The 107,219-nt window shown below is 67.7% G+C and carries 102 protein-coding genes and 2 tRNA genes (1 of these 104 cut by a window edge); 35 read left to right on the plus strand and 69 right to left on the minus strand.

Annotation, left to right across the window (positions count from 1 at the left end):
- Positions 1-535: the 5' end (the start) of a flavin-containing monooxygenase gene (locus DYS74_RS07210; RefSeq protein WP_121532331.1), read on the minus strand. It extends 1,025 nt beyond the left edge of the window; the window shows 535 of its 1,560 coding nt (coding positions 1-535); the start codon lies at positions 533-535; its stop codon lies off the left edge, out of view.
- Positions 536-670: 135 nt separating this feature from the next.
- On the opposite strand from DYS74_RS07210, the gene DYS74_RS07215 reads away from it, so the two are divergent.
- Together DYS74_RS07215 and DYS74_RS07220 are read left to right on the plus strand one after the other, a co-directional pair.
- Positions 671-1,135, plus strand: a complete 465-nt coding sequence (locus tag DYS74_RS07215; protein WP_121532333.1) for a hypothetical protein — start codon at positions 671-673, stop codon at positions 1,133-1,135.
- Complete coding sequence (locus DYS74_RS07220) at positions 1,132-2,478, plus strand: pyridoxamine 5'-phosphate oxidase family protein (RefSeq protein ID WP_121532335.1); 1,347 nt, start codon at positions 1,132-1,134, stop codon at positions 2,476-2,478. Before DYS74_RS07215 ends, DYS74_RS07220 begins: the two co-directional genes overlap by 4 nt.
- A 34-nt stretch (positions 2,479-2,512) precedes the next feature.
- On the opposite strand, the gene DYS74_RS07225 is transcribed toward DYS74_RS07220, so the two are convergent.
- A complete protein-coding gene (locus DYS74_RS07225) occupies positions 2,513-3,010 on the minus strand; it encodes a c-type cytochrome (protein WP_121532336.1) in 498 nt (165 codons plus the stop codon).
- Positions 3,011-3,301: 291 nt separating this feature from the next.
- Between DYS74_RS07225 and DYS74_RS07230 the strand changes: the two genes are divergently transcribed.
- The 3 genes from DYS74_RS07230 to DYS74_RS07240 all read left to right on the plus strand — a co-directional run bounded on the left by DYS74_RS07230 (position 3,302) and on the right by DYS74_RS07240 (position 8,776).
- The gene (locus tag DYS74_RS07230) at positions 3,302-3,706 is read left to right on the plus strand and encodes an OsmC family protein (RefSeq protein WP_121532338.1); all 405 of its coding nucleotides are present in this window, start codon (positions 3,302-3,304) and stop codon (positions 3,704-3,706) included.
- A gap of 367 nt (positions 3,707-4,073) precedes the next feature.
- Positions 4,074-5,897: a histidine kinase N-terminal 7TM domain-containing protein gene (locus DYS74_RS07235; RefSeq protein WP_121532340.1), complete on the plus strand. Its 1,824-nt coding sequence runs from the start codon at positions 4,074-4,076 to the stop codon at positions 5,895-5,897.
- Positions 5,898-6,010: 113 nt separating this feature from the next.
- Positions 6,011-8,776, plus strand: coding sequence for a DUF2339 domain-containing protein (locus DYS74_RS07240; protein WP_121532342.1), 2,766 nt, complete (start codon positions 6,011-6,013; stop codon positions 8,774-8,776).
- Between the two features lie 158 nt (positions 8,777-8,934).
- Here the strand turns inward: DYS74_RS07240 and DYS74_RS07245 are convergent.
- The 11 genes from DYS74_RS07245 to DYS74_RS07295 all read right to left on the minus strand — a co-directional run bounded on the left by DYS74_RS07245 (position 8,935) and on the right by DYS74_RS07295 (position 18,005).
- Positions 8,935-9,011 (minus strand) — tRNA-Arg (locus DYS74_RS07245).
- Positions 9,012-9,095: 84 nt separating this feature from the next.
- Complete coding sequence (locus tag DYS74_RS07250; protein WP_121532344.1) at positions 9,096-10,316, minus strand: cysteine desulfurase; 1,221 nt, start codon at positions 10,314-10,316, stop codon at positions 9,096-9,098.
- A gap of 11 nt (positions 10,317-10,327) precedes the next feature.
- Positions 10,328-10,903 (minus strand): YIP1 family protein, encoded by a 576-nt coding sequence (locus tag DYS74_RS07255; protein WP_147435465.1) that lies wholly within the window; start codon positions 10,901-10,903, stop codon positions 10,328-10,330.
- 11 nt (positions 10,904-10,914) lie between these two features.
- A complete protein-coding gene (locus tag DYS74_RS07260; RefSeq protein ID WP_121532348.1) occupies positions 10,915-11,400 on the minus strand; it encodes a YIP1 family protein in 486 nt (161 codons plus the stop codon).
- Between the two features lies 1 nt (position 11,401).
- On the minus strand, positions 11,402-12,688 hold the full coding sequence (locus tag DYS74_RS07265) for a SufB/SufD family protein (protein WP_394342942.1): 1,287 nt from the start codon (positions 12,686-12,688) through the stop codon (positions 11,402-11,404).
- Positions 12,685-13,455: a Fe-S cluster assembly ATPase SufC gene (gene sufC / locus DYS74_RS07270; RefSeq protein WP_121532352.1), complete on the minus strand. Its 771-nt coding sequence runs from the start codon at positions 13,453-13,455 to the stop codon at positions 12,685-12,687. Before sufC ends, DYS74_RS07265 begins: the two co-directional genes overlap by 4 nt.
- Before the next feature lie 30 nt (positions 13,456-13,485).
- The gene (locus DYS74_RS07275) at positions 13,486-14,091 is read right to left on the minus strand and encodes a hypothetical protein (protein WP_121532354.1); all 606 of its coding nucleotides are present in this window, start codon (positions 14,089-14,091) and stop codon (positions 13,486-13,488) included.
- 31 nt (positions 14,092-14,122) lie between these two features.
- Positions 14,123-14,656 carry a hypothetical protein gene (locus DYS74_RS07280; RefSeq protein ID WP_121532356.1) on the minus strand — a complete coding sequence of 178 codons (534 nt, stop codon included), beginning with the start codon at positions 14,654-14,656 and terminating at the stop codon, positions 14,123-14,125.
- A 105-nt stretch (positions 14,657-14,761) separates the two neighbouring features.
- Positions 14,762-16,276 carry a Fe-S cluster assembly protein SufB gene (gene sufB / locus DYS74_RS07285; RefSeq protein WP_245965222.1) on the minus strand — a complete coding sequence of 505 codons (1,515 nt, stop codon included), beginning with the start codon at positions 16,274-16,276 and terminating at the stop codon, positions 14,762-14,764.
- A 36-nt stretch (positions 16,277-16,312) separates the two neighbouring features.
- A complete protein-coding gene (locus tag DYS74_RS07290; protein WP_121532360.1) occupies positions 16,313-17,389 on the minus strand; it encodes a cysteine desulfurase family protein in 1,077 nt (358 codons plus the stop codon).
- Positions 17,390-17,546: 157 nt separating this feature from the next.
- Positions 17,547-18,005, minus strand: a complete 459-nt coding sequence (locus DYS74_RS07295) for a Fe-S cluster assembly transcriptional regulator IscR (RefSeq protein WP_121532362.1) — start codon at positions 18,003-18,005, stop codon at positions 17,547-17,549.
- A 191-nt stretch (positions 18,006-18,196) separates the two neighbouring features.
- Here DYS74_RS07295 and DYS74_RS07300 point away from each other — a divergent pair, with 191 nt between their 5' ends.
- The 5 genes from DYS74_RS07300 to DYS74_RS07320 are packed head-to-tail and all read left to right on the plus strand — an operon-like array spanning position 18,197 to position 21,418.
- Positions 18,197-18,856 carry an alpha/beta hydrolase gene (locus DYS74_RS07300; protein WP_121532364.1) on the plus strand — a complete coding sequence of 220 codons (660 nt, stop codon included), beginning with the start codon at positions 18,197-18,199 and terminating at the stop codon, positions 18,854-18,856.
- Positions 18,856-19,119 (plus strand): hypothetical protein, encoded by a 264-nt coding sequence (locus tag DYS74_RS07305; protein ID WP_121532366.1) that lies wholly within the window; start codon positions 18,856-18,858, stop codon positions 19,117-19,119. Before DYS74_RS07300 ends, DYS74_RS07305 begins: the two co-directional genes overlap by 1 nt.
- Positions 19,116-19,715, plus strand: a complete 600-nt coding sequence (locus tag DYS74_RS07310) for an HD domain-containing protein (protein ID WP_121532368.1) — start codon at positions 19,116-19,118, stop codon at positions 19,713-19,715. Before DYS74_RS07305 ends, DYS74_RS07310 begins: the two co-directional genes overlap by 4 nt.
- On the plus strand, positions 19,712-20,143 hold the full coding sequence (locus tag DYS74_RS07315) for a hypothetical protein (RefSeq protein WP_121532370.1): 432 nt from the start codon (positions 19,712-19,714) through the stop codon (positions 20,141-20,143). Before DYS74_RS07310 ends, DYS74_RS07315 begins: the two co-directional genes overlap by 4 nt.
- Positions 20,144-20,203: 60 nt before the next feature.
- Complete coding sequence (locus tag DYS74_RS07320) at positions 20,204-21,418, plus strand: NADP-dependent isocitrate dehydrogenase (RefSeq protein ID WP_121532372.1); 1,215 nt, start codon at positions 20,204-20,206, stop codon at positions 21,416-21,418.
- Positions 21,419-21,473: 55 nt separating this feature from the next.
- Here DYS74_RS07320 and DYS74_RS07325 read toward each other — a convergent pair whose 3' ends face one another.
- Positions 21,474-21,710 (minus strand): hypothetical protein, encoded by a 237-nt coding sequence (locus DYS74_RS07325; RefSeq protein ID WP_121532374.1) that lies wholly within the window; start codon positions 21,708-21,710, stop codon positions 21,474-21,476.
- A gap of 417 nt (positions 21,711-22,127) precedes the next feature.
- Between DYS74_RS07325 and DYS74_RS07330 the strand changes: the two genes are divergently transcribed.
- From DYS74_RS07330 to typA, 4 genes are all read left to right on the plus strand, one after another.
- A complete protein-coding gene (locus tag DYS74_RS07330; RefSeq protein WP_121532376.1) occupies positions 22,128-22,745 on the plus strand; it encodes a YitT family protein in 618 nt (205 codons plus the stop codon).
- 74 nt (positions 22,746-22,819) lie between these two features.
- Positions 22,820-23,434 (plus strand): YitT family protein, encoded by a 615-nt coding sequence (locus DYS74_RS07335; protein WP_121532378.1) that lies wholly within the window; start codon positions 22,820-22,822, stop codon positions 23,432-23,434.
- Between the two features lie 19 nt (positions 23,435-23,453).
- The gene (locus DYS74_RS07340) at positions 23,454-23,786 is read left to right on the plus strand and encodes a DMT family transporter (protein ID WP_121532380.1); all 333 of its coding nucleotides are present in this window, start codon (positions 23,454-23,456) and stop codon (positions 23,784-23,786) included.
- Between the two features lie 61 nt (positions 23,787-23,847).
- Positions 23,848-25,668 carry a translational GTPase TypA gene (typA, locus tag DYS74_RS07345; protein WP_121532382.1) on the plus strand — a complete coding sequence of 607 codons (1,821 nt, stop codon included), beginning with the start codon at positions 23,848-23,850 and terminating at the stop codon, positions 25,666-25,668.
- 86 nt (positions 25,669-25,754) lie between these two features.
- Here the strand turns inward: typA and DYS74_RS07350 are convergent, their stop codons facing one another.
- From DYS74_RS07350 to DYS74_RS07365, 4 genes are all read right to left on the minus strand, one after another.
- Positions 25,755-26,831, minus strand: a complete 1,077-nt coding sequence (locus DYS74_RS07350) for an ABC transporter ATP-binding protein (protein ID WP_121532537.1) — start codon at positions 26,829-26,831, stop codon at positions 25,755-25,757.
- Between the two features lie 44 nt (positions 26,832-26,875).
- Positions 26,876-27,682, minus strand: a complete 807-nt coding sequence (locus tag DYS74_RS07355; protein ID WP_121532384.1) for an ABC transporter permease — start codon at positions 27,680-27,682, stop codon at positions 26,876-26,878.
- The gene (locus tag DYS74_RS07360; protein WP_121532386.1) at positions 27,679-28,560 is read right to left on the minus strand and encodes an ABC transporter permease; all 882 of its coding nucleotides are present in this window, start codon (positions 28,558-28,560) and stop codon (positions 27,679-27,681) included. The genes DYS74_RS07355 and DYS74_RS07360 overlap by 4 nt, the downstream gene beginning before the upstream one ends.
- A gap of 202 nt (positions 28,561-28,762) precedes the next feature.
- Complete coding sequence (locus tag DYS74_RS07365) at positions 28,763-30,175, minus strand: aminotransferase-like domain-containing protein (protein WP_121532388.1); 1,413 nt, start codon at positions 30,173-30,175, stop codon at positions 28,763-28,765.
- A gap of 90 nt (positions 30,176-30,265) precedes the next feature.
- Between DYS74_RS07365 and DYS74_RS07370 the strand changes: the two genes are divergently transcribed.
- Positions 30,266-30,463 (plus strand): DUF1127 domain-containing protein, encoded by a 198-nt coding sequence (locus DYS74_RS07370; RefSeq protein WP_121532390.1) that lies wholly within the window; start codon positions 30,266-30,268, stop codon positions 30,461-30,463.
- A gap of 146 nt (positions 30,464-30,609) precedes the next feature.
- On the opposite strand, the gene DYS74_RS07375 is transcribed toward DYS74_RS07370, so the two are convergent.
- The 11 genes from DYS74_RS07375 to lipA all read right to left on the minus strand — a co-directional run bounded on the left by DYS74_RS07375 (position 30,610) and on the right by lipA (position 47,355).
- The gene (locus tag DYS74_RS07375) at positions 30,610-30,858 is read right to left on the minus strand and encodes a hypothetical protein (RefSeq protein ID WP_121532392.1); all 249 of its coding nucleotides are present in this window, start codon (positions 30,856-30,858) and stop codon (positions 30,610-30,612) included.
- 107 nt (positions 30,859-30,965) lie between these two features.
- Positions 30,966-32,261, minus strand: coding sequence for an amidohydrolase family protein (locus DYS74_RS07380; protein ID WP_121532394.1), 1,296 nt, complete (start codon positions 32,259-32,261; stop codon positions 30,966-30,968).
- On the minus strand, positions 32,258-33,205 hold the full coding sequence (locus DYS74_RS07385) for an ABC transporter permease (RefSeq protein ID WP_121532539.1): 948 nt from the start codon (positions 33,203-33,205) through the stop codon (positions 32,258-32,260). Before DYS74_RS07385 ends, DYS74_RS07380 begins: the two co-directional genes overlap by 4 nt.
- Complete coding sequence (locus tag DYS74_RS07390; protein WP_121532396.1) at positions 33,202-34,248, minus strand: ABC transporter permease; 1,047 nt, start codon at positions 34,246-34,248, stop codon at positions 33,202-33,204. The genes DYS74_RS07385 and DYS74_RS07390 overlap by 4 nt, the downstream gene beginning before the upstream one ends.
- On the minus strand, positions 34,238-35,770 hold the full coding sequence (locus tag DYS74_RS07395) for an ABC transporter ATP-binding protein (protein WP_121532398.1): 1,533 nt from the start codon (positions 35,768-35,770) through the stop codon (positions 34,238-34,240). The genes DYS74_RS07390 and DYS74_RS07395 overlap by 11 nt, the downstream gene beginning before the upstream one ends.
- The gene (locus DYS74_RS07400) at positions 35,767-36,786 is read right to left on the minus strand and encodes a BMP family protein (protein ID WP_121532400.1); all 1,020 of its coding nucleotides are present in this window, start codon (positions 36,784-36,786) and stop codon (positions 35,767-35,769) included. Before DYS74_RS07400 ends, DYS74_RS07395 begins: the two co-directional genes overlap by 4 nt.
- 151 nt (positions 36,787-36,937) lie before the next feature.
- Positions 36,938-39,181 (minus strand): Hint domain-containing protein, encoded by a 2,244-nt coding sequence (locus tag DYS74_RS07405; protein WP_121532402.1) that lies wholly within the window; start codon positions 39,179-39,181, stop codon positions 36,938-36,940.
- 128 nt (positions 39,182-39,309) lie between these two features.
- Positions 39,310-40,068 (minus strand): Hint domain-containing protein, encoded by a 759-nt coding sequence (locus tag DYS74_RS07410; protein WP_121532404.1) that lies wholly within the window; start codon positions 40,066-40,068, stop codon positions 39,310-39,312.
- 149 nt (positions 40,069-40,217) lie between these two features.
- Positions 40,218-41,312, minus strand: a complete 1,095-nt coding sequence (locus tag DYS74_RS07415) for a Hint domain-containing protein (protein ID WP_183077481.1) — start codon at positions 41,310-41,312, stop codon at positions 40,218-40,220.
- A 332-nt stretch (positions 41,313-41,644) separates the two neighbouring features.
- The gene (locus DYS74_RS07420; RefSeq protein WP_245965223.1) at positions 41,645-45,607 is read right to left on the minus strand and encodes a Hint domain-containing protein; all 3,963 of its coding nucleotides are present in this window, start codon (positions 45,605-45,607) and stop codon (positions 41,645-41,647) included.
- 797 nt (positions 45,608-46,404) lie between these two features.
- Positions 46,405-47,355, minus strand: a complete 951-nt coding sequence (lipA, locus tag DYS74_RS07435) for a lipoyl synthase (protein ID WP_121532408.1) — start codon at positions 47,353-47,355, stop codon at positions 46,405-46,407.
- 217 nt (positions 47,356-47,572) lie between these two features.
- Between lipA and DYS74_RS07440 the strand changes: the two genes are divergently transcribed.
- The 3 genes from DYS74_RS07440 (at position 47,573) to DYS74_RS07450 (ending at position 48,994) form a co-directional block, all read left to right on the plus strand.
- Complete coding sequence (locus DYS74_RS07440) at positions 47,573-48,121, plus strand: peroxiredoxin (RefSeq protein WP_121532410.1); 549 nt, start codon at positions 47,573-47,575, stop codon at positions 48,119-48,121.
- A 151-nt stretch (positions 48,122-48,272) separates the two neighbouring features.
- The gene (locus DYS74_RS07445) at positions 48,273-48,644 is read left to right on the plus strand and encodes a hypothetical protein (protein ID WP_121532412.1); all 372 of its coding nucleotides are present in this window, start codon (positions 48,273-48,275) and stop codon (positions 48,642-48,644) included.
- Between the two features lie 167 nt (positions 48,645-48,811).
- Positions 48,812-48,994 carry a hypothetical protein gene (locus DYS74_RS07450; RefSeq protein ID WP_121532413.1) on the plus strand — a complete coding sequence of 61 codons (183 nt, stop codon included), beginning with the start codon at positions 48,812-48,814 and terminating at the stop codon, positions 48,992-48,994.
- A gap of 45 nt (positions 48,995-49,039) precedes the next feature.
- Here DYS74_RS07450 and arsB read toward each other — a convergent pair whose 3' ends face one another.
- The 3 genes from arsB to ypfJ form a co-directional block, all read right to left on the minus strand.
- Positions 49,040-50,059, minus strand: a complete 1,020-nt coding sequence (arsB, locus tag DYS74_RS07455; protein ID WP_121532415.1) for an ACR3 family arsenite efflux transporter — start codon at positions 50,057-50,059, stop codon at positions 49,040-49,042.
- 347 nt (positions 50,060-50,406) lie between these two features.
- Positions 50,407-50,490 (minus strand) — tRNA-Leu (locus tag DYS74_RS07460).
- Positions 50,491-50,558: 68 nt separating this feature from the next.
- The gene (gene ypfJ, locus DYS74_RS07465) at positions 50,559-51,413 is read right to left on the minus strand and encodes a KPN_02809 family neutral zinc metallopeptidase (protein WP_121532416.1); all 855 of its coding nucleotides are present in this window, start codon (positions 51,411-51,413) and stop codon (positions 50,559-50,561) included.
- Between the two features lie 132 nt (positions 51,414-51,545).
- Between ypfJ and DYS74_RS07470 the strand changes: the two genes are divergently transcribed.
- From DYS74_RS07470 to gluQRS, 6 genes are all read left to right on the plus strand, one after another.
- Positions 51,546-52,124, plus strand: a complete 579-nt coding sequence (locus tag DYS74_RS07470) for a YqaA family protein (RefSeq protein WP_121532418.1) — start codon at positions 51,546-51,548, stop codon at positions 52,122-52,124.
- Positions 52,124-52,606, plus strand: coding sequence for a disulfide bond formation protein B (locus DYS74_RS07475; protein ID WP_121532420.1), 483 nt, complete (start codon positions 52,124-52,126; stop codon positions 52,604-52,606). The genes DYS74_RS07470 and DYS74_RS07475 overlap by 1 nt, the downstream gene beginning before the upstream one ends.
- A gap of 156 nt (positions 52,607-52,762) precedes the next feature.
- The gene (gyrA, locus tag DYS74_RS07480) at positions 52,763-55,507 is read left to right on the plus strand and encodes a DNA gyrase subunit A (RefSeq protein ID WP_121532422.1); all 2,745 of its coding nucleotides are present in this window, start codon (positions 52,763-52,765) and stop codon (positions 55,505-55,507) included.
- 32 nt (positions 55,508-55,539) lie between these two features.
- A complete protein-coding gene (locus DYS74_RS07485) occupies positions 55,540-56,241 on the plus strand; it encodes a hypothetical protein (protein WP_147435467.1) in 702 nt (233 codons plus the stop codon).
- A gap of 93 nt (positions 56,242-56,334) precedes the next feature.
- The gene (trmFO, locus tag DYS74_RS07490) at positions 56,335-57,678 is read left to right on the plus strand and encodes a methylenetetrahydrofolate--tRNA-(uracil(54)-C(5))-methyltransferase (FADH(2)-oxidizing) TrmFO (protein ID WP_121532426.1); all 1,344 of its coding nucleotides are present in this window, start codon (positions 56,335-56,337) and stop codon (positions 57,676-57,678) included.
- Position 57,679: 1 nt separating this feature from the next.
- Positions 57,680-58,516: a tRNA glutamyl-Q(34) synthetase GluQRS gene (gene gluQRS / locus DYS74_RS07495; RefSeq protein WP_121532428.1), complete on the plus strand. Its 837-nt coding sequence runs from the start codon at positions 57,680-57,682 to the stop codon at positions 58,514-58,516.
- A 2-nt stretch (positions 58,517-58,518) separates the two neighbouring features.
- Here the strand turns inward: gluQRS and hisI are convergent, their stop codons facing one another.
- Positions 58,519-58,878, minus strand: a complete 360-nt coding sequence (gene hisI / locus DYS74_RS07500; RefSeq protein WP_121532430.1) for a phosphoribosyl-AMP cyclohydrolase — start codon at positions 58,876-58,878, stop codon at positions 58,519-58,521.
- A gap of 60 nt (positions 58,879-58,938) precedes the next feature.
- Here hisI and DYS74_RS07505 point away from each other — a divergent pair, with 60 nt between their 5' ends.
- Positions 58,939-59,379, plus strand: coding sequence for an iron-sulfur cluster assembly scaffold protein (locus DYS74_RS07505; protein ID WP_121532432.1), 441 nt, complete (start codon positions 58,939-58,941; stop codon positions 59,377-59,379).
- Positions 59,380-59,530: 151 nt separating this feature from the next.
- On the opposite strand, the gene DYS74_RS19035 is transcribed toward DYS74_RS07505, so the two are convergent.
- The 5 genes from DYS74_RS19035 to sciP all read right to left on the minus strand — a co-directional run bounded on the left by DYS74_RS19035 (position 59,531) and on the right by sciP (position 65,214).
- Positions 59,531-59,653: a hypothetical protein gene (locus DYS74_RS19035; RefSeq protein WP_281272457.1), complete on the minus strand. Its 123-nt coding sequence runs from the start codon at positions 59,651-59,653 to the stop codon at positions 59,531-59,533.
- 78 nt (positions 59,654-59,731) lie between these two features.
- Entirely contained in the window at positions 59,732-61,822 is a 2,091-nt protein-coding gene (gene recG / locus DYS74_RS07510) for an ATP-dependent DNA helicase RecG (RefSeq protein WP_121532434.1), read from the minus strand.
- The gene (gene ligA, locus DYS74_RS07515) at positions 61,819-64,068 is read right to left on the minus strand and encodes an NAD-dependent DNA ligase LigA (protein ID WP_121532436.1); all 2,250 of its coding nucleotides are present in this window, start codon (positions 64,066-64,068) and stop codon (positions 61,819-61,821) included. Before ligA ends, recG begins: the two co-directional genes overlap by 4 nt.
- 58 nt (positions 64,069-64,126) lie before the next feature.
- Positions 64,127-64,840, minus strand: a complete 714-nt coding sequence (gene ctrA / locus DYS74_RS07520) for a response regulator transcription factor CtrA (RefSeq protein WP_121532438.1) — start codon at positions 64,838-64,840, stop codon at positions 64,127-64,129.
- 95 nt (positions 64,841-64,935) lie between these two features.
- Entirely contained in the window at positions 64,936-65,214 is a 279-nt protein-coding gene (gene sciP / locus DYS74_RS07525; RefSeq protein WP_121532440.1) for a CtrA inhibitor SciP, read from the minus strand.
- A gap of 141 nt (positions 65,215-65,355) precedes the next feature.
- Here sciP and mnmA point away from each other — a divergent pair, with 141 nt between their 5' ends.
- Positions 65,356-66,510, plus strand: a complete 1,155-nt coding sequence (mnmA, locus tag DYS74_RS07530) for a tRNA 2-thiouridine(34) synthase MnmA (RefSeq protein ID WP_394342943.1) — start codon at positions 65,356-65,358, stop codon at positions 66,508-66,510.
- A 79-nt stretch (positions 66,511-66,589) separates the two neighbouring features.
- On the opposite strand, the gene DYS74_RS07535 is transcribed toward mnmA, so the two are convergent.
- Both DYS74_RS07535 and DYS74_RS07540 read right to left on the minus strand, forming a co-directional pair.
- On the minus strand, positions 66,590-68,542 hold the full coding sequence (locus tag DYS74_RS07535; RefSeq protein ID WP_121532442.1) for a PHA/PHB synthase family protein: 1,953 nt from the start codon (positions 68,540-68,542) through the stop codon (positions 66,590-66,592).
- Positions 68,543-68,592: 50 nt separating this feature from the next.
- Positions 68,593-68,973 (minus strand): phasin family protein, encoded by a 381-nt coding sequence (locus tag DYS74_RS07540; protein ID WP_121532444.1) that lies wholly within the window; start codon positions 68,971-68,973, stop codon positions 68,593-68,595.
- A 490-nt stretch (positions 68,974-69,463) separates the two neighbouring features.
- On the opposite strand from DYS74_RS07540, the gene nirB reads away from it, so the two are divergent.
- Positions 69,464-71,914 (plus strand): nitrite reductase large subunit NirB, encoded by a 2,451-nt coding sequence (nirB, locus tag DYS74_RS07545; RefSeq protein ID WP_121532446.1) that lies wholly within the window; start codon positions 69,464-69,466, stop codon positions 71,912-71,914.
- Complete coding sequence (gene nirD, locus DYS74_RS07550) at positions 71,911-72,237, plus strand: nitrite reductase small subunit NirD (RefSeq protein ID WP_121532448.1); 327 nt, start codon at positions 71,911-71,913, stop codon at positions 72,235-72,237. The genes nirB and nirD overlap by 4 nt, the downstream gene beginning before the upstream one ends.
- 168 nt (positions 72,238-72,405) lie before the next feature.
- Here the strand turns inward: nirD and DYS74_RS07555 are convergent, their stop codons facing one another.
- Positions 72,406-73,278, minus strand: coding sequence for an NAD(P)-dependent oxidoreductase (locus tag DYS74_RS07555; protein WP_121532450.1), 873 nt, complete (start codon positions 73,276-73,278; stop codon positions 72,406-72,408).
- A gap of 118 nt (positions 73,279-73,396) precedes the next feature.
- On the opposite strand from DYS74_RS07555, the gene DYS74_RS07560 reads away from it, so the two are divergent.
- Entirely contained in the window at positions 73,397-75,865 is a 2,469-nt protein-coding gene (locus DYS74_RS07560) for a penicillin acylase family protein (protein WP_121532452.1), read from the plus strand.
- Positions 75,866-75,968: 103 nt separating this feature from the next.
- Here DYS74_RS07560 and hflX read toward each other — a convergent pair whose 3' ends face one another.
- The 9 genes from hflX to dusB form a co-directional block, all read right to left on the minus strand.
- The gene (hflX, locus tag DYS74_RS07565; protein ID WP_121532454.1) at positions 75,969-77,252 is read right to left on the minus strand and encodes a GTPase HflX; all 1,284 of its coding nucleotides are present in this window, start codon (positions 77,250-77,252) and stop codon (positions 75,969-75,971) included.
- Positions 77,249-77,482: an RNA chaperone Hfq gene (gene hfq / locus DYS74_RS07570; protein WP_107323454.1), complete on the minus strand. Its 234-nt coding sequence runs from the start codon at positions 77,480-77,482 to the stop codon at positions 77,249-77,251. Before hfq ends, hflX begins: the two co-directional genes overlap by 4 nt.
- A 144-nt stretch (positions 77,483-77,626) precedes the next feature.
- Positions 77,627-79,144 carry a TrkH family potassium uptake protein gene (locus DYS74_RS07575; protein ID WP_121532456.1) on the minus strand — a complete coding sequence of 506 codons (1,518 nt, stop codon included), beginning with the start codon at positions 79,142-79,144 and terminating at the stop codon, positions 77,627-77,629.
- Between the two features lie 9 nt (positions 79,145-79,153).
- Complete coding sequence (trkA, locus tag DYS74_RS07580) at positions 79,154-80,530, minus strand: Trk system potassium transporter TrkA (RefSeq protein WP_121532458.1); 1,377 nt, start codon at positions 80,528-80,530, stop codon at positions 79,154-79,156.
- Positions 80,531-80,742: 212 nt separating this feature from the next.
- A complete protein-coding gene (gene ntrX, locus DYS74_RS07585; RefSeq protein ID WP_121532460.1) occupies positions 80,743-82,158 on the minus strand; it encodes a nitrogen assimilation response regulator NtrX in 1,416 nt (471 codons plus the stop codon).
- Positions 82,151-84,415 carry a sensor histidine kinase NtrY-like gene (locus tag DYS74_RS07590; protein ID WP_121532462.1) on the minus strand — a complete coding sequence of 755 codons (2,265 nt, stop codon included), beginning with the start codon at positions 84,413-84,415 and terminating at the stop codon, positions 82,151-82,153. Before DYS74_RS07590 ends, ntrX begins: the two co-directional genes overlap by 8 nt.
- Positions 84,416-84,485: 70 nt before the next feature.
- Entirely contained in the window at positions 84,486-85,859 is a 1,374-nt protein-coding gene (locus DYS74_RS07595; protein WP_121532464.1) for a response regulator, read from the minus strand.
- A 3-nt stretch (positions 85,860-85,862) separates the two neighbouring features.
- Positions 85,863-86,933, minus strand: a complete 1,071-nt coding sequence (locus DYS74_RS07600; protein WP_121532466.1) for a two-component system sensor histidine kinase NtrB — start codon at positions 86,931-86,933, stop codon at positions 85,863-85,865.
- Entirely contained in the window at positions 86,930-87,850 is a 921-nt protein-coding gene (gene dusB / locus DYS74_RS07605) for a tRNA dihydrouridine synthase DusB (RefSeq protein WP_245965231.1), read from the minus strand. Before dusB ends, DYS74_RS07600 begins: the two co-directional genes overlap by 4 nt.
- 282 nt (positions 87,851-88,132) lie before the next feature.
- Between dusB and DYS74_RS07610 the strand changes: the two genes are divergently transcribed.
- The 3 genes from DYS74_RS07610 to DYS74_RS07620 are packed head-to-tail and all read left to right on the plus strand — an operon-like array spanning position 88,133 to position 90,221.
- Entirely contained in the window at positions 88,133-89,272 is a 1,140-nt protein-coding gene (locus DYS74_RS07610; RefSeq protein ID WP_121532470.1) for a bifunctional 2-C-methyl-D-erythritol 4-phosphate cytidylyltransferase/2-C-methyl-D-erythritol 2,4-cyclodiphosphate synthase, read from the plus strand.
- 2 nt (positions 89,273-89,274) lie between these two features.
- Positions 89,275-89,757: a phosphatidylglycerophosphatase A family protein gene (locus DYS74_RS07615; RefSeq protein WP_121532472.1), complete on the plus strand. Its 483-nt coding sequence runs from the start codon at positions 89,275-89,277 to the stop codon at positions 89,755-89,757.
- Positions 89,754-90,221 (plus strand): CinA family protein, encoded by a 468-nt coding sequence (locus tag DYS74_RS07620; RefSeq protein WP_121532474.1) that lies wholly within the window; start codon positions 89,754-89,756, stop codon positions 90,219-90,221. The genes DYS74_RS07615 and DYS74_RS07620 overlap by 4 nt, the downstream gene beginning before the upstream one ends.
- Here DYS74_RS07620 and DYS74_RS07625 read toward each other — a convergent pair.
- Positions 90,218-90,679: a type II toxin-antitoxin system RatA family toxin gene (locus DYS74_RS07625; protein ID WP_121532476.1), complete on the minus strand. Its 462-nt coding sequence runs from the start codon at positions 90,677-90,679 to the stop codon at positions 90,218-90,220. The two genes, DYS74_RS07620 and DYS74_RS07625, sit on opposite strands and share 4 nt — an antisense overlap.
- 93 nt (positions 90,680-90,772) lie before the next feature.
- Here DYS74_RS07625 and hpt point away from each other — a divergent pair, with 93 nt between their 5' ends.
- Both hpt and DYS74_RS18640 read left to right on the plus strand, forming a co-directional pair.
- Positions 90,773-91,339 carry a hypoxanthine phosphoribosyltransferase gene (gene hpt / locus DYS74_RS07630; protein WP_121532478.1) on the plus strand — a complete coding sequence of 189 codons (567 nt, stop codon included), beginning with the start codon at positions 90,773-90,775 and terminating at the stop codon, positions 91,337-91,339.
- A complete protein-coding gene (locus DYS74_RS18640; RefSeq protein WP_183077482.1) occupies positions 91,336-91,506 on the plus strand; it encodes a hypothetical protein in 171 nt (56 codons plus the stop codon). Before hpt ends, DYS74_RS18640 begins: the two co-directional genes overlap by 4 nt.
- Here the strand turns inward: DYS74_RS18640 and DYS74_RS07635 are convergent, their stop codons facing one another.
- The 10 genes from DYS74_RS07635 to DYS74_RS07680 form a co-directional block, all read right to left on the minus strand.
- Complete coding sequence (locus DYS74_RS07635; RefSeq protein ID WP_121532480.1) at positions 91,507-92,037, minus strand: DsbE family thiol:disulfide interchange protein; 531 nt, start codon at positions 92,035-92,037, stop codon at positions 91,507-91,509.
- A complete protein-coding gene (ccmD, locus tag DYS74_RS07640; protein ID WP_183077483.1) occupies positions 92,030-92,188 on the minus strand; it encodes a heme exporter protein CcmD in 159 nt (52 codons plus the stop codon). Before ccmD ends, DYS74_RS07635 begins: the two co-directional genes overlap by 8 nt.
- Positions 92,185-92,913, minus strand: coding sequence for a heme ABC transporter permease (locus DYS74_RS07645; protein ID WP_121532482.1), 729 nt, complete (start codon positions 92,911-92,913; stop codon positions 92,185-92,187). Before DYS74_RS07645 ends, ccmD begins: the two co-directional genes overlap by 4 nt.
- 83 nt (positions 92,914-92,996) lie before the next feature.
- Positions 92,997-93,659: a heme exporter protein CcmB gene (ccmB, locus tag DYS74_RS07650; protein WP_121532484.1), complete on the minus strand. Its 663-nt coding sequence runs from the start codon at positions 93,657-93,659 to the stop codon at positions 92,997-92,999.
- A gap of 136 nt (positions 93,660-93,795) precedes the next feature.
- Positions 93,796-94,428 (minus strand): heme ABC exporter ATP-binding protein CcmA, encoded by a 633-nt coding sequence (gene ccmA, locus DYS74_RS07655; protein WP_121532486.1) that lies wholly within the window; start codon positions 94,426-94,428, stop codon positions 93,796-93,798.
- A gap of 38 nt (positions 94,429-94,466) precedes the next feature.
- On the minus strand, positions 94,467-94,835 hold the full coding sequence (locus DYS74_RS07660; protein ID WP_121532488.1) for an Mth938-like domain-containing protein: 369 nt from the start codon (positions 94,833-94,835) through the stop codon (positions 94,467-94,469).
- Entirely contained in the window at positions 94,822-95,805 is a 984-nt protein-coding gene (gene secF / locus DYS74_RS07665) for a protein translocase subunit SecF (RefSeq protein WP_121532490.1), read from the minus strand. The genes DYS74_RS07660 and secF overlap by 14 nt, the downstream gene beginning before the upstream one ends.
- A gap of 12 nt (positions 95,806-95,817) precedes the next feature.
- On the minus strand, positions 95,818-97,482 hold the full coding sequence (gene secD / locus DYS74_RS07670) for a protein translocase subunit SecD (protein WP_121532492.1): 1,665 nt from the start codon (positions 97,480-97,482) through the stop codon (positions 95,818-95,820).
- Between the two features lie 14 nt (positions 97,483-97,496).
- Entirely contained in the window at positions 97,497-97,838 is a 342-nt protein-coding gene (gene yajC, locus DYS74_RS07675; protein ID WP_121532494.1) for a preprotein translocase subunit YajC, read from the minus strand.
- Positions 97,839-98,161: 323 nt separating this feature from the next.
- Entirely contained in the window at positions 98,162-99,325 is a 1,164-nt protein-coding gene (locus tag DYS74_RS07680; protein WP_121532496.1) for a M20 aminoacylase family protein, read from the minus strand.
- A gap of 83 nt (positions 99,326-99,408) precedes the next feature.
- Between DYS74_RS07680 and mazG the strand changes: the two genes are divergently transcribed.
- Positions 99,409-100,221, plus strand: a complete 813-nt coding sequence (gene mazG, locus DYS74_RS07685) for a nucleoside triphosphate pyrophosphohydrolase (protein WP_394342946.1) — start codon at positions 99,409-99,411, stop codon at positions 100,219-100,221.
- A 58-nt stretch (positions 100,222-100,279) separates the two neighbouring features.
- Here the strand turns inward: mazG and DYS74_RS07690 are convergent, their stop codons facing one another.
- The 8 genes from DYS74_RS07690 to DYS74_RS07720 all read right to left on the minus strand — a co-directional run bounded on the left by DYS74_RS07690 (position 100,280) and on the right by DYS74_RS07720 (position 107,107).
- Positions 100,280-101,095, minus strand: a complete 816-nt coding sequence (locus tag DYS74_RS07690; RefSeq protein WP_121532500.1) for a sulfite exporter TauE/SafE family protein — start codon at positions 101,093-101,095, stop codon at positions 100,280-100,282.
- A gap of 23 nt (positions 101,096-101,118) precedes the next feature.
- On the minus strand, positions 101,119-102,123 hold the full coding sequence (gene dusA / locus DYS74_RS07695; RefSeq protein WP_121532502.1) for a tRNA dihydrouridine(20/20a) synthase DusA: 1,005 nt from the start codon (positions 102,121-102,123) through the stop codon (positions 101,119-101,121).
- Between the two features lie 338 nt (positions 102,124-102,461).
- Positions 102,462-102,638, minus strand: coding sequence for an integrase core domain-containing protein (locus DYS74_RS19135; RefSeq protein WP_394342945.1), 177 nt, complete (start codon positions 102,636-102,638; stop codon positions 102,462-102,464).
- Positions 102,639-102,776: 138 nt separating this feature from the next.
- Complete coding sequence (locus tag DYS74_RS07700) at positions 102,777-103,433, minus strand: hypothetical protein (RefSeq protein ID WP_220668831.1); 657 nt, start codon at positions 103,431-103,433, stop codon at positions 102,777-102,779.
- Positions 103,397-103,825 (minus strand): hypothetical protein, encoded by a 429-nt coding sequence (locus DYS74_RS18925; RefSeq protein WP_245965226.1) that lies wholly within the window; start codon positions 103,823-103,825, stop codon positions 103,397-103,399. Before DYS74_RS18925 ends, DYS74_RS07700 begins: the two co-directional genes overlap by 37 nt.
- A 25-nt stretch (positions 103,826-103,850) precedes the next feature.
- Positions 103,851-104,837, minus strand: coding sequence for a 2Fe-2S iron-sulfur cluster-binding protein (locus DYS74_RS07710; protein ID WP_121532504.1), 987 nt, complete (start codon positions 104,835-104,837; stop codon positions 103,851-103,853).
- On the minus strand, positions 104,834-105,922 hold the full coding sequence (locus tag DYS74_RS07715; RefSeq protein WP_220668832.1) for a hypothetical protein: 1,089 nt from the start codon (positions 105,920-105,922) through the stop codon (positions 104,834-104,836). The genes DYS74_RS07710 and DYS74_RS07715 overlap by 4 nt, the downstream gene beginning before the upstream one ends.
- Before the next feature lie 426 nt (positions 105,923-106,348).
- A complete protein-coding gene (locus DYS74_RS07720) occupies positions 106,349-107,107 on the minus strand; it encodes an IclR family transcriptional regulator domain-containing protein (RefSeq protein WP_121532506.1) in 759 nt (252 codons plus the stop codon).
- Positions 107,108-107,219: the final 112 nt, after the last annotated feature.

The following is a 107,219-nucleotide window of genomic DNA, read 5'->3' on the forward strand; positions in this document are numbered from 1 at the left end:
GCGCCACGCCGCTGAACTGGCTCGAATGGCCGGTGCCGAACTTGCCCGAGAAGGTCTCGAGCCCCGGCACCTGCGGGATCGTGCCGCGCAGATAACGGCCCGAGGCGACGACGACGCGGTCGAAGCGCTCGGTCCGGGTCTCGCCGCCGCGGCTCGAACGGATCTCCCACCCGCCCGCCTCGCCTCGCGAGAGCTGCTCGACCCGGGTGCCGAAGCGGATCGCGCGGCGCAGGCCGAAGCGGTCGCTGTAGCGGTCGAGATAGCGGTGCATGTCCTCGCGGCCCGGATAGGTCGGCGTGCCCGGCGGATGATCGAGGTCGGAGAACGCCGTCATCACCCGGCTGGTGTTGGTGACCATGCCGGGCCAGGTGGCGCTGTGGAGCCCGTTCGGGTTCCATTGCCCGCCGAGATCGCGCGACGCCTCGAACAGGACCGGCGCAAAGCCGCGCGCCTTGAGCCAGCGGGCGGTGACAAGCCCGGCGGGACCGGCGCCGATGATCGCGACCGAGGGGCGGGATGGGGAAGGATATGTCATGAAAGCCTCTGATGATTGACATGTGTCTTACTTCGCGTAAAGCGCTTGGAGGGGCTTGCTAAATGCCTGCTAAGGGCGCGCGGCTTCGGCTAAATTTCTGCTAAAGACGGATATTGGAACGGAAGGGACATCGCCGTGGACGCCTCGCTTGTCCGATTCCTGCTGCGCCCCGTGATGATCCTCGTGGGCACCGTCGACCCCGCTGCCCGGCCCGAGATCGGCCGCGGCGTGGGCAGTCTCGTCTTGCCCAAGGCCGGGCGGATCGACGTTCTGGTGTCGCGCTGGCAATGGCCGGCGACGATCGCGAATGTCGAACGCGCCGGGCGCGCCGCGGCGACCTTCTCCCGCCCCGCCGATTACGAGACCTATCAGATCAAGGGCCGCGCCACGCTGCGTGCGGCGGGCGCGCCCGAGGCCGAGACCGCCCGCGCCTATTGCCGTGACACGCTGGCGGCGCTGATGGAGCTGGGCATGGCCCATGATCTTGTCGCGCATTGGCAGTCGACACGCGATCTGGTCGTGGTCTCGCTGTCGGTGGACGAGGTCTTCTCGCAGACGCCGGGCCCGCTTGCCGGGCAGCGGATCGGGGGCGCGACATGATCCGTCTGGCCGATCTCGACGATTGCTTCGAGGGGGTGATCCCCTCGGTCGTGGCGACCTGTGGCGCCGACGGCCTGCCGAACATCTCCTACCTGTCGCATGTGAACCGGGTCGACGACGACCACATCGCGCTGTCGAACCAGTTCTTCGGCAAGACCGCCGCGAACCTGCGCCGCAACCCCTGCGCGACGATCCTGCTGGTCGATGGCCGCACCGGTGCGCAGGTGCGGGTCGAGGCGATCTTCGTGCGCTCGGAAACCGAGGGGGCGCTGTTCGATCGGGTCGCGGCGCAGCTTGCCGCAAGTTCGGCGCAGGTCGGGATGGAGGCGACGATGCAGCTGCGGGCGGTCGACGTCTTCCGCGTGCTGTCGCTGCAGGCAACGCCGACGCAGGCGCCGGTGCCGCCCGCCGATCCCGATGCCCGGCCCGATCTGCCGGCGCTCGCCGATGCGGTGGCGGCGATCGACAGTGCGCCCGATCTGGGCGGCGCCTGCGAGGCCTCGCTCGATGCTGCGATGGCGCTGCTTGGCGCCGACGCCGCGATGATCCTGATGCGCGACCATCCGCGCGACGTGCTGATGACGGTGCTGAGCCGCGGCTACGAGACCGGCGGCGCGGGGGCCGAGGTCCCCTTCGGCATCGGTGCCATCGGCATCGCGGCGGCGACGCGGCAGGTGATCCGGGTCGGCGATCTGGGCCGGGTGCGGCGCCTGAATGCGGCGATCGAGGCGAGCAGCGAACAGGAGGCGCGCAGCCGCCGCATCCGCCTGCCCGGCCTTGGCGGGGCGCTGAGCCACATGGCGGTGCCGCTGTGCAGCGGCGGCGCGCTGGCGGGGGTGCTCTTCGTCGAGGCGCGCCGGCGTCTGGCCTTCGGCCGCGCGCAGGAGGCGGCGGCGATGATCCTCGCCCGCCTGCTCGCCGCGGCGATGCGGGCCTCGGAGCAGAGCCCGGCCCCGGCGGCCGAACCGCCCCTGCCCGCGACGGTGACGGGCGATGGCGGCCGCATCCTCCGCGTGCGCCATTACGGCTATGACGACAGCATCTTCATCGACGATGCCTATATCATCAAGGGCGTCGCCGGCCGGATCCTCGCTTTCCTGATCGGCAGCCATCTGGCCGAGGGCCGCGATGTCTTCAGCAACCGCGAGATCCGGCTGGCGGCGTCGCTGCGGCTGCCGGGCTATCGCGACAATCTGGAAACCCGGCTGATCCTGCTGCGCCGGCGGCTCGAGGAGAAATCCGCCCCGATCCGGCTGGTCTCGGCAGGGCGCGGGCAGATCCGGCTGGTGCTCGACGGGCGCCCCGAGCTGGTCGAGGAGACGCCCGGCGAGGGGCCGGCATGAGCCGGGCCGCCCTGCGGCAGCCCGGCCGTCGCGCTCAGGGCGCGGGCATCGTCACCCGGTAGAAGGGCGCGGGCGCCGGCGCGCCCGCGGCCACCGGCTCGGGCACCGGGTTCGCGACCGGCGGCTGTGCGCGCAGCCAGGCGACCAGCGCGGCAAGGTCATCGGCGTTCAGCGCCGCATAGCTTGCCCAGGGCATGACCGGGGCCAGCACCCGCCCGTCGGGCAGCACGCCGGTGGTGATCGCGGTGGCGATCTCGGCTTCACTCCAGTCTCCGAGCCCGGTCTTGTCGGGCGTCAGGTTCGGCGGCCAGAAGGTGCCGAGCCCGGGAAGTTCGAAGCCGACGGTGCCGCCCGCCAGCCCCTTCTCGACGAGCGGCATGCCGTCGGGGGCGCGCGGCATGTGGCAGCCTGCGCAATCCATGATGCGCGCGAGATAGGCGCCGCGCGCGACGAGATCGGTGTCGTCCGCATGAAGCGCCGCCGGGGCGGTCGCGAGCGAAAGCGTTGCAACGACGAGGAACCGAAGGGTCATCTGTATCTCCTTGGAAGGCCGGGCCGGCCCCGTCTGCGGTGCAGCGGGTGCCGGCCTGGCAAGGTGGATAGTGAGGGGTGGCCAGGGATGTCCTGAGGGCAGGACCCTAGGCCGGTCAGCGTCGATCCGTATGTTAAGAGAATACGAAAGGCGCCGCGGTGCTTGCTAAAAGAGTGCTAAACGCCGCAGCGGCGCCCTGCCCTTCGCGCTTGACCGCACCGGCCCGATCCGCTTCGACTGGTCGCAGGCCGGGGCGGGGAAGCCCCGACGCTTGCAGGACTGGATCAGCCGATGATGGAATACCACGTTTCCGCCCGCCGCATCGATGCGCATGGCAGCCTTGCCCGGGCGAAGGAGGCCGAGGTGGTGCTCGACACCGACCTGGCCGGGCGGCGCGATGCGATGAACCCGGTCGAGCTGCTGCTCTCCGCCCTCGCCGCCTGCATGCTGAAGGGGGTCGAGCGGGTCACGCCGCTGCTGCAGTTCCACATCGACGGCGTCGAGATCGCGCTGGAAGGGGTGCGGCAGGACGCCCCGCCGCGGCTGGTCGCGATCCGCTACGAGATCGTGGTCGACAGCCCGGAAAGCGACCAGAGGCTCGACCTGCTTCACCGCAATATCCTGAAATACGGAACGATTTCGAATACGCTTTCGGCGGCGCTGCCGCTGGAGGGCGGATTGCGCCGCAAGGCCTAGGCCGGACCGCCCGCGCCGGCAGGGCCGGGATCGCGCGGCGCGCACTACCTTGCGGAGAGTCCGGCGGCCGCGCCGGGCGGTGCCGTGTTCCGCGCCGGTGGCGCGCAAGGACCGGAGCGGAAGGCCGGTGGGACGCCTGGGCTCCCGCCGCCGCACCATCCCCGCCGGACGCCCCCGCCGCCATTGCCGGTCTTTCCGCCTTGTTTTCAAAACCTTCGCACTGTAGCGTCGGGAAGCTGACCCAACGACATCACGATCAGGTTGTTCCGCGCGACTTGGGTGGCCGCCGATCTCACTCCGAAGAAACCTCGACATGCTCTCGCCCCAGCACTGCCCGCCGCGCAACTCAAGGTTGTCACGCTAGACCATGCCCTGCCTGACCAATCTGGAATTCTCCCTGGCCCCCGCCACCGCTGCCGCATTGTGGGCGGTCTGCGCACTGATCTTGGCTTCGGTCATGCGGAACAACCGCTTCGCCGGGCAGCCGGCCTTCGTGCTGACCTTCCTCGCGATGCTGTGGTGGCTGTTCACGGTCACCATGGATCTCGCCTCACCGGGGGAAAGCTGCAAGGTCGGCTGGTCGCTTGCCGCCTGGCCCGGGATCACGCTGCTGCCGATCGCCTGGACCTTCTTCGTCTTCGATTACACGATGAACGCGAGCCGGCGCCGCCGGCCGATCCGCCTTCTGCTCTATATCGGGCTGCCGAGCCTCGTCAGCCTGATCGCCCTGACCAACAGCCAGACCCATCTGCTCTATGGCACCGGCACCCGGCTGGTGACGGAGGACGGGCGCAGCTTCGTCTATTTCGATCACGGCCCGCTCTTCTTCACCGTCGCCGCCGGGCTCTACATCTTCGTCTGCAGCGCGCTCGGCGTGCTCGTCTATGCGCTCATCATGGCGAAGCGGATCATCCGCCCCTTCCTGAGCGTGCTGATCGTGGTCACCTCCGCCCCGCTTGCCGGCAATCTCGCCTATGTGCTGGGAGAGGTCACCGTCTTCGGATTCGACCCGACCCCGTTCCTGTTCGCGGTCTCGCTCATCGCCCTCAGCTGGCTGCTGCTGAACAACACGATGATGGACACCGCGGCGCAGGGGCGCAACCTGCTGTTCTACGTGATCCAGGACCCGGTCATCATCATCGACGCCGCCGGCCGCTTTGCCAGCGCCAATCCCGCCGCGCGGGCGCTCTTCAACAAGAAGATGCTGAAGCACGGCGAGAGCATCGAGCGGCTGGAGCGGATCGGGCCGTTCCTGCAGTCCTTCATCGAGACGGGTGTGTTCGACAGCACCGACCCGATCCGCCTCCGCGGCCGGATCTTCGAGCCGCGCATCCGCCCGATCGACAGCCCGATCCAGACCAAGACCTCGCTGCTGGGCTGGTCGGTCTCGCTGGTCGACATCACCGAACGCGAGCACGCAGCCGAGGCGCTGCGCGAGGCGCTGGCCCATGCCAAGGCCGCCAACCATGCGAAATCGCAGTTCCTCGCGATGATCAGCCACGAGCTGCGCACGCCGCTGACCTCGATCAAGGGCGGGCTCGATCTGGCGCTGCACGGCGCCACGGGCGAGCTCAACGAGCCGCTGCGCAACCTGCTGACCATCGCGCAGCGCAACAGCCTGCGGCTGATGAAGCTGGTCGACGACGTGCTCGACCTGCAAAAGCTCGATCTCAGCACGATCACGCTCGAGCTGCGCGACCTGGACGCCGATGCCTTCCTGCATGACGTGATCGAGGAATACGAGGCCTATGCGACCGAGGCGGACGTGCGGCTGGTCATGGTCTCGGAGCCGGTGAACCGGCAGGTGCGGGTCGATCCCGACCGGCTGAAGCAGGTGGTCGGCAACGTGATCTCGAATGCCGTCAAGTTCTCGCCCGAGGGCGGGCGGGTCGAGTGCTCGACCCGGCGGGGCGAAACGATGCTGCGGGTCTCGATCCGAGACAGCGGCATCGGCATTCCCGAGAACAAGGAAGACCAGGTCTTCGGGCGCTTCCATCAGGTCGAGAGCAGTGCCGCCAAGGCCTCGGGCGGCTCGGGGCTGGGCATGCACATCGCCAAGATCCTGATCGAGCGGATGGGCGGCGCGATCTGCTATGAAAGCCGCCTTGGCCACGGTACCACCTTCCACATCGATATCCCGTTCGCGCCGCAGGCGGCGCCCGAGGTCGCTGCGGTGCCGGCCGGCGCGTGACCGCTGCCCCGCCGGGAGGGCCCTCTGCTGCGTCAAGGCCCCCGCGTGCCGCCCGGATGATTGCTCCGGCCGGCGCGGCCCGGTAGTCTTGGGGACCGGTATTGGAGTTGCGCATGGACGGTTTCGAGTTTCTTCTCGTCATTTTCGGGATCGCCTATGGCGCGATGGTCGTGATCGGCCTGCCGGTGCTGCTGTTTCTCGTGCCCGCGTTGCGCGGCCGGGTGCGGCGGCTCGAGGAAGAGCTCGCCGCGCTGAAGGCCGGGGCGCCGGCCCCGCAGCCGGACATGGCGGTCACGGCCGGGATGGCCGCCCCGCAGCCCCCCGCCATGCCCGCGCCCGTCACGCCCGAGCCGGCCCCCTCCGACGAGGTCGCGCCGGAGGCGCCCCCGCGTGCCCTGCCGCCGCCGCTGCCCGTCCTGCCGGACGCCGCACCGACGCCGCACCCGATGCCCGAGCGCGAGCCGGGCGCGCTTGCTCCGCTCGCCGCCTGGCTGCGCACGAACTGGACGCTGGCCATCGCCGCGCTCTCGCTGATCCTCGGCGGGCTCTTCATGGTGCAATATGGCGTCGAGAAGGGGCTGCTGACGCCGCCTCTGCGCGTCCTTGGCGGGCTGGTCCTCGGACTTGCCCTGATCGCGGGCGGCGAGGCGATCCGGCGCCGCAGCGGCGATGTCGCGACGCCGGCAACCCGCGCCCTGCCCTCGACGCTGTCAGGCGCGGGCGCGGTGGTGATGTTCATCGCGATGGCCGCGGCGCATGCGCTTTACGGGCTGATCGGCCCCGGCGTGGCCCTTGCGGGGCTGGCGCTGATCTCGGGGGCGACGGTGCTGATGGGCTGGTTCTACGGGCCGGTGCTGTCGGCAATCGGGCTGATCGGAGCGGGGGCCGCGCCCTTCCTGCTGGGCGGCAGTTCCGACAGCGCGCGGCTCTTCTATGGCTATTTCCCGCTGGTGGGCCTGGCCGGACTGGCGATCGACAGCTTCCGCCGCTGGGGCTGGGTCTCGGCGCTCGCGCTTGGCGTCGCGAGTTTCGGTCTCGTGCTGCTCTGGGGCTCGGTCCCCTTCGCGCCGGGCCTTGCCGGGGCGGCGCTGGTGCTGGGCTTTGCCGCGCTGACCTTCCCCGAGCGTCACCTGACCCCGCGCCACGCCGGCGCACCGGTCACCGCTCTCTTGCGCGGCCCGCGGCCCGCGGTGCCGACGCTGATCGCCGCTGCCGGCGCGGCGATCGCCACCCTTGCCGGGCTGATGATCGTCGCGGGCGCCGGAACGCCGGCCGAGTCCGCCCTCGGTTTCGCGCTTCTCGTCGGGCTGTTCGCGGCGGCCAGCCTGTGGCTCCACCGCGCCCCGGCGCTTGATGCGCTGGCCGTGCTTCCGGCGCTGGCCTTCCTGCTTGCCCTGATGATCGAGCCGATGCACGGCGGCCCGCTGCTCGGCGGGCTCTTCGCCGCGCTGAATGCCGCGCCTGGCGAAGAGATCCCGCACCCGCCGACGCTCTGGGCGCTGGCGCTTGCCGGCGCGGCGCTTTCGGCCCTTGCCTTCGCGCGGCTGCGCCATGCCCTGGCAAGCGGCGAGGCCGATCCGAGGCTCTGGGCTTTCGGGGCGGCGAAACTCGGCACCGCGACGATCTTCGCGCTCGAGTTCTTCTGGGCGCCGGGGCTTTTCCTCGGCCCGGGCCCGTGGTCGCTCGTGGTGATCGCGATGGCGGCGCTGATGGTGCTGTTCGCCGAGCGCCGCGCCCGGATGGGCGGCGAGGCCCTGCCCCGCGACCTTGGCCTTTTCGCCGCGGCCGCGGTGCTGCTGATCGCGCTCGCCTTCTTCATCCTGCTCACCAAGGCGGCGCTGACGCTGGGGCTGGCGCTGCTGGTCGTGCTGGCGACGCTGACCGACCGCCGCTTCCGGCTGCCGCTGATGGGCTGGATCGCGCAGCTTGGCGTTGCCGTCATCGGCTATCGGCTGCTGGCCGATCCGGGCTTCGCCTGGAGCCTTTACGGTGCCAGCTGGCCTGCCTTCGCGCTCAGCCACCTCGGCCCGGTCGCCGCTTTCGAGGCGGCGCGCCGGCTCGCCCGTCCCGAGCGGGCGGGCCTGCGCGCGGTGGCGGAATCGGCGCTGATGACCACGGTTGCGCTGTTCGCCATGCTGACCATCGAGCGGCTGATCCCCGACCGCGACACCCATACGCATTGGTTCGAAGGGCTGTCCGCCGCGATCTGGTGCGGCGCCGCCTTTGGGCAGATCTGGCGGCTGCCGAGCAGTGGCCGCGCGATCCGCCGGCTGCGCGGCGTCATTGCCGCGCTGAGCGGGCTTGCCGCACTGGCCGCGCTTGTCGCGCTGGCGCGCGATCTTGTCGACATGCTGGACTGGGGCGGCGATCCGGTGCTTGGCCCGCCGCTGCTCGACAGCCTTGCGCTCGCCTTCTGGCCGCTCGCCGCGACGCTGGCGGTGGCGGCGGTCTTCCTCGGCGCGCCGGGGCGGCCCGGCGCCCGCCTCTTGCGCCCGGGCCTTGCCGGCGGTGCGGGGCTTGCCACGCTGATCTGGGGCTGGCTCGAGATCCGGCGGCTGTGGCGCGGGGCGGACCTGTCGTTGCCGGGCCCGTCGGATGGCGAGCTTTACAGCTACACGGTCGCGCTGCTCGCAGCTTCGCTCGCGCTGCTGGTTGCCGCCGTGCCGCGCCGCTCGCTCACGCTGCGCCGGATCGCGATGGCGGGGGTGGCACTGACCATCGCCAAGGTGTTCCTGATCGACATGGCGGGGCTGTCGGGGCTGACCCGCGTCGCCTCCTTTGTCGGGCTGGGCCTGGCGCTCACCGGGCTGGCCTGGCTGAACCGGCAGATCGACGCGCATTGGCGTGCGACCGGTCCGGAGCCGCCGCCCGCCCGCTGAGTCGCCGGTGGCGTCCGGTCGAGACGCCCCGGCCCCCTGATCCGGCACGTCCCGCGCGGCACAGAAAGACCAATGTGAAAAGACCGATGCGAACCGGCGCCGCCGGTCACGACAAGGTTTTCGATGATCTGGGAGACTTTGACGATCTGGGAGATCAGTGGTGCACCCGACAGGATTCGAACCTGTGGCCTCTGCCTTCGGAGGGCAGCGCTCTATCCAGCTGAGCTACGGGTGCCGCGCCCGTGCTGGATAGCCGATTGCCGCGGGGCCTGCAACGGGCAATCGCGCGGCGCGGACAAGTTCCGCGCCGCGCCGAAGCTCAGCTCAGCAGCTCGTGGCAAAGCTCGAGCGCGGAGACCAGCGCGTCAACCTCCTCGCGGGTGTTGTAAAGCCCGAAGGAGGCGCGCGCGGTCGCCGTCAGGCCAAGGCTGGTGAGCAGCGGCATCGCGCAATGCGTGCCGGCCCGCACCGCCACCCCGCGCTTGTCGAGAATCGTCGAGATGTCATGCGGATGCGCCGGCCCGTTCAGGGTCATCGAGAAGATCGCGCCCTTGTCCGGCGCCGTGCCCTGGATGTTGAGCCAGTTCAGCCCCGAGAGCTTCGCCGTCGCATAGTCGCGCAAGGCCGCCTCATGCGCCGCGACATTCTCCATGCCGAGATCCATCAGGTAATTCAGCGCGACGCCGAGGCCGACCTGCTGCACGATGCCGGGGGTGCCCGCCTCGAAACGCAGCGGCGGCTTCGCATAGGTCACGGCATCGCGGGTCACGGTGTCGATCATGTCGCCGCCGCCCAGGAAGGGACGCATCTCCTCCATCCGCTCGCGGCGGATGAAGATCGCCCCGGAACCGCTTGGCCCGTAAAGCTTGTGTCCGGTGATCGCGTAGAAATCGCAGCCGATGTCGGCGACGTCCACCGGCGCATGCACTGCGCCTTGCGAGCCGTCGACCAGCACCGGCACGCCTTTGGCATGGGCACCGGCACAGATCGCCTTCACATCGACCCGGGTGCCCAGAACGTTCGACATGTGGGTGACGGCGACGAGCCGCGTCTTTGGCCCGATTGCGGCGATCACCTTCTCGGGGTCGAGACTGCCGTCGGCCTCGATCTCCACCCATTTCAGCACCACTCCCTGGCGTTCGCGCAGGAAGTGCCAGGGCACGATGTTGGCGTGGTGTTCAAGGATCGACAGCACGATCTCGTCGCCCGGCTGCAGCCGCGGCGCGGCCCAGGCATAGGAGACGAGGTTGATCGCCTCGGTCGAGCCGGTGGTGAACACGATTTCCTCTTCCGAGGGCGCATTCAGAAAGCGCGCGACGGTGCCGCGGACGCTTTCGTATTTCTCGGTCGCCACATTCGAAAGGTAATGCAAGCCGCGGTGAACGTTCGCATAATCCTGTTCGTAGAACTGCGTCATCGCGTCGATCACGCAGCGCGGCTTCTGCGCCGAGGCGCCGTTGTCGAGATAGACGAGCGGGCGGCCGTTCACCTCGCGCGCGAGGATCGGGAAGTCGGCCCGGATGCGGTTCACGTCATACATCGGCGGTCCTTTCAAAGGGGTGTCGGGACCGGCACGATCCCGAACGAGAGCAGCAGCATGCCGAACAGCATCGCCGAGCCGAAGAACACCGCGATCACCCCGAAGGCGACCTTGAACAGGGTGTCAAAGCCATGCAGCGCGGCGGTGAACTGCGTCAGCAGCCAGAACAGCATCCCGATCAGAGCGAGCGTGCCGAGCACCGAGACGAGCGGGAAGAACACCATCACCAGGATCTGCGCGACCTGGCCGAGGATCAGCAGGAACTCGATCCAGACGACGAGGATCAGCGCATCGGCAAAGCGGCCGGTGCCGCCGAACTGCCGGCCGAAGAAGGCCATGGCGCCGGCGGCGTAGAGCATCAGCGCGCCCTGCACCAGCGCCATCGGCAGCGGGTTCGTGGGCGGGCCGAGGTCGACCTTGGTGACGAAGGAAAAGAGCAGCTCGGCCGCTGTGCCGAGCGCCGCCGACAGCGCCATCACCGCGCCAAGCGCGGTGAACCGCGCCGACATCGGCAGATCGAGCGCGATCAGGAAGCGCGCCACCTCGCGCGGGGCCTGCAGCGAGCGCAGCACAAGGGTCGTCAGCATCGGACGCGCCATCACCGGGCCTCGAATTCCGCGACGCGCATGCCTGCGCCCCAGATCGCCAGGAAGGCCACGAAGACAAGCCCCGAGATCAGGCTCAGCTGCATACCCTGCCCGAGGAACCCGGCCACGAGTCCCTGCAGCAGCATCAGCGGCGAGACGGCGAGCAGCGCCCAGAACAGCGCGATGCGCGCGCCATACCAGCCGCCCTTGCCACCGAACAGCCTTGCCACCAGATGGGCGAGCGCGGCGAGCGCATAGAAGGCCGGCACGGTCGCCAGAAGCGCAATCGCCGTGCCGACCAGCAGCACCGCCATCGGCTGATCGGGCTGCTCGAAGCTCAGCCGCGACAGCCGCGGCCACTGGCCGACGAAGATCACCACCAGCGCCGCCAGCAGCAGCGTCAGCGCCCGCGGCTCGGAGCGGGTGCGGGCCAGATGGCCGCGCACCACCGCGCGCGGCGCGCGATAGCTGCGCAGGATGTCGTCGACCGCTGCCATCTCAGCCCCGGTGCCGCGCGAGCCAGGCTTCGAGCCGGGCGACGATCTCGTCCTTCAGCGCCGCGTCCTCGATCTCGTCGATCGCATCGGCGAGGAAGGAGAGCACAAGCAGCGCCCTCGCCTCCTCGACCGGCACACCGCGCGAGCGCAGGTAGAACAGCGCCGTCTCGTCGAGCGCGCCGGTGGTCGAACCATGCGAGCACTTGACGTCGTCGGCATAGATCTCGAGTTCCGGCTTGCCGAGGAACTGGCTGTCGTCGTCCAGCAGCAGCGCCTGGCTGATCTGATAGCCGTCGGTCTTCTGCGCGCCGGGCTTGACCAGGATCTTGCCCTGGAACACGCCGACCGCGCCGTGTTTCAGCACCTTCTTGAACACCTGCCGGCTTTCGCCGTTCAGCGCGTCATGGGTGATGAAGACGGTGTCGTCGTGGTGGAAATCGCTGGTCGCGCCATCGCCAAGCGCCGCGCCCGCGACATGGGCCACGGCATTGTCGCCGGCGAGCGTGATCACGCATTCGTTGCGCGTCAGCACGCCGTTCGCGGTGAGGGTGAAGCTCTTGAACAGGCCCCGTTCGGCCACGCGCGCGAAGATATGGGTGATCGCGCGGCGGTCATGGTCGCGGCCCTGGGCGCGGACATGATGGAAGCGCGCGCCCTCGGCGACGTCGACCTCGAGCACCTTGTTGAAGCGCGCGCCGGCCGGCCCGTTCTCCAGAAGGGTCAGTTCCGCGCCCGGCTCGAGCTTCACGCAGTTGTGCAGGATCGGGTCTGAAATGTCGGATTCATGGAAGTAAATCAGGCTGACGGGCTTCGAGGGGCGGCCGGTCACGCGGATCAGAACGCCATCGGTCGCCGCCGCCGTGTTCAGCGCCGCGAAGGGGCGCTTCACCGGGGTCTGGCCGGCTTCCTCGAGGCTGCCGTAAAAGCCCGCGGCCCAGCCCAGCTCGGGCGCCTCGGCCAGGCGGGTGATCTCGATCCCCTCGAGGTCGAGCGGGTCCGAGGCGGCGGCGTCAAAAACGCCGTCGCGGAACACGATCTTCAGCCGATCGAAGCTGTCGAAGACGGGCGTCTCCTCGACCATGAAGGGCGCCGCGGCGACCGGATCGGCCGCGTTCAGCTCGGCTGCCTTCGTCCAGCGCCAATATTCGTCGCGCCGCCCCGGCAGGCCCATGGCGGTCAGCCGCTCAAGCGCCGCGCGCCGCGCCTTGGCCGCGAAGCTGCCCGCCGGGATCGTCAGTGCCCCGAGCCGCGCATCGAGCGGCGTCGCCTTCTCCACCGCCGACATCACACCGCCTCCGCGATGCCATGAGCCTTGAGGATCTCGGCATAGCCGTTCTGTTCGACGACGAGCGCGAGTTCGGGCCCGCCGGTCTGGATGATGCGGCCGTCGGCCATGATGTGCACCACGTCCGGCTTGATGTGATCGAGCAGGCGCTGATAGTGGGTGATGACGAGGAACGAGCGCTTGCCGTCGCGCAGCGCGTTCACCCCATCCGCCACCAGCCGCATCGCGTCGACGTCGAGGCCCGAGTCGGTCTCGTCGAGGATGCACATCGTCGGTTCCAGCATCGCCATCTGCAGGATCTCGTTGCGCTTCTTCTCGCCGCCCGAGAAGCCGACGTTGACCGGGCGCTTCAGCATCTCGGCGTCGATCTTCAGCGTCTTCGCCTTCTCGCGCACGACCTTGAGGAATTCGCCAGCCGAGAGTTCCTCCTGCCCGCGCGCCTTGCGCTGTGCGTTCACCGCGGTGCGCAGGAAGGTCATGTTGCCCACGCCCGGGATCTCGACCGGGTACTGGAAGGCCAGGAACAGGCCCGCGGCGGCGCGCGCCTCGGGCTCCATCTCGAGCAGCTCCTCGCCGTCGAGCAGCGCCGAGCCGTCGGTCACCTCATAGCCGTCGCGGCCCGAGAGCACATAGGAGAGCGTCGACTTGCCCGAGCCGTTCGGGCCCATGATCGCGTGCACCTTGCCCGTTTCGACCGTCAGGTTCACGCCCTTCAGGATGACCTTGTCCTGTTCTTCAAGTTTGACGTGCAGGTTTTTGATTTCAAGCATGTTTTCCGTCCTTCGGATGGCGGGCGCCGGTCACAGCGGGCGCAGGTAGGTGGCGATGATCTGGCCAAGCTTCGCCGGCTCGATCACGGTGGGTTCCGCGCTGAAGACGGCCATCCGGCCGATCATTCCGCCCAAGGGGCAGAAGGCCTCCATCGCGTGATACTGCTCGCGCCCGGCGTAATCGTCCCACAGGATGGTCACCGGGCGGGTGATGCGGAAGAGCGTGGTCAGGAAGCAGGCGGCGCGGAAGCGGCCGTCGATCAGCACCACGTCGGGGTGGAGAAAATCGGGCCGGTCCCAGACCGACAGCGCATAGCCCGGCCAGGCGCGGAACTGCCGCTCGGTCTTCGGATAGCCCCATTCCTTCGTCGGGCCGATCTTCGCGTGATGCAGTTCGACCCGGCCCGCGGGCGGGGTGGCGGCGAACCAGGCACGCATGCCCGCGAGCCATTTCGCGTCGCTCTCGACCGAGAACACGGTCTTGCCCGGCATCTCGGCCGCAAGCGCCGTCGAGCCGCCCGAGCCGTATTCGAGAATGACCTCGGCCGCCGCATAGGCCGCACGCACGGCCTCGGCCTCGGCCTCGGGCAGGGTCAGGACCGGGCGCACGGGGGCGGGTGTCGCGGGCTTTGCCATCACGCGCCCTCCCCGGCCCGGCGGCGCGGGCTCAGAAGGTGAAGAGCGTCTCGCGGAAGACGAGGCTTGCCGGCGCGGTCGCCGCCTGCGTGCTCTCCACCCAGCGGGAGGTGAAGGCAAGCCTGGCCTGATCCGGCGCCCAGAAGGCCAGATTGTGCAGCGTCATCGCGGCCAGCACCACGCCCGAGAGCTGCGCCGCCCAAAGACCCGTGCCGCGCAACCGCAACACCAGCCCAAGCGCCACGGCCAGCACCAGCCCGCAGCCGACCCCGATCAGCATCGCGCGGTCGCTCAGCATCTGCCCGGCCTCGGGCAGCGACAGGAACCGCGCCCGCAGCGCCACCGAGGCGGCATAGGACACCATGCCGAGCGTCACGCACAGCGCCACGGCCAGCGTCGAGACCGTGCCATGTGGCGCGGGTGCCCGCACCCCGGCGAACTCCTCGACCGAGCGCACGAGGACCTCCTCGGCGCCCACATGCAGCACGACGCGGCCCTTGGTACGGGCGCGCTCCCGTTCGATCCGGCTCAGCCGTTCGTTGAAGGATGCCGTCGAAATGGTCATGCGCCGCCCCCATCCGGGTGTTGTCGTCCGAACGGAACCCAACACCCCGATCTTGCCGGAATTGCGGCAAGCGAGCGGGAAAAGCGTGACCTGCGGCGGCGTGTCTCACCCGACCGACCCTTCGAGGCTGATCGCGACGAGGCTTTGCGCTTCCATCGCGAATTCCATCGGCAGCGCCTGCAGCACCTCGCGGCAGAAGCCGTTCACCACCAGCGCCACGGCCTCTTCCTCGTCCATGCCGCGGGCGCGGCAATAGAAGAGCTGATCGTCGTCGACCTTCGAGGTGGTGGCCTCGTGCTCGACCCGGCTCGAGTTGTTCTTCACCTCGATGTAGGGCACCGTGTGGGCGCCGCACTTGTCGCCGATCAGCAGGCTGTCGCATTGCGTGTAATTGCGCGAGTTCGTGGCGCGCGGGTGCATCGAGACGAGGCCGCGATAGGTGTTCTGCGCCTGCCCGGCCGAGATCCCCTTCGAGACGATGCGCGAGCGGGTATTCTTGCCCAGATGCACCATCTTCGTGCCGGTGTCGGCCTGCTGATAGTTGTTGGCGATCGCGATCGAGTAGAACTCGCCCTGGCTGTCGTCGCCGCGCAGCACGCAGGACGGGTATTTCCAGGTGATCGCCGAGCCGGTCTCGACCTGGGTCCACATCACCTTGGCGCGCGCCTCGCGGCAATCGGCGCGCTTGGTGACGAAGTTGTAGATCCCGCCCTTGCCGTTCTCGTCGCCGGGGAACCAGTTCTGCACGGTCGAATACTTGACCTCTGCATCCTCGAGGATGACGATCTCGACCACTGCCGCGTGCAGCTGCGCGGTGTCGCGCTTCGGTGCGGTGCAGCCCTCGAGATAGCTGACATAGGCGCCGCGGTCGGCGATGATCAGCGTGCGCTCGAACTGCCCGGTGTTCTCGGCGTTGATGCGGAAATAGGTGCTGAGCTCCATCGGGCAGCGGGTGCCCGGCGGGATGTAGACGAAGGAGCCGTCCGAGAACACCGCGGCGTTCAGCGTGGCATAGAAGTTGTCGGTCTGCGGCACGACCGAGCCGAGGTACTTCTTCACCAGCTCGGGGTGGTCCTTGATCGCCTCGGAGATCGAGCAGAAGATCACCCCCGCCTCGGCAAGCTTCGCCTTGAAGGTGGTGCCGACCGAGACCGAATCGAAGACCGCATCGACGGCGACCTGACGCTCGCCCTCGGGCATGTCCTCGGCGCCCTCGACCCCCGCGAGGATCAGCTGTTCCTTCAGCGGGATGCCGAGCTTCTCGTAGGTGGCGAGCAGCTTCGGGTCGACCTCCTCGAGGGACTTCGGCTTCTTCTCCATGCTCTTCGGCCGGGCGTAGTAGTAGAGATCCTGGAAGTCGATCTTCGGAACATCAAGCAGCGCCCAGTGCGGTTCCTCCATCGTCACCCAGCGACGATAGGCGGCCAGTCGCCATTCGAGCATCCACTCGGGTTCGTCGTTCTTCTTCGAGATCAGCCGCACGATGTCTTCGGAAATGCCCTTCGGGGCATAGTCCATCTCGATCTCGGTCTCCCAGCCGTATTTGTAGGAGCCCATGTTCTGGACCGTCTCGATGGTCTCGCGGTCCACGCCTTCGCGGATCTCAAGTTCCTGTTCCAACGCCGTCTTCCTTTCCGCGTCTGCGCCGGGCACGTCTCAGCGCCTTGCGCGGTGTTTGCGAAGCGCCCCGAGGAATGCCTCGGCGAAGCGCAAAACCTCGTCCCGTCCGATCCCGGGGCCAAGCGAGATCCGCAGTGCCGAGGCGGAGGCCTCCTCCGGCCAGCCCATGGCGCGCAGCACCTTGCTCGCGCGGACCTTGCCCGAGGAACAGGCCGAGCCCGCGGAAACCGCGTAGCCCAGCAGATCCATCCGCATCACCTGCGTTTCCCCCTTCCACCCGGGGCTTATCACCGAAAGCGTGTTGGGCAGGATCGCGGGCGTTTCTCCCTGCGCCCCCGATCCACCCTCAGCGATCTCCCAGCCCGGAAAATAGACTTCTTTCGTCGGGTATTCCAGAGCATTCTTTAGAATATTTCTAACTTCGGCGACCTCGTCCCAGACGCCGGCCGCCAGATCGCGCGCCGCGGCCTCGGCGGCGGCGCCGAAACCGGCGATGCCGATCAGGTTCTCGGTGCCGGCGCGGCGGCCCATCTCCTGCCCGCCGCCCTTCAGCTGCGCCGCGATGTCGGTGCCGCGCTTCACGACGAGCGCGCCGATGCCCTTCGGTCCGCCCAGCTTGTGCGCCGAGACGATCCCGGCGGTCAGCCCGAGCCAGTTGAAGGCGAAGGGGATCTTGCCGAAGGCCTGGGTCAGGTCGCTGACCGCAAGCCCCTCGGGCAGGGTCTGGATCACCCCGGTCTCGGAATTGGCGAGCTGCAGCGTCGCCTGCGCGGGGTCGGGCACGCTGACGCGCCCCAGCCCGTCGACCGCCAGCGTGGGCACGCACCAGGCCTGAACCGCATCATGCTCGACGCCGGCGCAGGCAAGCTCGCGCCCGGCATGCGCCAGCGAGGCCGCCTCGGTCGCGCCCGAGGTGAAGATCACGTCCTGCCCCTCGGCGCCAAGTGCCGCCGCGACCTGCGCGCGCGCGCGCTCGATCAGCGCCTTCGCCGCCCGCCCCTCGCCATGCACGGACGAGGGGTTGCCGGGCACCTCCATCGCCGCGACCATCGCCGCCTTCGCCTCGGGGCGCAGCGGCGTCGTGGCATTCCAGTCGAGATAGAGGCGGGACATCAGGCCGTGCTCCCGGCCCCGGCCGAGGGTGCCTCCGGCGGGCGTATTGGGGCAAGGAAAAGCCAGGATGCCGCAAGACCTGCCTCGGCGGCTTTTCCGTGGCGCAAATCCTCCCCGCGGAGCGTCCCGCAGGTGCCGCCCGTGCTGCCCTCGGGCATTATTCGTCCACCACCGAGAACAGGCTCGGCACCGCCGGGCAGGGCTTGAGCCCGTTGCGCACCACATCCTCGAGCGAAGTCTGATGCAGGAAGACGAAGACCTGCGCGCTCAGGCTTTCCCACAGCCGGTTCGACAGCGACTGCGCGCGCGAGCCCGAGATCCCGCCCGAGGCGCCGGCGCCGACATGCAGCGCCGAGACGGTCTCGTCCACCGCCTCGAAGATGTCGGAGATGCGGATGTCCTTGGGCTCCTTCGCCAACTTGTAGCCGCCGCCCGGGCCGCGCACCGAGGTGACAAGCCCCGCCCGGCGCAGCCGCACGAAGAGCTGCTCGAGATAGGGCAGCGAGATGTCCTGCCGTTTCGAGATCTCGGCAAGAGATGTCATCTGACCGGCGCCCACCGTCGCCAGGTCGACCAGCGCCACCATTGCGTAGCGCCCTTTCGTCGAAAGCTTCATCCTCCACCTCCCGCGCCGCAGCGAAATCCCCGCCCAAGCATTGACGCCGGGCCCTGGGCCGCTTAACTCGAAAGCACCCGAACCCCGGCATGATGCCGGGCCCGTTCGTCCTAGGGTGTCCGAGCGAAAGCGTCAAGAACGCGCACCGCCGCACCCCCCCGGGGCGCACGCGAATGAGCAGGCGAGAGACGATGCCCGAAGTCATTTTTCCCGGTCCCGAAGGTCGCCTCGAGGGCCGCTACCATCCGCAACCCATCCCGGACGCGCCGATCGCGATCATCCTGCACCCCGATCCGAAGTTCGGCGGCACGATGAACAATCGCGTCGTCTACAACCTGCACTATGCCTTCCACAAGATCGGCTTCACCGTGCTGCGGTTCAACTTCCGCGGCGTCGGCCGGTCGCAGGGCGAATATGACGAGGGTATCGGCGAGCTGTCGGATGCGGCCTCGGCGCTCGACTATCTGCAGGCGATGAACCCGAACTCGAAACATTGCTGGGTCGCGGGCTTCAGCTTCGGCGCCTGGATCGGCATGCAGCTGCTGATGCGCCGGCCCGAGATCACCGGTTTCGTCTCGGTCGCGCCGCCGGCGAACATGTATGATTTCAGCTTCCTTGCGCCCTGCCCCTCCTCGGGTCTGATCATCAACGGCACCGCCGACCGCGTGGCGCCGCCGAAGGACACCCACACGCTGGTCAGCAAGCTGCGCGAGCAGAAGGGAATCACCATCTCGCACGAGGAGATCGAGGGGGCCGACCACTTCTTCAAGGACGACGAGGCGCATATGAAGCCGATGATCGACCATGTGCAGACCTATGTCCGGCGCCGCCTGACCGAGGGGTCGCGCTGATGGCGCTGATCGACGAGCTGGCCGACGACCTCGCCGCCAAGACCATGGCGGCGATGAAGGAGCTCGACGACGACCGCTTCTACATGCAGGTGGCGAAGGTGATCGGCACCTCCTCGCCCTCGCTGCAGGAGGCCTTCATGACCTCCTGCCGGCTGCGGATCTCGGCGCAACGCGGCGAGTCCTTCCTCAACGACGCGCTGAAGGCCTGGCGCGAGGGCGCAACCGCCCCCGCCGCGCCGCGCGATGCGGAGGGCGGGCATTGACCGAGGCCCGCCTTGCGCAGCAATTCGCCTTTCTGCTCGAGGCGGAAAAGCTGAAATCCGTCACCCGCGCGACGCCGATCGCCGACAACAGCCGGCGCGAGAACTCGGCAGAGCACAGCTGGACGCTTGCGCTTTACGCGCTGGTGCTGGCCGATCAGGCGGCGCCGGGCGTCGATGTGAACCGCGCGATCCGCATGCTTCTGCTGCATGACCTCGTCGAGATCGATGTGGGCGATGTGCCGATCCATTCGGGCAATGGTGCCGCGCATGACGCGCCCGCGGTGCAGGCGGCCGAGGCCGCGGCCGCCGAGCGGCTGTTCGGCCTGCTGCCCGCCGATCTCGGCCCCGAGTTGCGCGCGATCTGGACCGAGTTCGAGGCGAACGAGACCCCGACCGCGGTCTTCGCGAAATCGCTCGACCGGGTGCAGCCGGTGCTGCTCAATCATCTGGGCGGCGGCGGGTCGTGGCTGGAATACGACGTGACCTGGCCGCAGCTCGAGACCCGGGTCGGCGGCAAGGTCGCGCGCGGGTTGCCACGGGTCTGGGGCTGGGTCGAGGCGAGGATCCGGCCGTGGTTCGAGGGCCGCGGCAGATGATCCCGCTGGCGTCGATCGTGGCCCGTTTTGCCGCCGCGATCGCGCTGCCGGTTCTGGCGTGGCTGATCGGTGCCCTTGCGGTGCACCTTGCCCTGCCCGCCCCCGAGACCCCGCCCGAGAGTTTTCCCCTTGCGGCCTCCGTGTTGCGTGCCCTGCCGATGCTGGTGGCGATCGCGCTGTGCGGTGTCATCGCCGAGGATCGCGCGCCCTACATGGGCTTCGTGAATCTGCTCACCACCGCCTGGGTCGCGCTCTTCATCGTCAACCTGCTCGGGGCGCTGGCCGCGACGCCGGAGGGCGAGGACGGACAGGCGGCGCTGATGGCCGCCGTGGTGCTTAGCGCCGCCGCGGCGCTTCCCGGCAGCGCGCTGGCGATCCTTCTGTGGATGCGGCGGCGAAAGTCGGTATACCAAGGCATACAGCACTAGTCAGGCCCCCGGAAATCGGCTAAGACGCTGCCGACGAGTCATCCAACCGAGGAGGCACCTGTGACGAAGATCAAGGTAGAGAACCCCGTCGTCGAGCTCGACGGCGATGAAATGACCCGGATCATCTGGGACTTCATCAAGAAGAAGCTGATCCTTCCCTATCTCGACGTCGACCTGAAGTACTACGACCTCGGTATCGAGCATCGTGACGCGACCGAAGATCAGGTCACCATCGACGCCGCGAACGCGATCAAGCAGTATGGCGTGGGCGTGAAATGCGCCACCATCACGCCGGACGAGGCCCGCGTCGAGGAATTCGGCCTGAAGAAGATGTGGAAGTCGCCGAACGGCACGATCCGCAACATCCTCGGCGGCGTGATCTTCCGCGAACCGATCATCTGCAAGAACGTGCCGCGTCTCGTTCCCGGCTGGACCCAGCCGATCGTCGTCGGCCGTCACGCCTTCGGCGACCAGTACAAGGCCACCGACTTCCGCTTCCCCGGCAAGGGCAAGATCACGATGAAATTCGTGGGCGAAGACGGCACCGTGCAGGAATATGACGTGTTCGACGCCCCCGGCGCCGGCGTCGCCATGGGCATGTACAACCTCGACCAGTCGATCATCGACTTCGCCCGCTCGTCGATGAACTATGGCCTGCTCAAGGGCTGGCCGGTCTACCTGTCGACCAAGAACACCATCCTCAAGGCCTATGACGGCCGCTTCAAGGATCTGTTCCAGAAGGTCTACGAGGAAGAGTTCGAGGCCGAGTTCAAGAAGGCCGGCATCCATTACGAGCACCGCCTGATCGACGACATGGTCGCCTCGGCGCTGAAGTGGTCGGGTGGCTACATCTGGGCGTGCAAGAACTACGACGGCGACGTGCAGTCGGACACCGTTGCGCAGGGCTTCGGCTCGCTCGGTCTGATGACCTCGGTGCTGATGACGCCCGACGGCAAGACGGTCGAGGCGGAAGCGGCGCATGGCACCGTGACCCGTCACTATCGCCAGCACCAGGCCGGCAAGGAAACCTCGACGAACTCGATCGCCTCGATCTTCGCCTGGACCGGCGGTCTGAAGCATCGCGCGAAGCTCGACAACAACGCGGCGCTGATGAACTTCGCCACCACCCTCGAGAAGGTCTGCGTGCAGACCGTCGAGGACGGCTTCATGACGAAGGACCTCGCGCTGCTCGTCGGCCCGGATCAGAAGTGGCTCACCACCATGGGCTATCTCGAGAAGGTGGACGAATACCTGAACAAGGCGCTGGTCGGCTGAAGAAGCCCGCCGCGCAGGGAGGGAAGGGCCGGCGCTTGCGCCGGCCCTTTTCATGTCACCACATGTGTCTCTGCCAGTCCGGCATCGGCGGCGAGGCCCCCCGCGGCGGCAGACCGACGTCGCGCCGCAGGTGATCGTCGAGCATGTCGAGCCGGGCTTTCGTGCGCCGTGCGCCCTCGCCGCGCAGCGCGGCGGCCAGCAGGGCAAGGAAGACGCGCCGCAGCCCGTGACGGGCGACGATCGCATCGAGCAGCGACAGGCTGAGGGTGGAAACGGGATCGTTCCTGGTCATTTGCGTGTTCCGGGGCGGCACGCGCCACCGGCCTCCTTGGGGTATGAAAGGAAGACCGGACACGACGGAACGCGACGGGGCCGAACGCGGCCGCGGGCTGTCAGGGGGATCCGGTCGGGGGTTTCAGAAAAGGCGCCGCAGCGCCCGGGGCAGGAAGGTCAGGCCTGTCGGTAATAATAGGCCTGTGCCGAGGTGCCATGAGTGGCGTTCTGCCAACCGGCGGGGAGTGCGAATGCATAATTGGTCATGACCCGCCCTCCTCGTCTGAAATTGCCGGATGGCGGCACCCTGCCCTGCGACCGCGAGTCGCGCCAAGGCAAAAGTCGCCGCGTTGCGGCCTGACGGACACAGGCGTTGCGCATCGGCCACAGTTGCGCCCTCTTGCTGCAGTGCGCCGCGCGTGAGAGAACCGCAGCCATGATGCTGCTCACCTCGCCCGCCCCCGACCGTCACACCGCCCTCGAAGATGCGCAGGGACTTGTCTCCGGCACGATGCTGACCGCGCTGTCGGTCAGTTTCCTGCATGCGGCGGGGCTGTTCACCGGGCAGATCGCGGGGCTGTCGCTGGTGCTGAGCTATGTCACCGGGATCGGCTTCGGCACGCTGTTCTTCTGCCTGAACCTGCCCTTCTACTGGCTCGCCTTCCGCCGCATGGGCGCGAAGTTCACGCTCAAGACCTTTGCCGCGATCGCGCTGATGTCGGGCTTCACCACGCTTGCGCCGCATCTTCTGGACTTCAGCCGGCTGAACATCGCGGCGGCGGCGGTGCTGGCGGGGGTGATCTCGGGCGCAGGTCTTCTGATGCTGTTCCGCCACGGGGCAAGCCTTGGCGGCGTCGGCATCGTGGCGCTCTACCTGCAGGACAAGACCGGCTTCAAGGCGGGCAAGACGCAGGTGATCTTCGATTGCGGCGTGTTCCTCTTCGCGGCCTTCGTTCTGCCCTTCGACAAGGTGCTGTGGTCGCTGCTTGGCGCGATGGTGCTGAACATCATCATCCTGATCAACCACCGCCGCGACCGCTACATCGCACACTAACAATGCGTCCAGCGCATGGCAGCCATGCGCAAGGATGAATGGACGGCGCTTCCGTGCGGCGCGATGATTAGGTCATGGATGCTGACCTTCGCCCCGAGAAACACTACACCCTCTTCGAGGACCTGCAGGGCCTCGTGATCGCCTCGGCGCAGGCCGCGCTCGGGCTGCACCTGCTGCGCGCGGCGGGGCTGGTGACGGGGGGCACCGCGGGGCTTGCGCTGATCCTGAGCTATGTCACGCACTGGAGCTTTGGCGCGATCTTCTTCGTCATCAACATCCCGTTCTACGGCTTCGCCTATTACGCGCGCGGCATGGTGTTCTGCATCAAGAGCCTGATGACCGTCACCTTCGTGTCGCTGATGGCCGAGGCGCTGAAGCCGCTGGTGCAGATCACGGCGATCAATCCGGCGGCGGCGGCGGTGCTCTTCGGGGTCTCGACCGGGGTCGGGCTGCTCGGCCTCTTCCGGCACTCGGGCTCGCTCGGCGGGGTGTCGATCGTCGCGGTGATCTTGCAGGACAAATTCGGCTTCAAGGCGGGCTGGACCCAGACCATCCATGACCTGATCCTGTTCGCCGCCGCGCTGACCATCATGCCCTGGCACCAGGTCGCCTGGTCGCTTCTGGGCGCGGTGGTGCTGAATGTGGTGATCGCCTTCAACCATCGGCGCGACTGGTATATCGTCACCTGACACCTGCCGGGGCCCGCGCTTGAAAACCTATCTCTTCCTGCTGATCGCCGTCGCCTTCGAGACCTTCGGGTCGAGCTGTCTTCAGGCCTCGAACCAGTTCACCCGGCTCTGGCCGACTCTGGGCGTCATCGCGGGCTTTGCCGGCGCCTTCTGGTTCTTCTCGCTGGTGCTGCGCGATCTGCCGCTTGGTGTCACCTATGCGCTGTGGTCCGGCATCGGCATGGTGCTGATCGCGGGCTCGGGCTGGCTGCTCTTCGGGCAGAAGCTCGACCTTGCCGCAATTCTCGGCATCGGGCTGATCCTCGCCGGAATCGTCGTCATCAACCTGTTTTCATCGGCCGCTACGCACTAGGTGCTGGCATCGCCGCGGCTTTTGCCGTAAGGCCGGGCCAAATTCTGACAAGGCTGAACTCATGGACATTCGCAACATTGCGATCATTGCACACGTCGACCACGGCAAGACGACTCTCGTCGACAAGCTCCTGCAGCAATCCGGGGCCTTCCGCGAGAACCAGGCGGTTGCCGAACGGGCGATGGACAGCAACGACATCGAACGCGAACGCGGCATCACCATCCTGGCGAAATGCACCTCGGTGGAGTGGAAAGGCACGCGCATCAACATCGTCGACACCCCCGGCCACGCCGATTTCGGCGGCGAGGTCGAGCGCATCCTGAGCATGGTGGACGGCGTCTGCCTGCTGGTCGACGCGGCCGAAGGCCCGATGCCGCAGACGAAATTCGTGACCTCGAAGGCGCTCGCGCTCGGCCTGAAGCCGATCGTGGTGCTGAACAAGGTCGACAAGCCGGCGGCCGAGCCCGACCGTGCGCTGAACGAGGTCTTCGATCTCTTCGCCAACCTCGGCGCCACCGACGAGCAGCTCGACTTCCCCCACGTCTATGCCTCGGGCATCGGTGGCTGGGCGGACAACGAGCTCGACGGCCCGCGCAAGGACCTCTCGGCGCTGTTCGACCTGATCGTGAAGCACGTCGAGCCGCCGAAGCAGATCGCGCGGCAGGACGAGGCCTTCCAGATGCTCGCCACCACGCTGTCGGCCGACCCCTTCCTCGGCCGCCTGCTGACCGGCCGCGTCGAGGCCGGCAAGCTCAAGGTGGGCGATGCGCTCAAGGCGCTCTCGCGCGAGGGCGACCGGCTCGAGCAGTTCCGCTGCACCAAGATCCTCGCCTTCCGCGGCCTGAGCCAGCAGCCGATCGACGAGGCCGTCGCGGGTGACATCGTCACCGTCGCCGGCATGGCGAAGGCGACCGTCGCCGACACGCTCTGCGCGCTCGACGTCGACACCGCCCTGCCCTCGCAGCCGATCGACCCGCCGACGATCTCGGTCACCTTCGGCATCAACGACAGCCCGCTGGCCGGCAAGGACGGCACCAAGGTGCAGTCGCGCGTCATCCGTGACCGTCTGATGAAGGAAGCCGAGGTCAACGTCGCGATCAAGGTCGAGGACACCCCCGGCGGCGAGGCCTTCGTGGTCTCGGGCCGCGGCGAACTCCAGATGGGCGTGCTGATCGAGAACATGCGCCGCGAGGGCTTCGAGCTCTCGATCTCGCGTCCGCGCGTGATCTTCCGCGAAGAGAACGGCGAGCGTCTGGAGCCGATCGAGGAAGTGATCGTCGACGTCGACGACGAATACTCGGGCGTTGTGATCGAGAAGCTGACCGGCAACCGCAAGGGCGACCTGGTCGAGATGCGCCCCGCGGGCCACGGCAAGACCCGCATCGTCGCCCATGTGCCCTCGCGTGGCCTGATCGGCTATCAGGGCGAGTTCATGACCGACACCCGCGGCAACGGCGTGCTGAACCGCATCTTCCACAGCTGGGCGCCCTACAAGGGCCCGATCACCGGCCGCCGCCAGGGCGTGCTGATTTCGATGGAATCGGGCATCTCGGTGGCCTTCGGCCTGTGGGGGCTCGAGGATCGCGGCAAGCTCTTCATCGGCGCGCAGGAACAGGTCTATGTCGGGATGATCATCGGCGAGCATTCGCGCGAGAACGATCTCGAGGTGAACCCGATGCGCGCGAAGAAGCTGACCAACATGCGCGCTTCCGGCACGGACGAGGCGGTGCGCCTGACCCCGCCGGTGCGGATGTCGCTGGAAGAAGCGATTGCCTACATCAATGACGACGAGCTGGTGGAAGTGACGCCGAAGATCGTGCGGCTGCGCAAGCGCCTGCTCGACCCGAACGAGCGCAAGCGCGCTTCCCGCATGGCAGAATAAGAAACAGGGGGGCGCTGCCCCCCTCTTTCATTCGTGTCGGTTCATCCGCCACGCAAAAAGGGGGCCGCGCCCCCTTTTCCTGTGTCTCAGCGGAAGAGCACGAGCGCGCCCGGCGACCAGGCGACGCGGGTGCGGGTGCCGACATCGAGCACCGGGCGGCCGAAGACATTGCGCATCGAGATCCGCACCGGCGCCGCGACACCGTCGAGCTTGACGTCGTAATAGGTCATGTCGCCGTAATAGACGACCTCGTCGATCGTCGCCGGCGCCTCGCGGTCATGCGCCTGCTGGCCCTCGTAGAGGATGGTCAGGGTCTCGGGGCGGAAGCCCACCACCGGCTCGGCGCCCGAGGCACGGGCCGAGGCCTGTTCCTCGGTCACCTCGAAGCGGCCAAGCCCGCCGACGTCAAGCTGGACGTGGCCGTTCGCCTCGCCGAGGATCTGCGCCGGCAGGAAGTTCATCACCCCGATGAAGTCTGCGACACGGCGCGAGTTCGGCCGGCGGTAGAGGGTTTCGGGGTCGGCGAGCTGGGCGATCTCGCCCTCGAACATCACCGCGATCCGGTCCGACATCACCAGCGCCTCTTCCTGGTCATGGGTGACGAGGACGAAGGTGATGCCCACCTCGCGCTGCAGCTTGATCAGCTCGACCTGCATCTGCTCGCGGATCTTCTTGTCGAGCGCCGAGAGCGGCTCGTCGAGGAGCAGCACCTTGGGCTTCAGGATCAGCGCGCGGGCAAGCGCCACGCGCTGCCGCTGGCCGCCCGAGAGCGCATGCGCGGCGCGCGCGCCATAGCCCTTGAGGCCCACCATCTCGAGCGCCTCTTCCACCGCCTTCGCCTTCTCGGCCTTCGAGCGCGGATCGCGGCGCAGGCCGAAGCCGACGTTCTCGCCCACCGTCAGATGCGGGAAGATCGCGTAGGACTGGAACACCATGTTGGTCGGGCGCTTGTTCGGCGCGACATCGGACATGTCCTTGCCGTCGATCAGCACCGCGCCCGAGGAGATGTCCTCGAACCCCGCGATGGTGCGCAGGAGCGTGGTCTTGCCGCAGCCCGAGGGGCCGAGGAGCGAGAAGAACTCGCCCTCGCGGATCGTCGCCGAGATCCCGCGCAACGCGTGGTAATCGCCGTAGTATTTGTGGACCTCGTGGAACTCGATCATCTTCGCGCGGCTGTCGAGCGGCGCGCGGGCGGCGTTGAGCTGGGTCACAGGAAACCTCCGGTATCTTTGGCGCCGGTCTTCGCGAGGCCGCGGCGGCGGAAATATTCGGCAGTGGCAAGAAGCACGATCGAGGCGACGACAAGGCAGGTGCCGAGCGCCATGATCATCGGGATCTGCTTCGGGAAGCGCAGCTGCGAGAAGATGTAGATCGGCAGCGTGGTTTCCTTGCCGGCCAGCGAGAAGGCCACGATGAATTCGTCGAGCGAGATGGTGAACGACATCAGTGCCGAGGAGATGATGCCGGGCGTGACAAGCGGCAGGATGATCAGCCGGAAGGTCGACCATTTCGTCTCGCCGAGATCATAGGCCGCTTCCTCGAGCGAGCGGTCGAGCGAGGAGAAGGCCGCGTTCAGCACCGCGATCGCATAGGGCGTCGCCATCAGCGTGTGGCCGAGGATGACGGTGAAGAGCGACAGCGGCATGCCGACGGCCAGCAGCACGACCAGAAGCGAGGAGGCGATGATGATCTCGGGCAGCACGAGGGGCAGCATGATCAGCCCCATCACCCCCGGTTTGCCCGGGAACTTGAAGCGGGTGCCGGCGCGGGCGGCAAAGACACCGAGCGTCGTCGACAGGATCGAGGTCGAGACCGCGATGATGAGCGAGTTCTTCAGCGCGAGGCCCAGCGTCTGGTTGGCGAAGAGGTCGCGGAACCAGTCCAGCGTGAAGCCCTTCAGCGGGAAGGCGATGATCGTCCCCGAGTTGAAGGCGAAGACCGGCAAGAGCACGATCGGCGCGTAGAGGAAAACGAGGTAGAGGAAGGCATAGCCCTTGAGCGAGGAGAACTTCATTTCGACCCCCGCAGGAAGCGCCGGTTGAGGAACAGGAACAGCAGTGCCACCGCCGCCACCACCAGCATCGCCGAGATCGCCATCGCCGAGCCGAGCGGCTTGTTGTCGATCTTCAGGAGCTGCTGATAGATCACGTTCGCCACCATCGGGAGTTTCCCGCCGCCGATGAGTTCGGGCGTGACGTAGTCGCCGATGGTCGGGATGAAGACGATCATCACCGCGCCGATCACGCCCGGCATGGCGAGCGGCAGCGTGACGCGCCAGAAGGTCATCAGCCGGTTCTCGCCCAGATCGAGCCCCGCCTCGAGCAGCGAGCGGTCGATCTTCTCGAGGCTGACGAAGATCGGCAGGATCGCGAAGGGCGCATAGGCATGGGCGAGCGTGATCGAGATCGCGCCGATCGAGTTCAGCATCTGCAACGGATGATCGGTGATGCCGAGCCCGGTCAGGATCGAGTTGATGACGCCGTTGTAGTTCAGGATCACCTTCCACTGGAACACCCGGATCAGATACGAGGTCCAGAACGGGATGGTGATCAGGAACAGCCAGCGCGACTTCTTCGTGGCCGGCACGTGGAACGAGATGAAATAGGCGATCGGGAAGGCGAGCACCACGGTGACCAGCGTCACCAGCGCCGAGACGATCACCGAACGCGTCAGGATCGCGCGGAAGATCGGGTCGCTCCAGGCCTGGGAATAGTTCGCCGTGGTGAATTCCGGGATCACCACCAGATAGCCGTCGGTGAAGAAGGAATAGGCGACGAGCGTGACGAGCGGCGCCGCCAGCAGCAGGATTGCATAGATCAGCGTCGGGCTGATCATCAGATAGCCATTCACGGCCTCGGACCGGGCCCATCGCTTCAGGGGGGATGCCGCCATTTTCCACCGTCTCCCAGGGACGCCGTCCGAGCGGCGCCGTCGGGCTCACGAAAGCACAAGGTTCCGGCGGAGGAAAGGGGGAGCTTTCCGGGTTTTCCGCTGCCGTTGCAGAGCTCTTCGGCAGATGCCTGAATTTTCAGCGCGTTTTCCGCGCCCGCGCCGCGATGGCATGCGCGGGCGTGGCATGGTTCCCGCCGCCGGATCAGATCGGCAGATCGCCCGGCGGATTCTCCAGAAGCCGCGCCAGGCGACCGATGGCGCGCTGGAAGCGTTCCTCGGGCACACCGCCCGCAAGCGCGATGCGCACCGCGTTCGGCGCCGCGCCGTCCTGCAGGATGTATTCATCGGCCGAGCGCAGCAGCACCCCCTCGGCCTCGGCGACGCGGGCGAAGGTCGAGGCCCGCCAGCCCAGCGGCAGCCGCAGCCAGATGAAGCTCAGCCCCGGCTGCCAGCCGATCTCCTGCCCCTTGAAGCGGTCGACCAGAATCTCCAGCCGGCGCGTCATCACCTCCTGCGCGGCGCAGCGCAGCCGCATCGCATCGCCCGAGCGGAACAGCCGGGTGATGATGTCGGTGACCGGCCGCGGCAGGCCGAAATAGCTGTGCTGTGCGGTCAGCCGCCCGGCCTCGCCCATGCCTTCGGGGGCGACGACGATGCCGAAGCGCATGCCGGCCGAGATCGTCTTCGACAGCGAGGTGACGTGCCAGGTGCGCTCGGGGGCGATCGCGCGCAGGCTGGCGAGGCCCGAGACCGGCGCGGTGTAGCAATCGTCCTCGATGATCTGCAGGTCGTGGCGGCGGGCGACCTCGGCGATGGCGGCGCGGCGCTCGGCTCCCATGCGGGCGGTCGTGGGGTTCTGCGCGTCGGGCGTGACGCAGACCACCTGCCCGCCATAGCGCCGGCAGGCGGCATCGAGCGCCGCCGGCACCATCCCCTCGTCATCAAGCGCGACCGGCACCACCTCGGCCCGGTTCAGCCGCGCGGCGTGGCGAAAGCCCGGATAGGCCAGCTCCTCGCACAGAACCACCGGCCGGTCGCCGCGCAGGCAGCATTGCAGCACGATGTTGATGCCGTTCTGCCCGCCATGGGTCAGTACCAGATCGTCGGGGGTGATCATCGGCTCGAAGGTATAGCCCGAGAACCACTCGATCACCGCCTCGCGGCAGAACAGGTCGCGCCGCAACCCGGGATATTCGAGATATTGCCGGCCGAGGTTCTCGGCGGCCTCGGTCATCGCCTGTTTCAATGCCTCGGTCTGGCCGACATCGGGTAGCTGCGGCGAGCGCAGATCGACGACGCCGTCGTCATCGTCGCAATCGGTGAGCGGCTGGCGATAGAGCGGTTCGGTCGGGCCAAGGCGGCGAGATTGTGTCGATACAAACGTGCCGCGCCCCACCGCCGCCTCGAGCAGCCCTTCCTGCGTGGCGATCTGATAGGCGCGCGCGACGGTGCCGGGCGTGACGCTCAGCCGCCAGGCCAGGTCACGCACCGTCGGCAGGCGCGATCCCGGCGGCAGGTCGCCCCGCCGCACCCCTTCGCGCAAGGCGCGGACCAGCGAGAGATATTTCGGGCCGGCGTTCTGCGAGAGGTCGGGTTTCCAACTTGTATCTGGCACAATGTTTCCCTGGCACGAATTGTAACCCTTATTGTAGGGTCCCTATACCAGAGATCACAGGATTGTATCAATACAGAAAAGGGTTTCCCCATGTCGTCGCTCACGCTGCGCCGTTCGTCTCTCCGCTCGCTCAAGGCCGTGGCCCTGCTGCGTCTTGTCGTCCGCCGGATCGAGACCCGCCGCACCCGTCTGGCCCTTGCGCATCTCGATGCGCATCTGCTGCGCGACATCGGTGTCTCCAGAGAAGAAGCGCGCGCCGAAGTGCAGCGCCCGTTCTGGAGAGCTTGAGTTCGGGTGCCGCAGTCCCCTGTCGGCCCTCTTCCTGAGCCGGGTGCTTGCACCCGGCTTTTTTTCTGTGTTCCGGCACGCCGAATGTCACAAACGCCGAAAGGCCGCGCGAGGCGCGGCCGGGGTCTTGGCGACGAAAGCCGGGGTCAGTGCAGCACGGCCTCGATCGCGATCGAGCGGCGGCGCAGTTCAGCATAAAGCGCGGGCAGCACCTTCAGCTGACGCGAGGCGCGGGCAAGCGCCTCCTCGAGCTGCGATTCCGAGGTCTTGCCGCGCACACGCCACACCATCCGGCGCGAAACGCCGTCGTCATAGACGATTTCAAGCGCGTCCTCGCGCTTGCGCATGCCAATGAAATCGAAGCCCCCGTCCGGGGCGTGAAAGCCTGTCTGCATCTGTCCGCTGCCCGATTATTTTTTTGGTTCGGTGCATAGGTGATGCACCCGCATCGCGACTCGGGTCAAGACACGGGGGCGTGAGGGCGGACCGTGCGCGGCCTGCGTCACGTCGTCGCCACAGGCGCCCCCGCCGCATGGCGGCGCGCGACACTCGCGGGGCGCCCGGGCAGGCTCAGCCGCGCGTCGTTGCGCGCGCGTTCGGACACCACGCGGCCCTTGGCGATCACGCACAGCCGCTCGGCGCGCAGGCGCAGCGCCTCGACCGGGTGGCCGGCATCGAGCACGACGAGCGAGGCGGTGCAGCCGGGCGCGATGCCATAGCCCTCGAGCCCGATGATTCGGGCGTTGCCCCCGGTCACCATCTCGAAGCAGCGCGCCATCTCGGCCGGTGCCGACATCTGTGCCACATGCAGCCCCATGAAGGCGACGTCGAGCATGTCGGCGGTGCCGAGCGAATACCACGGGTCGAGCACGCAATCCTGACCCCAGCCGACCTCGATCCCCTGCGCCAGCATCTCCTTGACCCGGGTCAGGCCCCGCCGCTTCGGGAAACTGTCGTGACGGCCCTGCAGCATGATGTTGATCAGCGGATTGGGGATCGCCGCGATGCGCGCCTCGGCGATCAGCGGCAAAAGCTTGGACACATAGTAATTGTCCATCGAATGCATCGAGGTCAGGTGGCTGCCGACGGCCCTGCCCTGCAGCCCGGTGCGGATGACCTCATAGGCCAGGGTCTCGATGTGGCGGCTCATCGGGTCGTCGGTCTCGTCGCAATGCAGGTCGATCGGCAGCCCGCGCCCGGCCGCGATCTCGCACAGGTCGCGGACCGAGGCGGCACCCTCGGCCATCGTGCGTTCGAAATGCGGGATGCCGCCGACCACGTCGACGCCCATGTCGAGCGCGCGGATCAGGGTCTCGCGCCCGCCCGGGGCGCGATAAAGCCCGTCCTGCGGGAAGGCGACCAGCTGCAGGTCGAGCCAGTCCTTCACCTTTTCCCGAACTTCCAGAAGCGCCTGAACCGTGCGCAGCGCGGGATCGGTGGTGTCGACATGCGAGCGGATCGCCAGAAGCCCCATCGAGGCCGCCCAGTCACAATAGGAAAGCGCGCGCTCGACCATCTCGTCGACCGTCGCCTCGGCGCGCAGCTCGCCCCAGAGCGAGATCCCCTCGAGCAGCGTGCCCGAGGCGTTGATCCGCGGCGTGCCATAGCTGAGCGTGGCATCGAGGTGGAAATGCGGGTCGACGAAGGGCGGCGCCACCAGGCAGCCGGTGGCGTCGACCACCCTGCCCGCCTCGGCCTCGATCCGGCCGACGGCGGCGATGGTGCGGCCCTTGATGCCGATGTCCGCCTGCCGCCCGTCGGGCAGCACGCCCCCCTTCACCAGGATGTCGAAGCTCATCTTTCCCCCTTGTTGAACGGCACCATCAGCGCCGCCGGCACGCTCGCGCGGCGCGACATGACGACGAGCGCGAGGATCGACAGAAGATAGGGCGCCATCAGGAACACCTGATAGGGCAGCGTGGCGCCAAGTGCGGTCTGTTGCAACCGGATCTGGCCGGCATCGAAGGCGGCGAACAGCAGCGCGCCCAGCACCGCCTTGCCCGGCTTCCAGCCGCCGAAGACGACCAGCGCGATGCAGATCCAGCCGCGGCCGTTCACCATCTCGAAGAAGAAGGAGGAAAAGGCCGAAAGCGTCAGGAAGGCACCGCCCACGGCCATCAGTCCCGATCCGACCGCAACCGCGCCGATGCGCAGCGCAGTGACGGAAAGGCCCTGCGCCTCGACCGCGGCCGGGTTCTCGCCCGCCGCGCGCAGGGCAAGGCCCAGCGGTGTGCGGAAAAGGACCAGCGCCGTCAGTCCCGCCACGGCAAAGCCCGCATAGGTCAGCGGCGTCTGCGCAAAGAACCCCTCGCCGATCAGCGGGATCGCGGCCAACCCCGGGATGGGCCAGGGTGCGAAGGGGGTGATCTTGGGCGGGCTCGTGACCTCGGGCAGCGCCAGGCGATAGGCGAAATAGGCCGCCGCCGTCGCCAGCAGCGTGATGCCAAGGCCGACGACATGCTGGCTGAGGCCGAAGGGCACGGTCAGCACGCCATGGAGCAGGCCGAAGGCCATGCCGGCGAGCATCGCGACGCCCACGCCCAGCCACAGCCCACCGCCCAGATAGACGGTCAGCCAGCCGGCGAAGGCGCCGAAGACCATGATCCCCTCGATGCCGAGGTTCAGCACCCCGGCGCGCTCGCAGATCAGCTCGCCCATCGTCGCGAAGATCAGCGGCGAGGCGATGCGCACCAGCGCCACCCAGAAGCTTGCCGACAGGAAGATGTCGAGAAGGTCGGTCATCGCCACACCACCCGATAGCGCACCAGCTGCATCGCCAGCACCATGTAGAGAAGCGCCGAGGCCAGCAGCAGATCGGCGATATAGCTCGGCACGCCGGCGGCGCGGCTCATCGCATCCGAGCCGACGAAGACCCCGGCGACGAACAGCGCCGCGACCACCACGCCGCCCGGATGCAGGGCGGCCAGCATCGCGACGATGACGCCGGTGTAGCCAAAGCCCGGGCTGAGATCGAGGGTCAGCGTGCCCTTGAGCCCGGCAACCTCGGAATAGCCCGCAAGTGCCGCAAGCCCGCCCGAGATCAGCGCCGTCTTGACCAGCACCGCGCCCACCGGCACCCCGGCAAAGCGCGCGGCGGCACGGTTCAGCCCCACCGCCCGGATCTCGTAGCCAAGCCGCATCCGCGCCTGCATCAGCCACACCAGCCCCGCCGCGATCAGCGCCAGGCCAAAGCCCCAGTGCAGCCGCAGCCCCTCGATCAGCCGCGGCAGGCGCACCGATTTCGCGACCGGCGCCGATTTCGGCCAGCCCATCCCCATCGGGTCCTTCAACACGCCCTCGAGCAGCATCGACACGACGAGCAGCAGCACGAAGTTCAGAAGGAGAGTGGTGACGACCTCGTCGACACCGAGCCGGGTCTTGAGCAGCACCGGGCCGAGCAGCACCAGCGCCCCGGCAAGCGCCGCGGCCAGCCCGATTAGCGCCACGCCCGGAACGCCGGTCACGATCGGATGCGCGCCAAGCACCGCGGTGACCAGCGCGCCCGCATAAAGCTGCGCCTCGGCGCCGATGTTCCACAGCTTCGCGCGGAAGGCGACGGCGACGGCAAGGCCGGTGAAGATCAGGGGCGTCGCCCGGTTCAGGGTTTCGAGGGCCGCGAATTTCGAGCCGACGGCGCCCGTCACGATCAGCCCGAGCGTGGCGAGCGGATCGGCGCCCGCCGAGAGCGCCAGCAGCGAGCCGGTGACCACCGTCGCGACCAGCGCCGCTGCGGGCAGGCCGAGGCGGCGCAGCAGGCCCGGGTTGGCGACGGGCTCAAGCCGCATGATCGAACCCCGCGCCCGCCATCCACTGTCCAAGCTCGGCCGCGCCCATCGTGCCGCGGGCGAAACCGGGCGACAGCCGGCCTTCGGAAATCACCTGAACCACGTCGGACAAGCCCATGATTTCATCGAGATCCTCGGAAATCAGCAGGACCGCCGCCCCGGCATCGCGCGCGGAGATCAGGCGGGAATGGACATAGGCCACCGCGCCGATATCAAGCCCGCGCACCGGCTGGTTCGCCAAGATGATCCTCGGCCGCGCCTCGAGCACCCGGCCAAGGATCAGTTTCTGCATGTTGCCGCCCGACAGCAGCCGGATCCGCGCCTCGGGCCCCGGGCAGCGCACGTCGTAATCGGCGATCAGCTCCTCGGTGAAGCGCCGCGCCGTGCGGTGGTCGAGCAGCCCCGCGCGGGTGAGCTGAGGATAGGTCTCGAGGATCGCGTTCTCGGTCAGGGTGAAATCGGCGATGGTGCCGGTCCGGTGCCGGTCCTCGGGGATCCGGCCGATGCCCGCGGCCAGCGCCGCGCGCGGGTTCCAGTCGGCGGGGGCCTCGTCCGACAGGATGAGCCGCCCCGAGGCCGGAACGATCAGCCCCGACAGCAGATCGGCCAGTGCCGCCTGCCCATTGCCCGACACCCCCGCAAGCCCGGTGATCTGCCCCGCGCGCAGATCGAGGCTGACCTGTTTCAGCCCCGGCCGCGCGCCCTCGTCGGGCGTCGTGACATCATCGAGCCGCAGCAGCACCGGCCCCGGCACGCCGGCGGCCACCCGCGGCAGCGCGACCTCGGCGCCCACCATCATCGCAGCGAGCGCCGGCGGGCTGGTGTCGGCGGTCGCGACTTCGCCCACCACCTTGCCGTGGCGCAGCACGACGACCCGGTCGGCCGCCGCCATCACCTCGTGCAGCTTGTGCGAGATGAAGATCACCGACAGCCCCCGCGCCGTCGCCCGCCGCAGCGTGGCAAAGAGCGCCTCGCTTTCCTGCGGGGTCAGCACCGCCGTCGGCTCGTCAAGGATCAGCACCTGCGCCTCGCGGTAAAGTGCCTTCAGGATCTCGACGCGTTGACGCTCGCCCACCGAAAGCGCGCCGGTGCGCGCTTCTGGGTCGACCTTCAGCCCGAAATCCTGCGCGAGTGCCCGCACCCGGGCCCGCGCCGCCGCCCGGTTCAGCCGCAGCGACCACAGCGGCCGGGTGCCCAGAAGGATGTTGTCGAGCACGGAAAGATTGTCGGCCAAGGTGAAATGCTGATGCACCATGCCCACCCCCGCCGCGATCGCCGCGCGCGGGGTGCCGGGAGGCAGCACCTGCCCCATCACCTCGACCGTGCCGGCATCCGCCGTGTAATGGCCGAAGAGGATGTTCATCAGCGTGGTCTTGCCCGCGCCGTTCTCGCCGAGCAGCGCCACCACCTCGCCGCGCGCGAGCGACAGGCTCACCGCGTCATTCGCGGTGAGCGCTCCGAAGCGCTTGGTGATGCCGTCAAGGCGCAGGACGATCTCCCGCGCCGTGCCTGTCCGGGTCACGATGCCTTGGGCTCGCTGTCGTCGACGGTCACGGTGAAGCTGCCCGCCTTGATCGCGGCTTCCTTCTCGGCCACCAGCGTCATCGCCGCGGCAGGCACCTTGCCCTCGAAGGTGCCGAGCGGCGCAAGGCTGCAGCCGCCATGGAGCATCGTCGAGTAGACGCCGTAATCGGCGGCGGCAAAGCTGCCCGCGGTCACCGCCGCCAACGCGGCGTCGAAGGTGGGCTGGAAGTTCCACAGCGCCGAGGCGACGACGGTGTCGGGGTAATCGGCCTGGGTGTCGATGACGTTGCCGATCGCCAGAACGCCCTTTTCCTTCGCCGCGTCCGAGACACCGAAACGTTCCGCATAAAGCAGGTCGGCACCGCCCTCGATCATCGCGAAGGCAGTCTCCTTCGCCTTCGGCGGGTCGAACCACGAGCCGATGAAGCTGACCATGAAGGTCGCGTCGGGGCGGGTTTCCTTCACGCCGGCCATGAAGGCGTTCATCAGCCGGTTCACCTCTGGGATCGGGAAGCCGCCGACCATGCCGATCTTGCCGGTCTTGGTCATTGCCCCGGCGATGATGCCGCTCAGATAGGAGGCGTCCTGGATGTAGTTGTCGAAGACGCCGAGGTTCGGCACCTCGTCGCTTGGCGGGAAGGAGGAGCCGAGCAGGAAGGCGGTGTCGGGATAATCGGCACAGACCTCGCGCGCCTCCTGCTCGACGCCGAAGATCTCGCCGACGATCAGCTTGGCGCCGCCCTCGGCATATTCGCGCATCACCCGCGGATAGTCGGTGTTCGCGGTGTTCTCGGACCAGCTGTAGTCGATCAGCCCCGCGTCCTTCGCCGCCATCGCGGCCTTGTGGATGCGGCTGACCCATTGCTGCTCGACCGGGACGGTGTAGACGCCGGCGACCTTCACCGGCGCGGCGGCGCGCAGCCGGCCGGGCAGAACGGCCGTGGCCAGCACCGCGCCCGAGGCGGCAAGCAGGTGGCGGCGCGAAAGGGTGAGCGTCGCGGTCGTCGGTTTCATTCCTGTCCCCCATGTCTGGTGTTTGACCAGACGGTAAAGGCGGGCGGGATTCGCGCAAGCGAAGCCCGGTCCGTTCGGGGGAAGGAAGGTGGGGCGCCGGGCAGGCGCCTGTTTCCCGGGCGCGACCGCCCGGGTTTTGGGCAGGCCCTGCTCAGGCTGCCATCAGCACCCGCACCTCGTGGCGCTTGAGCGACAGCCGCGCCGCCGCCCAGTCCCCGGTTTCGACCTGTGTGCGCAGCTCGGGGAAAAGGGTGAACAGCTCGTCGCGCTGCGGCGCATCCATGCTGCCCAGCGACAGGTCGCCGGGCTGGAAGCTCTCGGTCCAGGCGCCGTTCGCCAGGATGATCTCGTGGCAGTCGAACAGCAGGTGCAGATAGCTGACCTTCTCGACCTCGAGCCGCTCGATCCCCGGCATGCCCACCATGTGCAGCGCCGCGGCCAGCACCTCGCCCTCGCCGAACAGCAGCTCGGCGCGCGGGCCGGTCAGCAGCATGCGGTGCTGCGGCGAGACGATCATGTCCGCCTCGGGCATCGAGGGGCCGAGCGCGTCGCGGCGGATGCGCACCGGCTGCAACTGCGGACGCAGCAGCAGCTCGACCGGGCCGAGATCGCGCCGGCCGATCCAGCGGATCGTCTGATAGCCGTTGTCGCGGGTCAGCACGCGCATCCCCTCGGTCAGCTCCTCGACCGCGACCGGGCCCTCGTTCGTCTCGATCATCGTGCCGGGGGTGAAGCAGGGCACGACCTGCACATGCTCGATGTTCGAGAAGGTGGTGGTGGTGCCGTTCGCCCAGCGGATGGTGCCGCTTTCGCCGGTGGGGTCGTTCGGGTCATAGATCACCCGGGCGCGGCCGTTCAGGATCAGCGTGTCCTGGTCGGTGCCGTCCGCGTCCTCCTCACCGTTGATGATCGCAGTGTCACCGTAATCGACCGCGATCGTGTCGCTGCCGGTGCCGCCGTCATAGAGGTCGCCGCCATCGCCGCCGACGATGTAGTCATTGCCCGCGCCGCCATAGATCGTGTCTTCGCCGTCGCCGCCATAGAGCACGTCATTGCCGTCGCCGCCGTCGATGTAATCGTTGCCGGTGCCGCCATAGATCGTGTCGTTGCCGGTGCCGCCGTAAAGCGAGTCATCGCCCCCCGCGCCGTCGATGTAATCGTTGCCCGCGCCGCCGTAGAAGACGTTGGTGTAGGTATCGCCGGGGGTCGAGCTTGACCCGTCATAGCCGATCAGCGTGTCGTTGTAGGCCGAGCCATAGATGCCGTCGATGCCCGAGAGCTGATCGCCCGCCGCGTCGCCGCCCTGGCCGGTGCCGGTCGTGAGGTTGACGTTCACCCCGGCGCCGGAATCCGAGTAATCGGCATAGTCCATGCCGGAGTCGCCGGAAAGCACGTCGGCCCCCGCGCCACCGTGCAGCGTGTCGTCGCCGGTTCCGCCCAGCAGCGTGTCGTTATCGGCGCCGCCGTCGAGGCTGTCGTTGCCGGCATCGCCCGAGATCAGGTCGGCGCCCGTGCCGCCGCTGAGGGTGTCGTTGCCGTCGCCGCCCGACATCGTGTCATTGCCGGCATCGCCCGACATCAGATCGTTGCCCGCACCGCCCGACATCGAATCCGCGCCGTCGCCGCCCCGCATCGTGTCATTGCCGTCGCCGCCCGACATGGTGTCGTTGCCGCCGTCGCCGGTCATCGAATCGTCGCCGGTGCCGCCGTCGATCGAATCCTCGCCCGCGCCGCCGATCAGCGTGTCATTGCCGGCCATGCCCGAGAGCGTGTCATTGCCCGCCCCGCCGTCGAGCAGGTTCGCCGCCGAGTTGCCGGTGATGGCGTTGGCGCCGCTGTTGCCGATGACGTTCTCGAAATTCTTGACGACGGTGCCGAAACTGATCGTGGTGGCGCTGCCGTCGTCATTCAGCGTGATGCCGAAATTGACCGTGTCGCTGTTCGGCGCGCTGAGCGAGAGCGTGTCGTTGCCGGCACCGCCGTCGATCGTGTCGGGCGTGCCCGAGGTGAACCAGCCGATGGTGGCGTAATCGTCGCCATCCTCGAGATAGACCGCGTCGGAGCCCGATTGCGTGTCGCCCGGCAGCCAGACGTCATTGCCTGCGCCGGCATAGATGGTGTCGTCGCCCGCGCCGCCCTCGATCGTGTCGTTGCCGTCGCCGCCATAGATCAGGTCGTTTCCGGTGCCGCCCAGAATCGAGTCGTTGTCCGCATCGCCATAGATCGTGTCGTTGCCTGCCCCGCCATCGATGACGTCATTGCCGGTGCCGCCATGGATCAGGTCGTTGCCGTTATTGCCGTTGATGGTGTCGTTGCCACCATTGCCGTTGATCGTATCGGCCGAGGTCGACCCGTTGAGGGTGTTGTTGTTGTTGTCACCGTTGTACGTGCCCATACTCGCCCCACGATCTCAAGTCCGCGCAGAACGCGGTTTCCCAAGGGCATGATCGGGGGACGTCATGGCGCCAGCACGTCGCGGGTGGGGCAATTCCGGGCTGGCTTTGTGACCGAAAGATGGCCGGGTCAGAGGCCGCGCGCCGCCACCTCGGCCAGTGGCCGGACCGGGCATGCCGCACTGGCGCGCTCCTCGGCGGAGAGTTCCGCCGCGAGCGTCGCGACCGCCCCGGGGCCGAGTGCGGCCAGCGACAGCGCCGTCGGGCGGAAGCTTTCCGACCAGCAGCCATCGACATGCACCAGCTGATGGCGTTCGAGCAGGAGCTGGAAATAGGTGACCTCTGTGCCGGGAGGCACCGTCACCCCGGCGAGCCCCACCAGATCGCGCGCCATCGTCAGCCGCTCGCCGCTTTCGCCCTCGCCCGGCAGACGGGTGAGAAAGCGGTGATTGGGCGAGACGGTGATCGCGCGTTCGGGCTGTTCGCCGCCAAGCGCGCCGGCCGCGATCCGCACCGGGCGCAGCAACGGGTTGAGGCCGAGCGCGCGCCAGCCGAAGCTGCGCCGCCCGATCCAGCGCAGGCTCTGCAGCCCGTTGTCGCGCGTCACCAGTCGCATGCCGGGAACCAGCTCGGCCACCGGGCACAGCCCCTCGGCTGTGGCCACGAGGCTGTCGGCGGTGAAGCAGGGGATGGCGCCGAGGAAGGTGGAGAAGGGGCCGGCGAAGATCACCTGCCCCTCGTCCGAAACCGCGGTGATCTCCCCTTCCCGGCTCTCGAAGCCGGAGAAGGAGAGCCTCACCTCGGCCGGCAGCGCGCTGCCGGCCGACACATGACCGGAGAAGGCGGAGAGACACCGCGCTAGGTCGAAAGACTCCGGATCAGGTTGCATCTCTGCTGTCCTCTTCGTCCCACCGCCGGGGCCGGCGGGCGAGACCCCCTTGCATTGACGTTAACCAAGAAAAACGCCCGGCGCCATGTCAACCATGGCGTGCCGGGCGGTCTGATCGTTCAACTGTCCGTTTCGATCTGCGAAACGCCTCAGGCGCGGCGCAGCATGATCGCCTCGTGGCGCTTCAGCGTCTTGCGCGCTGCGGCATAGCCCTGGCGACCGGTCTTTTCGCGCAGTTCCGGGAACAGCGTGAAGATCTCGGCGCGCTGCTCGCGGCCCATGCTGTCAAGGGTCTGGTCGCCGGGCTGGAAGCTCTCGGTCCAGGTGCCGTCGGCCAGCACCACCTCGTGGCGGTCGAACATGAAGTGGATGTAGCTGGAGCCCAGCGTCTCGATCGCCTTCACGCCGATGTTGTCGACGAGGTGCTTGGCCGCGACCAGGACCTCGTGTTCCTCGAAGTAGAGCGAGGTGCGCTCGTTCGCCACCAGCATGCGGTGGTTGGGCGAGACCATCATGTCCCGCTCGGGCAGGCCGCGGCCAAGCGCGCCGGCGCGGATCAGCACCGGGCGCAGGTTCGGCGAAACGGCCAGCTCTGCCGCCGAGAGGTCGCGCCGGCCGGTCCAGCGGATCTCCTGGATGCCGTTGTCGCGGGTCAGCACCTTGTCGCCCGCCCGCAGGCTCTCGACCGGCTTCTCGCCGGTCGGGGTGGCGATCATCGCGCCGGGCGTGAAGCAGGGCACGAATTTCTCGATGTCATGGTAGTTGATGTTCGCCCACTGGTTGGTGGTCGAATTGTAAAGCTGGATCTGGCCGTTGAACCCGGGCTGACCGTTCGTCTCGGGGTTCTTGACGAAGTTCTTGATCTCGAAGCCCTGCTGCAGCAGCGCCGAGAAGTCGAGTGTGTCAAAGTCGTTGCCACCGCAATCGCCGTCGACCGTGGTGTTCAGCGTGCCACCGCAGGAATCCGGCGTGGACGAGAGATTGACGATGAACACGTCTTCGTCGTCGCCGCCATCGAGCACGTCATTGTCGCCGCCGCCATAGATGGTGTCGTCGCCGTCACCGCCATAGACCTTGTCATAGCCGTCACCGGCATAGATCAGGTCGTCGCCATTGCCACCGTAGATGGTGTCATCCCCGGCCTTCCCGACAATGGTGTCGTCGCCATTTCCACCCGAGATGTAATCTGCGCTGTTGGTTCCGACGAGGGAGTCGTCACCATTACTTCCCGGAATCCAGGCCATGAGCATCCTCGAAATTGATCGCTGAAGGGCGGCTCACGGTGCTCACTGCTCTGGGCCCGCGATGCTCGAATTAAGGAAACATTAAGGCATTTTGCGGCCGCAGAGAAGCCGCCTGGCGCTCTGAAATGCGATTATCCGTGCGATTGGTTAATTTCGGGGCATTCCGCGGCGCCAGAGGGAACAATCCACAGGCCCTCTCGTCGTCGTTTCCAAAACGCCAACAGTTCTCGCGGCTTCCTATGGCGACCGTGGCGAATCGCCACAGGCCATATCGTCGCAAGACAGCGGCGCCCGGGTCACCCCGGGCGCCGCCCTGCCGTTTCCGGCGCCGCTCAGCGGTGCATCAGCAGCTTTGCCTCGTGCCGCTTCAGAGTCTTGCGCGCCGCGCCATAGGCCTTGCGGCCCTCGCTGTCCTGCAGCTCGGGGAAGATCTCGTAGATCTCGGCGCGCTGCGCATTGCCCATGCCACCGAGCGTCTGGTCGCCGGGCTGGAAGCTTTCGGTCCAGGCGCCGTTCGCCAGCACCACCTCGTGGCGGTCGAACATGAAGTGGATGTAGCTCGTCCCCAGCGTCTCGACCGGCTTGATGCCGATGTTGTCGACCAGGTGCTTGGCGGCGACCAGGACCTCGTGCTCCTCGAAGTAGAGCGCGGTGCGCTCGCTCGAGACCAGCATCCGGTGGTTCGGCGAAACCATCATGTCCCGCTCGGGCAGGCCGTTGCCAAGCGCGCCCGCACGGATCAGCACCGGCTTCAGGTGGCTCGCCACCGCCAGCTCGGCCCGGTTCAGGTCGCGCCGCCCGGCCCAGCGGATCTCCTGGATGCCGTTGTCGCGGGTGATGACCTTGTCGCCGGGCTGCAGCTCCTCGACCAGCCGTTCGCCCTTCGGCGTCGCGACCAGCGTGCCGGGGGTGAAGCAGGGCACGATCTGCTCGATGTTATGGAATTCCATCGAGCCGGTGACATTGCCGTAATCATCCAGGAACTGCACGGTGCCGTTCTCGTGGTCGGGCGTCGTGTAGAGGATGTTCAGGTGATCGCGGCCGATCGCGCTGAGGTCGAGCACATCCCAGTCGGAGTTGTCCGGGTCCTCGTTGCCGTCGACGAAGTCGTGGTTGCCGTCGTCGATCGAGCCGACGATGAAGGTGTCGCTGCCGAGACCACCGATCAGCGTGTCGACGCCCTGCCCGCCGGTCAGCGTGTCATTGCCTGCGCCGCCGTCGAGGCTGTCCTGGCCCTGGCCGCCGGTGAGCAGGTCGTCGCCGTCCTCGCCGAAGACCCGGTCGTCGCCGTCGCCGCCATTGGCGATATCGTTGCCGGTGCCGGCGTGGATCGTGTCCTGGCCGGTGCCGCCCTCGATGCTGTCGTCTCCGGCGCCGCCGGTGATGCTGTCATCGCCCTCGCCGCCGATCAGCGTGTCGTTGCCTTCGCCACCGTCGATCGTGTCCGAGGCCGCGCCGCCGTCGATATAGTCGTCGCCCTGCCCGCCGATCAGCGTGTCGTTGCCTTCGCCGCCCTCGATCGTGTCATTGTCGATGCCGCCGTCGATGTAATCGTCGCCGCCGTCGCCATAGAGCATGTCATTGTCGTCGGCGCCGTAGATCACGTCATTGCCGTCACCGCCGTGGATCGTGTCCATGCCGTTGTCGGGGCGCAGGTCGGTGGCATCGGGCACGTTCAGCGAGTCCGGATAGCCCGGCGCCAGCCCGCCATAGATGGTGTCGTTGCCGGTGCCGCCGAAGATCAGGTCCGAGCCCTCGGCGCCCACGATGACGTCATTGCCGTCGCCGCCATCGACGGTGTCGTCGTCGCAGCCCGCGTCGATCGAGTCATTGCCGGTGCCGCCGTCGATATAGTCGGCATCGTCGCCGGTGCTGATCGTGTCGTTGCCGCCGCCGCCATAGACGGTGTCGCGGTCGTTCCCGGGATCGGTGTCGCCCGGGAACAGGCCCGGATAGCCGCGGTCGGGGGCATAGTTCGCCAGCCCGTCGGGACCGGTGGTGATGACGTCATCGCCCTCGCCGCCGTCGACGTCGTCGTTGCCGGCCCCGCCCGAGATCACGTCGGCGTCGTTGCCGCCCTCGATCGTGTCGTTGCCCGCGCCGCCCGAGATCGTGTCCTTCCCCTCGCCGCCGATCAGGCTGTCATCGCCCGCCTCGCCGAAGATCGAGTCATTGCCGAGGTCGCCCCAGACGGTGTCATCGCCCACGCCCGCATAGACGGTGTCGTTGCCCGCCCCCGCAAGCACGCGGTCGTCATTCGCCGCGTCGCCGGGCAGGATCGCGTCATTGTGGTCGATCATGTCGCCTTCGGGGTCGCCGGTATAGGCGGTGTCGATCAGGTCGTCTCCCGAGGTGCCCTCGACATAGCCGTCGCCGTGATCGACGATCACGTTCTCGATGTTGGCGAAGTCGAGCGTGCCGACGACGTTGCCGTCGGTGTCGAGGAAGCTGACGGTGCCGTTCTCGGGGTTGGTGTTGTCATAGGCGATGCTGACCGGGCCCGCGCCGGTGAGGTCGAGCACGTCATAATCGTCGCCGCCCTCGCCGCCGTCGATGTGGTCGCCCGCGCCCGCGGCGGCCGAGCCGACAAGGAAGGTGTCGCGGTCGTCGCCGCCCGAGAGGTGGTCCGCCCCGGCCCCGCCCGCGATCACGTCGTTGCCGCCCTGGCCCAGCACGGTGTCATCGCCGTCGCCGCCCAGAAGGGTGTCGTTGCCCTCCTCCTCATCGGCCGCTGCGGTGGTGGTGGCGGTGATGTCGGTGATGGTGATCGCCTGATCGGTCGGGCCGCCATTGTCGTAATCGATGACGATGCGTGCGACGTTGCCCTCGATCTGCACCAGCACCGAGCCCGCCTGCGAGGCAGAGGTCAGCGAGCCGTTGTCGACGTTCTGACCGGTCACGGTATTGCCCGACACGGTCTGGCCGCCCTCGGGGGTATAGGTCACCGGCAACAGGTTGCCATCGGCGTCATAGGCATAGACCGTGACGATATCGCGGTGGTAGTCCGAGCTGGTGCCCTGATCGAGATCGTTGATCCGGAACGAGACGTTCGAGATCGCGTCGCCATAGGCGGCGTCGTTCGAGGCGAAGCTCAGCGTGGTGGTCGAGGTGTTGTCGATCCCGCCCTCGCCGCCGCAGCCGTAAAGCCGCAGCCCGCCCGAGGCGGACAGCCCGTCGCCGCTTTCGACATATTGCGTGTCATTGGTGACGGTCGCGGTGGCGCCCTGATCCTGCGCCTCGAAACCGAAGGTGACGGTCACGCCGCCCATGTCGGCGGTGGCGCCATTCGAGATGCCACAGCCCGAGCTGCCGAAATCCGACCAGTCGAGGGTCAGCGCCTCGCCCGCGCCCGTCCCCGTGGTGTCGCCGCCGTCGCCCTCGATGTAATCGTTGCCCGCGCCGCCCTCGATCGAGTCATTGCCCGAGCCGCCGTACAGGCTGTCATCGCCACCCGCGCCGGCGATCGTGTCGTCGCCGCCGTTGCCGTGGAAGACGTTGGTGAAGGTGTCGGCCGTCGTCGTGCCCTGCTGGTCGAAGCCCACGAGGCTGTCGCCATAGGCCGAGCCAATCACCCCGTCGATGCCGCCGGCGATCGAGTCGCCCGCGGCGTCACCGCCCGAGAGCGCGCCGGTCGCGAGGTCGACCGAGACGCCGCCGGTCGAGTCGGAATAGTCGATCAGGTCGAGGCCCTGGTTGCCCTCGAATGTGTCGTTGCCGGCCCCGCCGTGGAGCGTGTCATCGCCCTTGCCGCCCGAGAGATAGTCGTTGCCGGCCCCGCCATCGAGGCTGTCGTTGCCGTCCTGGCCATAGACCTCGTCATTGCCGGCGCCGGCCAGAACCGTGTCGTTGCCGGCGCCCGCCTGCACGATGTCGTCATTGCCGGTCTCGCCGGGCAGGATCGCGTCATTGTGGTCGATCATGTCGCCGTCGGGGTCGCCGGTATAGGCTAGGTCGATCAGGTCATTGCCTGCCGTGCCCGAGACGATGCCGTCGGAGGGCGGCTCGCAGACGGTGACGGTGGCGGTGGCGGTGTCATAGCCGCCGTGGCCGTCCGAGATCTGATAGGTGATCGTCGCGTCGCCCGAGAAGCCCGCGGTCGGGGTGAAGGTGATCGAGCCGTCCGAGTTCACCGCAACCGTGCCGTGGCTTGCCGTCGGGGTGCCAGAGACGCTGATCCGGTCGCAATCGGGATCGTAGTCGTTCGCGAGCACCTTGATCGTCACCGCGGTGTTATAGGCGGTGCTCGCGGTATCGTCGCGTGCAACCGGATCGTGATTGCAGATAATCCAGGTCATGGCAGCCTCTCCTTCGCCCGACAGGCCTTGCGGCCCGGCTTCCCTTGGCGCGCAACGGCGGCGCCTGTGACACACACCGGAAGATCACAGGATCCCCCGGCAACTTTCACGGCGCGGCAGCGCGTCAACGCGCTGGTTCGGGCTGCAATGGACCGCCCCGCAAAATGCGGGTGATGGCCTCGGCTTTGTTTCAAAGGCGTTTCGGGGTTATTCCCTGCCCCGAACTTTGGCAGCACCACTCACGAACCAGTGCGCATCGGCAGATGCCGCACCGCGATTTGACCGCCCCCACGGTCCGTTGCCCCCCAATCGGGCAGGGCTGTGATAGCCTCGGCCCTGCCCCTGGGGAAAGGAAAAACTTGCCACATTCCTGCCAGATTTCGGGCCCGGTTCTGCCGCGGTTCGGTCGGTGAGGGCCGACAGCGCCGTCCGCGGGGCGAGATTGTTTCCGTTTTCACCTCGTGGGGCGCTGGCTCTGATCCCCGGGTCTCGCGGTTTTACTAGTCATTAACCAATGCTACGGAGGCCGGCCCGGGGGCGGTCGTCCGGCACGGAGGCCAATCTCGTTCACGGTTAAGAAACAGTGAACGACATCCTCTGTTTCGCAGGCGGGATCAATCTCGCCGCCATGCGGCAACAATCCGCGCAGATCGATTGTGCACAAATCATCTCCAAACGTGAAAAGGGGCAGGGTTTGTCGCCCTGCCCCTCCGGCTCACGCCGAATCACGTTTTGGTAACCCTGCCGTGCACGCCGCCCGGCTCCGGCCTTGCCCGGGGCGGAAACCGGCGGCCGGCTCAGGCGCGGCCGAGCTTCTCGAGACGGGCGGCGCGCAGCCGGGCGAAGTCGTCGCCGGCGTGATAGCTCGAGCGGGTCAGCGGCGTTGCCGAGACCATCAGGAAGCCCTTGCCATAGGCGGCGCGCTCGTACTCCTTGAACTCGTCGGGCGTCACGAAACGGTCGACGGCGTGGTGCTTCGGCGTCGGCTGCAGATATTGGCCGATGGTCAGGAAGTCGATGTCGGCGGCCCGCATGTCGTCCATCACCTGCTTCACCTCCATCGCGCTCTCGCCCAGCCCGACCATGATCCCCGATTTGGTGAACATCGCGGGATCGAGCTCCTTCACCCGCTGCAGCAGGCGCAGCGAGTGGAAGTAGCGCGCGCCGGGGCGCACCTCGGGATAGAGGCCGGGCACCGTCTCGAGATTGTGGTTGAACACGTCGGGACGCGCCTCGACCACCTTTTCCAGCGCCTCGGGGCGGCATTTCAGGAAGTCGGGGGTCAGGATCTCGATCGTGGTGTCGGGTGCGCGGTGACGCACGGCGCGGATTGTCTGGGCGAAATGCTCGGCCCCGCCATCCTCGAGATCGTCGCGGTCGACCGAGGTGATGACGACATGCTTCAGGCCCAGCGTCTGCACCGCATGGGCGACGCGGCCGGGTTCGAACACATCAAGCGCATCGGGCCGGCCGGTCGCGACGTTGCAGAAGGAACAGCCGCGGGTGCAGACCTCGCCCATGATCATCATCGTGGCGTGGCCCTGGCTCCAGCATTCGCCGACATTCGGACAGCCCGCCTCTTCGCAGACGGTGACCAGCTTGTTCGACTTCAGGATCTCGCGCGTGTCCTTGTAGCCCTGCGAGGTCGGCGCCTTGACCCGGATCCAGTCCGGCTTCTTCGGTTGCGCATGATCGGGGCGATGCGCCTTCTCGGGGTGACGCTGGCCGGGAAGTTTCAGGTCGCGCATCGGGGATATCCTTTCCGATCGGGGTTGCCCTCCACATAAGGCGAAAGCGGCCGCAATGCAATTTCCGCGCGCGTCAGTCCCCTCCCCGCCTTGCGCCCGTTTTTCCGGCGCCCCCGCCGCGGCGCCGCATTTTTCGCTGCAAGTGCAAGGTCAGCCATTGTGACGGGACTGGCCTTGGCTTAGAACGATTCCAGAAATTTCCAGACAGGAGAGTCCCATGCAGGCTGGTGCCAAGCTTCCCGAAGTCACCTTCCACACCCGTGTCCGCGACGAGAGCGTCGGCGGCCCGAACCCGTTCCGCTGGGAGGACAAGACCACCGCCGATTACTTCGCGGGCAAGCGCGTCGTGCTGTTCGCGCTGCCGGGCGCCTTCACCCCCACCTGCTCGACCTACCAGCTGCCGGGCTACGAGAAGGGCTTCGGCGATTTCGCCGCCGAGGGGATCGACGCGATCTATTGCCTCTCGGTCAACGACAGCTTCGTGATGAACCAGTGGGCCAAGGCCCAGGGGCTCGAGAACGTCACCGTGATCCCGGACGGCTCGGGCGAGTTCACCCGCCGCGTCGGCATGCTGGTGCGCAAGGACAACCTGGGCTTCGGTCTGCGCTCGTGGCGCTATGCGGCCGTGGTGAACAACGGCGTGGTCGAGGCCTGGTTCGAGGAACCCGGCCTGATGGACAACTGCCCCGAGGACCCCTACGGCGTCTCCTCGCCGGAAACCGTTCTGGGCTGGCTGCGCGAGGCCAACAAGGAACAGGCGGCCTGAGCCGTCACCGCTGTCGCGCCCCCGGGAAAGGGCGCGAACGGGAAGGGTCGGAGGGAAACCTCCGGCCCTTTTTCTTTTGGGGCGCCGAGAAAGAGAGGGGGGCGCGGCTCGGCTGATTGCGTCGCGCCCCTCCTGCCGGTATCCTGAGCGGATGAAGCCACTGGCCGCCTCCTTGCGATCCGACCGTCCTGCGCGCCTTCTGCGCGCGGTTCTGGGCGTCATCGTGCTGCTTGTCCTGTGCTGGGGGCCCGGGGCGGGGCGGCTTGCGCCCTCCGAAAGCCCGTTCTTCGCCGCGAAGGCCGCGCAATATGTGGCCCTTCCCGGCGAGCTGCGCTTCACCCGTCCGGGCAAGGCGCCGCTGCCCGCCTCCCCCGTCCCCCCGGTCGGGATGCCGCCCGCGGGGGCGCCCGTGCCGGTTGCGGTCTCGTGGCGCGTTGCGGAGTGGAGCGGCGACACCCCCGGCGTGCTGCCGGCCTTGCCGCCGGTGCGTCCCGCCTCGCGGGCGCCGCCGCTGACGGCCTGAAACGATCCCGAGAAATCCGCCGCCCGGCCGTGTCTCACCGCGCCGGGGGGCCTGCGCGCTCGTCACTTCGGTCCCGGGCGCATGGTTCATGCAATCACGGAAATCCTCATGCCTTTTCACACCGGCCGTCCCGGCCTGACCCGGCCCCGCATCGCGAGGCTGCCCCGATGACCAAGACGCTCTGCCCTGCCTGCGGTCGGCCCATTCCCGATGGCCAGATGACCTGCGCCTGCGGCGCCCCGACACCGCGGGTCCATCCGCCGCAGGGCCGGACGGTGCTGCTCAGCTGGATCGCCACGGTGGGTGGCATGGCGGGCCTGCTCTGGCTCGCCGCGACCTACCTGCGCTAGCGGCCTGACCTTGGCGCCGACCGGGATTGCGCCCGGTCGGCGCCGCTATGACGCGAACCGGTCACGGGTGCGGTTGGCAAAGGCGACCAGCGACAGCATCACCGGCACCTCGACCAGAACGCCCACCACGGTGGCAAGCGCCGCGCCGGAGTTCAGACCGAAGAGGCCGATCGCCACCGCCACCGCCAGCTCGAAGAAGTTGGAGGTGCCGATCAGCGCGCAGGGGGCGGCCACCTTGTGCGGCAGGCGCCACGCCCAGGCCCAGACATAGCCGAGGGCGAAGATGCCGTAGGACTGGAGCAGGATCGGCACGGCGATCAGCGCGATCAGCAGCGGCTGCGCAAGGATCACCTGCCCCTGGAAGCCGAACAGCAACACCACGGTCAGCAGCAGCCCCACGGCCGAGGCCGGCTTGATCCGCGCGGTGAACTCCCGGACGGCCGCCGCGCCGCCCCGGGCCAGAAGCGTCTGCCGTGTCGCTGCCCCGGCGATCAGCGGGATGACGATGTAGAGAATGACCGACAGGATCAGCGTCGCCCAGGGCACGTTGACCTCGGTCACCCCCAGCAGGAAGGCGACGATCGGCGCGAAGGCGACCACCATCACCAGATCGTTCACCGACACCTGCACGAGGGTGTAGTTCGGATCGCCCCGGGTCAGCTGCGACCAGACGAAGACCATTGCCGTGCAGGGCGCCGCGCCAAGCAGGATCAGCCCGGCGATGTAGTCCGACGCCTTCGCCGGATCGATCAGCCCGACGTAGAGATGATGGAAGAACAGCACGCCCAGAGCAGCCATGGTGAAGGGCTTGATCAGCCAGTTCACCACCAGCGTGATGATCAGTCCCTTCGGCTTGCGCCCGACGTCCCTGAGCGATCCGAAGTCGATCGCGATCATCATCGGATAGACCATCGCCCAGATCAGCACCGCGACGACCAGGTTGACCGAGGCATATTCGAGACCGGCGAGCGCGCCGAAGACCCCGGGCAGCAGATTGCCGAGCACCAGGCCGGAGAGGATGCACAGCGCCACCCAAAGGGTCAGCCAGCGTTCGAAGAGGCTCATTTCATTTCCTTTTCCACGGCGAGGCGGCGGGCCGCGATCCGGGATGACCTTCGGCCGGGGGCGACTCGGACGGTCGATCCCCGCAGGCGGTCTTAGCACAGCCGGCCCCCGCCTGCGCCATGCGGATCGCAAGACGGCTGCCGCATCCTGCGGGTGCCCCGCGGCCGGAACGGGAGCCGGTCACTGTCGCGGTCCCGGGCGAATCGAAGGCGGCTGTCGACATCGGCGATGACGATGATGGAACGGAACAAGACCGAAACATGACCGTGGGAAGCGCCTGCGGGAACTGCCTGCGGTCGACAGGCGCGACGGCACGGAATGGAACGATTTAACTGTGGGATTTCAACTGGTGCCCGAGGCGAGACTCGAACTCGCACGCCTTGCGGCGGAGGATTTTGAATCCCCTGCGTCTACCATTCCGCCACTCGGGCCAGTTCCTGCCCGTGTAGCGGGCGGCCGGGCGGCTGGCAAGGGGCTTGCCGCGCCCGTCCGCCCCGGTTCAGGGCTCGGCCACCGTGAAGGTGTCGCAATGCGAGATGTTGCCGCTTTCATAGCCGGTCTCGAACCAGCGCTGGCGCTGCGCCGAGGTGCCGTGGGTGAAGCTGTCGGGCATCGGCCGGCGGCCGGCGTTGCGCTGAAGCGTGTCGTCGCCGATCCGCTCGGCGGCGTTCATCGCCTCGGCAATGTCGCCGCGCTCGATCGCGCCGAACTGCTCCTCGGCGTGGAAGGCCCAGATGCCGGCCAGGCAATCGGCCTGCAGCTCGGTGCGCACCGAAAGCGCGTTACTCTCGGCCTCGCCCGCCTTCGCGCGCAGCGCATTCACCTTCGTCAGCACGCCCAGCTCGTCCTGCACATGGTGTCCGATCTCGTGCGCCACCACATAGGCCGCGGCGAAATCGCCCGAGGCGCCAAGGTCGCGCGACAGCGTGGTGAAGAAGGCGGTGTCGAGGTAGACCTTCTTGTCGCTCGGGCAATAGAACGGCCCGGTCGCCCCCGAGGCCGTGCCGCAGGGCGATTGCGTCACCTCGCTGTAGAGCACCAGCGTCGCCGGGTGATAGGTGCGGCCCAGCTCGTCGGTGAAGATCTTCGCCCAGACCTCCTCGGTATCGGCAAGCGTCACCGAGACGAAATCCCCCATCTGCTGGTCTTCCTCGCTGAGCGTGCCCGAGGTCTGCACCGACGGCCCCTGCCCGCCCTGATCGAGCAAGGGCGTCAGGTCGACGCCGAAATACCAGCCGACGAGGACGACCGCGAGCACACCGAGCCCGCCCACCCCGCGCAGCCCCACCGGACTGCCCGAGGCGCCGCGCCGATCCTCGATGTAGCGGCTGCCGCGCCGTCCCTGCCACTTCATTGCACGCCCTCCACTGGTCACAAGCGCGAGAGTAGCGGGTCGGGTTCCCCCGGCACAACGCAAATCCATGCGCGGAAGCTTGACCTTGCGCCGCAGAGCGGCGAGAGATCGGGAAACGGAAACGAGGCGCAGATGATCCGACGGCTTTATGACTGGACGATGGGCCTTGCCGGCCATCCGCGCGCGATGTGGGCGCTGGCGGCGGTGGCTTTCATCGAAAGCTCGGTGTTTCCGATCCCGCCCGATGTGCTGATGATCCCGATGGTGCTGGCCGCGCGCGAAAAGGCGTGGAAGATCGCCTTCGTTGCGACGATCGCCTCGGTGCTCGGTGGCTGTCTCGGCTATGCGATCGGCTATGGTTTCATGGACACGCTGGGAATGGCGATCCTTGAATTCTACGGCAAGGCGTCCGCCTTCGACGAACTGGCTGTGCGCTTCAATGCCTATGGCGGATGGGCGGTGCTGGTCGCCGGCGTCACCCCCTTCCCGTACAAGGTGATCACCATCTTCTCGGGGGCGACGCATCTCGACCTGTTCCTCTTCATCGGCGTCTCGGTGCTTGCCCGGGCGCTGCGCTTCTTCGTCGTCGCCGGCCTGCTGTGGCGCTTCGGTGCCCCGATCCGCGACTTCATCGAGCGCTGGCTCGGTCTGCTCTTCACCGCCTTCGTCGTGCTGCTGATCGGCGGTTTCTACGCCCTGAGGTATCTGTGATGCTCGAGCTTCTCACCCCCCGCCGCCTCGTCGGCCTCGCCGCCTTCGGCTCTGCCGCGGTGCTGGTCGGCGCGCTGATCTTCCAGGCGATCGGCTACGCCCCTTGCGAGCTCTGCATCGAGCAGCGCTGGCCGCATCTGTTCGCCGCCCTTCTCGGCGCGGCGATGCTGCTGTTCCGCCTGCCGATGGGGCTGTCGCTTCTGGGCGCGCTTGCCGCGCTCACCACCTCGGTGATCGGCTTCTACCATTCGGGGGTCGAACGGCACATCTTCGCCGGCCCCGACGCCTGCACCTCGAACCCGGTGGGCGGCATGTCGGCGCAGGACCTTCTGGCGCAGATCCAGGCCGCGCCGCTGGTGCGCTGCGACGAGATCAGCTGGGAGATCTTCGGCATCACCATGGCGAACCTGAACGCGGTCGGCTCGCTCGTCTTCGCCGGGATCTGGGTCTGGGCCTTCCTCAAGGCCCGCGCCACCGCCTGAGCCGCGCCGGTTTCCATCCGGGCGTGTCCTTGGGCTTTTTCTTGGCAAAAATACTCGAATCCGCCGCCCGCGGCTTGTCCCGACGCTTCGAGATTGCACCCAAACCGTTGGATCGGCTATAAGACCGCCAACAAGATCTAGAAGAAGAAGACGCGCGTGACCGATACTCCCGAAACGCCGGAAACTCTCGACGACGGCCCGAAGCGGCCTCTTTACGACGGCCCCACCGTCTCGATCGCCGAGGAGATGAAGACCGCCTATCTCGATTACGCGATGAGCGTGATCGTGTCCCGCGCGATCCCCGATCTGCGCGACGGTCTGAAGCCGGTGCACCGGCGTATCCTCTATGCGATGCACGAGACCGGCAACACCTCGGACAAGCCCTATCGCAAATCGGCCCGTCCGGTCGGCGACGTCATGGGTAAGTATCACCCCCATGGCGACGCGGCGATCTATGACGCGCTGGTGCGCATGGCGCAGGACTTCTCGATGTCGCTGCCGCTGCTCGACGGTCAGGGCAACTTCGGCTCGATGGACGGCGACAGCGCCGCGGCGATGCGTTACACCGAAGTGCGCATGGACAAGCCCTCGGCCTTCATGCTTGCCGATATCGAGAAGGACACCGTCGACTTCCAGGACAACTACGACGGCAAGGACAAGGAACCGACTGTCCTTCCGGCGCGCTTCCCGAACATGCTGGTCAACGGCGCGGGCGGCATCGCGGTCGGCATGGCGACGAACATCCCGCCGCACAACCTGGGCGAAGTGGTCGATGCCACGCTCGCGCTGATCGAGACCCCCGACATGTCGACCGAGGCGCTGATGCAGATCGTGCCCGGCCCCGACTTCCCGACGGGGGCGCAGATCATGGGCCGCGGCGGCATCCGCAAGGCCTATCTCGAAGGCCGCGGCTCGGTCATCATCCGCGCCAAGACCCGGATCGAGGAGATCCGCAAGGACCGCCACGCGATCATCGTCGACGACATTCCCTATCAGGTGAACAAGGCGGCGATGATCGAGAAGATCGCCGAGCTCGTGCGCGACAAGCGGCTCGAGGGCATCGCCCATATCGCCGACGAATCCGACCGGGTCGGCGTGCGGGTGGTGATCGAGCTGAAGCGTGACGCGACGCCCGATGTCGTGCTGAACCAGCTTTACCGCTTCACGCCGCTGCAGACCTCCTTCGGCTGCAACATGCTGGCGCTGAACGGCGGCAAGCCCGAACAGCTGACGCTGCGCGATTTCCTCACCCATTTCATCACTTTCCGCGAAGAAGTGGTGGCACGCCGCACGGCCTACGAGCTGCGCAAGGCGCGCGAGCGCAGCCACGTCCTGTGCGGTCTCGCCGTCGCAGTGTCGAACGTCGACGAGGTCGTCGCGACGATCCGCGCCTCGACTGATGCCGCCGAGGCGCGCGAGAAGCTGATGACCCGGCGCTGGCCGGCGCATGAGATCGCCGGATACATCCGGCTGATCGACGATCCGCTTCATGAGATGAACGAGGACGGGACCTACAACCTCTCCGAGATCCAGGCCCGCGCCATTCTCGACCTGCGCCTGCAGCGCCTGACCCAGCTCGGCGTCAAGGAAGTCACCGACGAGCTTGCCGATCTCGCGGCAAAGATCCGCGACTATCTCGAGATCCTCGGCTCGCGCGAGCGGATCATGAGCATCATCTCGGCCGAGCTGCGCGAGGTGAAGGACCAGTTCGCCGTGCCGCGCCGCACCGAGATCGTCGATTGGGCGGGCGACCTCGACGACGAGGACCTGATCGAGCGCGAGGACATGGTCGTCACCATCACCTCGGGCGGCTACATCAAGCGCACGCCGCTGGTCGAGTTCCGCGCGCAACGCCGCGGTGGCAAGGGGCTCGCCTCGATGGCGACGAAGGAAGACGACGTCGTCACCACCCTCTTCGTCGCCAACACCCATACGCAGCTTCTGTTCTTCACCACCGACGGCATGGTCTACAGCCTGAAGTGCTGGCGCCTGCCGCTGGCGGGCCGCACCTCGAAGGGCAAGGCGATCGTCAACATCCTGCCGATCCCGCAGGGCGTCTCGATCGCCGCGCTGATGCCGGTCGACGCGCCCGAGGAGGAATGGGACGACTATCAGGTCTTCTTCGCGACCTCCGATGGCGATGTGCGCCGCAACGCGCTGAGCGACTTCGCCAAGGTGATGCGCAACGGCAAGCGCGCGATGGAACTGCCCGAGGGCGTGACCCTCGTCGACACCCGCATGTGCTCGGAAGATGACGACATCATGCTCGTCACCGCCTCGGGCCGCGCGATCCGCTTCCCGGTGACCGAGGTGCGCGTCTTCAAGGGCCGCTCCTCCACCGGCGTGCGCGGCGTGCGTCTGGCCGAGGGCGACAAGGTCGTCTCGATGTCGGTGATCCACCACTTCGAGGCCGAGCCCTGGGAACGGGCCGCCTTCCTCAAGCGCTTCCGCGCCGAGATGGGCGCCGAGGCCGGCGAGGAAGAGGCGGTCGAGGTCGAGGCCGAGGAAGAAACCGTCGAGGCGGGCGAAGGCATGCTGTCCGACGAGCGCTATGCCGAGATGCGCGCGGCGCAGAACCTGATCCTGACGATCACCGTCAAGGGCGCCGGCAAGATCTCGTCGAGCCACGATTATCCCGTGCGCGGCCGTGGCGGCCAGGGCGTGGGCGCCTTCAAGATGAGCGACCGGACCGGCGACCTTGTCGCCTCCTTCCCGGTCGAAGCGAATGACCAGGTGATGCTGGCCACCTCGACCGGGCAGTCGATCCGCTGCCCGGTGGCGGGGATCTCGTTCCGGTCCCGTTCCGCGGGCGGTGTGCGAGTGTTCAACACGGGGGCCGACGAGGAAGTCGTCTCGGTCGCCCGCATCGCCGATCAGGGCGATGACGACAGTGAAGCATGACCCCCTGAAGGGGGCTATTGATGAGGTGCATGATGCAGAAAAAACTTCTTCTCGCGCTTTGCGCAGCCGGGCTGCTGCCGCAGACCGGCATGGCCGAGGTGACCGGTGCCGAGGTCGGGTTCCACTACTCGACCTTCGCCGATGCCGACGCGAATGACATGAACAAGGCCACGCTCGGTGGCGCGCTCGAATACGCCTTCGCGCCGCAGTTCACCGCGCAGGCCGACCTGTCGCAGCGCTACTACGGGCTGACCAACTGGGATGGCACCACCTTCACCCTGCACGGCAGCTATCGCCCGACCGGCGAAATGGCGGCGGGTGCCTTTGTCGGTCACGACTGGCTCGACAATCAGGACGTGGTCTATTACGGCCTCGAATTCGCCAACAAGGTGAACAACATCTCCTACGAGGCGGCGTTCACCCACTTCGACAGCATGGGCAAGAACGCCAACGGCATCACCCTGCGCGGCGGCTATGAAGTGAACCAGCAGCTCGGCCTCGGCGGTCGCTTCGACGTCGTCCATGGTCAGGGTAACGACAACTACCGCATCAGCGGCACCGCCGATTACCAGATCTCCCCCGGCCTGATGGCCACGGGTGAACTCGGCTTCTACGACGGCGACGGCATGCCGGCCGAAAGCTTTGTCGGCGTCGGCGTGAAAGCCACCTTCGGCAACAACAACGGCGTGACCTTCGGTGGCCGTGGCCTGCAGGACTTCCTGCCCGGGCTCTGAGCCCCTGCACCTTGACGCCCCTCCGGGGGCGTCTGCGGCGCCCTCCCCGCGAGGGCGCTTTCCTTTTTCCGCAAGCCACCGTAAACGGACCCCATGAGCGAGACACTTCACATCATCGGCGGCGGCATGGCCGGATCGGAAGCCGCCTGGCAGGCCGCGCAGGCTGGCGTTCCCGTCGTGCTGCACGAGATGCGGCCCAAGGTCGCCACCTTCGCGCATCAGAGCGGCGATTTTGCCGAAATGGTCTGTTCGAACTCGTTCCGCTCGGATGATGACGAGCGCAACGCCGTGGGCCTGCTGCATTGGGAAATGCGCGCCGCGGGCGGGCTGATCATGACCACCGCCGACCGCCATTCCCTGCCCGCCGGCGGCGCCCTGGCCGTCGACCGCGAGGCGTTCTCGCAGGCGGTGACGGCGGCGCTGCGGTCGCACCCGCTGATCTCCTTCGCCGAGGATGAAGTCACCGAGCTGCCCGCCTCGGGCCACTGGATCGTCGCCACCGGGCCGCTGACCTCGGGCGCACTCGCCGAAAGCATCCGCACCACCACCGGGGCCGAGAGCCTGGCCTTCTTCGACGCGATCGCGCCGATCGTCTATGCCGAGACGATCGACATGGACATCGCCTGGCGGCAAAGCCGCTACGACAAGGGCGAGACCGAGGAAGAGCGCACCGCCTATATCAACTGCCCGATGACCAAGGCCGAATACGAGGCCTTCATCGACGCGCTGCTCGCCGCCGAGAAGACCGAGTTCCACGAAGGCGAGACGGCGGGGTACTTCGACGGTTGCCTGCCGATCGAGGTGATGGCCGAGCGCGGCCGCGAGACGCTGCGCCACGGGCCGATGAAGCCCGTCGGCCTGACCAACGCGCACAAGCCCGAGGAAAAGGCCTATGCCGTGGTGCAGCTGCGCCGCGACAATGCGCTCGGCACGCTCTACAACATCGTCGGCTTCCAGACGAAGATGAAGTACGGTGCGCAATCCTCTGTATTCAAGATGATTCCTGGGCTGCAGAACGCCAGTTTCGCGCGCCTTGGCGGGATTCATCGCAACACTTTCATCAACTCGCCGACGTTGCTTGACGACCAGATGCGGCTGAAGCTGCGGCCGAACCTGCGTTTTGCCGGGCAGATCACCGGCGTCGAGGGCTATGTCGAAAGCGCGGCGATGGGGCTTCTGGCCGGCCGCATGGCCGCGGCCGAGATCAAGGGCGGCTGCCTGCCGCCGCCCGCGCCCGAAACCGCCATGGGCAGTCTGGTGAACCACATCACCGGCGGCGCCGAGGCGAAAAGCTTCCAGCCGATGAACGTGAACTTCGGCCTCTTCCCGCCGCTCGAGGAAGCCCGCGGCGGCCGCAAGGGCCGCAAGGACCGCTACAAGGGCTATACCGACCGGGCGAAAGAGCTGTTCACGCATTGGCTTGCGGCGCAGGGCTGAGATGATCACCCGGTTCGCGCCCTCGCCGACCGGGCCGCTGCATCTGGGCCATGCCTATAGCGCGATCCTGGCCCATGACATGGCGCGCGCCGCCGGCGGGCAGTTCCTGCTGCGGATCGAGGACATCGACCGGCAGCGTTCCAAGCCCGAGTGGGAAGCGCAGATCCTGGACGATCTGCGCTGGCTCGGGCTGAGCTGGGACGGGCCGGTGATGCGCCAGTCAGAGCGCCTGAAGGTCTATCGCGACTGCCTTGAAAAGCTGTGGAATTCCGGCTTCCTCTTCGCCTGCTCCTGCAGCCGCCGGGACATCGAGGCCGCAGCCTCGGCGCCGCAGGAAGGCGTGCCGCTCGGCCCTGACGGGATCGTCTATCCGGGCACCTGCCGGCTGACGTGCGCGCCGAAGCCCGGCGAACCGCTGCCCGACGCGGCGCTGCGGCTCTATATGGATCGCGCTGCAACCGCCTGTTCCTTCACTGAAATCGGCGAGAAATACCGCGGCATCCATGCGATCACGCCCGAGCGGATGATCCGCGAGGTGGGCGACGTGGTGCTGGCGCGGCGCGATATGGGCACCTCGTATCACTTGTCGGTGGTGCTCGACGATGCGGCGCAGGGCGTCACCCTCGTGACCCGCGGCGAAGACCTGTTCGAGGCGACGGCGATCCATGTCACGCTTCAGAAACTGCTTGAGCTTCCGGTGCCAACCTATTGTCATCACAAGTTGATCCGCGACGAGAATGGCAAGCGTCTGGCGAAGCGCGACGATGCCCGGGCCCTGGCGAAATACCGGGCCGAGGGGGCGACCCCGGCCGATATCCGCCGTCTGGTCGGGCTTTAGACTTACGCCATCGGCTTCAGGATCTCGACCTCGTCGCCCTGGCGCAGCGCGGTGTAGAAGCACGAGCGGCGGTTGGTGTGACAGGCCGGGCCGGTCTGGTCGACCAACAGCAGCAGGCAATCACGGTCGCAGTCGATGCGCAGCTCGACCAGCCGCTGCACGTGGCCCGAGCTTTCGCCCTTCGCCCAGAACCCCTGGCGCGAGCGCGACCAATAGGTCACCTGCCCGGTCTCGAGCGTGCGCGCGAGGCTTTCGGCGTTCATCCAGGCCATCATCAGCACATCCCCGGTCGCCGCGTCCTGCGCGATTGCCGGGATCAGGCCGTTGGCGTCGTATTTCAGCGTGGCGGTGTCGAAACTCATCGGGCTTTCCTTGCGCGTTGTGGCGTCCTATCTAACCTGCGCAACCCCGGGGGAAAAGCCATGAGCGACGCCGATCTGTTCAAGCTCTATTCGCAGCGCATTCTGGCGCTGGCGGCCGACATCCCCTTTACCGAGCCGCTCGCCACCCCGGATGCAAGCGCCCGCAAGCGCGCGCCGCTCTGCGGCTCGACCGTGGCCGTTTCGCTGACGCTGAAGGACGGGCGGATCACCGGCTACAGCCAGCAGGTGCATGCCTGCGCACTTGGTCAGGCCTCGGCCGCGATCTTCGGCGCGGCGGTGATCGGGCGCACGCGTGACGAGGTGGCGGCGTTGCGCGATGCGCTGGCGGCGATGCTGACAGGCGGGCCGGTGCCGGCCGCGCCCTTCGGCGAATACGAAGTGCTGCAGGCCGCGCGCGACTATCCGAACCGCCACGCCTCGATCCTGCTCGCCCCCGAGGCGACGCTCGAGGCGCTTGACGCGGCGGCGAAGGCCGCCTGATCCCCTTTCCCAGTCGAGATAAAAAAACGCCGCCATCCGAAGATGACGGCGCAGGAGCGCTTTCGGGGGGCGGAACCCCTCTTTGGACAGGCGGCCGCACATCGGGGACAGAGGCGGCAGCGAAAGCGCGAGGCAGTGAACAGGGCCGGGCTCAGAACAGCCCGGGCAGATAGAGAACCGCGACAAAAGTCACGCAGAGCGAAAGGGCGCCCAGGGCGTCGTGCAGCAGAGTGTTCGGCAGACGGCCGAGGGTGGCATTCAGATCCTTGCGCATTCCGTACTCCTTTCGTTCCTGTTGCTATTTTGTTCTCATATCCCGTTCCGCAAGTAAAGAACTTTTTGAGAACATTTCTCAACCGACGTCGATCAGCCGGATCGCGCGGTCCTGTTCCATCAGCCACAGGAAGACCCGCACCGCCTGCCCGCGCTCGCTGGCAAGATCGGGGTCGCGGGCCAGAAGCGTGCGCGCATCGCTTTGCGCAAGCGCCATCAGCCCGGCCTGACGCTCGAAATCAGCGATGCGAAAGCGTGGCAGGCCCGATTGTGCGGTGCCGATCACGTCACCTGCGCCGCGCATCGCAAGGTCTTCCTCGGCGATGCGGAAACCGTCTTCGCTCTCGCGCAGGATCGCCAGGCGCCGCTCGCCGCTTTCCGACAGCGGCGGCTGGTAGAGCAACAGGCAGGTCGAGGCGGCCGCGCCCCGGCCGACCCGGCCGCGCAGCTGGTGCAGCTGCGCCAGGCCGAAGGTCTCGGCCCGCTCGATCACCATGATCGAGGCCGCGGGCACGTTCACGCCGACCTCGATCACCGTGGTCGCCACCAGAACCCGGGTGCGGCCGGCGACGAAATCGGCCATCGCCGCGTCCTTGTCCGCAGGCGGCATCTGGCCGTGGACGAGCCCCACCACCCCCTCGCCAAGCGCCGCGCGCAGCGCGAGGAAGCGGTCCTCGGCGGCGGTCAGATCGACGCGCTCGCTCTCCTCGACCAGCGGGCAGACCCAATAGGCCTGCCGCCCCTCGGCCACGGCGCGGCGCAGATGCGCGACCACCTCGTCGATCCGCGCGGTCGAGATCAGCGCGGTCTGCACCGGCGTGCGCCCGGGCGGCTTCTCGTCGAGCAGGCTCACGTCCATGTCGCCGTATTGGGCAAGCGCGAGCGAGCGCGGGATCGGCGTTGCGGTCATCACCAGCACGTCGGCCGCCTGCCCCTTGGCGCCCAGCTCCATCCGCTGCGCGACGCCGAAACGGTGCTGCTCGTCGACGATCACAAGCCGCAGGTCGTGAAAGACGACGTCCTTCTGGAAGACGGCATGAGTGCCGATCAGGATGTGGATGCGGCCCTCGGCGAGATCGGCCAGCTTCGCCGCCCGCTCCGCCCCCTTGTCGCGCCCGGTGAGCAGCGCAAGGCGCACCCCCGCGGCCCTGGCCAGCTCGACCAGCCCCTCGTGGTGCTGACGGGCGAGGATCTCGGTCGGGGCCATCATCACCCCCTGCCCGCCCGCCTCGACCACGGCGAGCAGCGCGAGCAGCGCCACGAGCGTCTTGCCGGAGCCGACATCGCCTTGCAGCAGCCGGTTCATCCGCCGCTCGGAGGCCATGTCGGCGGTGATCTCCTCGACCGCGCGGGTCTGCGCGCCGGTCGGCCGGTAGGGCAGCGCGGCAAGCACGCGGGCCCGCAACCGGCCGTCGCCCAGGCTTGCCCGCCCCTTGCCGCGCCGCTGCATCCGCCGGGCGAGCGCCAGCGTCATCTGATGGGCGAAGAACTCGTCATAGGCGAGACGCGTGCGCGCGGGCGTGGTGGGCGCGGTGTCGGCAAGCGAGGTCGGTGCATGGGCGGTGCGCAGCGCCTCGGCCCAGCCCGGCCAGCCCTCTCGCGCGCGAAGCGCCGGGTCGATCCATTCGGAGAGATCGGGCAGACGGGCCAGCGCCCCCTCGGCCGCCTTCGCCATCACCCGCTGCGTCACCCCGGCGCCAAGGGGATAGACCGGCTCGAAGCGCGGCAGCTTGCCGGCCTCTTCGGGCGGCAACAGGTGATCGGGGTGGACCATCTGCGCGCTGCCGTCGAAAAGCTCGAGCTTGCCCGAGACGAGGCGGCGCGCGCCGATGGGCAGCTGCCGTTCCAGGAAATCGCCGCGGGCGTGGAAGAAGACCAGCGCGAATTCCGCCTCGGCATCATGCACCAGCACCCGCGACGGTCCGCCCTTGCGCCGCGCCGGCACATGGGCGTCGATGGTGACCTCGACGGTGACGATGGCGGGCGGCACCGCCTCGCGGATCGTGCGCAAGGGCGTGCGGTCGATGACCGAATGCGGCAGCGCGAAAAGCACGTCGCGCGGCCGCGCAATATCGAGCTGCGCGAGCGCCGCCGCGGTCTTGGCGCCGATGCCGGGCAGCGTCTCGAGCCCGGCAAACAGCGGAAAGAGAACCGCGGGGCGGCCGCTCATGTGCCCTGCGCCAGCGCGAGCCAGGCGTCCTCGTCGATCACCTCGATGCCAAGCTCGGCGGCCTTCGCGGCCTTCGAGCCCGCGCCCGGGCCCGCGATGACCAGATCGGTCTTGGCCGAGACCGAGCCCGCCACCTTGGCGCCAAGCGCCTCGGCCCGCGCCTTCGCCTCGGCCCGCGTCATCTTCTCGAGCGTGCCGGTGAAGACGAGGGTCTTGCCGGCGATGGCGCCGCTCGCGGCCTTGGCGGGCGGCGGCAGGATGGTCAGCTGTGCCACCAGCCGGTCGATGGCCAAGCGCTCCTCGGGGTTCGCGAAAGCGTCCGAGAGCGACAACGCGAGCACCGGGCCGATGCCGTCGGTGGCGACAAGGTCAGCCCAGGCGGTGGTGGCGTCATCCGGCACATCAAGGGCTGCAATCGCCGCGTTGCGCGCCTCGGTGATGCGCGCCCGGCGGCCCTCGGCCTGCGCCGTTGCCCGTTCGGCCTCCTCGGCCGCATCGGCCGCACGCTGTGCAAGGGCCGCCGGGCGGGCCCGGTCGAGCGCCTCGGCCATCGCCTCCCAGCGGCCGTAATGCTGCGCCACGTCCTTCGCCGCCGCCTCGCCGCAATGGCGGATGCCAAGCGCGAAGATCAGCCGGTCGAGCGGGATGCGGCGGCGCTCCCTGATCGCGTCGAACAGGTTCTGCGCCGATTTCTCGCCCCAGCCGTCGCGGTTCTTCAGCTGCCGCAGGCCCGAACCGTACCGCTCTTCCAGCGCGAAGATGTCAGCCGGTTCGCGGATCCAGCCGTCGCGGTAGAAGGCCTCGATCTGCTTCGCGCCCAGCCCCTCGATGTCGAAGGCGCCGCGCGAGACGAAGTGGCGCAGCTTCTCGATGGCCTGCGCCGGGCAGATCAGCCCGCCGGTGCAGCGGCGCACCGCGTCGCCCTCCTCGCGGATCGCGGGCGAGCCGCATTCGGGGCAGATCTCGGGGAAGACATAGCGCGCGGCGCCCTCGGGCCTCCGGCTCAGGTCGACATCGGCCACCTTCGGGATCACGTCGCCTGCGCGGTAGACCTGCACCCAGTCCCCCTCGCGGATGTCCTTGCCGCCGCGGATCTCCTCGCCGAAGGAATTGCGGCCGGCGATGTAATCCTCGTTGTGCAGCGTCGCGTTCGAGACCACGACACCGCCCACGGTGACCGGCGTCAGTCGCGCCACCGGGCTGAGCGCGCCGGTGCGGCCGACCTGGATCTCGATCTTCTCGAGCCGGGTCCAGGCGGTCTGGGCCGGGAACTTGTGCGCGATCGCCCAGCGGGGCGTGGTCGAGCGATAGCCAAGCCGACGCTGCAACGCGAGGTCGTTCACCTTGTAGACGACGCCGTCGATGTCATAGCCGAGCGTGGCGCGCTGTGCCTCGATGGCGCGGTAATGGGCGAGCATCGCCTCGGGCCCGTCGCACAGCACGGTGAGCGGGTTGACGGTGAAGCCGAGCGCGCGGAAGCGTTCCATCGCCGCGCTCTGCGTCTCGGCCACGGGTTCGGAATGCGCGCCCCAGGCATAGGCGAAGAAATGCAGCGAGCGCGCCGCGGTGATGCGCGCGTCAAGCTGGCGCAGCGATCCCGCGGCGGCGTTGCGCGGGTTGGCGAAGGTCTTTTCTCCCGCCGCCTCCTGCCGCGCGTTCAGCGCCTCGAAATCGGCGTGGCTCATGTAGACCTCGCCGCGCACTTCCAGAACATCTGGCGCGTTTTCAAGCCGTTGCGGGATGTCCTTGATGGTGCGGGCATTCTCGGTGACGTTCTCGCCGACCTCGCCGTCGCCGCGGGTCGCGGCCTGGATCAGCACGCCCTTTTCATAGAGCAGCGCAAGCGACAGCCCGTCGATCTTCGGCTCGGCGGTATAGGTCAGCGGTGCCTCGGGACCAAGGCCCAGATAATTGCGCACCCGGCCGTCGAAGTCGCGGATGTCGTCATCGGTGAAGCCGTTCTCGAGGCTGAGCATCGGCACCGCATGGGTGATCTTGCCAAAGCCCTCGGCCACCGCGCCACCGACCTTCTGCGTCGGGCTGTCGGGCCGGGCAAGGTCGGGGAAGCGCGCCTCGATCGCCCGCAGGCGATTCTTCAGCGCGTCATAGTCGGCATCCGAGATCTCGGGCGCGTCCAGCGTGTGATAGGCGGTGTTCGCGGCCTCGATGCCGGCAACGAGCGCAGGCAGCTCGGCGGCCGCCTGCGCATGGGTCAGTTCTTCGATCGCGGGCTTTTCGTCCGTCATCTTCGTCCCTCTCGGCTGCCCCAATCCATAGGGTCAGCCGAGGGAAGCGTCCAGAGCCTCAGGCCCCCATGGCGACGCGACTGCCGATCGCGCCGTGATCGGGGTCGCGCAACACATAGCCGCGGCCCCAGACTGTCTCGATATAGTTTTCTCCGTCGGTCACTTCCGACAGTTTCTTGCGCAGCTTGCAGATGAAGACGTCGATGATCTTGAGTTCAGGCTCGTCCATGCCGCCATAGAGATGGTTGAGGAACATCTCCTTGGTCAGGGTGGTGCCCTTGCGCAGGCTGAGCAGTTCGAGCATCTGGTATTCCTTGCCGGTCAGATGCACCGGGCGCCCACCCGCCTCGACCGTCTTCGCATCGAGGTTGACCGCGATCTTGCCGGTGCGGATCACCGATTGCGAATGGCCCTTCGAGCGGCGGATGATCGCGTGAATGCGCGCGATCAGCTCCTCGCGGTGGAAGGGTTTCGTCATGTAATCATCGGCGCCGAAGCCGAAGCCCTTGATCTTGTTCTCGGTGTCATCGGCACCCGTCAGGATCAGGATCGGCGTGTCCACACGGGCAAGGCGCAGCTGGCGCAGCACCTCGAGCCCGTTGATGTCGGGCAGGTTCAGATCGAGCAGGATCAGGTCATAGTCATAGAGCTTGGCAAGGTCGATTCCCTCCTCGCCCAGATCCGTGCAATACACGTTCAGGTTCGCATGGGTCAGCATGAGCTCGATGCTGCGCGAGGTCGTGGGGTCATCCTCTACCAGCAAGATCCGCATCGTCAGTCCTCCGCATTCGTCCCTCGATCGCTCTCGAGACTCGCATCAAGTGGTTAACACCTCCTTACTGTTGCATCTTTTTGCCGTTGCGCAACCTAAAGTTGTCTGTATTTCTGGATCGCCGTTACTTTCAGCCCCGCAACCCCGTGTTTTTGCACTGCTTCCGTCCAAAGATCGAACTCCTCGTCGGAGAGTTCATAGCGTTGCAGAACCTCCGCGCGGGGAATCAACCCATAGGCAACCGCCTGCACCAGCACAGCCTTGCGCGAAGCCACCCATCGGCGCGTATCCTTCGGCGGCAGGTCCGCGCGCGTCAGGATGGTGCCGTCTGGCAAGGTGACCGAACGTGGGCCATCGACTTTCTTCAGATACATGGCTCTCCCCTCCGACCTTCCGTCCCCGAAATCTTGCGGCCCCTACCATGAGCCCACGGTCTTAACGACGGGTGAAGCCAAGGGTTGTGACCGCAGCGGTTTTTCCTATATTTCTGCGGGTCTGGTTAAAGGACCCTCGAAATGAGCAAGGATTTGCCTGACGACATGCCGCTGAACTCGCTCGGCCTGCCGAAGCCCCCCGCCGAGACGCGAGTCGTGGTGGCGATGTCGGGTGGCGTCGACAGCTCGGTGGTGGCCGCGATGCTGGCCGAGGAAGGCTATGATGTCGTGGGCGTGACGCTGCAGCTTTACGACCATGGCGCCGCGCTGGCGAAAAAGGGCGCGTGCTGTGCCGGACAGGACATCCACGACGCCCGCCGCGTCGCCGAGACGATGGGCTTTCCGCATTACGTGCTCGATTACGAGAACACCTTCCGCGAGGCGGTGATCGAGGAATTCGCCGATGCCTATCTGGCCGGCGCCACCCCGGTGCCCTGCATCCGCTGCAACGAACGGGTGAAGTTCAAGGATCTGCTCGAGACCGCGAAGGATCTCGAGGCCGATTGCATGGCGACCGGCCATTACATCCAGCGCCGGATGGGCCCGAACGGGCCGGAACTCCATTGCGCGGCGGATCCGAACCGCGACCAGAGCTATTTCCTGTTTTCGACCACGCCCGAACAGCTGGCCTTCCTGCGCTTCCCGCTCGGTCATCTCGCCTCGAAGGCCGAGACCCGGGCGCTCGCCGCGAAATACGGCCTGCCGGTCGCCGACAAGCCCGACAGCCAGGACATCTGCTTCGTGCCGAACGGCAGCTACGCGAGCGTGATCGAGAAGCTGCGCCCGGGCGCCGCCGATCCGGGCGAGATCGTCGATCTGTCGGGCAAGGTGCTGGGCACGCATCGCGGCGTGATCCACTACACCATCGGCCAGCGCCGCGGCCTTGGCATCGGCGGCGGCGAGCCACTTTACGTCGTCAAGCTCGATCCCGGGACGCGGCGGGTGATCGTCGGCCCGAAGGAGGCGCTTGCCACCCGCATCATCCCGGTGCGCGAGATCAACTGGCTGGGCGACGAGCCGCTGACCGCGCGGCCGGAATGGCACGTCTCGGTCAAGGTCCGCTCGACCCGGCCGCCGCGCGAAGCGATCGTGCGGCCGCTGAGCGCAACCGAGGCCGAGGTCGAGCTGCTCGACCCCGAGGAGGGCGTCAGCCCCGGCCAGGCCTGCGTCTTCTACGAGACCGGCGGCACCCGCATCCTGGGCGGCGGCTGGATCTGGAAGGGCCGCGCCGCCTGACCGCCCGGCCCCGGATGTCGAGACCCGCACACAGAAAAACCCCTCGCCGAGGCGAGGGGTTTTCCAGTTCAGCGGGGGCTCAGCGCACCATCACATAGGTGCCGGGGGCATCGGCGAGCGGAGCATAACCCGCCTCCTCGTTGCCCATCGGCGGCGGTGCGCCATCCTCGATCCCCTGCGTCTCGCGCAGCCAGTCGGCCCAGGGCTGCCACCACGAGCCCGGAACCTTCGGCACGCTCGCCGCCCATTCCTTCGGCCCGGGATGCGCCCGGCCCGGCTCGTGCGTCATCATCCGGTATTTCGCCCGCGGGCTGCCCGGAGGAGCGACGATGCCGGTGTTGTGCCCGCCCGAGACCAGCGCAAAGGTCACGTCGCCGTGCATCAGGTAGGTCAGCTTGAACACCGAGTTCCAAGGCGCGATGTGGTCATGCTCGGTCGCCACGGCGAAGACCGGCGCCTTGATGTCCTGCAAGAAGATGTGCCCGCCGCCCGATTCCATCCGGCCATCGGCCAGATCGTTGTTCAGGAACAGCTTGCGCAGGTATTCCGAATGCATCTTGTAGGGCATCCGGGTGGCGTCCTTCGACCAGGCGCCCAGCGACGAGGCCGTCTCGCGCTCGCCCATCATGTATTCGCGCACCATGTGCGACCACACGAGGTCTTGCGACTTCAGCATCGAGAAGGTGCCGGCCATCGCTTCCTTGTCGAGATAGCCCTCCTCCCACATCATGTCCTCGAGAAGCGCGAGCTGGTCCTCGCTGGTGAACAGGCTCAGCTCGCCCGCCTCGGTGAAGTCGACCTGCGCCGCCAGCATCGTCAGCGTCGCCAGCCGCTCGTCGCCGTCGCGCGCCATCGTCGCCGCGGTGACCGACAGCAGCGTGCCGCCAAGGCAATAGCCGAGGCCATGCACCTTGTCCGAGCCGGTGATCGCCGTCACCGCGTCGATCGCCGCCATCACGCCCAGCTTGCGGTAATCGTCGAAGCCGAGATCGCGGTCCTCCTCGTCGGGGTTCTTCCAGCTGATGCAGAAGACGGTGAAGCCCTGGCCCACCAGCCAGTTGATCAGCGATTCCTGCTTCGTCAGGTCGAGGATGTAATACTTCATGATCCAGGCCGGCACGATCAGCAGCGGCACCGGATGCGTGACCTCGGTCGTCGGCGAGTATTGCAAAAGCTCGATCAGCCGGTTGCGGAACACCACCTTGCCCGGCGTCGCCGCGACCTCGCGCCCCGGCACGAAGACATCGGCCATCTCTTCCTGACCGGTCGCCTTCTTCACCAGATCCTCGGCGAAATACTGCGCGCCGCGCACCAGGTTACGCCCGCCCTCCTCGATCGTGCGCGCGATCAGCTGCGGGTTGGTGGCGAGGAAGTTCGACGGGGCGAACATGTCGAGCATCTGCCGGCCATAGAATTCGACCAGCTTCTCGTGCTTCTTCTCGACGCCGGGAACGTCGGTCGTGGCTTTCGCCCACCATTGCTGGGCGAGCAGGAAGCTTTGCGACCAGTAGGAGAAGGGCAGCTTCGACCATTCCGGGCCGGCAAAGCGGCGGTCCTGCTTCAGCGGCTCGACACAGGGGGTGCCGTCATTCGCGACGCCGCCCATCTGGCACATCACCTCGGCGGCCAGACGCTGTGCCTTGCGCGCCGATTTCCAGGCAAGCTCGGCCTGCTTGCCGGGGCTGATCGCCAGATGCGAGGCCCAGTCGGCCCAGGCGAGCGACAGCGCGAGCGGCGACAACCCGCCCTCGGCCTTGCCCATCAGCGCGTGCACGTAATGATCGAGCTTGCGGAAGGATTCCTCGGCTGCGCGCTTCTCGGGCGTATCGCCCGCGATCCCGCTGCTCGTCACCACGGGAACCGGGAGCTGCGCCATCGGCGCCTCGACCGGGGTGGCGGGCTTTGCCGCCTTGGTCCTCGACCGCGGGGCGGGCTTCGCCGCCGGCGTTTCATCCGCGGTCAGAATCTCGTCCGACACCTGGGCGTCGGATTTGACGCGCTGGCCGCGCGTCTTGCGGAGGGTAGTGGTCATCGCGTTTCCTTATGTCTCGGGGCGGGCAGCGCCCGCCCGTTGCGTCCGTCTCAGTCCTTGGTCTTGCCTCCGGCAGCCGACACCATCGCCGCGCCCTCCTCCGTCGCGGTGCGGATCGCCTGCTCGGCAATTTCGGTGGCCGATGCGGCCAGCTTGTTCGTCTCGACCGAATAATCGGTCAGCATCTTCTGCCAGAAGCCCTGCCACATCGCCATGGCTTCGGCGGGGGAGCCGGCATCGGCCAGTTCGTCGAGCATCTCGCGGTCGCGCTCGAAGCGGGCCTTGAGAAACTCCAGCATCTCGATGTTGTGCTTCAGCATCGACTCGGCCATCCGAGCCTGCGGCTTCATGAACATCGTCCAGGTGTCGGCCGACGGCGCCTTCAGCATGGAGGTGAAGGTGGTCGTCGAGGTGGTCGTCTTCGGTGGCATGACTGTCCTCCTTCAGGTTAGCCAATGCACGAACTCTAGCACGATTTCGCAGGTGCAGAATTGATCTGTGACAATCTCTGCACTTGCGGACGCCGCGGCACCCTTTGCCTGCCTGTCCCGCAGGCAAAGTGATTCGCGCGTCGCAACCGTTCATCGCCATTTCATGCCTGCATATTTTATCAGCAGGTTGACGATTCAATGCCGAAGCGGAAAACATTTTTCTGCCCGGCGCCCGGCCGCTGTCGCCGAACCCGGCATCGCGCTTGTTCCGTGACATGTCTCTGTCATAGCTGATGTATCGACGGGTGCCTCGGGCTCCCGCCCCTGCCGCAATGGCGCGGCGTTCTCGATCTTCGCCCGCAAGGGCTGCAGCAACGGGGCTGCGACTTCGATTCGGAACCTTTCCGGTCGTGGGAGCGCCGTTGCCGTCTCGCGCTTCCCGATCTCAGCCCCGGGTCCGGCCCTGCCGGCCCTCCGCCAGGAGACCGCCATGCGCGATATCAGGAAAAAACTCGTCATCATCGGCAACGGCATGGCGCCGGGGCGGATGCTCGAACATCTGTTCGAGCTGACCACGGCCTACGAGGTCACCATCTTCAACGCCGAGCCGCGGGTGAATTACGACCGCATCATGCTCAGCCCCGTGCTTTCGGGCGAGAAGAGCTATGCCGACATCATCATCCACGGCGACGGCTTCTATGCCGAGCACGGCATCACGCTCCACAAGGGCGAACGCGTCGTCTCGATCGATCGGGCGCGTCGCGCGGTGATCTCGGACAAGGGCACGGTCGCGGCCTATGACAAGCTCGTCATCGCCACCGGCTCGGCGCCTGTCATCATCCCGGTGCCGGGGCACGATCTGCCGGGCGTCGTCGCCTATCGCGACCTCGACGACACCGCGGCGATGATCGCCGCGGCCGAAACGGGTGGGCGCGCGGTGGTGATCGGCGGCGGGCTTCTGGGCCTCGAAGCGGCGGCGGGGCTGCGGGCGCGTGGCATGGAGGTCACCGTGCTGCACCTGATGCCCTCGCTGATGGAGCGTCAGCTCGACCCCGCGGCGGGCTATTTGCTGCAGCGCGAGCTCGAGGGCCGCGGCATCGCGGTGCGCTGCGCCGCCAACACCAGGGCCATCCTCGGCGCCGACCGGGTCGAGGGCGTCGAGCTCGCCGACGGCACGGTGATCGGCGCCGATCTGGTGGTGATGGCGGTCGGCATCCGGCCGAACACCCAGATCGCCCGCGACGCGGGGCTGGCCGTCAACCGCGGCATCGTCACCGACGCGCAGATGCGCAGCGACGACCCCGACATCTTCGCGCTTGGCGAATGTGCCGAGGTCGGCGGCATGGTCTATGGCCTCGTCGCGCCGCTCTACGACATGGCGCGGATCGCCGCCCATGCGCTGGCTGGCGCCGAGGTCGAGGGCTTCCGCCATCAGGAGACGCCGACCAAGCTGAAGGTGACCGGCGTCAGCCTCTATTCGGTGGGCGAGTTCGGCGAGGGCGAGGGCCGCGAGGACATCGTCCTGCGCGACGCCCGCCGCGGCAGCTACAAGCGGGTGATCCTGAAGGACAGCCGGGTGATCGGCGCGGTGCTCTATGGCGATGTTGCCGATGGCGGCTGGTACAACGAGATGCTGAAATCGGGCCGCGACGTCAGCGACATCCGCGACACGCTGATCTTCGGCGAGCGGCATCAGGGCGGCGGCAGCTTCGACCCGGTCGCGGCGGCGGCGGCGCTGCCAGACGATGCCGAGATCTGCGGTTGCAACGGCATCTGCAAGGGCACCATCGTCCGTGCGATCACCGAAAAGGGGCTGAGCTCGCTGGCCGAGGTGCGCGCCACCACCAAGGCCTCGGCCTCCTGCGGCACCTGTGCGAACTCGGTCGAGAACGTCATCCGGGCGGTGCTCGGCGATGCCTATGCGCAACAGGCCGAGGGCATCTGCGCCTGCACCGATCACGGCCACGACACGATCCGCCGCGCGATCCGCGCGAAGGGGCTGAAGTCGATCCCAGCGGTGATGCAGGCGCTTGAATGGCGCACCCCCGAAGGCTGCGCGAAATGCCGCCCGGCGCTGAACTATTACCTCATGGCCGACTGGCCGGGCGAATACGAGGACGACATGCAGTCGCGCTTCATCAACGAGCGCGTGCACGCCAACATCCAGAAGGACGGCACCTATTCGGTGGTGCCGCGGATCTGGGGCGGCGTGACCTCGGTGGCCGAGCTGCGCGCCATCGCCGATGTCGCCGAGAAATACGACGTCCCCGAGGTGAAGTTCACCGGCGGCCAGCGCATCGACCTTCTGGGCGTGAAGAAGGAAGACCTGCTCGGCGTCTGGAAGGATCTGAACGACGCCGGCATGGTCTCGGGCGCGGCCTATGCCAAGGGGCTGCGCACGGTGAAGACCTGCGTCGGCACCGACTGGTGCCGCTTCGGCACGCAGGATTCGACCGGGCTGGGCGTGAAGCTTGAGAAGTTTCTCTGGGGCTCGTGGACGCCGGCCAAGCTCAAGCTTGCCGTCACCGGCTGCCCGCGCAACTGCGCCGAGGCGACCTGCAAGGACATCGGGGTGATCTGCGTCGACAGCGGCTATCAGGTGGTCTACGGCGGCGCCGCGGGGCTGCACATCCAGGGCACGACGGAACTCGGCCTCGTGAAGACCGAGGAGGAGGTGATCGAGGTGATCGCCGCCCTCACCCAGTATTACCGCGAAACCGGCTTCTATCTTGAACGCGTCTACAAATGGGCGAAGCGGCTTGGCTATGACCAGGTCAAGGCGGTGGTCTTCGACGATCTCGCCGCGCGGCGCGCCCTGCACGACCGCTTCGTCTACAGCCAGCGCTTCGCGCAGATCGACCCCTGGGCCGAGCGCGTCGAGGGCAAGTATTCCCATGAATTCGCGCCGATGGCGGCGCTCAAACTGGAGGCCGCGGAATGAACGCGCAAGCCACCCCCCTCACCTGGACCGCGATCGGCACGCTTGACGACATCCCGCGCCAGGGCGCGCGCTGCGTGCGCAACGGGCGCATGACGATCGCCGTCTTCCGCACTGCCGACGACCGCCTCTTCGCGCTCGAGGACCGCTGCCCGCACCGCAACGGGCCGCTGAGCCAGGGCATCGTGCATGACGGCTGCGTCACCTGCCCGCTGCACAACTGGGTGATCTCGCTCGAGACCGGCGCCGCGCAGGGCGCCGACAGCGGTGCCACCGCCACCTTCCCCGTCCGTCTCGAGGGCACGACCGTGCTTCTGGGGCTCTGAGTTCAGGCTTTTCGGGGGGCCGAACGGCACGAGCTCCCGCGGATCACGGCCCCTTCCCCGGGGATCTTCGCCGTCACGAAAGACCGTCGCGCGCCCTGCCCCGAACCCCTTCCGCGCAGGCCCGACGGCCAGAGGCCCCGCCGGCATCCCGGCGGGGCCTGCTGTGTCTCAGCCCAGCTTGCGCAGCCGCGCGATCAGGCTCGAGGTGTCCCAGCGACCGCCGCCCATGGCCTGCACCTCCTTGTAGAACTGATCGACGAGCGCGGTGACCGGCAGGCTTGCCCCGGTCTCGTCGGCGGTGGCGAGGCAGATCCCCAGATCCTTGCGCATCCAGTCGACGGCGAAACCGAAGTCGAATTTCCCCGCCTCCATCGTCTGGTAGCGGTTCGACATCTGCCAGCTGCCCGCCGCGCCCTGGCTGATCGCCTCGACCACGTCCGAGATCGGCAGCCCCGCCTTCTCGGCGAAATGCAGCGCCTCGGAGAGGCCCTGCACGAGGCCCGCGATGGCGATCTGGTTGCACATCTTGGTCAGCTGCCCGGCCCCCGTCTCGCCCATCCGCCGGCAGGCCTTGGCATAGGCCGCGATCACCGGCTCGGCCGCGGCATAATCGGCCTCGGAGCCGCCGCACATCACCGTCAGCACGCCGTTCTCGGCGCCCGCCTGCCCGCCCGAGACCGGCGCATCGACAAAGCCAAGGCCCATCGGTGCGGCCAGCGCCGAGAGTTCGCGCGTGACCTTGGCCGAGACCGTGGTGTGATCGACGAAGATCGCATCCTGGCCCATGCCCGCAAAGGCGCCCTCGTCGCCCAGACAGACGGCGCGCAGATCGTCGTCATTGCCGACGCAGGCCATGACGAAATCGGCGCCCTCGGCGGCGGCGGCCGGCGTGGGGGCGGCTCGCCCGCCATGGCGCGCGACCCAGGCCTCGGCCTTGGCCGGGGTGCGGTTGTAGACCGTCACCTCGTGTCCTTTCGCGGCCAGATGCCCCGCCATCGGAAAGCCCATCACCCCGAGCCCCAGAAATGCCACCTTCGCCATGGGTCTGCTCCCGCTTTCTTGCGCGAAACGCGCGTTGATCATTGGTCCTGCCTGACTTAGTAACCTCTCGTCCCGCCCCGTCAACCGACGCCCCCTCCCTCAGCCGCCGAGCCTGCCGATGTTCACCCTGTTTCGCTGGATGGTCCGCCTTGTCACGCTGGCGCTCGTGGCGCTGGTTCTGGTGGGGCTCGGGGCGTGGTATTTCGCCTCGCGCTCGCTGCCCGATTACAACGCGACCTACAGCGTCGCGGGCATCTCGGCCCCGGTCGAAATCGTGCGCTCGACCGAGGACGTGCCGCATATCTTCGGCAAGACCGATGCCGACGTGTTCTTCGCCCTCGGCCTTGCCCATGCGCAGGACCGGCTGTGGCAGATGACCGTGCTGCGCCGCACCGTGCAGGGCCGGCTGAGCGAGGTCTTCGGGGCCGAGACGCTGAAGACCGACGAGCTGATGCGCCGTCTCGACCTTTACGGGGCGGCGGTGAAATCGGTGGCGGCGCAGGACGAAGAGACGAAGGCCGCGCTCGAGGCCTATGCGCGCGGCGTCAACGCCTGGATCGAGGAGGTGAACGAGGGGGCGCTTGGTCGCGGCGCGCCCGAGTTCTTCCTGTTCAAGGCCGATATCGCCTATTGGACGCCGGCCGATTCCATCGCCATCCTCAAGCTTCTGGCCGCCGAGACCGCAAGCCAGGTGCAGACCGAAGTGCTGCGCGCGCGCGTCTCGATGCTGGGCCAGAACTGGGTCAAGGACATCCTGCCCGACGTGCCGGGCGCAGGCACCGCGGCGCTGCCTGATTATGCAAGCCTCTTCCCCGGGCTGACCCCCGGCGTGAAGCTCGCCGATGCCGAGGGTGCGATGTCGCCCTTCCCGCCGCGCGACTTCGCCGGCGCCTCGAATGCCGCCGCCGCCGCGCCGCGCCGCTCGGCCGCGGGCGGTACGCTGCTGGCGAACGACCCGCACATGGCCTTCACCGCGCCGTCGTGGTGGTATCTCGCGCGCCTCGAGCTGCGCAGCGGCGGCGTCATCGGCGCCACCATCCCGGGCATTCCGCTGGTGCTGAGCGGGCGCAACCCACGGCTCGGCTGGGGCATCACCTCGGCCCATGTCGACGATCAGGACCTGCATATCGAGGAGTTGAACCCCGCCGATCCCGAGCGCTACCGCACGCCCGACGGCTGGAAGGCCTTCGACACCCGCCACGCGATCATCGAGGTCAAGGATGCCCAGCCCGTCACCATCACCCTGCGCTGGACCGACAACGGCCCGGTGCTGCCCGCGGGTCATTTCAACCTCGCCGCGATCACCCCGCCGGGCGATGTCGTCTCGCTGAACTGGACCGCACTCGACCCCGCCGACACCTCGATGAGCGCGGGGCTCGCGCTGATGCAGGCGGGCTCGGTCGAGGCGGCGGTGACGGCGGGCGAGCGCTACATCGCGCCGGCCGAGAACCTGATCCTCGCCGATGAAAAGGGCGTCGGCATGGTGACGATCGGCGCGATCCCGGCCCGCGATCCGGGCCACACCACGCAGGGCCGCATGCCCTCGCCGGGCTGGGAGACGGTGAACCGCTGGCAGGGCCGTCTGCCCTATGCCGACAACCCGCGCTTCCTGAACCCCGAGGGCGGCATCGTCATCAACACCAACAACAAGATGATCGACCGCCCCTTCCCCTACAACGTCAGCTTCGACTGGGGCGACAGCCAGCGCGTGCTGCGCCTGACGCGGCTGATGGGCGAGCGCGAGGTGCATTCGCGCGAAAGCTTCATCTCGGCTCAGCTTGACACCGTCTCGCCCGCCGCGCGCAACCTGCTGCCGCTGGTCGGCAAGGACCTGTGGTTCACCGGCGAGGCCGCGCCCGAGGGCACGCCCGAACGGCTGCGCCAGCGCGCGCTCGAGCTGCTCGCCGCCTGGGATGGCGACATGAACGAGCACCTGCCCGAGCCGCTGATCTATGCCGCCTGGATGCGCCATCTGCAGAACCGGCTGATCCGCGACGAGCTCGGCCCGCTCGCCACGGAATTCACCCATCTCGAGCCGCTCTTCATCGAGCGCGTCTTCCGCAACACCGAGGGCGCCAGCCGCTGGTGCGACGTGATGCAATCGGCCCCGGTCGAGACCTGCACCGACATCGCGCGGATCTCGCTCGACGAGGCGCTCCTGGAGCTGAAGGCGAAATACGGGCCCAATATCGAAAGCTGGCGCTGGGGCGACGCGCATGAGGCGCTGCACGATCACGCCGTGCTCGGCAAGACGCCGATCCTGAACTGGCTGATGAACATCCGGCAATCGACCTCGGGCGGCGATTTCACCCTGAACCGCGGCCTGACCTCGGGCACGGGCGCGAACCCCTTCGCCAATGTGAACGGCGCGGGCTATCGCGGCGTCTATGATTTCGCCGATCCCGACAGCTCGGTCTTCATCATCGCCACCGGCCAGTCGGGGCACCCGCTCAGCCGCCATTACGACGACCTGTCGGAGCTGTGGCGGCGCGGCGAATATATCCCGATGTCGCTCGACCCGGACCTCGCCCGCGCCGCGGCCGCCGGCATCACCCGGCTCGAACCCGCCGCACCCGACGACAAGTAAGCCCCCGGGCAAGACAAAAGCCGCGGCACAGGGATCCCGTGCCGCGGCTTTTCCTTGTCCGAAGACGCCCGCCGGAGGCCCCGGCCGGAGGCGGCGCCCGCGCTCAGAGCGCGCGGAAGCGGTGCCGCTGGCTCGTCGACCAGTTCACGTCAAGGTCCCAGCCGTCCTTCGTCTCGCGCTCGCCGCGCACGACGTTCTGCTCGTGCAGCCAGGCGCGGGCGCGGCCCTGATCGAAGCCCAGGTGCAGCGCCTCGTCGTGACGCTCCTCGCCCAGCCGGGTCTCGATCGCCGCGAGCAGCGGCTCGAAGCCCTCGCCGGTCAGCGCCGAGACCGCCTGCACGTCGCCGCGCCGCGCATCCTGCACCAGAAGCGCCGCGCGGGTCTCCTCGGTCAGTGCGTCGATCTTGTTCCAGACCTCGATCAGCGGCACGTCCTCGGCCACACCGAGGCTTTCGAGGATCTCGCCGACATCGGCCGCCTGTTCCTCGGTCTCGGGGTGGGCGATGTCGCGCACGTGCAGGATCAGATCGGCCTCGAGCACCTCCTCGAGCGTGGCGCGGAAGGCGGCGACGAGTTCGTGCGGCAGATCCGAGATGAAGCCCACCGTGTCCGACAGGATCACCTTGCGCCCGGAGGGCAGCGTGATGCCGCGCATCGTCGGGTCGAGCGTGGCGAAGAGCATGTCCTTGGCCAGCACGTCCGCCCCGGTCATCCGGTTGAAGAGCGTGGATTTCCCGGCGTTGGTATAGCCAACGAGCGCGACGATCGGGAACGGCACCTTGCGCCGTGCGGCGCGGTGCAGCTCGCGCGTCTTCACCACCTTGGCAAGCTGACGGTGGATCTTGATGACCTGCTCGTCGATCGCGCGCCGGTCGGCCTCGATCTGCGTCTCGCCGGGGCCGCCGACAAAGCCGAAGCCGCCGCGCTGCCGCTCGAGGTGGGTCCAGGCGCGCACCAGCCGCGTGCGCTGATAGCTGAGCGCGGCAAGCTCGACCTGCAGCACGCCCTCGCGGGTGCGGGCACGGTCGGCGAAGATCTCGAGGATCAGCCCGGTCCGGTCGAGGAGCTTCACTCCCCAGTCCTTCTCGAGGTTGCGCTGCTGCACCGGCGTCACCGGACCGTCGACGAGGACGAGATCGACCTCGGCCTCGTGCAGGCGCTCCTTCAGCTCGGCAAGCTTGCCGGTGCCGAACAGATGGCCGGGATTTGGTTTCGGAAGGCGCACGACCTCGGCGCCGACAACCTCGAGGTTCGGCAGGGCCGCCGCAAGCGAAACCGCCTCGGCGAGGCGGTGCTCCGGCAGACGGCGGGCATCGGCCGTCTTCAGATCGGGATGCAGGACCCAGGCCCGCGTGGGCCGGGCCTGCGACAGGACGGGATCGCTCAGTCTTCGCCCTCGTACAGAGAAATCGGCTGACCCGGCATGATCGTCGAGATCGCGTGCTTGTAGACAAGCTGGCTCTGGCCGTCACGGCGCAGCAGCACGCAGAAGTTGTCGAACCAGGTGATCACGCCCTGCAGTTTGACCCCGTTGATGAGGAAGATCGTGACCGGAACCTTCGTCTTGCGGACGTGGTTGAGGAATGCGTCCTGCAGGTTCTGTTTGTCGGCAGCCATTTTTTATTATGCCTTCGTGTTTTTGTCGCGCGCCGGCCGCGTTGCTGCGTCCGTGGGAATCAGTATGCGCAAGAGTGGGGGAGATTCCACCCCCAAAAACAGCCCGTTACCCCGTGCGCGGAAAAGATAGCGCTCGCAGCCGGGTCAGCCGCGCCAGAACTCGGGGTTGAATAGCGCAATGATCGCGAGGGTTTCGAGCCGGCCAAGCACCATCGCCGCGGCCAGCACGAATTTCGTCGCATCGCCGAGTTCCGCCCAGCTCAGCGGCGTGTCGGCGGCAAAGGCCGCCAGCGGGCCGGTGTTCGACAGCGCCGCGATCGACATGATGGTTGCCGGCTCGAAGGCCAGCCCGGTCAGCGACACCGCCATCATCACCACCGCGATCGACATCGCGAAGAGCATGAAGAAGATCCAGGCGATATAGGCGCCCTCGCGGCGCAGCTTGCGCGCGGTCGGGCCGCCGCCGGCGATCGAGGTCGGGTGGACGAGCTTGTTCAGCTCGCGCTCGCCATGGCGCAGCAGCGCATAGACGCGCAGCAGCCGCACGCCCCCCGCCGTGGTGGCGATGCCGCCGCCGGTGATCGCCAGCCCGGCGAGGATCAGACCGGGCGTGCCCAGCCCCGACCAGTGCCGCGCATCGTCCCAGCTCGCGCTTTCGAAGCCCGTGGTGGTCAGGAAGGAGAGCGCGGTGAAGAGGCTGCCCCAGAGCGATTGCAGCACCGGGCCGAAGGCCGTGGGGGTCTCGACATCGAGCGCGGCGATCCAGTGGCGCAACAGCAGGAAGGCCGCGACCATCCCCACCAGCACCGCGGCCAGCCACAGCTCGGGGTCGTCGCGCAGCTTCTCCGACGCCCGCAGCTCGCCGCCGCCCGGCCAGAGCCGGCGCGACAGCGCCGGGATCAGGAAGAGGAAGATCAGCATCTCGCCCACCAGCCCCGCGGGCGCCCCGGCGACGCCGGTCAAGGGCGAGATCCCCGACGTGGCCAGCGTCGACATCGCATGGCACAGCGCCACGAGGGAATCATCGCCCGCCATCATCAGCAGCAGCCACAGCAGCGCGGTGAGCCCGGCATAGGCCGGCGCGAGCACGCTCGCATAATGCACCACGCGCTCGCCCGGCTCGGCCGCGCCGTCGCGCAGGAAGGACGGCGCCTCGCCCCCGGTGCTGTTGCCGGCGACGAAGATCTCGAATCCGCCAAGCCGCAGCGGGGCGAGCACCGCAATCGCCATCACCAGCATGAAGAAGCCGCCCATCCAGCCCACCAGAGCGCGCCACAGATGCAGGCTGGGCGCCAGGCGGTCGGGCACATAGAGCGTCGCGCCGGTCGTGGTCAGCGACGAGACCATCTCCCACCACGAGTTGTAAAGCCCGGTGTCGCGCACCGATTCGTTGAATGGCACCGCCAGCACCACCGGCAGCAGGGTGAAGGCCGCGAGCATGGTCAGCAGATGCGTGCGCCCCTGATGCTGCTTCGGGTTCGAGGCGGTGGCGAGCGCCAGCAGCCCGCTCAGCATCAGGAACAGGATGCCGGAATAGAAGAAGGCGCGCGAGACCGCATAATTGCGCAGCACGAAGGCATGGGTCGCGGGGATCAGCATCGCCGCCGCCGCGATCGCGATCAGGAAGACGAAGAGCGGGACATGGCGCAGCTTCTGCAGCATCGCGCCGCCTCAGAAGAAGTCGATCGAGACCTGCAGCAGGCGCTCCACCACCGGAACGTCCGCCGCAAGCGCGAAGAGCACGATGACATCGCCCTCGTCGACCTTGGTGTCACCGCCCGGCTTGAGGATGCGGTCGCCCTTCATCAGCGCCCCCATCAGCACGCCCTCGGGGAAGTCGATGTCGCGCAGCAGCCGCCCGGCGATCGGCGAGGTGCCCAGCACCTGCGCCTCGATCACCTCGGCCTCGGCATCGCCGATCGAATAGATCGCCCGCACCCGGCCGTGGCGGATGTGGCGCAGGATCGAGCTGACGGTGGTGGCGCGCGGGTTGATGTAGGCGTCGATGTCGAGCGGCGCCATCAGCGGCACCATCGTCGGGTCGTTGACGAGCGAGATCGCCATCTTGCAGCCCGCCTGCTTCGCCCGCACCGCGGCCAGGATGTTGGTCTTGTCGTCGTCGGTGACCACCAAGACCGCGTCGGCGCGGTCGATGTTCGCCTCCTCGAGGATCTCCGCGCTCATCCCGTCGCCGTTCAGCACGATCGTGCGCTCGAGCATGTCGGCGGCGCGTTCGGCATTGGCGCGGTTCTTCTCGATGATCTTCGCCCGCACACGGTCCGAGCGCGCCTCGAGCGCGCGGGCGACGCCAAGGCCCACGTTGCCGCCGCCGATGATGACGATGCGTTCCTGCTTTTTCGTCGCCTTGCCAAAGATTTCCAGCGTGCGGTTCACGTCCTCGGTGAAGGCGAAGACATAGATCTGGTCCTCGACGAAGAGCTGATCGCCCGGCTCGGGCGCGAACAGCCGGCCCTCGCGCCGCACGCCCACGACCAGCGCGCGCAAGGTCGAGAACAGGTCGGTGAGCTGGCGCAGCGGCGTGTTCAGCACCGGGCAGTCCTCCTCAAGGACGATGCCCAGAAGCTGCACCCCGCCGTTGAGGAAGCTTTCGGTGTCGAAGGTCGCGGGCGCGTTCAGCCGCTGCAGCGCGGCCTCGGCCACTTCGCGTTCCGGGCTGATGACGACGTCGATCGGCAGATGGTCGCGGCGGTAGAGATCGGCATATTGCGGCGCCAGATAGGTCTGCGCGCGGATCCGGGCGATCTTGCGGGTGACGCCGAAGACCGATTGCGCCACCTGGCAGGTCACCATGTTGACCTCGTCCGAATGGGTGGCGGCAATGATCAGGTCGCAATCGCGCGCGCCGGCCTTTTCCAGAACGTCCGGATGCGAGGCAAAGCCCGCGACGCCCTGCACATCCAGCGTGTCCGAGGCGCGGCGCACCAGCTCGGCGTTGCTGTCGACGATGGTGACGTCGTTGCGCTCGCCCGCCAGATGGCGCGCGATCTGCCAGCCGACCTGTCCCGCACCGCAGATGATGACCTTCATTCCGTCCTCCGACTGGCCGTCTGGCTGTTGTATGCGCGCAGCCCGCGGCGGTCAATCACGGCGCCCGGGAACCGCGCCCCGCCCCGGCTGCGGCCGCTCCGCGGGGAGCATTTGCACAGGGAAAAGCCGAAGGTCCGAAAGACCTTGCCCCGGTTTTTCCTGGCCCGAATACTCCCGCCGGAGGCGATCCGCGCCCACGGCCCGCGCGCGGCTCAGAGGTCGTCCTCGTCCTCGTCGTCCTCCTCGAGATGGGCGACGCGCCCGCCGGCCTTGGCCGAGGTGACGACGCCCAGAGACTTCAGCTTGCGATGCAGCGCCGAGCGTTCCATGCCGACGAAGGCCGCGGTGCGCGAGATATTGCCGCCGAAGCGGTTGATCTGGGTGAGCAGGTATTCGCGCTCGAAGAGTTCGCGTGCCTCGCGCAGCGGCAGCGTGGCAAGTGCACCACCAAGCACGATCCGCCCCTCCTCGGCCGGGCCGCCCTCGCCCGGCAGCTCGCGCGCCTCGATCGGGCCGGTGCCCTCGCCGAGGATCAGCACCCGCTCGACGATGTTGCGCAGCTGGCGGATGTTGCCCGGCCAGTCCATCGTCTGCAGCGCCGCCCCCGCCTCGTCCGAGATCTCGCGCGCGGGCAGGCCCTGGGTGCGGTTGAAGGCCTCGATGAAATGGCGGGCGAGCAGCGGGATGTCCTCGCGCCGTTCGCTCAGCGGCGGCACCGCGATCGGCACCACGTTGAGCCGGTCGAACAGCTCCTGGCGGAAGCGGCCGGCGGCGATCTCGGCGGGCAGGTCGCGCGTCGTCGAGGAGATCACCCGCAGGTCGACCCGCACCTTGTCGGCACCGCCCACCCGGGTGAACTGCTGTTCGGTCAGCACCCGCAGGATCTTCGATTGCGTGCCCGGCGGCATCTCGGCCACCTCGTCGAAATAGATCACCCCGCCATGCGCCTGTTCGAGCAGCCCCTTCTCGATGCCGCGCTCCGAGGTCTCGCGGCCGAAGAGCACCTCTTCCATCCGCTCGGCCGCGATCGAGGCCGAGTTGACCGTGACGAAGGGCGCCGCGGCGCGGTTCGAGTGCTGATGCACGAAGCGCGCCGCGGTCTCCTTGCCCGAGCCCGGCTCGCCGGTCAGCATCACCCGGCCGTTCGACTTCGTCACCTTGTCAAGCTGGTCCTTGAGCTTGCGGAAGGCGGCCGAGGCGCCGAGCATCTCGCCCGAATGCAGGTCGCGCCGGCGCAGCGAGGAGTTCTCGCGCCGCAGCCGGGCGGTTTCCATCGCGCGGCCGATCACCACCATCAGCTGATCGATGTTGAACGGCTTCTCGATGAAGTCATAGGCGCCCTGCTTGATCGCGGCGACGGCGATCTCGATGTTGCCGTGGCCCGAGATGATGATGATCGGGATATCGGGGTTGTCGCGCTTCACCGTCTTCAGGATGTCGATGCCGTCCATCCGGCTGTCCTTCAGCCAGATGTCGAGGATCATCAGCGCCGGCGCCTCGGCGTTGATCTGCTCCATGCACTCGTCGGAATTGGCCGCCAGACGGGTGGCATAGCCCTCGTCCTTCAGGATGTCGGCGATCAGTTCGCGGATGTCCTTCTCGTCGTCGACGATCAGAATGTCACTCATGGGTCCCACTGTCCTTGATGGCGCGCTGGCCCGCCCGGGCCCGCGGCAGTCTGATTTCGGCGAGCGCGCCACGATGCGCGCCCTCGGCGAAGGCCGGCGCATCGGTCAGCACCAGCGTGCCGCCATGTTCCTCGATGATCTTCTTGACGATCGGCAGGCCAAGCCCGGTGCCCTTCGCCCGCGTCGTCACATAGGGCTCGAACAGCCGCGAGCGGTCGGGTGGCAGGCCGATGCCGTTGTCCGTGATGCGGATGGTGACGGCGTCGGGCGCCGCCTCCATCGCGACCCGCACCTCGGGCATCCAGCCCTCGGGCGCGCCCTTCTCGGCGAGGCTCTCGATCGCCTCGCCGGCGTTCTTGATGAGGTTGGTCACCGCCTGCGAGATCATCGTCGCGTCGAGCTCCACCACCACCGGAGCGGCGGGCAGGTCGGAGACGAGCTTCGCCCCGTGCAGCGCGCCCTCCTGCAGCACCACCGCATCGCGCATCAGCCGGGCAAGATCGTGGTCGCGCCGGTCGGGCTCGGGCATCCGGGCAAAGCGCGAGAATTCGTCGACGATGCGGCGCAGGTCATTCGTCTGCCGCACGATCACCCCGGTCAGCTGTTCGAGCGTCTCCAGATCCTCGCCCGAGACGAGGCGCGAATACTTGCGCTTGATCCGCTCGGCAGAGAGCTGGATCGGGGTGAGCGGGTTCTTGATCTCGTGCGCGATGCGGCGCGCGACGTCGCCCCAGGCGGCCATGCGCTGCGCCGAGACCAGCTCGGTCACGTCGTCGAAGGCCACCACATAGCCCTCGCGCTGGCCGTCCTCGCCGCTGCGCACCGCCATGCGCACCAGCAGGCTTTCCAGCCGTCCGCCGCGCGAGATCCGGATCTCCTCTTGCACAACTGCGTGAAAACCGTCCTGCAAGCGCTGGAAAAGACCCGCAAATTCCGGAACCGCCTCGGCCAGGTCGCGGTCATGTTCCTGACCCGGGGCCAATTCGAGCAGGCGCATGGCCGAGCGGTTGAGGAAGTCGAGCCGGCCGTCGGCATCGAGACCGATCACCCCCGAGGTGACCGAGCTCAGCACCGAATCGAACAGCCGGCGGCGCTCCTCGGTCTTCAGATGCGAGGCGATCAGCGCCTCGCGCTGGCCCTTCAGCTCGCGCGTCATGCGGTTGAAGACGGTGCCGAGGGTGGCGATCTCGTCGTCGCCCTCCTCCTCGATCACGCGGGCGTCGAGATCGCCGGCGCCGACCCGCTCGGCGGCCGAGGCAAGCCGCCCGATCGGGCGCGACAGCCGCTCGGCGAACCACAGCCCGACCCAGACCGCGGCGAGGATCAGGATCAGCGCAAAGCCGATGTAGACGAGACCGAACTCGAACAGCAGCCGGCCGCGGGTGGTCTCGAGCTGCTGATAGAGGTGCACGGTCTCGCGCGTGCTGTCGAGCAGCGACAGGATCTGCCCGTCGACGGTGCGCGAGACGTAGAGATAGCGGTCGACGAAGGCATCGAGGCGGACGAGCGCGCGCAGCTCGGAATTCGGCCAGTCCTCGATCAGGACGGTGCCGCCCTTCTGCGCCTCGACGATCTTCTCGGGCGCAGGTTTCTCGAAGTCGAACAGATAGCTGCGCTCGCCGCGGGCGATGATCTCGCCGGTGCCGTCGATGACATAGGCTTCCTTCAGCCCGCGCTGGATGCCGGCCTGGCCCGCGACCAGCAGCTCGCGCAGGTCGCCGTCCGACATGAAGGTGGCGGCCTGCCGGCGCAGGTTCAGAAAGCCTGCGAGCGCCTCGGCATCGGAGACGATGTCGCGCTTGTGCTCGTCCTGATAGGCTTCGGCGGCGGCAAGCGAGGTGCCGACGACCGAGCGCACCCGGTCGGAGAACCAGCCCTCGAGGCCGATGTTCACGGTCAGGCCCGCAAACAGCGCCACGAGGATCGTCGGCACCAGCGCGATGCCGGCAAAGACGCCGGTCAGCCGCAGCGTGAGGCGCGAGCCCGAGGCGCGGGCCCGGCGGGCGGCGATCATCTGCGTCAGGCGCATCACGATCAGCCCGGCGAGCAGCAGGAAATAGATGAAGTCGGCAAGCAGTGTCAGGCGCAGCGCATTCGAATCGGCGCCCTGTCCCATCGGGCCAAGCACGAAGAAGGTGCCAAGCGCCAGCACCGGCCCGAGCACGGTGAGCCCGAGCGCGAAGGCATTCTGCACCCGGCGCTGGCGGCGCAGACGAACAAGCCTGTCCCAGCCCCTGCGATCGACCGTGCCGTGCAAAATGCCTCTCCCGCTCTGCGGGGTGGGCGAATCCGCCGAGGCGAAATTGCCACAACCCCCTGTTGCGGGTTTACATCAGTTTCCGGCGCCGTGTCACCTGAATATCCAGATCGGTGATCTTCTTGCGCAAGGTATTGCGGTTGATGCCAAGCAGGTCGGCACATCTCGCCTGATTGCCGCCGGTGGCGTCGAGGGCGATCTCGATCAGCGGCGCCTCCATCTCGCGCAGGATCCGGTCATAGAGGCCGGGCGCGGGCAGGTTGCCGCCGTGCAGGTCGAAATAGCGCCGCAGGTGGCGCGCGATCGAGGCCGAGAGCTTCTCGCCCTCGCCGCCCGAGCGCAGCGGTTCGATGGCGGGCTGGTTGCCCAGCACGAATTCCACCTCGGTGCGGGTGATTTCCTCCTCGGACGAGGTCACCACCAGCCGGCGCACGGTATTTTCCAGCTGACGCACGTTGCCCGGCCAGGCATAGGCGCGCACCAGCGCCATCGCCTCGGCCGAGAGCCGGCGGGTGCCGAGCCCGTCGCGCTCGGCGCGGGTCAGGAAATGGTCGGCCAGAAGCGGGATGTCCTCGACCCGTTCACGCAAGGCGGGCACCGCCAGGGTGACGCCGCCGAGGCGGTAGAACAGGTCCTGGCGGAACTTGCCCGCCTCCATCAGCGCCGACAGGTCGACCTGGGTCGTCGCCATGATCCGCGGCGCGGGATCGGGCAGCGCGTCGAGCATGCGCACGATGCGGCCCTGGGTCTCGTCGTCGTAATCGCCGACCTCGTCGAAGACGAGCGAGCCGCCCTTGGCCTTCGCCAGCAGCGCCGAGGGGCCGTCGGCGCCCTGCAGGTCGGCCGCCTGCGCCACCACGAAGGGCAGCGTGCGGCGGTCGGAGAAGTCATGGATCGCCCGCGCGATCAGCGACTTGCCGGTGCCCGATTCGCCGAGGATCAGCACCGGCAGATCGGCGTTCATCACCCGCGCCACAAGGCGATAGAGCGCCTGCATCGCCGCGGTGCGGCCGACCAGCGGCAGGTCGGTGCCGCCCTCGGTGCGCGGCTCGACCATCTTCGGCACCACCTGCGCCTTGCGCTTCTGCTCCAGCGCCCGCGCCGCGCGCTTCATCAGATCGGGAAGGTCGAAGGGCTTCGGCAGATAGTCGAAGGCGTCGGCCTCGGCCGCCTGAATCGCCGTCATGATCGTGTTCTGCGCCGAGATCACGATCACCGGCAGGCCTGGGCGTTCCTGCGCGATGCGCGGCAGCGCCTCGAGCCCGTTGCCGTCGGGCATGACGACGTCGGAGATCACGAGGTCGCCCTTGCCCTCCTCGACCCACCGCATCAGGGTCATCAGCGAGGCGGTCGCGTGGACCTTGCACCCGGCCCGGGTCAGGGCCTGGGTGAGCACGGTGCGTATCGTGCGGTCATCATCAGCGACAAGTACGGTGCCGTCCATCGGTCAGCTCTCCTTGGGGGCGACAGGCAGGGAAATCCGGAACACGGTCTTTCCGGGAACGGAATCGACGGAGATCCAGCCGTCGTGTTCCGAGATGATCTTCGACACCAGCGCAAGGCCGAGCCCGGTGCCGTTCTCGCGGCCGGAGACGAAGGGTTCAAAGATCGACGAGGCGATGTCGGGCGGGATGCCCGGGCCGTCGTCGACGATCTCGATCTGCAGGGGCAGCGCCTGCCCCTGCCCGTCCGCGCGCCGCAGACGCAGCGAATGTTCGTAGAAGGTGTGCAGCCGGATCGTGCCGGGCTGGCCCTTCGAGGCCTCGGACGCATTTTTCAGAAGATTGAGAAAAACCTGGGTGAGCTGGTCGGCATCGCCGAGCGTCGGCGGCAGCGAGGGGTCGTAATCCTCGACGATGGTCATGTGCGCGCCAAAGCCGACCAGCGCCGATTTCCGTGCCCGGTCAAGCACGTCATGGATGTTGACGGGCTTCTTCTCGGGCGGGCGGACATTGCCGAACTGCTCGACCTGTTCGAGCAGCTTCACGATGCGCCGGGTCTCGTCGACGATCAGGTCGGTCAGTTCCAGATCGTCGCCGGTCAGGTTCATGCTGAGCAGCTGCGCCGCCCCGGCGATGCCGGCAAGCGGGTTCTTGATTTCGTGCGCCAGCATCTCGGCCATGCCGATCGCCGAACGCGCCGCCGATTTCACCAGACTTGCCCGGCCGAGCCGGTCGGCAAGTTCGCGCGGCGAGATCAGGAACAGGATCGTCGCCGCATCCTCGCCCAGCGGGGCCGCCTGCAGGTTGCACTGCACCGGCGCCTTCTCGCCCGTCGTCACCTCGACGTCGTTGACGAAGAGCGCCGAGCGGTTCTTGCGGACGCGGGCAAAGATTTCCTCGAGCGGCGCCGAGATCGCCAGCCGCTCGAGCACCGACTGCCCCTTCAGCATCCGCGCCGAAATGTTGAGGAACAGCTCGGCCGCCGGGTTGACCTCGATCATCCGGTCGTCCGCGCCGATCAGAAGCGCCGGGATTGGCAGCGAGCTCCAGATGATGCCGGGTGCGGGAAGGGTCATGCCGCCATCCTTTCGCCGAAAGCCGCGCGGATCAGGGCAAGCGTCGCCGCCGGGGTTTGCGAGACCATCATCTCGGTGCGCAAGGGCGCGCCCGCGGCCTCGGCGTACCAGCCGAGGTGCTTGCGGGCGAGCCGCAGCCCGACCTCGATGCCATAGAAGGAGAGGATCGCCTCGTAATGCTCGGCCACCAGCGCGGCGAGCGCATCGCCCGTGGGGATCCGCGGTTCGGGCGTGCCGAAGAGCGCCGCGCCGATCTCGGCCAGCGCCCAGGGCCTTCCCTGCGCGCCGCGCCCGACCATCACCCCGGCCGCGCCGCTTTCCGTCAGCGCGCGCCGCGCCGAGGCCGCGTCGGTGATGTCGCCATTCGCGATCACCGGCACCGAGACCGCCTGCACCACCGGCCGGATCGCCGCCCAGTCGGCCGCGCCCTTGTAGAACTGCATCCGGGTGCGGCCATGGATGACGATCATCCGCACGCCGGCCGCCTCGGCGCGCCGGGCGATCTCGGGCGCGTTCAGGCAATCGGTATCCCAGCCAAGCCGCATCTTCAGCGTCACCGGCACGTCGACCGCGCCGGTCACCGCCTCGATCAGGCCGAGCGCGTGATCGGGGTCGCGCATCAGCGCCGCGCCGGAATAGCCGCCCGTCACCTTCTTCGCCGGGCAGCCCATGTTGATGTCGATGATCTTCGCGCCCATGTCGGCGACGACCTTCGCCGCCTCGGCCATCGCGCCGGCCTCGCGCCCGGCAAGCTGCACCGAGGAGGCCATGTCGAGGCCAAGCTCGCTGCGCGCCTTCGCCCGCACCGAGGGCTTGGCGGTCAGCATCTCGCCCGAGGCCACCATTTCGGAGACCACAAGCCCCGCGCCGAAACGCGCCACGATCCGCCGGAACGGCAGATCGGTGATACCGGCCATGGGTGCAAGCAGCACCGGGGGCTCCAGCCGGAAAGTGTCGAGCGTGAGGGTCACTTGGCATTCCAGATTGTTGCTGCACCTGAGGTAGCGGCTGAGCTCGGGAATCACAATTGAAACGCGCCAAATTCGGCGAGAAAAATCAGCACTTGCCTTAATTTTGTGCGAAACTCAAGACGGTCCGGCCAAAGGTTACCGCTCACAGCCGGATTCGCCCGGTTTTGCGGCCGATTGCACAGGGCGCGGGCTTGGCCTAAGCCTTTCGCCGGAACCGGAGGAGATCGGATGACGGTTGCGGTGATCATCGTGGCGGCGGGACGTGGCAGCCGCGCCGGCGGGGGCGAGCCGAAACAGTGGCGCGACCTGGCGGGCGTGCCGGTGCTGGCGCGCACCGTTGCGGCCTTTCGCGGCATCGGCCGCATCACCGTGGTGCTGCACCCCGACGACATGGTGCGCGGCATCGCGCTGTTCGGCGGCACGGTGACGCTGGTCGCAGGTGGCGCGACGCGCGACGCCTCGGTGCGGGCGGCGCTCGAGAGTCTCACGGGCAGCGGCGTCGAGAAGGTGCTGATCCACGACGGTGCGCGCCCGCTGGTGCCGCGTGCGGTGATCGCGGGGGTGCTCACGGCGCTCGACACCGCGCCGGCTGCCGCGCCGGCGCTTGCCGTCACCGATGCGCTCTGGCGCGGCACCGAGGGCCGGGTCAGCGGCACCGAGAGCCGCGAGGGCCTCTATCGCGCGCAGACGCCGCAGGGCTTCCGCTTCGCGCAGATTCTTGCCGCGCATCGCGCCCATCCGGGCGGCGCCGCCGATGATGTCGAGGTCGCCCGCGCCGCCGGTCTGACGGTGGACATCACCCCCGGCTCGGAAGACAATCTGAAGATCACCTTCGCCGAGGATTTCGCCCGCGCGCGCGCGATCCTCGCCGCACGAAAGGACAGAGGCATGGATGTGAGAGTGGGCAACGGCTATGACGTGCACGCCTTTTGCGAGGGTGACGGCGTCATCCTGTGCGGGGTTAAGGTGCCGCATACAAAGGCGCTTCTGGGCCATTCGGATGCCGATGTCGGCATGCACGCGCTGACCGACGCGATCTATGGCGCGCTGGCCGAAGGCGACATCGGCCGCCACTTCCCGCCCTCCGATCCGCAGTGGAAGGGCGCGGCGAGCGAGATCTTCCTCGCCCATGCCGCGAAGCTCGCCACCGAGAAGGGCTATCGGATCTCGAACGTCGATGTGACGATCGTGTGCGAGCGGCCGAAGGTCGGCCCGCATGCGGCGGCGATGATGGCCGAGCTTGCCCGCATCCTCGGGATCTCGCCGAACCGGGTCTCGGTCAAGGCGACCACCTCGGAACGGCTCGGCTTCACCGGTCGCGAGGAAGGTATCGCCGCCCTCGCCACCGCCACCCTGATCGGAGACTGACCATGACGCTGCGTGCGATCACCACTTTCGGTTTCGTGGGCCTGCTGCGCCCGGCACCGGGCACCTGGGGCTCGCTTGTCGCCGTGGCCCTTGGCTGGGCGATCGAGCATTGGCTCGGCTTCATCCCGCTGGTGATTGCCACCGTGGCGGTCACGCTCCTCGGCTTCTGGGCTGTCAATGCCGCGCTGAAGCCGGGCGAGGACCCGTCCGAGGTGGTGATCGACGAGGTTGCGGGGCAATGGCTCGCGCTTCTCTTCCCCGCCATGGGGTTCTGGCTGCGCGACGTGCCGATGGTCTGGCCCGGCCCGGTCGCGGCCTTCCTGCTGTTCCGCCTCTTCGACATCTGGAAACCCGGCCCCGTCGGCACCGCCGACCGCCGCAACGACCCCGCCGGCGTGATGCTGGATGACCTGATTGCGGGCGTCTTCGCGGGCATCGTCACGGTGATCCTGGCCGGGCTCTATCACGGGGTGATGATGCGATGACCCCGGCCGAGATCCTTGCCGCGGCCCGCGCGAAGGGGCTGCGCATCGCCACCGCCGAAAGCTGCACCGGCGGCATGGTCGCCGCGGCGCTGACCGACATTCCGGGCAGCTCCGACGTGTTCGAGCGCGGCTTCGTCACCTATTCGAACCTCGCCAAGGAGCAGATGATCGCGGTGCGGGCCGAGACGCTTGCCGCCCATGGCGCGGTCTCCGAGGAGGTCGCGCGCGAGATGGCCGAGGGGGCACTGGCCCATTCCGCCACCGATCTTGCGGTCTCGATCACCGGCATCGCCGGCCCCGGCGGGTCCGAGTTCAAGCCCGAGGGGCGGGTCTGCTTCGGTCTGGCCGGCACGGGGCGCGCAACCGTCACCGAAACCGTCGAGTTCGGCGCCCTTGGCCGTGACCGGGTGCGCCTTGCCGCCCGCGATCATGCGCTCGCACTGCTGGCGCGGGCGCTGGCCTAGGCGACCGGGCCGTAGAGCGCCACGGCGCGATCCTCGAACGCCTTGACGATCTTGCGCATCGCCTGATCGAAGACGACGCCGATCACGCCTTGCAGGATCGCGTTCTTGAACTCGAAATCGACGAAGAAGTCGACATTGCAGCCGCCCTCGTCGCGGTCGGTGAACTGCCACCAGCTCTTCAGATACTTGAACGGCCCGTCGAGATATTCGGTATCGACCCGCAGCCGCGCCGGAAACAGCGTCACGCGCGAGCCGAAGCGTTCGCGGAACACCTTGAACGAGATCACCAGATCGGCCTCGAGCACCTCGGAACCGGGCTCCTCGCCGGGCCGGCGCGCGCGGATCCGCGCGGCCGAGTTCCAGGGCAGGAACTGCGGGTATTTCGCCACATCGGCAACGAGGTCATACATCTGCCGCGCCGAATAGGGCATGACGCGCTTTTCGGAATGTGTCGGCATCTGCTCCTGTCCGTGCGCCGTTCCCTTCGCCCCCTTGTTGCGATAAACCGGCAGGGAAATGCAAGGCCCCCCGGGCCCGTTCAGGAGAACAGGATGACGCAGCGCACCGCCGATGGTCGCACCTACGAGATCGACCAGATGATTTCCGCCAAGCGCATCGCCGCGCGGGTCGAGGCGCTTGGCGCCGAAATCTCGGAAAGCTTCCGCGGCACCGACCGGCTCGTGGTGGTGGGGCTGCTGCGCGGGTCCTTCGTCTTTATCGCCGACCTGATCCGCGAGATCGATCTGCCCTGCGAGGTCGATTTCCTCGAGGCGTCCTCTTACGGCAACGACACCACCTCGACCCGCGAGGTCCGCATCCTGAAGGATCTGCGCGGCAGCATCGGCGGGCGCGACGTGCTGGTGGTCGAGGATATCGTCGACACCGGCCACACGATTTCGAAGGTGATGGACATCCTGCGCGACCGCCACCCGCGGCGGATCGAATGCTGTGCGATGCTCGACAAGCCCTCGCGCCGCGAGGTCGACGTGCATGCGACCTGGACCGGCTTCGAGATCCCCGACGAATTCGTCGTGGGCTACGGGCTCGACTTCGCGCAGACGCACCGCAACCTGCCCTTCATCGGCACCGTGCGCTTCACCGGCGAGGCGGCGAAGTGAACCCGCTGTGGTTCATCCGCATGGCGAAATGGGCGCGTCGGCCGCCCTCGATGACCCAGGTCAAGATCGCGGGCACGGTGCTCGCGATCGCCGTGGCCATCGTCATCGTCGACAAGCTCGGTTTCTGGCCGGACTGGGCGCGGCTGGACCGCGCCCCCCGCCCCTGATCACTCGTTCTCGCCTGCGAGCAACGGCGAGATCTGCTCGTCGAGCACCTTTTGCGTGATCGGCCCGGCATAGCGCAGCAGCACCGTGCCCTCGCCATCGATCACGAAGGTCTCGGGCACGCCCGCGACGCCCCAGTCGAGCCCCATGGTGTTCTTCGGATCGGCCCCGATCTTCGTGAAGGGATCGCCAAGCTCGGCCAGGAATGACAGCGCCTGCGCGGGCTTGTCCTTCCAGTTCACGCCATAGATCTCGACCCCGTCCTCGGCCATCGCCTTCAGCGTCGGATGCTCGACCCGGCACGGCGCGCACCAGGACGCCCAGAAGTTGACCAGCTTGATCTTGCCGTCGCGCAGATCGGCATCGGTGAACATCTGCGCCTCGCCAAGCGCCACGGTCTCGACCGGCGGGGCGGCCTTGCCGATCAGCGCCGAGGGCAGTGCCGTCGGATCGGTGCGGTTCATCCCCCACAGGAACAGCCCCGCCAGTGCCGCGAAGGCGACCGGGGGCAGCAGGACAAGCGGCTTAACCATTCTTTCGCATCCGTTCTTCCTGGCGCGCCAGCGCCTGTTTCACTTTCGCGCCCTTCCACAGCGAGAGCGCGACAAGCCCCGCCAGAAGCCCCACGGTCGCGACATAGGAGCCGAGCACGGTGATCGCGTATTTCCCGAGTTCCGGCATCATGCCATGCGCTCCCTCTGCTCGAGCGCCTTGAGCCGGCGCAGGCGGATCTCGGTGCGGGTGCGCAACAGCACCAGCGCGACGAAGAACAGGATGAAACCCGCGATGCACAGCAGCAGCGGGAACCAGTAGACATCCGAGATGTGCTGCGCCGAATCCATGCTCAGCGTCGCGCCCTGATGCAGGCCCTGGTTCCAGAACAGCACCGCATAGCGGCTGAGCAGCGCGAAGACCGAGCCGACAAGGCACAGCACGCCGGTGAGGTCGGCCGCGGTGTCCGGGTTGTCGATCGCCTCCCACAGCGCCATGTAGCCCAGGTAAAACAGGAACAGGATCAGGAACGAGGTCAGCCGCGGGTCCCACTCCCACCAGGTGCCCCACATCGGCTGGCCCCAGATCGCCCCGGTGATGAGCGCGATCAGCGTCATCACCATGCCGATCGGTGCCGCGGCCTTGGCCGCCAGCGCCGAGACATGGTGGCGACGGATGAGCCAGATCAGCGAGGTGACGAGCATCATCCCCCAGATGTTGATCGCCATCATCGCGGCCGGGACGTGGACGTAGATCACCTTCACCGTCGAGCCGAAATTGTCGGCGTCCGGGGTCAGGAAGAAGCCCCAGATCAGCCCGCCCAGCAGGCAGGCCGCCGCCAGGCCCGTCGCCCAGGGCAGGACGAGCGACGAGGTCTTCATGAACTTGACGGGGTTCGCGTATTCCCAGATCGACATGGGGTCTGGCTACCTTCCTGTTCTTTCGCGCTCAACTCACTATCGCGTATGGTCCGACATTCGATGCGACGCCTTGCCGCGCGTCAAGCCTGCCGCAGGTTCACCCGGATCGCCGCGGCCGAGGCGAAGGGCACGAGGGCGATGGTCGCCGCGGTGATCCCTGCGAGCATCAGAAGCGGCACCCGCACCTCCATCCCCGCCGCGCCGCGCCGCACGAGTTCCGCCCCGAAGATCAGCGTCGGCACGTAGAGCGGCAGCACCAGCAGCGACAGCAGCAGCCCGCCGCGCTTCAGCCCCACGGTCAGCGCCGCGCCGAAGGTGCCCAGCACCGAGAGCGCCGGCGTGCCCAGAAGCAGCGACAGCACCAGCCACAGATAGGCCGGCGCGGGCAGATGCAGCAGCACGCCGAAGACCGGCGCCGCCAGCACCAGGGGCAGCCCGGTGGTGATCCAATGCGCCGCGGCCTTCATCGACACCGCGCCCTCGAGCGGGATCGGCGCGGTCACCAGCAGATCGAGCGTGCCGTCCTCGTAATCGAGCGCGAAGATCCGGTCGAGCGAGAGCAGGCAGGCAAGCAGCGCACCAAGCCACAGCACGCCCGAGGCGATGCGGGCGAGCACCCCGCCCTCGGGCCCGACGCCGAAGGGGACAAGCGTCACCACGATCAGGAAGAAGGCAAGGCCGAGGCCGAAGCCGCCGCCCGCCCGCACCGCGAGGCGCAGGTCGCGAAGAAGCAGCGCGATCATGCCCGGCCTCCGTTTCGGCACAGAGCTCGGACGCGCCGCGGGGAGCATTCGGGCCAAGAAAAAACGGGGGGCCTTTTCCCTGGCCCAAATACTCCGGCCGGAGGCGTCCGGCAGATGTCACAGGTGCCGCAGCGGCTCATCCGAAAGCCTCGTCGAAGCTGCCGCGGAAACCGCCCTGTTCGGGCGGGCGCGCCTTGAAGGGGGCGAGGTCGAGCACCTCGGCCTCGGGGATGCCGAGGTCGATATGGGTGGCCATCAGCGCCGCGCCGCCGGTCGCGAGATGCGCCCGCACCGCCGCCCCGAAAAGCGCGACCGAGGCCGCATCGAGCGAGACGGTGGGTTCGTCGAGCACCCAGATCGGGCGGCCGGTGACCAGAAGCCGCGCGAGCCCAAGTCGGCGCTTCTGTCCGGCCGACAGGCTGTGCGCCGCCCGGTCGGCCAGCGCGCGCAGGTTCATCTGCTCGATTGCCGGGTCGATGTCGGGCGTCGCGTAGACATCGGCCCAGAAGCGGAGGTTCTCGCGCACGCTCAGCATCGCCTTCAGCCCGTCGGCGTGGCCCGCATAGGCCATCGTCTCGGCCGGCATCGAGACGGTGCCGGCAAGTGCCGGCTGCAGCCCGGCAAGCGTGCGCAGGAGCGTCGTCTTGCCGATCCCGTTCGGGCCGCGCAAGACCAGCGCACGGCCGGCGTCGAGGGTGAAGCTCACCCCCTCGAGCACCGGCAGCCCGCCGCGTGTCACGCTCAGATTGTCGACGCTCAACATGGTCATGGCAGAGCCTTAACCGATCCGGCCGGGCCGGGAAAGCGTCACGGCGTCTCCCCCGGCATCGGCAGCAGCGCGGCGGCAACGCGCCGCCCCTCGCTCAGCAGCACGTTGTAGGTGCGCGCGGCAGACGGCGTGGACATGCCCTCGCACATCACCCCGGCCGCCTCGAGCACGGCAACGAAGGGTTTCGGCAGATAGGCGATCTGCGCTCCGGTGCCGACGAACAGCACGTCGACCTGCCCCGCAAGCGCCTCGAGCGGTGCGAGGTCGTCATAGCCGCCCCAGGGGCCCGCCGCCTCGGCCCGCACCAGCAACCCGCCGCGATGCACCACCCCCGCGACCCGGAAGAACCCCGGGCCATAGGAATCGACCGGCAGCGAGGCGCCGAATTCGGCCTCAGTGATCGGCATTCGCCGCTCCCTCGGTGAAGAACTTGTCCGACGGATCGCCCGGTTTCTTGTTCCGGTCGAGACCGATGAACAGAACGATGTTCTTCGCCACATAGACCGAGGAATAGGTGCCGACCACAACGCCCCAGGTCATCGCCAGGACGAAGTTGCGGATCACGTCGCCGCCCAGCACGATCAGCGAGATCAGCGAGATCAGCGTCGTGCCCGAGGTCATCACGGTGCGCGACAGAGTTTCGTTGACCGAGATGTTCATCACGTCCTTGAGCGGCATCGTCTTGTACTTGACCAGGTTCTCGCGCAGTCGGTCGAACACCACGACGGTGTCGTTGATCGAATAGCCGAGGATGGTCAGCAGTGCGGCGATGATCGTCAGGTCGAACTTCAGCTGGAACAGCGCGAAAAGTCCGACGGTGAGCACCACATCATGCACGAGCGACGCGAGCGCACCGATCGAGTATTGCCACTCGAAGCGCACCCAGACATAGACGACGATTGCACCGGCGGCAGCCAGAACCGACCAGACCGCGGTCCAGATCAGCTCGCCCGAGACCTTCGGCCCGACGGATTCGGTCGAGATGAAGCGCACCTCCGGGTCGGCGGTCTTCAGCGCGGCCTCGATCGTGCCGATCTGCTCGGGGGTGATCGCCTGGGTGTCGCCCTGGGCCTGGATGCGGATCATCGCCACGTGCTGATCGGCGCGGAAGCTCGGATCGAAGACCTCGGTGATCGAGACATCGCCGAGGTCGAGCGTCGAGAGCGCCTGGCGATAGCTCGCGACGTCGATCACCTGTGTCGATTCGGTGCGGATCGTGGTGCCGCCGCGGAAGTCGATGCCGAAGTTCAGCCCCATCACGATCGGCAGGATGATCGAGATGATGACCGCGGCCACCGAGGCGCCGAAGGTCAGCCACTGGTGCTTGAAGAAATCGAAGCTGGTGTGTTCAGGAACGAGTTTGAGCCGGAATGCCATGACGTTCCCTCCTTAAAGCTCGATCGTCTTCGGCCGGCGCCGGTCGTACCAGGCGCTCACCATCAGACGGGTGACATAGATGGCGGTGAAGACCGAGGTGAGGATGCCGATGATCAGCGTCACGGCAAAGCCGCGCACCGGGCCCGCGCCGAGGACGAACAGGATCACGCCAGTGATGAAGGTGGTCACGTTCGCGTCGACGATCGCCGACATCGCCTTCTCGAAGCCAAGCTCGATCGCCCGCGCCGCCCCCTTGGCCGTCCGCAGCTCCTCGCGGATGCGCTCGAAGATCAGCACGTTGGCGTCGACCGCGGTGCCCATGGTCAGCACGATGCCGGCAATGCCGGGAAGGGTCAGCGTCGAACCGATCATCGACATGACGCCGAAGATGAGGCCGATGTTGATCATCAGCGCGATCGAGGCGAAGAGCCCGAAGAGCCCATAGGACGCGATCATCACCGCCACGACGGCGACGAACCCCACAGCCGCAGCCATCCGGCCGCCGGCAATCGAATCGGCACCAAGCTCCGGCCCGATCGTGCGTTCCTCGAGGAAGGTCATGCCGGCCGGCAGCGCGCCCGCCCGCAGCAGAAGTGCAAGATCGGTCGCCTCCTGCGAGGAGAAACGGCCGGTGATGATGCCCGAACCTCCGGCGATATGGCTCTGGATCACCGGTGCCGAAATCACCTTGCCGTCCAGCACGATGGCGAAGGGCTCGCCGATGTGGTTCTGGGTGAAGTCGCCGAAGGCGCGCGCGCCGGTCGGGTTGAAGCGGAAGCCGACGGCGGGGTAGCCGTTCTGGTCGGTTTCAGGGCGGGCATCGGTCAGCTCGTCGCCCGAGACCACCGGCACCTGGTCGAGGATGTAATAGATCCCCTGAGTGTTGGCGTCGGGCAGGATCACGTTGCCCGAGCCCGCGGGCTGGTCGGGGTTCGAGCTGCGGCCGACGACCTGGTGGAAGGTCAGCTTCGCGGTGGTGCCGATCAGCGATTTCAGCTCGGCGGCCGAGCCGATGCCGGGCACCTCGATCAGGATCCGGTCCGAGCCCTGGCGCATGATCGTCGGCTCGCGCGTGCCGGCGGCGTCGACGCGGCGGCGCACGATCTCGAGCGACTGCTGCATCGTGCGGTCATCGGTCGCGGCCTGTTCGGCCTCGCTCAGCCGGATGGTGATCGTGTCGCCCTGCCCGGTCACCTCGATGTCGCTTTGCCCGACGCCGGTCAGGGTGACGACCGGGGTGGCGAGCGCCTTGACCGCCGCAACGGCCGCCGCGATCTGGTCGGCATTGCCGATCTGGATGCGCAGCTCGCCGTCCGGCGAGGCGACGCGGCGGATCGAGCCGATGGTGGTGCGTTCGCCCGAAAGCGCCTTGCGCGCCTCGGGCCAGAGCGCATCCATCCGCGCCTTGTAGACCTCGGAGAGATGGACCTCGGCCAGCAGATGCGCGCCACCGCGCAGGTCGAGCCCGAGGTTGACGAGCCCCGAGGGCAGCCAATCGGGCCAGGCGGCCTTTGCCGCCGCCTGCTCGTCACTCAGCGCACCGCTGCGCTCGAGCGTGCGCAGGGCGTCATTGTGCCCCTCGACACGATTGTAGAAAAGGTTCGGCGCCGCCATGCCCAGCCCGATCACGCACAGGCCGATGATGACGACACGCTTCCAGAGCGGGATCTGCAGCATGACGGCGAAGGTCCTTATTCGGCGCTGGCGGCCGGTTCGGTCTTGGTGAGCACCTGGGTCACGGTCGCCTTGACGACGCGCACCTTGACGCCCGGCGCGATCTCGACCTCGAGCTCGCCATCCTCGCGCACATGGGTGACCTTGCCGATGATGCCGCCCTGGGTGACGACCTGGTCACCGCGACGCAGCGCCTCGACCATCGAGCGGTGTTCCTTCACCTTCTTCTGCTGCGGACGGATCAGCAGGAAATACATGATCACGAAGATCAGGACGAGCGGCAGGAACTGGCCGAAGGCGGCAATGCCCGACGGGGCGGCGCCACCGGCGGCCTGGGCGAAGGCGGGGGAGATGAACATGGTGTGGTCCTTTCGTTCGGGCCTTGGGCACAGCTTGCGCGCGCCCGGTTTTCGGCGCGCACCCTAGCCGCCGCCCCCCGCAATGGCAAGGCGCGACGGTCCGTTCCGGCGCCCGCTCACGGTCACGTCAGAGCGGAGAGTTGGGGCGGCAGAAAGGGGGCGCTGCCCCCTCGGCGCATACCGCGCCTCACCCCCGAGGTATTTTTGCCAAGATGAAAGCAGGGGGCGGGTTTTCGCCCCGGGGCTTTCTCCTTGCCGAAAATACCTCGGGGTGAATTTGCGCGTCAGCGCAAAGAGGGGCAGCGCCCCTCCCTGCCCCGGTTTCAGCCGACCGGCAGGGCGCGTTCGACGAGGCGCGCGAAGAAGCTCGCGCCGATCGGCGCCGCCGCGTCGTTGAAGTCATAGGCGGGGTGGTGCAGCCCCGCCCCGGGCCCGGTGCCGAGGAAGAGATAGGCGCCCGGTCGCGCGGCGAGCATATAGGCGAAATCCTCCGCCCCCATGTCGCGCTCGGCCTCGGCCTCGACGGCGGCCGCGCCCGAGACCTCGGCCGCGACATCGGCGGCGAAGCGCGCCTTCTCGGCATCGTTCACCGTCGGCGGATAGCCGCGTTCATAGGTGATCTCGGCGCGCACGCCATAGGCCTCGGCCTGACCCGCGACAATGGCGCGGAAGCGGTCCTCGAGCAGGTCACGCACGGCGGGCGAGAAGGAGCGGATCGTCGCCGCGAACCAGCCGCTTTCGGGGATGATGTTGTTCGCCGTGCCGACGTGGATCTCGGTCACCGAGACCACCGCCTGTTCGAGCGCGGCGACATTGCGGCTGACGATCGTCTGCAGCGCGCCGACCATGCCGGCGATGGCGACGACCGGATCGGCGCAGACCTGCGGCGTCGCGCCATGGCCGCCGCGGCCGGTGACAGTGACCCAGGCGGTATCGACCGCCGCCATCAGCGGTCCGGGCGTGGTCTGGAAATGGCCGAGCGGCAGGTTCGGTGCGTTGTGGATGCCATAGATCTGGGTGATGCCGAAGCGCTCCATCACGCCCTCGCGCACCATCACCTCGCCGCCGCCGCCCTCTTCCTCGGCGGGCTGGAAGAGCAGCACGACCGAGCCCGCGAAATTGCGCGTCTCGCTGAGGTAGCGCGCCGCGCCCAGAAGCATCGTGGTGTGCCCGTCATGGCCGCAGGCGTGCATCCGGCCGGGGTGTTCGGAGGCATAGTCCTTGCCGGTGATCTCCTCGATCGGCAGCGCGTCCATGTCGGCGCGCAGCCCGATCGCCGGCCCGGCCATGCGGCCGCGGATCACTGCGACGATGCCCGAGCGCGCCACGCCCTCGTGGATCTCGTCGACGCCGAAGCTGCGCAGCTTCGCCGCGACGAAGGCCGAGGTCTTGGGCAGGTCGAATTCGAGCTCGGGGTGGCGGTGCAGCCAGTGCCGCCACTCGGCCATCTCCTGGGCAAGGGCGGCGATGCGGTTGATGACGGGCATGGTGGACTCTGATCTCCGGGAAGGGATACTGACCTAGATGATCCTTTCAGGAGGCAAGGGCAATGGCGAAACCGGATGATCCGATGCTGTTCGACGAGGCGGGCGATGCGGGCGCACAGATGCGCCGGCTGGCGGCGATCATGGACTGCCTGCGCGACCCGGAAACCGGCTGCCCCTGGGATCTCGAACAGGATTTCGCCTCGATCGTGCCCTATACCATCGAGGAGGCGCATGAGGTCGCCGATGCGATCGAGCGTGGCGCGTGGGACGAGCTGGAAAGCGAGCTGGGCGACCTTGCGTTGCAGGTCGTGTTCCACGCCCGGATGGCGGCCGAGAAGGAGCTGTTCGACCTCGCGGGCGTCTTGCGTGCGATCAACGCCAAGATGATCTCGCGCCATCCGCATGTCTTCGGCGACGAGAGCCGCGACAAGTCGGCGGCCGAGCAGACCGTCGACTGGGAGAAGATCAAGGCCGCCGAACGCGCGGGCCGGGCCGAGCGGGGCGTTCTGGACGGCGTGGCGCTTGGCCTGCCGGCGCTGAGCCGGGCGCTGAAACTGCAGAACCGGGCGGCGCGGGTGGGATTCGACTGGCCCTCGACCGCCGAGGTGATCGACAAGATCGCCGAGGAGGCGCGCGAGCTGAACGAGGCGCGCGACAGCCTCGGTCCCGAGGAGATCGCCGAGGAATATGGCGATCTGCTCTTCGTGATGGTGAACCTCGGCCGGCATCTGGGGCTTGACCCCGAGGCCTGTCTGCGCGCCGCGAACGGGAAATTCACCCGTCGGTTCAACTATATCGAGGACGAACTGAAAGCGCGCGGCAAGGCCCCGGCGGAGAGTGATCTGGCCGAGATGGATGCGCTTTGGAATGCGGCGAAGGCGCAAGGCGTGAAGTGAGGCGTGGGGCTCTGCCCCACACCCCGGAGGATTTTTCACCAGGAAAAAGCCAGCGGGCTCAGAACAGCGCCTTGCGCAGCATGTTCAGCGCGACGAGCATCAGGAAGCCCGCGAAGACGCGCTTGAGCTTCTTCGGGTCGAGGCGGTGCGCGAGCGCCGCGCCCCAGGGGGCGGTGATCATCGTCATTGCGATCACCACGAAGAAGGCCGGCACGTTGATCGCGCCGATCGTATAGGGCGGCGCATCGGGCACGCGGGTGAACAGGAAGGCGACCGCCGAGGGCGCGGCGATGGTCACGCCAAAGCCTGCCGCCGTCGCCACCGCGCGGTGAATGGGCACCCCGTGCAGGGTCAGCATCGGCGTGCCGATCGAGCCGCCGCCGATGCCAAGGAGCACCGAGGCGAAGCCCATCAGCGGCCCGAACCAGGCGCGGAAGATCCCGCCCGGCAGGTGGTCCGAGAGCCGCCAGCTTGCCTTGCCGAAGGCCATGTAGCAGGCGATGCAGAAGACCAGCACGCCGAAGATCAGCTGCAGCGTCTGCGTGCGCAGCTGCGCGACGACCAGGACGCCCGCGACCGCGCCGATGGCGATCGGCGGCGCCCATTGCTTCAGGATCACCCAGTCGACCGCGCCGCGGCGGTTGTGCGCCAGCACCGAGCGGATCGAGGTGATGATGATCGTGGCGAGCGAGGTCGCGACGCAGACCTGCATCAGGTTGTCCGACCCGTAGCCAAGCCCGGCGAAGAGGTAGTAGAAGGCCGGCACCAGAACGATGCCGCCGCCGACGCCGAGAAGCCCGGCAAGGATGCCGGCGAGGGCGCCGACCGCCAGCAGGATCAGCAGCAGCGGCAAAAGCGTGTCGAGATGGGTCATGCGGTCCTCCTGCGCCCCCGGGCCTATGCGGGTCGCGCCACTTCTGCCAGAGCCGCCTCGTAAAGCGCAAGCCCCGCGCCCTCGCGCGTCGCGCCTTCCGACAGCACCCGGCGCCAGCCGCGCGCCCCCGGCCGGCCGTGGAACAGGCCCAGCATGTGGCGGGTGATCTGATGCAGCCGCCCGCCTGAGGCGAGGTGCTGCGCGATATAGGGTTTCATCGCCTCGGCCACGGCGAAGGGATCGGCGGGCGCCCCTTCGCCCCAGATCGCGGCATCGGCACCGCCCAGGACCTCCATCGGCTGGTGATAGGCGGCGCGGCCGATCATCACCCCGTCCATTCCGGCGGCGAGCTGAGCCTCGGCCTCGGCCAGCGTGGCGATGCCGCCGTTGATCGACAGGTGCAGATCCGGGAATTCCGCCTTCATCGCATGGACGAGCGGATAGTCGAGCGGCGGGATCTCGCGGTTGTCCTTCGGGCTCAGCCCCTGCAGCCAGGCCTTGCGGGCGTGGATGGTGAAGCGGCGCACGCCGGCCGCCGACACCTGGCGCAGGAAGTCGGGCAGCACCTCTTCGGGCACCTGATCGTCGACGCCGATGCGGCATTTCACCGTGACCTCGACCGGGCTCGCGGCGATCATCGCGTTCGCGCAGCGCGCGACCAGATCGGGGGTCTTCATCAGCACCGCCCCGAAGGCGCCCGACTGCACGCGGTCGGAGGGGCAGCCGCAATTGAGGTTGATCTCGTCATAGCCCCAGTCCGCGGCGATGCGGGTGGCCTCGGCCAGCTCAGCCGGGTCCGAGCCGCCGAGCTGCAGCGCGACCGGATGCTCCGCGGGCGAGAAGTCGAGCAGCTGCGCGCGTTTGCCATGCACCACCGCGGGGGCGGTCACCATCTCTGTGTAAAGGAGCGCGTGGCGCGAGATCTGGCGGTGAAAGACACGGCAGTGCCGGTCCGTCCAGTCCATCATGGGCGCGACAGATAGCCGGCAACTTCCGTAAGTGCTTTGCTTTTCGGAATATTTTTTCATTTTCGCAGTCATACGCACTTACTCATTTTTGGCTTATTTTGGCCTGTTTCTGCCTTTTCTTCATCGAGTATGACGCAGAGTCATACGGATTCGCATGGCGTCTTACATGGCAACGATAGTTGGATAGTTGGACGGACCAGAAAGGACGGCTCGACCGTCTATTTAGCGCAGATTGTACGCAGGGGCCACGGGTTCCAAGAGTCTCGCTCTTTCGACAAGGAGAAGACCGCGAAGGCTCGGGCCAAGAAGCGCGAGGCCGAGATTGACGCAATGATAGCAGAAGGTTTGAAGCCCAGGACCACCAAAACCCTGTAATGACCCGGCGGTATCTGCTCAGGTTAAGCCGCTAATCTGAATGCCTCAGCCGGCGTGCGCATGGCAAGGGCCTGATGAGGGCGGCGGTGATTGTAGAAGCTGATCCAGTCGGCGATGACGCGGGTCGCGTGCTGGATGCTTTTGAAGCGGTGCCGGTGAATGCATTGCTCCTTGAGCGTTCGGATGACGCGCTCGACCATGCCGTTTTGTTGCGGGCAATGCGGGGTGATGAACTCCTGTTTCAGGCCATAGCTGCGGACCAGGGCGGTGAAGTGGCGGCTTGTGAAGAATGAGCCATCGCGGCGCCACGGGTCAGAGCCCGATGGCGAATGCCATTATCAGACCTCAGCAAGAATTCTCGATCGACCCGGCCAAGCGTTCCGAACCGGCTGGTCAGGGCGTGCTCGAGCGCGGCGCTGGCGGTCGTGGCCTTGCCCGAACGTGACAGATGCCAGCCCAAGAGTTCGCGCGTGTGGCAATCGATCAGCGAGGAGGATCAGGAAACGGTCCGGGGGACCGTTTCCCCGACGAACGCCAGGGAAGCCCAGCCGTCCTTGCCGGTCCAGACCCGCGCCAGATCCGTTGACCAGCGCTCGTTCGGCGCCGTGGCGACGGAGGGCACGGCGTCGATGCGGGGCCGCATGCCCACAGCACGCTTGCGGACCTGCCAGCCCTTGAGCTGGAGTGAGGCATCGAACGCCATCGGTTCGAGAGAGATGCTGAACCCTCTGGACCGTGTTCTTGTTGAACCCCGGGAGCCACGCGACGGTGCGATAGCCGAAGGAGGGCTCGGCCTCGAGCATCGCCTTGATCGGCTCGGCGACGCGCGGATCGGCCTTCGGCGCCGCCTTGACCGGCGTGTAATAGACTGTCCGCCGCGGCACGCCGAACCAGGTGCAGAGCTTGGCGATCGACACCGTGACGCCCTCGGCCAGCAGGCCCTGATGGAGCGTCCGGATCAATTGTTCGGGGCGGTGCTCGGACCAATGGCGCACTCGCCCCTCACTCCATCCCGCTCCATGAGGGCCTGCAGCTTTTTTCGCGCACGCAGCTCCAGCATCGCTTCGCCGTAGGCTTCCTGCAAATCCTTGAGCTGCTTTTCGTATTGCTCGCGAATGTCGAGATGGTTGGCGCGCAGGGAGTTCTCCATGCCGCGCTTCGCATCCTCGACCCAGCCCTCGATGTCGAGCGCGAAGCCGATGCCCGGCGCGCCGAAGGGGGCGGCCTGCCGCGTCACCCCGGGCAGCGCCGTGATCGCCGCGGGGAGCGCGTCGTGCAGGCTTGCGTCGCAGGTCTGATCGAGCTGCGGACAGGGCCATTTCGGCGCGAACCGCGGCCGCTCGCCGCGGCGATACGCCAGCCGGCGCAGCCCCGGCGCGATCGCCACGCCCGCGGCGGGCCGGGGCCTGCCCTCAACCGAAACTGTCATAATGGACCCGGGTGATCGGCACCCCGGCCTCCTTCAGCTGCGCTTTCACGGCATTGACCATGACCGGCGGCCCGGCGACGTAAAACTCGACCGCGGCCGGGTCGAACTCCATCGCGGCGATCGCCTCGGGGGCGCGACCAGTCAGCGCCGCCCTGCCCTCCGGATCCTCCTCGAGCACCGGGTGGTAGCGCGCGCCGGGGATCTGGTTCACCGCCGCGGCAAGTTCGTCGCCCGCGGCGAGGTCTGCGGCGCGGCGCGCGCAATAGATCACATCGACCGGGGCCTCGAAATCCACCCCCTCCTGCGCCGCCTGCCGCGCGAGCGCGAGGATCGGCGAGATGCCCGTCCCGCCGGCGACGAAGATCTTGCGCCCCGGCCGCGGCTTCAGCGTGCAATTCCCGAAGGGCGCCTCGATCGTGAGGCTTGTCCCCGGCGTCATCGCGGCGAGCGCGGTCGATCCCGCCCCGCCGGCGTAGCGTTTCGAGATGATCTGCAGATGCGTGCCATCGGGCAGGTTGCACATCGAATAGGCCCGGCGCAGCCCCGGCGCGAGATGCAGGATCGCATATTGCCCGGGCAGGAAATCGGCGCCCCCCTCGGGGCGGAAGGTGAAGCGGCGGATCTCGGGGGCGAGTTCCTCGACGCCGATCAGTTCCGCGCGCTGCTCGCGCGAGGGCAGCGCCAGCGGCGGGGCGGCGGCGGGCGAAAGGCGGATCGTCACATCGGAGCGCGCCATCGATTGGCAGGCGAGGATGCGGTGGCTGCGCGCGTCGCGCGGGCTGATCGCGGGGGCATTGGCGAACATCAGCTCGGTCTCGCCCGCGACGAGCGTCACCTTGCAGCTGCCGCAGCTGCCCCAGCCGCATTCATGCGGCAGCGCCACACCGGCGCGGCGCGCCGCCTGCAGCAGTGTTTCTCCGGCCTGGGCCTCGAAACGCGGGCCGTCCTCGATCGTGACGGTGAAGCTCATGGCCTGTCCTCGGGATGGGACCGGCGGCGCGGGGCCGCCGGTTCGGCGCTCAGAGATCGCAAGACGCGATGAAATCGGCCTGCGCGGCGAGGGTGCGGGCCGCGATCGCCGCGGCGCTGTCGGCGCCCGGCGCGCGCGACAGCCCCTCGGCGATGCCGCGCACCGCCTTTTCGCCCAGGGGCTGCCAGCGCGCGGCGAGATCGCGCAGAAGGCCGGCGTTCGATGCCGCCTTGCTCGAGCGGCGTGTAGTAATCCATCGAGAAGCCGGTGAGCAGGCCGAAGATCCGCCACGAGCGCCAGAACATCTGGTCGACAAGCTTCTGCGCCTCTTTCGCGCGGCCGTTCTCGACCATGATCTTGAGCGTGGGTTCGCCCTGCTGCGAATGGCGCGCCTCGTCGGTCTGGATCGAGGAGATCAGCGCGCCGAACTCGATGTCGCCCACATGCAGCGCATCGGCCGACATGCCGAGGAACTGCAGGTTGGTGAAGCCGGTCTCGAAGGTGAAGGTCAGCTGGATCGCGGTGGAAACCGCGTCATTCGCGGTGAACATGTCGTCGAACAGGCTGCGCGCCGCGATCGCGGCCCATTCGTTGGTGTGGACCGTCTTGTGCGCCCAGTCCATCTGGGGATCCTTGTCGGTCAGGCAATAGGGGAAATAGATCTGCGCCTGGCCGTGGCGGCATTCATCCAGCGTGCCGAAGGAGGCCATGTTGCGCCAGGCCGCCGCCCGGCCGAAGCGCGCCATCCGCGCCTCGCCGATCGAGGCGAGATATTCCGGCACCGGGATCGCGCCGTAATGCGCCTTCACCGCCGACTTCCAGCCCTCGTCGAGCTTGTCGTACATGTTCGAGCGCGCGATCGTCGAGCGGATCGAATAGATCCCCGCGTCCTTGCCCGCCTGGTTGTGGACATATTCGCGATAGGTCAGCTTGTAGGGCTCGTCCCAGCCCCACCATTTCTCGCTCGCGATCCCGAAGCTCTTCGAGAGCGCCTCGGGGAAGGCCTCCTCCTCCGGGACATAGGTGAAAGGCCAGTTCATGTCGCGCGCGGTATCATAGTAATCGTGGCGCTGAAGCTTAGGCATCGAGGATCCTCCCAGTTCGAGCCCTGCCCCCGACTGTGGCCCGCGGCCGACAGTCAGGAAGAAAATCTGCGGGAGGCACCTGTTTCGGTGGAACGATACGGCCCGCCCGGACAGAGTCCGGCCGGTGGAACCCCGACATGGCGCCCGTCCTCCCCTTGGACACCGGCCGGGATTTCCCGCTCTTTTGCTATTTCCGAGAGTCACGTTAGGAAAACCGTCTTTGGTTTTCCTTTAGTCGATGATCGAAATAAAAAGTATTCTGAATCATATAATTGGAAGATACCTGGCAGAGAGCCCCCGATCCCACGATTGCGGTTCTGGCCTTCGCCTGCGCAGCAAAAACGGCGCGCGCCCGTTGCACCGCAGCCTTTCCCGACCCGCCGAACCCCTGCCTGCGGGGCGGCGAGCCGCCGCGGCCGGATGCCGTCAGCTCAGCACGCGGCGCAGCCCGGCCTGCACCCGAAGCAACGCGGGGAGGTAGAGCGTCACCAGATCGGCGGCGCTGCCCTGCACCGCGGCAACGCCGGTGTTGAGCGCGGCGACCACCCGCCCCCGCGCCGAGTAAAGCGGCACCGCGATCGAGCGCAGGCCGGGTTCGACCTCCTGATCGATCAGCGCATAGCCCTCGCGCCGCACCTGGGCCAGGCGCGCCAGGATCTCCTCGGGGTCGGTCAGGCTGAAGGCGGTGCGCGGGCTCAGATCGGAGCGCTCGATCAGCCCGCGCGCCTCGGCCTCGGGCAGCGCGGCCAGCAGCACCCGCCCCATCGAGGTGCAATGCGCCGGCAGCCGCGAGCCGGGCATCAGCCCGATCGACATCACCCGGCGCTGCGCCGCCCGCGCGAGATAGACGATCTCGGTGTCGTCGAGGATCGAGACCGAAGTCGACTGCCCGATCTGATCGCTCAGCTGATCGAGCCAGGGCTGCACCAGTTGCGCCAGCGGCAGCGCGGCCAGCGCCCCCATGCCAAGCCGCAAGACCCGTGGCGTCAGCGTGAAGAACTTGCCGTCATAGTCCGCATAGCCGCCCTCGTGCAGGGTCAGCAGGCAGCGCCGCGCCGTGGCCCGGTCAAGCCCGGTGATCTCGCTCACCTCGCTGATGCTGAGTCGCGGATGCTCCGCCCGGAAGGCCTCGATCACGCTCAATCCCTTGAGCATCGAGGCGATGATGTCTGTCTTGTTCGCCATGCGCACAAGGATTTCCGCAATCCGAACAAAAGTCAACATGCGCACAATAGCGCTTCGCCCGACCGCCTGCCCGTGCCTAGGCTCCGGCAATGCAATCGGAGGAGACCATGGA

The organism is Paenirhodobacter hankyongi, from assembly GCF_003664585.1.
Classification (GTDB): domain Bacteria; phylum Pseudomonadota; class Alphaproteobacteria; order Rhodobacterales; family Rhodobacteraceae; genus Rhodobacter; species Rhodobacter hankyongi.

Coding starts and splice junctions, on each gene's coding strand:
- DYS74_RS07220 (WP_121532335.1), top strand. CDS start 1,132: ATGATCCGTCTGGCCGATCTCGACGATTGCTTCGAGGGGGTGATCCCC.
- DYS74_RS07225 (WP_121532336.1), bottom strand. CDS start 3,010: ATGACCCTTCGGTTCCTCGTCGTTGCAACGCTTTCGCTCGCGACCGCC.
- DYS74_RS07230 (WP_121532338.1), top strand. CDS start 3,302: ATGATGGAATACCACGTTTCCGCCCGCCGCATCGATGCGCATGGCAGC.
- DYS74_RS07235 (WP_121532340.1), top strand. CDS start 4,074: ATGCCCTGCCTGACCAATCTGGAATTCTCCCTGGCCCCCGCCACCGCT.
- DYS74_RS07240 (WP_121532342.1), top strand. CDS start 6,011: ATGGACGGTTTCGAGTTTCTTCTCGTCATTTTCGGGATCGCCTATGGC.
- DYS74_RS07250 (WP_121532344.1), bottom strand. CDS start 10,316: ATGTATGACGTGAACCGCATCCGGGCCGACTTCCCGATCCTCGCGCGC.
- DYS74_RS07255 (WP_147435465.1), bottom strand. CDS start 10,903: ATGCTGACGACCCTTGTGCTGCGCTCGCTGCAGGCCCCGCGCGAGGTG.
- DYS74_RS07260 (WP_121532348.1), bottom strand. CDS start 11,400: ATGGCAGCGGTCGACGACATCCTGCGCAGCTATCGCGCGCCGCGCGCG.
- sufC (WP_121532352.1), bottom strand. CDS start 13,455: ATGCTTGAAATCAAAAACCTGCACGTCAAACTTGAAGAACAGGACAAG.
- DYS74_RS07275 (WP_121532354.1), bottom strand. CDS start 14,091: ATGGCAAAGCCCGCGACACCCGCCCCCGTGCGCCCGGTCCTGACCCTG.
- DYS74_RS07280 (WP_121532356.1), bottom strand. CDS start 14,656: ATGACCATTTCGACGGCATCCTTCAACGAACGGCTGAGCCGGATCGAA.
- DYS74_RS07290 (WP_121532360.1), bottom strand. CDS start 17,389: ATGTCCCGCCTCTATCTCGACTGGAATGCCACGACGCCGCTGCGCCCC.
- DYS74_RS07295 (WP_121532362.1), bottom strand. CDS start 18,005: ATGAAGCTTTCGACGAAAGGGCGCTACGCAATGGTGGCGCTGGTCGAC.
- DYS74_RS07300 (WP_121532364.1), top strand. CDS start 18,197: ATGCCCGAAGTCATTTTTCCCGGTCCCGAAGGTCGCCTCGAGGGCCGC.
- DYS74_RS07305 (WP_121532366.1), top strand. CDS start 18,856: ATGGCGCTGATCGACGAGCTGGCCGACGACCTCGCCGCCAAGACCATG.
- DYS74_RS07315 (WP_121532370.1), top strand. CDS start 19,712: ATGATCCCGCTGGCGTCGATCGTGGCCCGTTTTGCCGCCGCGATCGCG.
- DYS74_RS07325 (WP_121532374.1), bottom strand. CDS start 21,710: ATGACCAGGAACGATCCCGTTTCCACCCTCAGCCTGTCGCTGCTCGAT.
- DYS74_RS07330 (WP_121532376.1), top strand. CDS start 22,128: ATGATGCTGCTCACCTCGCCCGCCCCCGACCGTCACACCGCCCTCGAA.
- DYS74_RS07335 (WP_121532378.1), top strand. CDS start 22,820: ATGGATGCTGACCTTCGCCCCGAGAAACACTACACCCTCTTCGAGGAC.
- typA (WP_121532382.1), top strand. CDS start 23,848: ATGGACATTCGCAACATTGCGATCATTGCACACGTCGACCACGGCAAG.
- DYS74_RS07350 (WP_121532537.1), bottom strand. CDS start 26,831: ATGATCGAGTTCCACGAGGTCCACAAATACTACGGCGATTACCACGCG.
- DYS74_RS07355 (WP_121532384.1), bottom strand. CDS start 27,682: ATGAAGTTCTCCTCGCTCAAGGGCTATGCCTTCCTCTACCTCGTTTTC.
- DYS74_RS07360 (WP_121532386.1), bottom strand. CDS start 28,560: ATGGCGGCATCCCCCCTGAAGCGATGGGCCCGGTCCGAGGCCGTGAAT.
- DYS74_RS07370 (WP_121532390.1), top strand. CDS start 30,266: ATGTCGTCGCTCACGCTGCGCCGTTCGTCTCTCCGCTCGCTCAAGGCC.
- DYS74_RS07375 (WP_121532392.1), bottom strand. CDS start 30,858: ATGCAGACAGGCTTTCACGCCCCGGACGGGGGCTTCGATTTCATTGGC.
- DYS74_RS07380 (WP_121532394.1), bottom strand. CDS start 32,261: ATGAGCTTCGACATCCTGGTGAAGGGGGGCGTGCTGCCCGACGGGCGG.
- DYS74_RS07385 (WP_121532539.1), bottom strand. CDS start 33,205: ATGACCGACCTTCTCGACATCTTCCTGTCGGCAAGCTTCTGGGTGGCG.
- DYS74_RS07390 (WP_121532396.1), bottom strand. CDS start 34,248: ATGCGGCTTGAGCCCGTCGCCAACCCGGGCCTGCTGCGCCGCCTCGGC.
- DYS74_RS07400 (WP_121532400.1), bottom strand. CDS start 36,786: ATGAAACCGACGACCGCGACGCTCACCCTTTCGCGCCGCCACCTGCTT.
- DYS74_RS07405 (WP_121532402.1), bottom strand. CDS start 39,181: ATGGGCACGTACAACGGTGACAACAACAACAACACCCTCAACGGGTCG.
- DYS74_RS07410 (WP_121532404.1), bottom strand. CDS start 40,068: ATGCAACCTGATCCGGAGTCTTTCGACCTAGCGCGGTGTCTCTCCGCC.
- DYS74_RS07415 (WP_183077481.1), bottom strand. CDS start 41,312: ATGGCCTGGATTCCGGGAAGTAATGGTGACGACTCCCTCGTCGGAACC.
- DYS74_RS07420 (WP_245965223.1), bottom strand. CDS start 45,607: ATGACCTGGATTATCTGCAATCACGATCCGGTTGCACGCGACGATACC.
- lipA (WP_121532408.1), bottom strand. CDS start 47,355: ATGCGCGACCTGAAACTTCCCGGCCAGCGTCACCCCGAGAAGGCGCAT.
- DYS74_RS07440 (WP_121532410.1), top strand. CDS start 47,573: ATGCAGGCTGGTGCCAAGCTTCCCGAAGTCACCTTCCACACCCGTGTC.
- DYS74_RS07445 (WP_121532412.1), top strand. CDS start 48,273: ATGAAGCCACTGGCCGCCTCCTTGCGATCCGACCGTCCTGCGCGCCTT.
- DYS74_RS07450 (WP_121532413.1), top strand. CDS start 48,812: ATGACCAAGACGCTCTGCCCTGCCTGCGGTCGGCCCATTCCCGATGGC.
- arsB (WP_121532415.1), bottom strand. CDS start 50,059: ATGAGCCTCTTCGAACGCTGGCTGACCCTTTGGGTGGCGCTGTGCATC.
- ypfJ (WP_121532416.1), bottom strand. CDS start 51,413: ATGAAGTGGCAGGGACGGCGCGGCAGCCGCTACATCGAGGATCGGCGC.
- DYS74_RS07470 (WP_121532418.1), top strand. CDS start 51,546: ATGATCCGACGGCTTTATGACTGGACGATGGGCCTTGCCGGCCATCCG.
- DYS74_RS07475 (WP_121532420.1), top strand. CDS start 52,124: ATGCTCGAGCTTCTCACCCCCCGCCGCCTCGTCGGCCTCGCCGCCTTC.
- DYS74_RS07485 (WP_147435467.1), top strand. CDS start 55,540: ATGCAGAAAAAACTTCTTCTCGCGCTTTGCGCAGCCGGGCTGCTGCCG.
- trmFO (WP_121532426.1), top strand. CDS start 56,335: ATGAGCGAGACACTTCACATCATCGGCGGCGGCATGGCCGGATCGGAA.
- gluQRS (WP_121532428.1), top strand. CDS start 57,680: ATGATCACCCGGTTCGCGCCCTCGCCGACCGGGCCGCTGCATCTGGGC.
- hisI (WP_121532430.1), bottom strand. CDS start 58,878: ATGAGTTTCGACACCGCCACGCTGAAATACGACGCCAACGGCCTGATC.
- DYS74_RS07505 (WP_121532432.1), top strand. CDS start 58,939: ATGAGCGACGCCGATCTGTTCAAGCTCTATTCGCAGCGCATTCTGGCG.
- DYS74_RS19035 (WP_281272457.1), bottom strand. CDS start 59,653: ATGCGCAAGGATCTGAATGCCACCCTCGGCCGTCTGCCGAACACTCTG.
- recG (WP_121532434.1), bottom strand. CDS start 61,822: ATGAGCGGCCGCCCCGCGGTTCTCTTTCCGCTGTTTGCCGGGCTCGAG.
- ligA (WP_121532436.1), bottom strand. CDS start 64,068: ATGACGGACGAAAAGCCCGCGATCGAAGAACTGACCCATGCGCAGGCG.
- ctrA (WP_121532438.1), bottom strand. CDS start 64,840: ATGCGGATCTTGCTGGTAGAGGATGACCCCACGACCTCGCGCAGCATC.
- sciP (WP_121532440.1), bottom strand. CDS start 65,214: ATGTATCTGAAGAAAGTCGATGGCCCACGTTCGGTCACCTTGCCAGAC.
- mnmA (WP_394342943.1), top strand. CDS start 65,356: ATGAGCAAGGATTTGCCTGACGACATGCCGCTGAACTCGCTCGGCCTG.
- DYS74_RS07535 (WP_121532442.1), bottom strand. CDS start 68,542: ATGACCACTACCCTCCGCAAGACGCGCGGCCAGCGCGTCAAATCCGAC.
- DYS74_RS07540 (WP_121532444.1), bottom strand. CDS start 68,973: ATGCCACCGAAGACGACCACCTCGACGACCACCTTCACCTCCATGCTG.
- nirB (WP_121532446.1), top strand. CDS start 69,464: ATGCGCGATATCAGGAAAAAACTCGTCATCATCGGCAACGGCATGGCG.
- nirD (WP_121532448.1), top strand. CDS start 71,911: ATGAACGCGCAAGCCACCCCCCTCACCTGGACCGCGATCGGCACGCTT.
- DYS74_RS07555 (WP_121532450.1), bottom strand. CDS start 73,278: ATGGCGAAGGTGGCATTTCTGGGGCTCGGGGTGATGGGCTTTCCGATG.
- DYS74_RS07560 (WP_121532452.1), top strand. CDS start 73,397: ATGTTCACCCTGTTTCGCTGGATGGTCCGCCTTGTCACGCTGGCGCTC.
- hfq (WP_107323454.1), bottom strand. CDS start 77,482: ATGGCTGCCGACAAACAGAACCTGCAGGACGCATTCCTCAACCACGTC.
- DYS74_RS07575 (WP_121532456.1), bottom strand. CDS start 79,144: ATGCTGCAGAAGCTGCGCCATGTCCCGCTCTTCGTCTTCCTGATCGCG.
- trkA (WP_121532458.1), bottom strand. CDS start 80,530: ATGAAGGTCATCATCTGCGGTGCGGGACAGGTCGGCTGGCAGATCGCG.
- ntrX (WP_121532460.1), bottom strand. CDS start 82,158: ATGAGTGACATTCTGATCGTCGACGACGAGAAGGACATCCGCGAACTG.
- DYS74_RS07595 (WP_121532464.1), bottom strand. CDS start 85,859: ATGGACGGCACCGTACTTGTCGCTGATGATGACCGCACGATACGCACC.
- DYS74_RS07600 (WP_121532466.1), bottom strand. CDS start 86,933: ATGACCCTTCCCGCACCCGGCATCATCTGGAGCTCGCTGCCAATCCCG.
- dusB (WP_245965231.1), bottom strand. CDS start 87,850: ATGGCCGGTATCACCGATCTGCCGTTCCGGCGGATCGTGGCGCGTTTC.
- DYS74_RS07610 (WP_121532470.1), top strand. CDS start 88,133: ATGACGGTTGCGGTGATCATCGTGGCGGCGGGACGTGGCAGCCGCGCC.
- DYS74_RS07615 (WP_121532472.1), top strand. CDS start 89,275: ATGACGCTGCGTGCGATCACCACTTTCGGTTTCGTGGGCCTGCTGCGC.
- DYS74_RS07620 (WP_121532474.1), top strand. CDS start 89,754: ATGACCCCGGCCGAGATCCTTGCCGCGGCCCGCGCGAAGGGGCTGCGC.
- DYS74_RS07625 (WP_121532476.1), bottom strand. CDS start 90,679: ATGCCGACACATTCCGAAAAGCGCGTCATGCCCTATTCGGCGCGGCAG.
- hpt (WP_121532478.1), top strand. CDS start 90,773: ATGACGCAGCGCACCGCCGATGGTCGCACCTACGAGATCGACCAGATG.
- DYS74_RS07635 (WP_121532480.1), bottom strand. CDS start 92,037: ATGGTTAAGCCGCTTGTCCTGCTGCCCCCGGTCGCCTTCGCGGCACTG.
- ccmD (WP_183077483.1), bottom strand. CDS start 92,188: ATGATGCCGGAACTCGGGAAATACGCGATCACCGTGCTCGGCTCCTAT.
- DYS74_RS07645 (WP_121532482.1), bottom strand. CDS start 92,913: ATGTCGATCTGGGAATACGCGAACCCCGTCAAGTTCATGAAGACCTCG.
- ccmB (WP_121532484.1), bottom strand. CDS start 93,659: ATGATCGCGCTGCTTCTTCGCGACCTGCGCCTCGCGGTGCGGGCGGGC.
- ccmA (WP_121532486.1), bottom strand. CDS start 94,428: ATGACCATGTTGAGCGTCGACAATCTGAGCGTGACACGCGGCGGGCTG.
- DYS74_RS07660 (WP_121532488.1), bottom strand. CDS start 94,835: ATGCCGATCACTGAGGCCGAATTCGGCGCCTCGCTGCCGGTCGATTCC.
- secF (WP_121532490.1), bottom strand. CDS start 95,805: ATGGCATTCCGGCTCAAACTCGTTCCTGAACACACCAGCTTCGATTTC.
- secD (WP_121532492.1), bottom strand. CDS start 97,482: ATGCTGCAGATCCCGCTCTGGAAGCGTGTCGTCATCATCGGCCTGTGC.
- yajC (WP_121532494.1), bottom strand. CDS start 97,838: ATGTTCATCTCCCCCGCCTTCGCCCAGGCCGCCGGTGGCGCCGCCCCG.
- DYS74_RS07680 (WP_121532496.1), bottom strand. CDS start 99,325: ATGCCCGTCATCAACCGCATCGCCGCCCTTGCCCAGGAGATGGCCGAG.
- mazG (WP_394342946.1), top strand. CDS start 99,409: ATGCTGTTCGACGAGGCGGGCGATGCGGGCGCACAGATGCGCCGGCTG.
- DYS74_RS07690 (WP_121532500.1), bottom strand. CDS start 101,095: ATGACCCATCTCGACACGCTTTTGCCGCTGCTGCTGATCCTGCTGGCG.
- dusA (WP_121532502.1), bottom strand. CDS start 102,123: ATGAAAAAATATTCCGAAAAGCAAAGCACTTACGGAAGTTGCCGGCTA.
- DYS74_RS19135 (WP_394342945.1), bottom strand. CDS start 102,638: ATGGTCGAGCGCGTCATCCGAACGCTCAAGGAGCAATGCATTCACCGG.
- DYS74_RS07710 (WP_121532504.1), bottom strand. CDS start 104,837: ATGAGCTTCACCGTCACGATCGAGGACGGCCCGCGTTTCGAGGCCCAG.
- DYS74_RS07715 (WP_220668832.1), bottom strand. CDS start 105,922: ATGCCTAAGCTTCAGCGCCACGATTACTATGATACCGCGCGCGACATG.
- DYS74_RS07720 (WP_121532506.1), bottom strand. CDS start 107,107: ATGGCGAACAAGACAGACATCATCGCCTCGATGCTCAAGGGATTGAGC.